The organism is Paenibacillus sp. BC26, from assembly GCF_900116125.1.
GTDB classification, from domain to species: domain Bacteria; phylum Bacillota; class Bacilli; order Paenibacillales; family Paenibacillaceae; genus Paenibacillus_Z; species Paenibacillus_Z lignilyticus.
On the sequence record NZ_FPAD01000002.1, the window covers coordinates 922,743 to 1,038,085 of the forward strand.

Here is a 115,343-nt window from a genome sequence, read left to right on the forward strand (position 1 = left end):
TCAAAGAACATCATCACTTTATCGCCGACGCCGCCGATGGTAATTTCACCGGCTGACACCCCGCTTTTGATTAAATCCGCTCGCAGTCCTTCGATGTTATTCGTCTCCAACTGAATCGAATAATGCGGATTCTGTTTAATGTTACCTGAGTACCACATGCTGCTTTCTTCATCTTCTTCACCATAAAGCAGGATCTCAGACCCGGTTGCCAATTTAAGACTAGCGATTCCCGACTTCCAGAGAAGCTCAAATCCCAGCACATTCACATACCACTCGATTGCCTTCTCATAGTCGTCAAAGTTGCCCGATTTTGTAACCGGAATGCCAAGTACAAGTCCTTTTACGCCCATAGCGATTGTTGCCTCCATTTTTTTATTAGTTCCTGTTAACGAAGCATTGCCATTCAGCAAAAGCCATATAGTTTAGTTAAGGACGCCACATGACTGCGAAGGAGTTCACATGCTATGAAAAAACACATTGCTGTAAGCTTGTTGTGCGCACTGCTGCTGTTTACGTCCGCCTGTACCTCAAATTCCTCTACAAACAAGGATCAACCGAGTTCGAACACAGCACCAAGCACAACTCCCAGCACCAACAATGAACCTACGACAAGTCCTTCTGACAACGCGACGAATACGGAACCGGTCAAACCCGCTGATGATTCATCATCTACGGGTACAAACGATCCGGTAACCAGTCCTTCGGATGATCCGGCAACCAATCCGGATGATTCAGCAACCACCCCGGATGATCCGGCAACAACGCCTACTCCCGATCCGGATCCAGACTCGCCCCCGGCCTTCCAATCGCCATATGTCTTTGAGTATCCCGATGCCATACGAGGCATATATGTTACGGGATGGTCAGCCGGCGGTGAGCGTATGAGTTCATTGCTGAAGCTCGTGGATGACACGGATCTGAATGCCATGGTGATCGATATCAAAGACGACGACGGATATATCACCTTCAAACCTGAAGGGGAATTAAATGCAAACGGGCAAGCTTATATGCGTGATCCGAACGCCATTGTCAAAACGCTGCATGACCACAACATCTACCCGATTGCACGTATTGTAGCTTTCAAGGACACTGTCCTGGCCAAGAAACATCCGGAGCTTTCTTATCAGCTGGACGGCAAGGTGTGGCGCAATGGAAACGGCGATGGCTTTATCAATCCATTCTTAAAATCAAACTGGCAATACAATGTGGATGTCGCTATTCTGGCTGCTAAGCTCGGGTTTCAGGAAATTCAGTTCGACTACGTTCGATTCCCTGAAGGGTTTGAGAAGAAAGATAAAGTCCTTGCCTACTCTATGGGAGAGTACAAAGATAAGAAGCCAACCAAATTCATTGAGCAAGAGAAAGCTTTTGCAGAAGAGACGGCTGCTTATGAGGCTGGTCTTCCACCGCTGCAAAGCGCTTACGACACGGCAACTTCAACCTATAACGGTGACAAAACCGATGCGAACAAGAGCGCACTCGATGCTGCCAAGAAGGCGCTCAGCGACTACAAGAAAACCTTGCCGAAATCGCCGGACTTCAGCGAGAAAGCTCGTTTTACACAGCTCCGCGTCGATGCCATTACGGACTTTGTTCATTTTGCGAGGGAGCAGTTAAAGCCTTACGGGGTTAAAGTATCGGTCGATATCTTTGGCTATTCCGCCACGCTGCCCGAGGCACCCGGCATTGGGCAGAACTTCAGCCGTATCTCGGAGAATGTCGACGTCATCTCCTCCATGATTTATCCGAGCCATTGGAGCGATGGATATTTCGGCATTAAGCACCCGGATACCGAGCCGTACCGTCTAGTCCAAGAGTATGCCAAACGCGAGAAGGAAAAGCTTAGCGCGCTTGAATCCCCTCCGATATCAAGGCCGTGGATTCAAGACTTTACAGCCTCATGGTTAGCCAAAGGCAGCTACGTCCATTACGGTAAAGAACAGGTGGATGCGCAGATTAAGGCACTCCACGACGCCGGCATCCATGAATATCTCCTCTGGAACGCCGGTAACAAATATACGGCCGGCGTTAACTATACCCCTTAGCTACTAAGGCCCCGTTCGATCCGAGCGGGGCTTTTCTCTTTGTTGGCCTGCGGGTCGTTACAGATGTTTCGTGCAATTGAATAGCGGGCACTCCCACTCTTCATTGCAATGAGCGATGATCGTTAAGGACGTATTATTGATGTAGGTAGATTCAAATCTCTGCGGCAGAAGTCGCTGCAGCGATAGTCCGATCAGCGCTCCGTGGCTTACGATAAGAACTCGTTTATCCCGGTGCGTTGCCGCCACTTCTTCGAAATAAGCCGCTCCCCGTTTCGCCACGTCCTCGAACGCTTCAATGCCAAGATCGAGTGTGCTCCAATCGGCGCCCCATTTTGCCACCCGCTCTTCCTCAGTAGTTCCTTCGATTTGCCCGCAATTAATCTCTCTTATTCGATCTTCCGTAATTAACGTACCGATCCCCAGGGAACTGCGCACCGCCTCGGCGGTTTGCTTTGCTCTCGTCAGCGTACTGGAGATAATAATGTCCCAGCTTTCGCCCGAAAGCCTGTCGGCTATGGCCTTCGCTTGGATTAAGCCGGCTTCGTTAAGCGGAATATCCGATATCCCCTGAGCCCTGCCAAGCACGTTCCAATCTGTCACGCCATGCCTGATAAGTCCGATTGTAGTCATGTTTATCTCCCTCCTTGACCAATATGAAAAACAGCAATTTCCGGTGCACAAGCTACACGAATGGGTATCTTCACCGTTCCCAATCCTCGGTTAATGAAGAAATTTCTACGCCCGTCCATTCGTTTGAGCCCAACATGATAGTCTTTATAGGCTCCAAACGAACGATTCAGTAATCTGATCTGACCGCCGTGAGTATGCCCGACCAGCAGCAGATCGTATGGGAGTTCTTGATCCTGTATGCACTTTATAATACTTGGTGAATGAGCGAGTAAGATTACGTAAGGATAGCTCCTCATTTCCTCCACACTCATGGACAAGCGTTCGTTGCCATAGATGGAGTTATCGAAGCCATAGATAAGAGCCTTCTGATCGTTCATGGTTAATGCGGTTCCACGATTGGATAGAACTGCTATACGCTGACTCTGAAGAGCTTGAAGAATCTCATTATACTCTTGGTCCGAGTAGATTCTTTTGCGGAATCCTTCCATACATTCGCGCTCGTAATTGCCGGGAACAAAGTACAGCTGCGGACATTTTATTTGCTGGACTTCCTTTAGAACCGCAGCTAATTGCTTCTTCCTTGAAGCCAGATCACCTGTTATCAGGACGATGTCCGGCTTCAACCGGTTTACTTTCCGACTCAACGACCCATTGATGAATCTGGTTCGTCCATGAAGATCAGTCAAATGAACGAAGGTAAAGCCTGATTCCGTATGACGACTGCCAAATTGATAGGTGGAGTATCTCGCCCAATTCGTCTGAATGACAATAACAAGGCATAGCAGCGCAGCTATTAATCCTATGATGAGCATAATGATTCCGCCCTTATTTCTCTATAAATGAAATGTTGCTCTAATTCTCTCAGCAACGTCCTCTGGACTCAAATTCGTGTTGTTGATTTTCATATAATTCTTATATACAATTTCGCCATCCATTGAGTTTAATCGATGCTGTTCCACCGCACTTCTCATTCGTTGCTCGGATTGTTCTACGTTTCGTTTGGAAGGCTTATGCTCCAGTCGATGAGGCGTCTTGTTACGCTCAATTCTCTCTTCCATATCAGCCTCTAGTTCAACCAAGAAAACTTCCCCGCCTTCTCTCTCGAAAATATCGCAGACCTTCTTCACATAGTCACTGTCCGCTTGCTGATCAAATGCCCATACATATGTAAAGATCAATCCATACGCGTTACTCTTAGCCACTGTTTCAAATATCTTCTCGCGAAATAGATTCGTCAGTGCCCACATCTCAGGCGTAAATCCCAGTAACGGAGCGAGCAATTCAATCGTCATATGGTTATGAAACAGCTTCAATTCCGTGATCTTCTCTAACTCCTGTCCAACGGTCATTTTCCCAACTGCCATCGGCCCGAATACCAGTACCAGCTTCAATGTGATTCACTCCTATCGAATCATGAAATACGAAACTACAAACGCAATCGCACCCAGAACAATCGCAGCGTAAAAGAAATAGCCAAACCATCGCAGTACTCTGGGCATGCTCTTCATGTCTGCTTGCTTGCTGGGAACTCCCATAATCGTCTGGTAGTGTTCCGTGACATTGTTAAATACGGGGACATCTGCAGCGCCGCGCGTGGAGGTTTCCTTATCAGAGCTATCGTCGAGCTTATTATTCATGCCACTTCCTCCTCGTTCAACCAACCTTCGATCTCTGTTTGTTGCTCCGCATATCGCCTTAAGGAATTCATCGTTGCCAGCACTTGCTCCGTCCCCATCTGCTGCTCTTGTTCATCCGTGCACGCCAGCCATAATGACCGTTTGAAGTTATATTCCAGCCAACCCAGCATCCCGGCAAAACCTTGAGCTAACACCACTTTCCAATCGGCCTCGAGGGTTCCGCCTTGCTTCTTGTAGCCCCTTAAGAAAGCTAGAAATCTCTCACGATCTGGATTTCCGGCTTCATCCGTTGACCAATATATAGCGGTCTCGGTTAAGTTCTGCATGGGATTTATCGGCCCCGAGGCTTCCCAATCAATCAGAAGGGGTTTGTCTTCATGCCACAACACATTCTTGGCGTCCAAGTCCATGTGACTGATCACTGTGCTTGATGCCAGCAGCTGCGCAGCCTGGTTCGCTTTCGCGCTCCAGTCGTAGAGTTGATCCACCGTTTCCTTCGCCAAGCTAACCCACACCGATTGATTGGTTTCACCTAATTCTACATAGTGATTCCAATCCGTTACTTGCGCACCGCCGACGGTCCCATTCACTTCGATGCCTAACGAGGAGAAGTCCGTCTTATGAATAGCAGCGAGAATCCCTCCGATTCGTTCAGCGTGAGCTATGGTGATTTCATGCGGCTTCAGACTTCTTCCCGCTACCCAATCGAATACGAGAAAGTATTGGTCATCTACTTGCTGCACGGAAGCATCGTTATATCGCTTAGCCGGAAGAGCAGGCACGTTATGGGCTGCGATCGCTGCAATCTTCTCGGAATAAATCATATTGGGCAGCGCGGTAGGTCGCAGCATGACTTGCGGGTTCAATGCTTTAACGGCATACTTCCCTGTGGTTGTTTCAAGAGCATACATGCGATGCAACAGCCCGCCCGCCACCGCTAAAGGCTGACAGACCATCTCTCCCAGCTGTAACTGCGTGCACAGTTTCTCGAAGATCTTATTCATCTGGGGTCACCTTGCCTGTACCAATTCGGTACCACACTTTCAAAATAGTTATGATCTTCCAGCAGAACGCGAATACGGTCCATCATCGAATCGAGCTGCTCCGGCACGACCTTGAGCGTCCACGTAATGGAGCCAAATATCGTCATAGCTGCGTACAACGCGTATAGATTCCAGAAATGCTCCGGCACTTCTCCGTCAAAATACCCGTCGATTTGCCCAATCGAGAACGGAATGCTGACCTCACGGCTAAAGTAAGCGATTTTCAAAAAATCATGATACGGGTCTCCCCAGTCGTACCGATTGAAATCGATCGCCGCGACGTATTCCCCATTATGAACGAGCAGATTGGCTGGATGAAAATCGTCGTGCTGAAACCTGTTCGGACGACCCTCCAGCAGCGGTAAATGCTTCTCGATAAAAGCAATAACGGCCTCCTCCTCAGGAAGCTTGACGCCGCAGCGGAAGTACTCATCCATGTGACGTTTATGCTTCGCAGCCCTATGCGTGGACCACGCTTCCATGTCCTCCGGCGCTTCCACTTCGTGCATCATAAGCAATTCCCGCCCGGCTTCGATGCCTGCTTTGTACTGTTGATCGGCTGTCATCCGCGGCAGCTCTTCCATCGCATCCTCACCCTCGACATAGCGCAAAACCATATAACACAAGTCCAGCGCTTCAATCGTACCGAATGTGACAGGTTCAGAGGTGCGTACACCGCAATTATGAATAAGGCTTACAGCCTCAAATTCGCGGCGTTTCTGTGCGGTCTGACTGAAAGTGGCAGTACGAAGTACGTAAGCCGGCTTGTCGCCCTCTTCGTAAACGAGATATTTCCCATCATAAGAGAAGCCTTTATGAATCTGTGAAACAGCCGTTACCTGCCGCAGCAGCGGGATATGTTCAAGAATTTCATGGATATGCATCGGGACACCCCTCTCAAGTAGCCTATTCATCTGCCGGTAGAAACGAAATCCGCCCATGAAGAAAGCAAAGGCAGCTGATCGAAACGATCGCTGCCTTCCGTGGTAGTTCCAAAACCTTCCATCCATAACTAATAGATTATCGTGCATTTGTTCCCATGTAAACAATAATTTTCCGCTCAGCTTAAACTAAGCTAAAGCATCAAAATACGCGTCTTGCCGTGACAAATCGATCTTTCCACTGCCCGTCGAAATCCTCGATATGGACGCCAAGCTTGTCCGAATACGTGTGAAGGATTTTGCCATCCCCGGCATAGATGCCTACATGTCCGATGTCGAGTCCGCGTGCGCTAAAGAACATCAGGTCTCCTTTTCGCAAATCTTCTACTTTTATCTCCTTCCCTTCCTTCGCTTGGTCATAGGAGAGGCGAGGCAGATCAACGGAGAGGACCTGGTTAAACACGTGTTTCACGAAAGAAGAGCAATCAAAGGTATTGGTTTGACCCGGATCCGCGCCGAATTCATAATGCGTACCGAAGTATGTGGAGCCGAAAGCGATGATTTGATCGGCTTGCATCATGGTCAGGCTCGGGCTCGTATAGGTCGTGTATTTAGGCTTGGCCGAAATAAATCCGATCGTCTTATCTGCTGTCTGTACTTCCAGCCAGTTCGCATCGATTTCACGAATGACATGAATCCGCTGGCCCTTCGGAAGCATTCGGATCACAGACTTCTCGTCGGTTGAATTCGGTAACGTCCTCAGATTAGCGCCGTATGTAATCTCTGTTTCAAACGTATTGGCGGACGATATCGTGATGGTTTGAGAGTAGGCATGCCACTGGACGACATTGCCCAGAAGCTCGCTGATGAACCGCAGCGGCACCATGGAAGAACCGTTGATGACTTTGCCGGGCACCGGAAGCGTCAGCTTATCGTTATTCTTATAGGCGAACTTGTCGCCCATTTGATAGGTTATGAGGCTGCTGTCTTTCGTAGCCGTCACTGTGTGTTTAGGCTCGTCCCAGCTAACTTTAGCACCTTGCGCCTCGAAGATCGCACGTAACGGAACATAGCTGACTCCGTTCTCGATAACAGGCTGAACAGGCAATGGAAGTGGTTTCCCATCCAGCAACAAGGCAGGCGATTGTTCATTCGCCGCTGCCAACACGCTATTAGCTTGAATCATCGTCATCAATGCAATAAGCGACATAATCGTCACGCGTTTAATGGAATTATTACCCAAATTAATGACACCCTTTCCTTATGAAGTACTTATTAGACGCGGATTAGGGGGCATTTGTTCTGGTCTGAATTATGAACTTATCTTAATGAAAGGATCTGACCTTCACGAAAAAAAGCCTCATCCTGCCGAAAAGCCAGGCTGAGGCGATTTAGGGTATCTATTATTGCTCGATTGTGATCTCATATTTCTCGGCAACCTTCTTTAAATATTGCTCGACGTAATCAAAATCGCCTACCTTGTCACTGGCAATGACGACTGCATTCTCCATGCCTCTGACATGCACCCTGATTACTTTCACATGAACGGTCCTGAGCAGTTTTCTCACCGGCTCTCTTACCAGTTCCAGCCGCTCGAGCTTGCTATACTCGATTCTTTTGGGAGTGCTGTCCTTCTCCAGCTTCAACACCATTTCCCCCGCGTCCAAGTTGACATCCACTGCTTTCAGCAAATTGTTCAACCTCCTGGTTTGAAATCGAAATGATAATCCCGACTCATTTGCATTGTATTCGTGTAGTTGTGAAAATATGTGCTCTATTTGATTCTGTTATCCCGGAAGGTATATGATGGATACTAATTCAAAATATACCTTACATCGATTTGGAAGATGTAAGGTTACTGAGGTGTGCGGCATAATGGAGTTTATACTTTATCTATTTCTCATCTTATTTCTTACGAAGATTTTCGGACATCTGTCGACGCTGTTGGGGCAGCCTTCCGTACTTGGCAAACTGGTCGTCGGGATTCTTGTCGGTCCGGCAGTCCTTGGATGGATCGAAAATAATGACTTCATTCATTACACCGCAGAAATAGGCGTCATCTTGCTCATGTTTATTGCGGGATTGGAAACGGATCTTGACCAGCTTAAAGAAACGTGGCGGTCTGCTTTTGCCGTAGCTGTCGGTGGAATCATCCTGCCTTTTCTGGGCGGGTATGCCGTTGCCGAAGCCTTCGGACTCGGTCATAACCATGCTCTCTTCATGGGGGCAGTCTTTAGCGCGACATCAGTCAGTATTTCGGTGCAAGTGCTCAAGGATTTAAACCAACTTAACTCCCGCGAAGGCACAACGATTCTCGGGGCAGCAGTCATCGATGACGTCATCGTTATCATTCTCTTGGCTGTGATGATGAGCTTCTTGGGAACCGGGAACGATATTTCGATCAGTATGCTAATTGGCAAAAAGCTCATTTTCTTCATCGCCACGATCTTGGCCGGATGGCTGATTGTCCCCAGGTTTATGAAGCTGTTCGAACGCATCTCGGTTACGGAACCTGTCATCACAATGGCGCTTGTTGTTTGTTTCGGATTCGCTTATTTTGCGGAGAAGATGGGGATGGCTGCGATTATCGGCTCTTTTGCCGCCGGTCTCGCAATTTCCCAAACCTCGTTCAAACATACGGTGGAATCCAAAATCGAACCTATCGCGTATTCCATATTCGTGCCTGTCTTCTTTGTCAGTATCGGATTGAACGTATCCTTTGCAGGAACTCTGAATCAGCTTGGCTTTATGGTGGTTTTAACTCTCGTTGCCGTTCTTACGAAGCTTCTTGGCGGGGCGCTCGGGGCCCGAATAACAGGCATGAATACTCGATCTTCCTTAGCCGTTGGCTCAGGAATGATATCCCGGGGAGAAGTCGCGTTGATTATCGCGGCCACCGGATTACAAGCTTCGTTACTTCCGGAGGCTTATTTTACCTCTGTTGTCATTGCCGTAATCTTAACGACCTTGATCGCACCGCCATTGTTAAAATACTTTTTCAGCAGAACTGCAGAAGCGAGGGATTCAAGATGAATGCGGATGATGTTCTCATCGGAATTGACGGAGGCGGGACGAACACTCGGGTGTTAGTCTGTGACCTTAAAGGAAACGTTCTTTCTTATTGCGAGAAAGGGGCTGCTTCCATCCGCAAAGATGTGTTAGCTACGCAGAATGTACATGCAGCCATCGCAGAAGCACTGAAGCTTGCCAATAAAGAGGGACGACAGGTGATCGGAACTGCCGCCGGAATTGCCGGGTTCGATACGGAATCCGATCTCGAATGGGTCGCGCCCTTAACAGAGATCCCCGGGTTATCCGGTCCAAAATGGCATGTCAATGATGCCGTGGTAGCTCACTATGGCGCATTATTAGCCAAGCCAGGTATCGTAGTCATCTCGGGCACCGGCTCTATTATCGTGGCCATCGCGGAAGATGGCCGGTTCTCACGAAATTATGACTTCCATCATTATGCAGCAAGTGCTGCCCGATTTATTGCTTACGATGCCGTCTATGAAATTCTTGCCGGCCAGACCGATCAAACTGACGAAGCACTCATTCAGTCCATGCTCCAACATTGGCATGTACAATCAATAGCTGAATTCTCCAAGCTGGCGCGAGGAGGATTCACGGAAGACCGTCAAGAACGCGACAAGATATTCGGACAATTCGCACCGGCGATTACTCAAGCAGCAGAGCAAGGAAGTTCTGTCGCTGTAACGGTCTGTGACCGAGCCGTGAACCAAATCAAAGTCGGCATCGAGCTTCTGGCTGCATCTTTTGCCGGCGAAACGGTTGAGATTACATTTATCGGAAGCGTTGTAAACAGTCCTTACTTCTCTAAATCGTTACGGCTACTGCTTTCGGAGGGGAGAAACAAAAGCTATACCCTTGTAGAACCGGAGCTGCCTCCCGTTGCCGGAGCTGTACTATACGCAATGAACCGGTTGAAACTTCCGATTACTCAAGACATCCTTCACAACTTGCAATCATATCGTTATTAACCCTTGAGAAAACCGCCCTTTTGAGATACATTCGGCGGTTTTTTTGTGTGTGATGAAAGTTAAGCATAGGGAGAAAACTGTAACGGTCGTCAGCGTCGCTATTTCATGAGAATAAGCCTTTTGATAACTAACGGTTGTGAGAGTCGCTATTTGCAGCAAAAGGGTCGATTCCCGGTGGAAAACGTTCAAATAAGCTCACTGGCAACCGTTACAAAATAAAAGGGGGCTATTTGGGCCAAATAAGCACTGTCACAACCGTTAGAGCTGAAATGCGACTAAGCACGCGTTATGGCGATACCCACTCGTACAGAATATCGGGTAAATTTTCTTCATTTTCATGGCCTCTGGCAATGGCTTTGAATCCGTGCTTCTCATAGAAGCGCTGCGCGATTGCATTCACTTCAAACGTGTATAAGCGCAATTTGCCGCTTGATTGATGTTTAGCTTTATTTAGTAACGATTCGCCTATCCCGCTTCCATGGTGATCGATATGGATATAGAGCTGACTCACTTCGCTCTCATTGTAAGCAATGATGCCAACCACTTTCTCGCCGCTAAGTGCCAATTCAACCTGAAACCGCTCCGGCAAAATCGAATTTAAAAAGTAAATGTGGTCTTCCACACTGTGGAGAGCCTTCTGCCCAATCGCCTTTTCTTTGCTCGCTCGCCACATGTCTACAGTTTGTTCGGCGTACTTGGGGTTGTACGGAATCATGATAAACTGGTGCTGCATCCGTGAAATCCCTCCTTTGCTATTCAACGGTCAGATATAGGTCAACACTTGATCGGCATTTCGTTTCCTATCCTCTGCGCGCTCCCTGAAAGCGCAGTAGGCAATATGGTCAAGCCCAATGTGAATGAGATAGCAGAGTAGTCTTTCCTTCATCTGTGCAGGCGGGCCTCCGCGCTTGTCCCAGTGTTGGTCCAATATGGCTTGCAAATCTATCCCTTGCCATTGCGGATACCAAGGCCACCAATATAGAAACCAAGCATGGTCGTAGAGGGGATCGCCATAGAACGCATTTCCCCAATCGAATAGCCCGGTTAGCTTCCCATTGTCCACCAACACGTTTCGGTTCAGTAGATCATTATGGACGATTCCTCGGATCTCCGGGAGCTGCGGTACAAGTTCACTAAGCTTTACTACGCCGGCATCGAAGATGCTTGCCTCGCGTGGCGAAGTGTCCAGCCGTTCGCGCCAGCCGGCAAGCCTCTCTCTGGGCTCAGCCACCGCCAATAGCTCAGCTCCCCAGCCCGGTCCTGTTCCTTCCGGACGCCACAGACCAACTTCCTGTGTACCGGTGAGATCCAGCGTCTGAAGCTCATAGAGCGCATCGAACAATTGGGGTAGAACAACCCGCATTTCCGATTCATCAAGCTCGTCGAGATGCTTTTTTCCTTGAACGCGTTCAGATACGGCGAAGAATCCGTTCTCCGTCTCGCCAATTTCAATAACCTTCGGAATCGGCAGCGATGCCAAGGACAATTCCCCCATCGCACGATCCTTCTTAAAGTCGTCCACATAAGCGCCGAAACGAATAACCATGTCACGTCCATCAAGCACGAAGGAATAGGCTCTCGACCAATCGCCTGATGCCAGAGGCGCAAGATCATCAGCACGACTGCCGAAGTGCTCCTTCACAAAACGGTGCGCTATCTGCTTGAAATCTTCCATAGTGCTCCCTCCTGTACCTGTTATCGAAAAGCTATAGCCGAAATTCCACATAGAATGGTTGCTGTTCTGCATCTAAACACAACCGGATTCGTTCCCTGAAGTTCCCCCAAGTCACCATCTCTAACGCTGCTTCGATGGGAAAAAAGCCTACTTCCAAAGATTCATTAGAGGTAGTTAATTCCCCACCGACTGGCGTGCCTAAGAATAACGTGTTGCAAATCGACTGGCTTACATTTTGAAAAACGCCGCAAAACCGGGTTACTTCTATTTCTATGCCGCTCTCTTCCTTTGTTTCCCTGATCGCCGCCTCTTTCAACGATTCGCCTTCTTCAACCACGCCTCCCGGCATTTCCCAGCCCCGTTCGGGTCCTTTTATTAACAAGAGTTCATTGCGTTCGTTAAGAACGATTGTTGCCGCGGATACAAAATGTTTTGGAGCCATGTCATCATCCCCCATTCCGATTAAACCTCTACTTGGTACTACAAAAGCAGCCACAAGACGACGATAATGTAAAAATTCTCTCCTCCAATTGAAGGAAACAACCGCTCTCTTCTCGAAAACAAAGGCAAGCCCTCAGAAAAGGAGCAACCTCATGCTCTCTCAATCCGCCCTCATACTCAATGCGTTCATCATTTTCCTGCCTTTGATTTTTTACCGTCATACCTATAAACGCAAGCACCCGCTCTTCGTGTACGTGTTGTTTTTGATTCCTATGATCATTACCATGACCTTTCCGGTCAAAATCTTCGATTCGGTGCTCGACCTAAGAGGAATTCCGCTCGTAATCGGCTCTCTCTACGGCGGCCTGTATACGATGCTGCTCTTATTCGGCAGCCTGCTTGCGTACCGCCAGATCTTGGGCGGTATCGATCTGTTTCATTACTTCCTTTCTCTATTGCCGTCGATCGTGCTGCTGCTGCTGCTCGTCAAGAAGTACGAGAAAGCCGAAGCCAAGCGGAGAATGCTGCTCGTTGCCGGTACATGCTTCTTTTTGCGCGTGACGGTCGTCAATTTGTATGCCCTGCTCGAAGGGAACACTTCCTTCTTTATGGCGTCATTTGTTCCGACTCTTCCCATCATCATCGTTCAATGTATCATGGCAGTGATGCTGGTGTTCATCATCGAAATGATCCGCACGCAAAATCGGATGCAAGAGGACATCATCCAAGCGGAGAAAATGAAGGTCGTCAGCGAAATCGCGGCGTCCGTAGCGCATGAAGTCCGCAATCCGTTAACGTCCGTCCGCGGCTTTATCCAACTGTTGTCCGATCCGGCACTCAACGATAGGAAGCGTCGAGAGTTCTCTTCCATTACGCTCGAGGAACTGGACCGAGCGGAGGCCATCATTTCCGATTACTTATCGCTCGCCAAACCGCAGATCGAGAGACTCGAACCGATCGTCCTGGCGGATGCGCTCGCTAAAGCGTCCCAAATCCTGAGCTCCTACGCGAATTTGCAGAACGTCGAAATCATCACGGACATTAAGCTCACCGCAACGGTATACGGCAGCAAGTCCAAGTTCAGGCAAGCCATCATCAATATCGGCAAGAACGCCATCGAGGCGATGCCCCGCGGGGGTATGCTGACCTTGACTTATACGGTCAACATGCCTAACCAAATCGTCACTATCACGATCGCCGATACCGGTATCGGCATGAACGATGAACAGCTTAAACGGCTGGGCTCGCCCTACTACACCACCAAAGACAAGGGCACCGGTCTTGGGACCATGGTCATCTTCAGCGTCATTCGGAGCATGAACGGCAAGATCGAGGTCCGCAGCAAGGAAGGCGAAGGTACTACGTATTTCATCACGCTGCCCTTGACGCAGCAAGCTTAAAAACGCTTATACTCCTCTATCCTTAATCCTTGTACCTTATTACGGTTCCCGCTATGAAATCATATACGGTTCGTTTCTTTGGATTCAATAATGGACTAATCAAGTAAATGAGCACCAGACCATAGACCGTCCCCAATAAAGAGTAGATCAATGAGTCCGGGTATTCAGTTGGAATGACCATATGCCAAATCGTAAAATGGGCCAGCTCCCAAGGTGCGAATTTAAGAGCGGATCGGAGAATTGAAGTTCCAAGTCCGATCGATTTCCCATTCGTGCCAGTCACCACGATCCCCATTTTTCGTTTTCCCCATGTTGCATGCGCTGCCGATCCCTCACATAGTGCAAAATAAAGATAGACAGGAAGCGTGATGAATAGAAACCCACTGCTCTCCGCCAACAACGGAGAAGTCGTAAACAATGGTTTCAACCAAGGACGAATCACAGCAGATATGCCGATTAGCAGAATGATATAGCCCGATATGATCACATAATCCCACAGAAAAGCGATGAGCCGAGTACCTACAGATGCACTGTTTGCATTTCCACGCCGCTGCATAACGTTACCCCTCTTAACCAAAATCATGCATCTATCAAGCCCTCTTATCTCATTGATTATATCACCAAATTATTACAAATTTGCTTTAGTTTTTGCTTAACTTTCAACCGCTAGGGCAGCCCTATAAAAATAGCGACTATCTGCATAAGACAGATAGTCGCTATTCGAGTTGTGTCCCTGATGGGGCTGAATGGTGCCCTATTCATGCAAAAGGCGGCCATTATCATGCCATTGGCCGTACATCTTGTTCTCTTTCGTGTTTGCAATGAATTTATCGAGTCTGCTCTGAAATAATTCCGGCTGATCTCGATAACTTTGTATGGTGTCGATTCGAATTCTTGTATACAGATCCGGGAAAGCCATGAAGTTATCATAGACTTGCTGATCTTCTCTGAGCCTGTGCTCTATAACCTCATTAATCCGAAAGGAATCCGGGCTCATATCAGGAAGCACCTTTCTCCCTTCGTCACGCATGAATCCCAAACGTTCGAGCCTGCGGACACGTTCTTTGTTCAATTCCGTCCATGAGCTTTTTTTGCTTCGCGGGGAAAACCTCTGCGCCAGCTCGGTTTCGGATATTTTTTTCTTCACGCCGTCAATCCATCCGAAGCACAACGATTCTTCGACGGCATCCAAATATAACACTGCATCGGGGGTTGGTGTCATGCTAACCACGACCCAGCATGATTTTTCAGTCGCGCTATTCTCCAGTAACCATGCCCGCAAATCTTCTCTCGTTTTTGCCGGAAGTACGTTTTGCATCTCCATCATACGATTCTCCCTTGACTGCGATGTTGAAGATACTGATCCAGCAGCGCATATATAACACCAACGACTCCGAATAGCAGCATAGCCGTGCCCCTATTAAGACCATATTCCTGAATAAATAGATTATCATACAACTGATTAAACATCATGACTCCGCCGACTATACCTATCATGCAATAGAGCAGCACTCGAACCAGAACAGCTCTCACGAGCTTACTAATTAACATTGATAAGGGTAACAGAGCAACCGGATAGAGAACGCATGAGCTAAGAAACATTAACGCGACGAAGGTGAAGCCTATATTGTGATAGCCGTAATATTCCGTTGTCGTGATTTTAGAGCCTTCTGCCAGTTCGAGGCCTAACGCTGCTGCGTTGAACAGGAGTATGAATATCAGCCATTGCATGAAGTACCGGAGTACCTGCACAATAAACACCACCCAATCGAGCTATTGGACCGGATTTATTTGAGTAAGTAGTTAACGACCGGATAAGAGATTAGATTTCGATCTCGGTAAGTCGACGTTATGATATCGGCGTGTTTACTTAGAATCCCGTTTTGTAATAGGACAGGTTTGAATCCTCGTTCGCTGGCTCCGTTATAGGTAAACAACACGCATTGCTCTGCCGCATACCCTGCAAGGATGACTAATTCCACTTCATGATTCTGCAGAACTTGCTCCAGTTCTGTTTGCCAAAAGGCATTCGAGCTTTCCTTGCTTACAATGATGTCCGTGTCCTGCACTTGAATCTCCGGAACCGATTGGAATGTTTCTCGATTTGAGTCCGAAATGCCTTCAATGTCGTGAATGTGTATGACTGTGTGATTATTGGAACGCAGCGAATCGGATACATAGTTAATGTACTCACTGGCTCGTTCTATCATCTGCTTGTCTAAACCTTCCAGATGGGCTGTTTGCATATCAATAATTAGGAATCCAATTTTCATCGACGATACTCCCTCCATTTATATGAATCCTGATGCCCTTCCAATTATACCAAATCATCTTCTCGATCTACATATACGAACAAGGCAGGCGATCCAAGTGATCGTCTGCCTTTACGTTGTTAAATGCGGCTTAGCGGGAATTAATCATGCCTCAAATGCTGTAACGTTTGGATAAATATTTGCTCCACATGATCGTCATCCAAGGAGTAAAATACGGTTTTCCCTACTTTACGTCTCTTTACGATACGCAAGTTTCTAAGAAACCGAAGCTGATGGGATATCGCTGATTGCCCCATGTCGAGCACCTGCGTCAAATCATGTACGCACAGCTCGCTCTGTGATAAGGCATGAATAATCTTAACCCTAGTGGGATCTCCCAGTGTCTTGAATAAATCAGCCATCGCATTAGCTGCGGACTCATCGACTAAATTTTCTTTCACGACTTTGAAGTCCATTTGCGTGCCGCTGCATGAATCGTCGCAGGTTTCGATAATAAGTTTATCGTCCAACTGTTCCACCAACCATAGATTATTATGTCCTTCATTATACCATAGCCGGCAGCTGATTGTTGCAGCACTCCGGATGGGCGAATTGCATTTGACAGAAAAATAATTCCAACATATCATATGAATAGATGCTCATATATTAACGAAAGAAGGCTGCTTATGAATGAATATCGCGTCAAAGGACTCTCATGCGGGAATTGCGCGCTCGGACTCGAACAGCAAATCAAACAGCTGGAACACGGCGAGAGCGCTTCTCTTAGTTATAATTCAGGCAAACTGAAGCTTGACCCCCGCGTATCGCTGCCTGATGTCGAGCAAATTTTAAAATCGGATCACGCCTATATCGATCATCACAGCCATCCTGCTCAACACAATAAGCATGAACATGCTCACGAGGGCAGTCATGATCATACGCATGATCATGCCCATGATCATTCCCATGAACACGGGAATTCCAAGATGGTGAAGCTGCTGATTGTCTCAGCAATTCTCTATGGTGTTGCTTATATCTCGGGCGATCAAGTATACAGCGGCATCCAAATCGGCATGTATGTTGCAGCAATTGTCCTGAGCGGCTACTCGACATTTGTAAGAGGGCTTCGAAATCTGTTTGCCTTGCGATTTAACATTGATACCCTCATGACAATCGCTTTGGCAGGCGCTGTGGGAATCGGAGAATGGAAAGAAGCAACGCTCGTGGCTGTTCTATTCGGATTGAATGAGCTGCTCGAAGGACTTGGGATGGAGAAAGCCCGTCGCTCCATGGAGACGCTCCTTAAAGTAGCCCCCAAAGAAGCGGTGAAACTTGAAAATGGCCGCGAAGCCGTCGTGCCCATCTCAACCTTGACGATCGGCGATGTCGTAATCGTGAAGCCCGGCGAGAAGATCCCCTCCGATGGAGTCGTAATGAGCGGCAAAAGCTCGGTTAATGAAGCTGCCATTACAGGAGAGGCATTACCGATTGAGAAAGAAAACGGAGAGCCTGTTTTTGGCGGAAGCATCAACAACGAAGGCGTCCTTCACATCCGAATCGAGAAAGCCTACAAAGATTCTTCGCTGGCGAAGATTCTGCATTTGGTTGAAGAAGCGCAAGAAACCAAAACACCGACGGAGTTATTCATTAATAAATTCGCAAAATACTATACGCCGATTATTATGATGGTCTCGGTACTCGTCATTCTGGTTCCTCCCCTTCTCCTAGGTGGAGATTGGAGCAAATGGGTGTATCAAGGCTTAGCCGTCTTAATCGTCGGATGCCCTTGTGCACTCATTCTCTCTTCGCCAATTGCCATTGTATCCGGCATAACCAGAAGTGCCCGGAACGGGATATTAATCAAAGGCGGCGTCTTTCTGGAGCAATTAGGCAGGATCGATACCATAGCCTTCGACAAGACGGGGACGATAACCAAAGGAGAACCTCACGTCGAGAAGATGATCGTATACCGGGAGCAGCAATTCTTAGCGGTCGCAGGGTCCATCGAAAGCTCCTCTTCTCATCCACTGGCCAAAGCTATAATGAAGAAAATAGCAGAGCTTGGCGTCGACGTCATGGCACCGGATGAAATCCAGACGATTTCCGGCCGCGGTATTACAGCTATCGTACAAGGCAAACCATACTGGCTTGGAAATGAACAAAATATGGAGCATCTCCCTATTCCAGCCGATGTCCAAACTCAAATCAATGAATTAAAGAATGAGGGGCTCACTTTAGTTCTCCTGGCAAATAACGAGCAGGTTCTGGGCATGTTCGGTATTGCCGATGAAATACGCGATGAAAGTAAAACGGTCATTGCAGAGCTCCATCAGGCAGGCATTCGGAAGACCGTCATGCTTACCGGAGACCATCAGAAAACCGCGGAGAAGATTGCGAAAATAGTTGGCGTTACTTCAACCTTTGGCAATCTGCTGCCTGAAGATAAAGTGAAGCAAATCAAACAGCTCTCCCTTCACGGTAAAGTCGCTATGATTGGGGATGGCATTAACGATGCGCCTGCATTAGCCACCGCTCAGCTGGGGATTGCAATGGGAAAAGGAACGGATAGTGCGATTGAAACCGCCGATATCGTGCTCATGCAGGATCATTTAGGCAAACTGCCGGAAGCCGTATCCGTAGCTAAACGGGTCAATGCGATCATACGGTTTAATATCGGCGTTTCAATCGGATTGAAGCTAATCGCCTTGCTGCTTACCATCCCCGGGTGGCTAACCTTATGGATGGCTATCCTGTCCGATATGGGCGCTACGATCTTCGTCACACTAGTGAGTCTGACCGTGCTGATTGGTCCAAATAAACGATGAACATCCGACATGCTAAACGGGTAAACAAGCTGCCAAGACCACTGCCAAGCGGGGTAAGAACGTCTTGTGCCATTTTGTACCCAAGCTTTCTTGACTAGACTGAGGCTGCCGATAATCGGCGGCCTTTTTACTGTCCGCGCACATACGTCGGATTCGGTGATCGTACGTCCGTTAGCTAATATCGTCATAATTACGTTATTCAGGTCACAGCAGGTCGTTGTCGAGACTCAGATCACTGGGATATAGTAGGTATGCTAATCACGAATTAGCGATATTTCTCTCTTCCACCATGTACAGTCCGGAGAAGGGATCAAAGCATTGGAAAGGAGGAAATCACCTGAATTGAGGGGAAAATGATCGTTGTATTGTAAGCGTTGTCATTAAAGCTTGAACAAACTGGAGGTCGGATTATGAAGAAGAAGAAATCATCTTTATTATCGTCTTTTTTGGTCATGATAATGGTGCTCTCCACATTCTTGATGGTGGATAACAAAGAAGCTGATGCGGCAACTGTAACCAGCAATGCTACTGATGATGCAACCATGTGGGGAACAAGTTTAATCGGCCCTACCGCAACCACGATGGCCGTTAATGTTGGCCAAGACAAAAGATCGTACTTGAAATTTAATGTCAGCAACTCAGGTACGATTACCAGCGCCGTTCTGAATGTGAAGTGTATCACAGGCGGGACCGCGAATATTGGTGCATACGCAGGAACGGGTAATACGACTTGGAATCAGACTACCCTTGCATGGAATAATCAACCTGCATTGGGTTCCTTACTTGATTCCAAGAATACAACCTTCGTTGCAGGAACCGTTTATTCTTTCAACGTCCTGCCGCTTATTAATGCCAATGGAACCTATTCGATCATCCTAAAGGGCATCTCCGGAAATGAGGTAACTTTCTCCACGAAAGAAGGAACTACGATACCGAATGTAGTTACCACAACTACAACAACGCCGCCCCCAACCGGACCGGACCTTACCGGATACACCTTATTAAGAGATTATTCGTTTGGTACCTCGCGCAACACGAACAGTCTTACCGCCCTAACCAATTCCTTTAATGCGTATGGTGTCGCGGGAACAACGGTCATTAACAATGAATGGCAGCGATATCAGCCGATCAATGCAACCAATCACCATTTAACCTCTACAACGTTGGAATTAACAGCAACCGCAAACTTAGGCGGCGTATATGACGGAGGAATAAGCAGCGGTCAAATTACTACGAAGGAAACCTTCTATCCGTACGACGGCAAGACGTATATCTTTCAGCTAAGGGCAAAAATCCCTAAAAAGGTAGGAGCTTGGCCGGCATTCTGGCTGTACTCTCCGGGCGGTGCCGGATCCACGACTTCAGAGATTGATATTGTTGAATTCTTCGATACGCCAACGCAGAATACGTATGACTGGACGGGATTCGATCATGGCGATGGCGTATTTTCCGATTATTACAGCATCATGACCAATCAATGGGTATGGCATCCGGGAACCGATTTTTCAGATGACTATCATCTCTACACGCTGATTTGGAAGGAAGGGAACCTCCAGAAGTGGGTGGACGGTACGCTGGTGAAAGGAACTCTCTTTAGATGGGATGGGCCGGCACCGCAAGTTCTCATTAACCTGGCAATGGGCGGAAATACGAACAATAATCCCGTAGCTTCTTCCTTTCCGGCCGTCTTCTCCTTGGATTACTTCCGCGTTTACGTCAAATAATTTAAAAACCTCCATCAGCTCAGCTGACGGAGGTTTTTTACCAATTTCTTCGATGTTGGGACCTAACTTAACTCAACTCAATTGAATATGGTCTTTGACCTTTACATGATATCGACCGATCGTGATGCAAGGCAGCGGTGAAGTCGTAAATTTACCCACAAGCGCCAGCTCATTGTCGCCTTCCTTGAGCCAAGAACGCCATACATAGAATCTTCGTTGATAGCCGCCCGGATAATATTTTCCGATTAACTCACCATTTACATAAATCAAAGTGAAATCATGTACGCCCTCAAGCTCGATGTACATCGGATGTACCGCATCCGTCCAATCTGAGTACGTAAATGGACTCTTAGCGATAACCAGGGAGCCCTCCTGCTTGGTTGCAAAACCTTTCAAGCTTTCCTGCTCATATGTACCGAGCTCACCCTCTATTGCAGCTTGAATTCCTGATGCTAAAGGAATAAAGCTCGCTTCCCCTTCGATTGCGGCCTTATAGTAGGAAATGCTCGCCGGCTGAAGGACACCGCCGCCTCTTGGCCCCATTAGACAACGCAGCAGAATTTGGTTTCGTTCTCCGAATTGAATCCAAGGTGTAATATCCCAATATTTCGGGCTATTCTCGAATCCCCAGTTGCTCCACCCTTGCCAGATCGCAGCGATCCGCCTGCCATTCACATAAAGGGCGTAGATTAAGTCCGCATCTCTAATCTCAAGCAGAACCCGATTTCCGGCATACTTGGCGTCCGCATAAAACTGTGTTCGGTTTAAAACTTCACCCGAGCCCGTATAGTCGATATTGGCGTCTTTGATCAGCATGCCTTCCGAGCCGAACTCGAACGGTAACCAATTATCCGTCTCCTTACCAAGCGCTGCAATATCGATACCGATTTCCTGCGCATAGCCATCATCGTGAAAGGAGAGTAACTGATCCCTTTCCTCAAACATCTTGACTTTCTGTTCCTTGGCGAACAACATCTTCTGCTCCCAGCTCACCAGTTCTTCGTAATGAAGGGCGTCCACATACAAAGGCAGCATCATACCGCTTAAAGCCGGATCCAGAGCCATATCTTTGTCATGCCCCGTGGAGTAGCAGCGAAGCGTTAAATGATTTTTCCCTTTTACCGGATTGTTTAGTTGAACCTTCATTGTGCGTTTGCCCGAAGCAACCCATTCATGATTAATGAACAGATCAAAATAATCATTCAATTCCGGTATCAGTAATTGCTGCACCTCGCCATCACTGATCCATTCACTTGCGTAGACCGCGTATCCGCAATCGTTATGCCCATTTATCTCGTAGGGGATCCCTAGTTTGGTTCTCTTGGCTGCGGCATTCGAGGAAACAAACTGCGCCTCCCAATCCTGGCAGATATCCCACTTCATCATTTCAGTTTCCTGAAGGTCAGGACTGCTATGCTGAGGAGCCATATAGGTGATTTGCTGCATGGAGGCATCTGATCTGCGAATCACGGTCAATTCATGGCTAACGCCGGGTTCAGCCTCCACGCGAATTTGATCGGCGTCTTCGAACCATTCCGCATAATAAAGATCCGAAATAAGCAGATCCCGTTTGCCGCCGACTTCCGGTCCAAACCAGGTACGCATGGCCCGCTCCCGCGAAATAATCATAATGCGATAGGTATCCAAGCTGAGCCATTGATCTTCCGGTTGATGGGTGAACGTAACGCTTAATTCCTTGTCGCACCACGCAGTCCGCACAGCCCCGGAGTCAGCTGCATGCGGCAGCTGCTCGCTGTTCCACATCAGCTTCAATTCATTTTCCCGGCCAATCTCCCCAAAGACGATACAAACGCTCGAATCCCTATAGAGGAATTCAGCCGTGGAATGAATCCATTTCAAGCCCTCATGTAAATGCACATGCAGCGGATATATCTTCGTTTCCATCGGCAGCAGCACGGTTCTCGTTGGAACGACGCCAAGCATGGCGGATTCCCAAGTAAAAGCCTGTGTTTCATCGGAAGCATTGCTGAAAGAAAGCAGCTGCATACCGCGAAGGTTGACCAGCACTTCGGGAGGAACACCGTCTACTTTCACTTCTGTGCCTGTCATGATCTCCGGCTCATCTACCAGTAAGGATTCGAAGCTAAGCAGCTGAGCATGCGTAGTCTTATAACGATAGTACAATTCCCCAAGCTCGCCCCACTCTTCGATGGCAGCTTCGTTATAATAACCATTCGGAAAAAATTTAGCAGGCTGCATCCCGGGATCCGTTCCACCGGCAAACATAAAATAGTTCAGCCCTGCGCAGCCGTTAATAAACGCAAGCTTCGTCAAGCTTTCCAGCCATACGCGCGGCAAATGTCCCATTGTAGTCACGTCTGAGCTGGTAGCGGTGTTTAACCAGCCGGCTTCAAATTCCTGACTAAAGATCGGCTTGTCGGGATGCGTCTCCCGATAGTTCTGAAAGTAAGCAGAGACTTCCCGAATTTGATCCGGTCCAGGCGTTGGATAGTAATCCACTGCCCCCAGCAGTCCCTCTTCAGCATAATAATCTCCGTTATTCAGCACGATAGGCACTTCGATGCCAAGCTCTTTCACTTTATGGACCAACTGAAACAAATAGGGTTTATTCCCAAAACCGAACTCATTCTCCACCTGCCAGAGAATCACATTGCCTCCCTCCGTAATTTGAGTGCCTTTCAACAAGGGAGTAATCGTATCCAACCAGCGATGCAAATAGCGAAGAAATTCGGGATCACCGGTTCTCGTTCTAATGCCTTCCGCCCATATCCAGCTTGGGAATCCCCCACCGGAAATTTCGTCGCAGACATATCCGCTTGGCTTTAATATGCCTAATACTTCATTCTGCTTCGTTAATTCCACAAACCCGGCGATATCTAAGCGGCCCGAGAAGTCGAACTCTTCCTTCTCTCTCTCATGTAACCCCCATGGCACGTAGGTGCTGATACAATTCAAGAGATTGGCTTTTAATTTGCGGATGCGATCCTCCCATTCGATCGGATCTGTCTTGAAATAAGACAATTCCCCGGAAATCACCAGCCTGCTCTTGCCATTAATCTTAAAATAAGAATCCTTGCAGCTTATTACGCCTTCAAGGTTAGTCGTCATCATGTGGTCTCCCTATCGCTGAGTGCCTGCCGGATGCTCAGTTCTAACGGCGAGTAGTCACGTGGATCGTCTCGATTCAAGTTCATGCGTTCTTTTAACGGGGTCGTCCGGTTGCACATGAAGCGCGGAACGCCGTTATGGTTGGGCGATGCCGTATGATACAGAAACGGATGACAGAGGATGACATCGCCCGGAGAGCCGGTCGTTTCAACCACGCGCAGCTGACTCCCCTCTGAATCCCTATGCAGCGTGTTCATAAAGGTATGAATGCGGGCTTCCGCAGAAGAAGCATATTTTCCGTTCGTTATTCCGGTCAATTGGGCCAAATAGGGATGCTGCATATTTAGCGCATCTATAGCAGCCTGTGATTCTAGTCCTTCCGGATGCTGTGCCAAGAAACGAGCGACCAGCTTATGCGAACCTTCAAGCACTAACGTACCGCCGCCACGCGGGGCGATTTCGGAGAACAAACATAGACAGAGCAGTCCCTGCTCCGGACTATCTACATAATGACGGAAGTGAATGCCGTCCCAATGCCAGCCTTCCGTCGGAACGGTCCACTCTTGCTCCGCCCCCAATGCAAAATTAACCGGCCACCAGCCCCAAGTAGAATGAATCTCATCGACGCCGTACACACCTTTATCTGTCCATCTCTCTCTGCCGATCAACTCTTCTATCGCATTGGCCATTCTCAGCGAGTTACATTGATCAAATTCCGGGCTCCGATAGGCTTCCTGGATGTAAATCATCGGTTTCGTCCAAGACGATGGATCTTCTTGCATGATCCCTCTCTCTCGGAGTTTTTCCCACAGAAACTGCTGACAGGAGACTGCCGTTTCCCTCGGAAAGGCTTGCTCGACCTTCACCCAGCCCCGCTCCTTGAAATGCTCGATTTGCTCGAAGTTAAGCACGCGATTATACATCGTATCCCTCCTTGGTATAAATAAGGCTAACGCTCCGTAGAGCGTCAGCCTTTGTAATGGTTATTGCTGAATGCTGCATATCCAATCTTGCGATCGTTCACGCAAACCAATCAGCATTACTTCGCCGTTTTTACCCACTCATCCAGTTGCTTTTGCTTCTCTGCAATAATTTTATCTACGCCAATGGATTTCAATTTATTGATGTACTTCGGCAGGAATTCGTTAGGATCCACAGTTCCGGTAAACAAAGCAGGCTCGAATTCTTTCTTCGCATTGTTGAACGCCGCAATTTCATTCTTCACCGGTTCCGGGTTAAAGACAAAACCAAGCACGCTCGACTTTTCCGCGGATTCATTAAACTTCAAGAAATTGTCCCACTTGTTCGGGTTCTCATTGGCCCACAGATAATCGTTAAACTGATTACCGAACATCCATGCTCCATTAAGCACATAACCCGATGTTGCTGCATCGACGCCTTCCGGGAAGTCAATCACGTTATCGCTTTTCTTCACGAAATGTTTGCCTTCGATACCGAATGCGAGCAGGTTAACCAGGTATTTGTCGGTGTAAAGAAGATTCAGGAACATCATCGCACGATCCGGATCCTTCGAGGTTCTGGAGATCGACGTCATCGAACCTGTCGTATCTGCTGTTCTAACAATTGGTTTCGTTAACTCCACCTGCACGAATTCAACGCCGTTAGCCAAACTATCTTCCGCATCTTTACCCGGCTTCAGCTGTTGCACGTAGGAGAAGGCTTTACCCGCTTTGAGAGCACCCGAGATGTCTGCTGCCGTTGCCGCATCCTTATTCACATAACCGGCTAGGAACCACTTGCGCGCCAGATCCAATTCTGCTTTCACTTGAGGCGTTTCAATGCTGGACACGACTTTAAAATCGTTTGCTCCCCGTACTACCGATCCAGGGCTGCTGTCTCCCAGATCTTCAAAATTCATCGGATTATAAATCCAATCCACGCTTGTATCTTTATTCAAGTAGAGCGGAACAACGCCGGACTCTTTCTCTTTGATCATTTGATAGATCGGTTCCAAGTCTTCAACCTTTTTAATTTGCGTAATATCGATTTTGTATTTATCTACGAGATCTTTGCGGAGCATGACGCCTGCTTGGCTGGCTAGCTCTTTATTGATAGGGATGCCATAATTGCGTCCGTTCACTTTGGAGCCCTCGAGCAGCGCCGGGTTAATGACTGTTTTCAGATCCGGTGCATTCTTATCGATTAGTTCGGTTAAGTCGATAATGTTGCCTTGTTGAATCTTCGTGCCGAAGTTATCCCAGTTCATCGTCTGAAGCAAGTCGAACTGCTCGCTCGATGCAAACTTCAAGTTCACTTTGTCCTGCCAGCTGCCCCAGTCTATGACATCCAATTCGAACGATGCGTTAATTTTATCTTTAAGATATTTGCTTATCTCCTCATTGACCAATGCCAGGTCCTTCGGCACCGCTCCGCCCGGAACAACCATCTTGAGCTTATATGGCGCCAGTTCAGGTGCCGCGGGAGCTTCATTAGTCGCGGGGGTTTCATTGGTCGCCGTTGCTTCTTGCTTCGTATCATTAGCCGGCTTCTCGTTGCTTGCACTTTGATCGTTATTTTTTCCACAGCCTGACAACAACAGAGATGCTGAAACAATAGAGGCTACAACGAGTGGAGCTGCTTTTTTCATTTTCTTCATCTTCATACAAACCCTCCTGAGTATATTTATCTATGCTAACTAGCAATGCTAGTTTTAGCCTTTTACAGCGCCTATGGTCAATCCTTTTACGAAGTATTTCTGGAAGAACGGATAGGCGAACACCATCGGCCCCGTGCCAACAATACACATGGCCATACGAACGGATTCACTCGGTAGGTTTGCAATTTCTGTAGAGCTCGGACCGCCGGCTTGGGCGTTTGCCAGCAAAAACTGCAGGTTCATTAACACTTTATACATCATGTATTGGAGATTAATGATGTCGTCGTTATTGATGAAGATCAAGCTGTTATACCAGCCATTCCAATAACCGAGCGAGTAGAATAATCCGATTGTTGCAAAGACAGGCAGCGATAACGGGACCACAATCTGAACGAGAATTCGACCTTCGCTCGCCCCCTCCATCGTTGCAGATTCAATAATAGAGGGATGAATCGTCGTTTGAAAGAACGTTCTCATAATAATTACATAGAAGGCGTTCATCAGCAGCCCCGGGACAATCAAGGCGAAGATGGTATCCTTCAGATGAAGGAGATTCGTGTATACCAAGTACCAAGGCACCAGACCGCCGCTGAAGATCATCGTGAAGAAGATAAAGAAAGAGAAGAATCCTCGAAAGTGAAAATCTTTCCTCGATAGCGGATAAGCAAACAACGCAGTCATCATGATTCCGGCAATGGTGCCTACAACCGTAACCAGAATGGAAATCCCGTAAGCCGCTATAATGCTGTGAATATCGAACCACAAATACTTGTAAGCGGACAAGCTGAATTTCTCGGGGATTAATTTATAGCCGTGGAGTGCAATTGATTTCTCGTCCGAGAAGGATACGCCTACGACCAACAAGATGGGAAGCAGGCACAGACAACCGTATAGGATAAAAATGATGTTCAGAATGATATTGGATTTTGTTGAGACCGCCAGCACGTCTCGCGGGTTCCTTCGTACAGCCGAAGGTTCATCTTGCAATGAATAGTTTACCGAAGTTGTAGTTTCCAAGCTTCTCCTCCTCCTGTTCTAAAAGAGTGCATTCTCTTTATCTATTTTGCGTACAAGGAAATTCACGCTAACGACCAGAACGAATCCGACTACGGATTGATACATACCCGCCGCTGATGACATGCCGGTATCTCCCAATCGAATCAAAGCCCGGTACACGTACGTATCAATGACATTCGTCGTTGAGTATAAGGCTCCCGCATCCAGCGGCAATTGATAAAACAAACCAAAATCCGCATTTAAGATATGACCGACCGCGAGCAAGGTCAGAATGATCATCATCGGCTTGATGGAAGGCAGCGTAATGTTCCTGATCAACTGCCACTTGGTTGCGCCATCGGTTATGGCAGCTTCATAGTATTCCTTGTCGATACTGATAATGGCGGCTAAGTAAATGACGATGGAGTAGCCGACGTTCTTCCAAATGTAGACGATCGGCAAGATGAACGGCCAGTATTTCGGTTCGCTGTACCACGAAATCGGTTCAATGCCGAGCGGAGCCAATATGATGGTGTTAATGAATCCAAATTCCTGGCTTAACATCGAGTAACCAAGGTACCCTACGACAACCGCTGACAGAAAGTAGGGGAGGAACATCACGCTCTGATACAAATTGGAGAAGAAGCGGTTTCGCAGCTCATTCAGCAGAATCGCGAATGTCACGGCGCTGACCAGTGTAAGAACGATAAATACGAGATTGTATAAGATCGTATTTCGCGTGATGACCCAGGCATCGGTAGAGTTAAACAGAAACTTAAAATTGTCGAATCCAACCCATGGGCTCTTTATGTAACCCAGCGCGTAATTGATGCTTTTGAAAGCGACAACCGACCCAAGCATCGGAATGTAATTGTTGATGATCAAGTAAAGTACGCCCGGCAGTAACATGAGCAATAAATATCGATTTTGATATACTTTTTTAATAAAGGTCGTTTTGTATTGATTATTAATGGGTTTATTACCCATATTCAGCACCTTCCTTCTCGTTATCCCCATCTGTTATCTTTATTATAGAGTTTCAAATATAGGCTTTCTACGAAGTGGAATGACATCATTGCCGTTATTATGACAGCAATAAAATAAACCCTCGGATGAACAATGGATTGCTCACCGAGGGCTTGTTGTTGCGTTTATTTATCCAGCAATTGATATCGCTTGCGAAATTCCTGCGGATGAACGCCGACTTGTTTTTTGAAAACTTTACTAAAATGAGAGAAGTTTTCGTATCCCATAGATTCACAGATTTCACTAATTTTAAAATCCGTCTCGATGAGCATAATTTTGGCTTGATTCATTCGGACTGTAATGATGTAGTCCATCAAGGTTTGTCCTGTTTCTTTCTTAAACAGCCTGGATAAATAGGCGGAGTTTAAATGCACATGAGAGGCAATCTCTTCCCTCATTACATCCTTCAAATTCGCTTGCACATACTGCTTGATCTTCTCGATAATTGCAGAGCTGTCCATCCGCATCAACTGCATATAATCGATTCCCGCTGTAATAACACGCGCAGTCCATTGTTTAAACTGCGCAATGGAACGGGTTGCCGAAGCATCGCCGAACCACTTTCCCGTACCCAGCATTTCTTTCACGGACCGTCCATGCTTATGCGACACTTGGTACACCATATGTAAGATCGAGTGGTACAGGGCATCGATCGTTTCAGCCGCACTGGATTGATCTTCCCGGAGCTCTGCAAGAACGGCGTCCAGCCGCTTCATGAGCTCCTCTTTCTTCCCTAACTCGAACAGCACGACCCAGTCCGCACATTCAATATGGACAGGCGCTTTAATCGGATTCGCGGGCACGCTGCCTGTGCGCTCCGGCTGGAATTGGACAACCTTCGTATTGACAATATTGCGAGCCTCAAGCTCCAGCAACGCATGATAGCTGTCTGACAGATCGCCTATCCCTACCGGCCGCCCGATATAACAAGACAAGCTGCAATAGAACAGTCGTGAACAGACGTCAATATAGGCTTGGCACTTGGTAAGCCAACCGTCCATATCGGCTTCTGCAGGGTTAGTCAAATAAATGAGGATGAAATGAAGGCCGTTGCGATCTTGAATTACGTCACCTGCACGTGATTGCAGAAACAGCTCAGCTGCCGCATTACGAAGCGCGTACTCCATAATTTCTTCATCGCGCAGATTGAACTCCTTGCTCCACATCTCAACACTGAGCAGAATAGGCAAAATCCAAGTATTCGGGTCAAACGTGACATTATACGCAGGCAGCTGCTGCAGCAAGTTGTCCGCGGTCGGAATAAGGCGCTGACCTAATATATCTTGCCAGAATCGTTCGGTTAATAAGGGTTTCTGCTTCTCCCAAAGCTTCTCATAGGTTTGGAAGCGTTCATCGAATTGCTCGACCTTCCTCAATTCCTCTACCCGCTCCTGTACCTTCACCATGACCGATCTTAATTGATCATAGTTAACGGGCTTCAGTAAATACTCATAGCTGCCCAGGCGAATAGCCTGTTGGGCATATGCGAAATCGGCATGGCCGGTCAAAAAAACAGGCACGATCGACGTGTTATGCTCCCTAACCCACCCAACCAGATCGAGCCCATTGCTGTCAGGCATTTCAATATCGCACAGCAAAACGTCGATGTTTACGGTTCGAATAATTCCCATCGCTTCATCAGCGTCGCACGCGCTATAAACCTCGCTGTAGCCTAACCCGTTCCAATCGATCCCTTTTAACAAAGCTTTAATCGCATAGACTTCATCATCTACGATAAGTAACTTGTACATGTTAGAGATCCCCCTGCTCCTCATATGGTGACTGTTTGGGAATGATTAAGCGTACGGCTGCCCCTTTCCGGGCACCATTCTCGAACAGAATGTTGAATGCCTCGCCATACTTCATCCGTAAGCGATGGTGCACATTCCAAATCCCAAGATGTTTGTCGCCAGAGCCCTGGCCTTCTGCATATTGACCGGCTTGGAACAGCTGTAATTTGTCGGGAGCGAACCCCTTGCCGCTGTCGCTGATGCACACTTCATAGCAATCGCTCGACGCTTCGGATTGCCTCACCGTGATGGCAATTTGAAAGACCGCTTTGCCTTTATCCATCCCGTGTATGATCGCATTCTCAACAAAGGGTTGAATGATTAAGGGAGATATACTGTATGTCTTATACATGTCCGGGATTGTAATCTGAAAGGTGAGTTTCTCCGGGAATCGAAGCTTCTGAATCTCCAAATAGTTCTCGATATGTCCAATCTCTTCGGCCAGTGTAATCGTATCCCGGTGGGAACGAGTAATGAAGCGGAAATAATCGCCTAAATGCTGGGTCATTTTCTGAACCAGAAGATTCTCTTCCAGCACCGAGAGGCTAAATATAATATTTAAAGAGTTCAAATAGAAATGCGGGTTAATCTGCGCTTGCAAGTGGTTAAATTCCGCTTTCTGCGCTCGCAGCATTTCCTCGTAAACGTTAATTTTCAAGCTTTGAATTTGCGAGGCCATCTTGTTAAACGTCTCTACCAGGAAGGAGAATTCTTTGGTGGAATGGTCGCCAAGCCTTACATCCAAGTTCCCCCGGCCGATGCTCTGCATCCCTTTGATCAGAATGTTCATCGGTCGCAGCAGCACGTTCTTTACAAATAACAAGTAGAAAACAAGAATGATAATTAAGCCAATCGGAAGCAAGAAGAGCAGGCGCTGAAAATATAACAGTTTCTGCAGCACGACTTTCTCCGGAATGAAGACGGCCAGACTAATCGGCGCATATTGAAACGGAAGGCCGACAAGCATATATTTGCTGCCGCTCGACGACTTCGTAAAGGAAACATACTTCATCTCGTTGTGTTCCAGCTTCTTCACAATATCATTGACGTTATCGGAAGAGAGGGTGGTTTCAATTAGGGAAGTACCCGTGTTCGACATCAGCAGCAATTCTTTCCCGCTGTTCCCGAAATTCGACTGGCTGAGCGGTTGAATTAAGTGATTGATATCGATTAAAGCGCCTACATAAAGCTCCCGGTTGATTTCATTCGGGCTTATCGGAATGACACGTACCAAGTAAAACTTATCGTTCCATGAAGTGACCGTCCAGTTCTGCGTATCCATGTCGTTCTTATGCTGTTCAAAGAAGGAATACAGGACGCCGTCAAATTCCTGGGTATCTTCATAGCTCTTTTTGACGCTGATCATATCATTATTTTTCTTCGAATAGACGAAGAAGGTTTTGATTCCTTTATAGACGCTGAGATCATCATCGAACTTGCGCAATAACCACTGCTTGGCCATAAAATAGTCGCCGTTGTCCTTCGGATATAAAGTAAGCGGTATCAAATTGGTATAGGAGAAATCGCTGCTTCCCAGGCGCAGAATATAATTGTTCGTTTCCTCCAACGTTTGATCGAGAGAGGAGACCTGCGTTTCAAGGAAATTGTAATAGGACTGGGATACCTCCGCACGGACGACATTCATGGCATAGAAATTATTATAGAACAGAAAAAAGATCAAAGGGGTCGTTACGATAAAAAAACCGAGGATGAATTTGAAACGCAATGTTCTCTTCTGGTTCATCAGCTAACCTCTCTCTGCGTCAATCAATCGACCTCAATCCGGTCTTGCACGTCAAAATTGTAACCCGATTCCTAAGAAAATGTCGATACTTGGTTTCGGTTTGCACAACTCTCCCCGGATTTTCTAATCATAATGGAAGGGTTAGATGCAATATACGAATTGTTATGACATGATTACTGTTTTTATCGCTCCTTGCGTAAACCGCGCAAAGAATAAAAGCCGCTGCCCTGCTGCACAAGGCAGCAAAACAACGGCTTGGGGATGAGGTTATTTTACATAGCACACTCACCCATAAGGACCGTGCTGATGAAAGCCCAGCAGCCGTTTAAGGCGAGGATCGCCTTCTGCAAAATCAATCACATCCTGCGGCATCACATAATTGATGAACGGCCAGAATCGCTGCGAAATCCACCTCTTCCCATACATAACCTGCTGTACGGCGCGGTCGGTATCGCTTTGATTCGTCGATCCGCGATGCCAGGTTTGGCCGGAGAAGATCAAGCAATCGCCTTTGCGCGCATTAATCGTAACCGGCTCTTGCCCTTTATAGACCGGCGGATCTTGATTCGCCGGCGGATGCTGACCGCTGCGGTGACTGGTCGGAATCAACTGCGTCGGCCCCATGTCAGGTGCGACATCCACTAAGTAGTAGATACACGTAATGAGATAGGTCGGTATCTGGATACGCTCATCCAGCTCCGTTCCTTCAGGCAACGGCAAGAACAGTTCCTCATCCACATGCCAGGTATCAAAGCCTTTGCCTTTCTTGGTCGTAAAAGCATTCATACAGAACATATGGCATTTCTCGCCAAGCAGCGCTTCCGCGAAGTCGACGACAGGTTCATTTTCGATCAAGCGGATATACGCTTCGCCCCGTTCAAACATACGCGTACGGAATCCGTCCCATTGCCCCGGCAGAGGCGGTTCTTCCAAATAATGCAGCAACCCGGCATGCAGCTGATCCGCCCACGACTCCGAAATGGCCCCCCGAAATACAGTAAAACCTTGCCGATTAAACTCATCCAGATGCGATTGTAAGGTTGTCATCATCAACGCTCCTAATCCCAGCTATATTTAGGTTGCTTCAGCCCAGCTTCTATCCATAGAAATCGGCCGGTAATGGAGTCCGACTCCGGTTTTAGCAATTCGGCAATGAGCTGAACGGACTTCGCCGGCGAATCACCGCCTGTCCTCTCCACCCAAGCCACCCAGTCCTGCAGTTCACCGGGCACGCGAACATGATCTCGTATGGCTTCGAACATTTCAGTTTTCACTTCACCGGGGTGGAACACGTTCGCAGTCACGCCCGTGCCGCTAAGTTCAGCAGCCAGCTGTCTTGTAAAATGATTTAACGCCACTTTACTCGTAGCGTAGGCACTGTTAGTCCCTTCGGGCTCGGCCAACGCCGCGGCGGAGGTCACGTTAATGATGCGTCCCCATCCCGCTTTCACCATTTCTCCTGCCAATGCTCTGCAGATGAAATAGGGGCTGACCGCATTGATCATGATCGTGTCCATCCATCCTATCGGGTCGCTTTCCAGAATCGGACCGATTTCTTTAAACACGCCTGCCGCATTCACGACTACGGCCGGAACGCCATAGCTTGCGAACGTTTGCCGCGCCATCGCCTCGACTTCATCCAGCTTCGAAATATCCGCCGAAATCGGATAAGCCGTTCCGCCTTGTTCACGGATGATTGCTGCCGTTTCTTCGAGCTTCGCCGCTCTGCGCCCTACCAGCACGAGCTTTGCTCCTTGTTCCGCCAAACCAATCGCAATTGCTCGCCCCAGCCCGCTTCCGGCACCTGTTACAAGCGCGATTTTGCCATCCAGCAGCCTTGATGTTTCCGACATATGATCCTCTCCCATACGATGATGCGGATGATGAAATACTTAACCTTTATTGTAAAATAGGTTCAGATATGCGTCATTGATCACAGTAGACTCAAAATAGACGAAATATGACTTTATAAAAAAAGACTACCGCGCGGGTAGTCTTTGGTGAGCTATGCGGGCTGTGCGATTAGTTTGTGACAATACCAATCATGAACCCATCGTAGCCTTTGCTGCCGACGGTTTGAATCGCAGTGGCTGTAATCCGTTTCTCTTCCGCCAAGAGATCATAGAACTGCCTCACTCCAATAACACGTGGATCGTAGTTATTCTCATCCAGCACTTCGCCTCCGCGAACAACGTTATCGCCCACAATGACCGTCCCGGGATGGGAGAATTGAAGGGCCCCTTTCAAATAGTGCGGATTGTTTGGTTTATCGGCATCAATGAAGATGAAATCGAACGCCTCCACGCCTTCGTCCCGCATGAGAGCCAATTGCTCCAAAGCCTTGCCGACTCGAATTTCAACCTTATCCTGCACCTGTGCATGAGCTAGATTCGCTGCGGCAATCCGCGCATGATGGGGATCGAGCTCCAGCGTAACGATTTTGCCTTCCGATGGTAGTGCTCTCGCTAACCATATGGTGCTGTATCCGCCGAGTGTACCGATTTCCAGAATCCGCTTGGAACCATGGAGCTGCACGAGCAAGTTCAAGAATTTGCCCTGCGCGGCAGAGACATCAATCGCCGGTAATCCCGCTTCTTGATTGGTGGATAACACCTTGTCGAGAACAGCATCCTGCTCAATCAACCGCTCCGCGATATACTGATCAACTTTACTCCAGACCGTTGCTTGATTTTGATTCATACTTATCACTTCTCCTTCTCTGTGTGAACTGAAACGCACTAAGCTGGGCTTGTTTCCACGCTAACGAATCGTAGAGGTCTTATTCCGGAGAAAATAACACTTCTAAAATTCTAACGAATCACAGAGGTCTTATTGGACCCAAATAGGCAGAAATGCATGAGTTTTCGAGCGAATAAAACCTGTAGGATTCGTTAGAATTTCAAATCGCTGTTTTTTGATCAAATAAGGCGCGTACAATTCGTTAGAAATCTCAGCACGATATCCGCAAGATGATCACTTCCCCTTCTCCTACTGAACTTCTGCTTTCAGTGTATTCCAGCTATAATCATAAATATAATATATGTTTAAAATGGATCTATACATTTCATATATGATTTGGTCGCAAGGAGGCGCTCGAGATGAATCTACATGCCTTACGTTTATTTCATGTGATTGCGAGTACGGGGAGCGTGACTCGTGCATCGGAGCTGCTCAATATCAGCCAGCCTGCCATTACCGCGCAGATTAAGAAATTTGAGAAAGAGCTGCTCCTCCCGCTGCTCAAGCCGCAAGGGAGAGGGATCGCTTTAACGGATGCAGGTGAGGAGATTGCTTTGCTGGCTAAGCGGCTTTTTGCCGTGGAACAACAAATCGAACAATATGCCCGGGATTACCGTAACGGCGCGCATGGATGTATTCGTTTGGCTGCAACGTATTTGCCGGCTCATTTCCTGATTCCCACCTGGATAGCAACCTTCAAACAGCAGTACGAACAAGTCGAGATGATCATTACCACAACGAATTCCAATGATGCTTTAAAACAGCTCTTAAATGTAGATGTCGACATCGCGATTTACGGAGGGATGCCCGAGGCTTACCCGGATACGATTCAGACGGAGGAGTTGTTTCGGGATGAGTTATGGTTTGTCGTTGCCCCCGGCCATCGCTATGCGAATCAACGGGTTTCACTGTCCGAGATGATGAAGGAGCCTTTCGTTATGCGGGAGGAAGGGAGTTCCACGCGTGAGCGGTTGCTGTCTTTATGCCGTACGTATAACTCCTCGACACCGACAATTTCCCTGCAATTCAATGGATTGCACGAAGCGATCACAGCTGTCATCGCAGGCTATGGCGCCAATTTCGTTTCTTCCTTGGTGGTTCGAGACTACGTCAAGCGTGGGGAGTTATGCCGCGTATATGTGGAGGGCATTCATTTAACCAACAGCATTGCGATCTGTACGCGCAAGCACGAGCCGCTCTCTGCTTCCACGATGAATTTCATCCAGATGATTCGTGCGAATCCTGTGCGAGGATAGAGGTGCGAAAACCGCCGAAAAATAAAGCTGAGCGTTCCAAAATGGAACGCTCAGCTCACCGAATTACAAATCCTTTGATGTATACTCCGTATCGCAGTTAGGGCACTTCAGACTAAACTTCACTTCGTAACTATCGCCATACGTATGGTCGCCGGGAGTTATCGATTTGGACCAACCTCTCCCTTTGAACTCTTTTTGCGATACTCTGCTTAATTGCGAGTCACACTTCTTACAGTAGTGTTTGGTGAAGAAATAATCTTTTGCCTCGCCATACGTGAATGAGATCCTTACCTTATAACCAACCGGGAAACCATATTTGATGATATATAAAATGCCCGCTATAATCCCTGCAATAATGAACGCTAACCAAAAATCAGATTCCTTCATATGCCCCTATGTTCTCCCTATTATGTAACTTTTCTCTCTACTATAAGACTTATTTCCCTATCGATACACTGGTAATATATTCAGCTCATGGTATCAGAACAGTTACCGCGTTAGCCGACAGCTGTGTTACTTACATCAAATAGTGGTTAGCTAAAATACTTACGGCGAATCCCATTACTATCATAGCAATTCCTAACGTTACAGATATACGTTTCACTGCAAGTCCGGACTTCTCAATAATGAGAAAAGCTACACCCACTATCAGCCCGAAGATGATTGATTTAACGTCGGCAATCCCCACCCATTGCAAAATATACTTATCTGCGAAGATAGAAAGCAAACAGGTGGAAGCAACATAAAGCGGAAAACGTAGTTTCATCAGTTACTCCTTACGTAGTCTATTTTGCAAAAGTGACCTCAACCTCGGCAAAGGCAGCCGATCTGCGTGATCGACTACCTTTTTGAAATCATACTTTATCGACAAAGAATAGTACGGTTCTATAATATTTCATGAATCGTTTATAATCGGCATTGCCTTTCAGCACAATGATAGCCGGGTATGCATTAACCTTGCGCCGTTTTAAGGCGGACAGCAATTCTTTCTGAAGGATGCAATTAAAGCGCCCCTCTTCATACCGGATCAGAAGCGGCGGATGTGCGGCGGTATCCTCACGCTCATCTGCCTGGCCATCCCCCACATCTATTCCTTCTCGCTGAATTAGTCGCACCGGAAACTTAATGACGCCAAAATACAGATGCTCCTCCTTCATGAACTCTTGTAAAATAGGAGCCTCTTTCCGGGTAAGCAGCAGGTAGCATTGAATCCACTCTTCGATCATCCCGGCATTCGCGTAGTGTACGGCTGATTCCAATGTCGGAGAATAGGACAACACCCGATCACTTTTCTTCGCATAGATAATTTTCTTAATCGATTCCAAGGACAGAAAGTAGTCATCCGCAAGCTCCGAAACCGTCACCCCATGGGCATACTTGTTACGAATCATGAGGTTGCGCTTCTGTAATTGGTCGCGGTAACCGGTCGCTTCGCCCCAAGCCTTCTTCTCCTCGCCGGAAGGAATATATAGAAGTTTTCCTGCCGCATACTTCTGGATTTCCCTCAGTAGTTCCTCCGGCAGTACATCGTTAGCGTTCTCATATTTCATACGATCACCATCTATATCGCGTATAGTCGATCTTTCAGTTCACGAATTGATTTCATAATGGACATGCAGGACTCCGTGTCATCAATCGATGCATGCCAGCGCAGGACATCGATCCCTTTATAATAAGCCATACATAAGAATCTTTCTTTAAAATCCGGAATGACGATATTCCTCTTCCTACAATACTCGTTCAACAGCTCCGGGATTTGGAGGTAAGGTTTATTTAAGTCCATGATGGCAAAATCCAATAGGAAATCGCTAATACCGGATCGGCTCCAGTCCGGAAACCCGACCATGGACTTGCCGTCTGTAATCATATTGATGAAAAACGTATTATTATAGACTAGAAATCGTTTTCCTTCACAATAAGGAATTCGATCCATCATCTCCTTGTAGTACGTCTCGAAGAATTCCCGCTCCAATACGGTTGTATCAAATAATTCCTTCCAATTCGTCCAATACCCCTCTTTATCATCGGCGAAAGTATCCAGTAGAAATGCCCTGCACGACTCATATTCGGTTTTGCATGCATCGTTAAACTCACCGTAGCCCTCTACTCCCGCTATATCGCTCGAACTTATCTCAAGAATTTTGTCAAAAAACAATGCATGGTTTTCCGCAAATTGTTCCGGGTTTAGCTGGTCTGCTGCAAATCCATTTGGTGTCATATTTACGTTCTCAGAAAGCATCGATTTAATGATATGGTCTTTCCCCATCGCTCTATCTCCTCTGCCATGTTCTAAAATGTACAACCATCAGCTGCGCATCTGATATGACCAAATCATACCATTGGCATTGTTTGGGAGATAGGTAATGAATACCTTAATGGAACTTTACATTTAGAGACGCACCTACACAGAAAAAACTCCGATCCCGCCACAAAGGCGAGACCGGAGCTCCATTCCACTTAGTACTGTGACAGATAACCGGAGCCGATGACCGTAATCGTCGAGATGCCCGGTCCGGTCCAACCGACAGCCAGATTATCTCCGCCGCCGCCGTCTTTATGCAAGATTTCAAAATAATAAGGCTGTCCCGCAGTCAAGGTAATCGAAGCCGATTGCTGGGAGCTATGTTTGTTCCATTCGCGCACGCCCGTGTACTCGTAAACGCTGGCAATCATGGAAGTATTCGACGGACTGTTGTTCGTGCTGAGCCACAGCTGCGACGTATCATCGCTGGCAATGTAGAAGATATAGGTACCGCTCGTTGCAGGTGTGATATAACCGCGAATACGGTCCCCGTAGTTATCCGCCCAGTTCGTCGCTCCTTCAAGACTGGTTAACACGTTTGTTCCCGATGGCGCCGTACCCGTAGGAATGCTGCTGACGCTCGTTCCGGATACGCCGGTCCAGTACTCTTGAATGACGCTGCCCGCACCGCCGCCTCCCGAAGCATTCGTCGTCACGTTGACGGACGTGCTGGCAGAAGAAATATTGCCGGCTGCATCTTTGGCTTTCACGGAGAAGGAATAAGCGGTGTTCGCCGATAGTCCGCTAACGGTGAAAGCTGTTCCCGTCGCGGAGCCGACCAGTGTCGTTCCGCTGTAGATGTCATAGCCCGCCACAGCGACATTGTCGGTCGAAGCCGACCAGGACAAGCTAACGCTCGTGGAGGTTTTCGAAGGCGATGTCAGATTAGCCGGTGTAGTAGGGGCTTGCGTATCGGCACCGCCGCCACCGCCAAGGTTCACATCGCAGGTTTTGTACGCGCCCGGTATTGGATCACCGAATGTGCTGTTGCCGCAGTATACGCTGTTCGTGAACGTGCCATATGCGTAAACGCCATTGGCTCCATAACGAACCTCCTTCGTCCCGCTGAAGGAGCAAGTGTTATTCTCGCCGGCGCAATTCGTCCAGTTTGCAGCGGATGAACTGCTCGTCGTTACATTAAGCGCGCTGCTTGCGGCGGAGAAATTGCCGACCGCATCTTTCGCTTTGACGGTGAACGTATAGGATGTGTTCTCCGTCAAGCCGCTCACGGTGAACGTGGTTCCGGTTGAAGAGCCGGCAAGTACGGCACCGTTGTAAATATCATAGCCCGTTACGCCCACATTGTCGGTCGAAGCCGTCCAGGACAGACTGACGCTCGTGGAGGTTTTCGATGGCGAAGCGAGGCCTGTCGGCGCGGTTGGCGCCTGCGTATCCGTCGCGGCGTTCGTCGTTACATTGAGCGTATTGCTCGCAGCTGACAGATTCCCCGCTGCATCTTTGGCTTTGACCGTGAACGAGTAAGCTGTGCTTGCAGCCAGGCCGGTCACTGTAAAGGAGTTGCTCGTCGGCGTACCAACCAGCGTAGCGCCATTATAGACTTCATAGCCCGTAACGCCAACGTTGTCCGTCGAAGCCGTCCATGTCAGACTGACGCTCGTGCTTGTTTTGGACGGTGAGGAGAGACTTGCCGGCGCAGTCGGTGCTGTTGTGTCGGCCGCGGCATTCGTCGTCACGTTTAGTGCATTGCTCGCGGAAGAGACATTGCCGGCCGCATCCTTCGCTTTGACGGTGAACGAATACGCGGTGCTCGCGGTTAGACCGCTAACCGTGAAAGTCGTTCCCGCCGTCGTGCCGGCCAGCGAAGAGCCATTGTACACATCGTAGCCCGTTACGGCTACGTTATCCGTCGAGGAGGCCCAGGACAGGTTAACGCTTGTGCTCGTTTTGGATGGCGACGTCAGACTGCCCGGAGCAGTAGGCGCAGTCGTGTCGCTGCTGCCGGTTCCCGCTAGATTCACTTCGCAGGACTTATAAGCTCCCGGAGCCGGATCGCCGAATTGGTTGTTCGAGCAAACGACCGAGTTCGTGAAAATACCATAGTTAAAACTGCCGTTAGCGCCATAACGAACCTCTTTGGTGCCGGTAAAGCTGCATGTCTGGTTCTCTCCCGCGCAAGCGGTCCAGTTGGCTGCCGGATCGGTAGTGGCGGAGGCGGTATTGCTCGCTGCCGATACGTTGTTCGAAGCATCCTTCGCTTTGACGGTAAACGTATAGGCCGTACTAGGCGTCAGCCCGGTTACGGTTTTGAACGTATTGATTGCGCCGGTCGTCGATCCGACCAAGGTCGATCCGGTGTAGATGTCATAGCCGGTTACGCCCATGTTATCGGTGGATGCGGACCAAGCGAGGGTTACGGTCGTATCCGTTACGTCCGTGATCGTCAAACCCGTCGGCGTTGTCGGCGCTTGCGTATCGCCTACATCCGTAGTTACGTTCAGCGTGTTGCTCGCAGCCGACACGTTGCCTGCCGCATCCTTGGCCTTAACGGTAAAACTGTAGGCCGTGCTAGGCGTTAATCCGTTGACGGTTAAGGACGTCCCGGACGTGGAGCTGTAAAGCGTGCCGCCTTTATAGACATCGTAGCCGATGACGCCGACGTTATCCGTCGCTCCGGACCAGGACAGATCCACGGTTACGTTCGATTTGGACGGGGAGGTAAGCGTCGGCGCCGCTGGCGCTTGCGTATCCGGCGGACCGGCATAGACGTTGATCATCTGCTCCTTCAGGCTTGCGCGGCCCGTATTGTCCCAAACGACGAGCGTCACGCGATAGTTGCCCGCGGTCTGATAGGTGTACGTCGGACTTGTCGACGTAACCGGCGGACCTTCGCCCAGATCCCATAGGTTCTCTGCGATGGTGCCGTTGTCCGTAGAAGAGTTGGTGAACGTAACCGGCTGACCGAGCTGCACGGACAGCGGGGCGCTGAAATTCGCGACGGGCTTCGGATCGCTGAAGCCGCGGCTCGTCAGCTGCGTGTTGGTTCCGTTGCCGCTAACGGTGTTGCCCGACCATTCGAGATCGGCCGCCGCGGACGGATATTGATCGATGGACGCTCCGGCATTGCCCGTAATCGTGTTGTTGATGAAGCTGATCCGATCCGTACCGGAGGCCGTCGTAATTTCGATCGCTTTGCCTCCGTTGTTCGTGATAATGTTGCTGTCGAAGGTAAGATTCCGCGAATTGCCGTGAATCCGGATCGCGTTGCCGGCATAGCCGGGATAAGCGGCGGCCGGGTTGTTGTTCGGTCCGTTCTTGAACGTATTTTTATAGAAGTATTGGTACTGTTCCGTCTCGCCCGTTCCCTCGCCTTGAAGCTGCATACCCCACATGACGATGTTCTGAACGGTGTTATAACCCCAGTATTGGTAGCCGGTACCCGGGGATTGCTGCATGCCGACTTGCTGGCCGCCATCGACTAAGTTGTCGGTCGTGACGCCGTGCGTCACCATAACCTCGAGTCCCATGCCTTTGACCGTGCCGGCCGTGGTATGAACGACATTGCGCCGAACCGCGATAGACTCGGACCGTACGGCGCTGATCCAGTGATCCACGTTGTTGTCTTCGATGACGGAATTGTTGCAGTTCGTGTGCAGCTCAATCGAGAGCCCGTGCGCGTTGACGCCCGATCCCGTGATCGTGTTGCCTTTCACCACTACGCCGTTACAGCCATCACTCGCAAAAATCCCGCCGCGGCCCGTGTTGGAGATCGTGTTGTTCAGGAATTTCGTGTTGTTCGAGTTCCAGCCGGCGCGAATACCTGCTCCCCATTCGGAATTGATACCGATATTGGAGATCGTATTATTGGCGATAACGGAGTCCGAGGAAGCCGACAACAGGATGCCAAACGGCGCAAATCCATCCGATTTGGTCAGATCCTTAATGATATTGTCATGAATATAATGACTGCCGCCGGGCTCGCCCCAGATTCCGGAAACAACATGGTTGTTGCTGTTGCCGTCGATGGTGAGCTGCGCAATCTCAACGCCGGTTTTCCCGCTGAGCGTGATCATATTGTTGTCTGTCGTTCCGTTATACTTGATGATGGCAGTCGTTTTGCTTTGTCCGATCAGTTTAACCCCTGACTTCGCGACAATGGATCCGGACGTATAATACGTGCCGGACGGAAAGTATACCGTATCGCCGCTGGCCGCTGCCGTAATGGCATTGTTGATCGCCTGCGTATCATCCGCGGTATCGCCGCCGTTAGCTCCGAATGAGGTAACATTGTAGCTCGCTGCACTGGCTGCAGGTATGGATACGGCTGATATAAGCATGGAAAGAACAGGTACAATCAGGGCTACGCTTGAGACTAATTTTCGCTTACGGAATTTGAATCTTCTCACTTCATCACAACTCCTTTGTTCATCATGTGTACTGCACGATGATTCCCTTGCCGAACTTCTGCGCGAATCATGCTGCATGTGACGGATGATTTCTGAAGCTATAACCAACTCCTTTCGCCGAGCAAAATGGAAGCGCTTGCCAGACGCCTGTTTTACATGCTACAGGCTGGCAGAGGAGCCCGAAAGTGTACAATAATGGAAAGCCTCTTAGTGGGGTTCGCTGCCGATTATGATTTTTTCGAATTCATGCACTTTCTTGCTTTTCTCCTATAAAATGGTCAAATTCACATCCATCTCAACTCAAAAAAGAGCTGTAGGGGATGCTTCCCTACAGCCCATCATTAAGGAGTAACTAAACCTCGCTTATTCTAATCATGCATTCACCTTGATCAAGGGGAGTCCTTATTTGTAGATGAATGCGATACAAGTGCTCTCCCCATACCTCCCGCATAATGGCATCCTCCAGCGTTATCGTCTCGACCGAACCCGCGAACATCGCACTGTTGAATTGAATGCTTATCCGGTTATGACACTCATCCTCCACAACGAAATTCCCTTGTCCTTCGCTTCGAGGAAGGTGAGGCGACAGCAGATGCAGCGTAATCTCATCCGTCCTATGCTGCAAGAGAAATTGATCCTTAATTTCAATGCAAGGTGACGAATCTCGAATGAGACTTATTGTCCGCATCCAGCTCCTGATCTCGGCCAAGTCCGGATATGCGCCTCCGATATCCATGGATAATGATGCTGACCGATCATCAAGCTTACAATAGACATCGTCAGCTCGATAGGAGCTTCCGTTCCGTTGCTGTACCCCATTTACGATCGGAACATTGTGATAGGCGGATTGCATGGCCCATATCGAATAACGCTCCTCAAAGAAGGACTGGGAGGTATAGGTCAGCATCCCCGGATCAATAATCATCGGCGAGCCGTTGCAATACACGATAAAGTGTCCAATGTCATTATGATTATGACTTTCATCGTTATGGCCTCCCTTAGCTGCAACGAATAACCCCTTGGACGTCCCCTGCCGCTCTCTGGCCACCATCACTTGAATGCCGTCCAGCCAAGCATCTCGGACATAAGGCGTTTCTCCCACATAGTGCTCCACCTCCGAATAGTGAAATAACGCAGGCAGCAGGCGGGACATGGCAGGAAACTCAAGGTCTGTGGTTTCTTCCCGCTTCTTCCTCAGCACCATGGCTCCCAATCCGGCAAGCTTATCGTCCCCGATACGCCGCCCATAACGGTAGGCCAGTTCTGCGGGAATCTGCACCTTAGGCGTGCTGTCCGCAAAGTTCACATAATGCTCATCATCAATGAAAGCTTTGTATATGTAACGCCCGATCTGTTGAATAAAGGGCTCGTCGTAGACATGGATTTGGCGGTCCGAAACGCTGTAAAGCAGTTCCAATCCATCGAATAGCATACCGCCGGCGTATAGCCAATACTTCGGACCTTCCTCGCAGCCTCCATCGGAATGGAGCCGTTCCAAATAGTGATCTAAGCTGCGCATCGCCTTCATGACCGCAGCTTCACGGCGTTCGGGATCGTCTTCGAGCAGCAGGAATGCCGCCAAGCAATTCGAGTTGCACCATGGATTCCAATTATTCAGCATTCGCTCTTGATTGAAGCCCATCCACCACAAATCGAAACGATTTAAATAAGGATCAAGAATCCTTCTTTTCACCTCCTGCCGGATCCGCTCGCAGACCATCTTGCTTACGCCATCCAATCTGGACTCCATCAAATAATGCGTCCAGGCGAGCAGCGCCGCGGTTTCGGCCGAAAACAACTCAATAACGGGATCCGCCACATCCGGAAGAGGGTCCTGACGCTTCATCATATAGCCGTGCCCGGGAATCCCCCAGAACGATTCCTCGCAGATACACCAAATGCCGTTCACGATGTCATCCAGGAATCGTCCCTCGTTCTCCATACATTCCGCTATGACCAGCGTAGCCAAAGTCCTTCTTCGCTCCCATGAAGCCTTGTCGTACCCCTCCCGATTGCCCGTGCGGCTATAATCCATGTACGCGGTGGCCGGTAAGGGAGCCCATTCGTAATTGAGCTTTGCAACGCCTTTATTCATCCAATAGGTTCGCAGCTGAAGCGGCAATCCGTCCCATTCTTGGCGGTCTTCGATCGTAGGATAAGGCTTATAGTTCTCCCGCGAGAGCAGCATCTCACCCAGCTTAGGCGTACAATAGTTCTGTGCTAACATCGAATCGCCGACCTCCTCACCCGTTTGTCTCTTCGCTCATAGAAAAGGCAAGCAAACGGAGAGCCCGCAGCCTGCCTCTTCTTGTTATTTAAAATACTTCGCCAAATGTTCGGTTGCCTTCTTAACCCCTTGTCTCTCGGCCTCGATAGAGCCCCAGAAACGGTGATCCTCCAGCTCAATGCTTACAGCCCCGGCATAGCCGAGTCGATCAAGGCGAACGGCTACTTTCCCCCAATCGACTTCCCCATGTCCAGGAATCGTATAACGCCAAGACCCTTCGGAGAATCCGTATTTCGCACCGAAGGTCGGCGTAATTACGCCGCTCTCGTACAGCTCCTCCCGGAGAATTTCCGTATCCTTGCCATGGCAGTGATTGATTCGTTCTCCGAATTCGTCCAACGCGCGAAGATAATCAATGCCCAAGCGCACAAGATGGGAAGGGTCGTAGTTCAGCCCGAAATGCTTGGAGGGAATCGCCTCGAACATCGCTCTCCACATCTCCGGCGTACAGCCAAGCGTCGGATAATACGGCGCAGGTCCGGGCCATCCTTCAATCGCAATATAGATCCCCGTCTGCTCCGCATGACGCACGAGCTCCGGAAAGGTTTCCTTCCAGATCGCAAAACCTTCGTTCCGCGGGAGCGTATGATCCTCCGGCACAAGACACATAAACAGCACGCTGCCGCCCAGCGAAGCAATCGAGCTCAATTGCTTCTTCGCCGCTTCCAGCGCTTCCTCGCGGCGACCTGCGTCGCGGCTTAACAGTCGCGACGTATGATGGGCATCAATCGATCCGATGCCAATACGAGCTTCCTCGCAAGAGGCCTTCACTTCGGGAGTCAGATTGGAAACATCCAATACATCAAGCCCAATGCTTGCCGCCCACGCGGCCGTCTTCGCGATTCCTTCCGCCCCAATCTTAGGCGGAATGCGCATTCCCAATTGGATCGTCATGCCGATTGTTCCCCTTTCGCTTCCGCGTCTGCCTGAGGCTCGTAGCCGGCAGCTTGATAGATCATCTCCGACAGCTTCACGACCTTCAAGGCAAACTCGCCCGGCACAAGCACTTCATGCCTTCCAAGAATGGCATCGATGAAGCTCTTGTCTTGGTTGGTCGTCTGCTCCGGCAGCTCCGGCACGATCGGATCCTGCCCGAGGCGACGAAGCGTGATCTTGCCATTGTCGTAGAAGATTCCGCCTTGCTCGCCGCAGAATACGAAGGTTTCATGCCAGCATGGGGAGTAACCGACCAAGTTCAAGCCGGCAACGGCTCCTTCAGCGAAACGAATCGACGTGAACGTGTCGATCTCCACCGTGGCGCCATGCATGTGCAGCTGCGGCTTCACTTCAATCGGCGTAAGGCCGGACGTCCACAGCAGCACATCGATAATGTGACTGCCCGAGTCCATAAGGAAGCCGCCGCCGGATAATGCCGGATCCGCCCGCCAAGAGCCCGGCGTTCCTTGTCTCCATTGCTGATAGAGCGATGCCGTGATCGAGGTTAGCTTACCGATCTCGCCGCTCGCGATAGCATCGCGAATATATAAGAATTCCGGCTGAAAGTGCCGCTGGTAAGAGACTTGCATGATTTTGCCCGACTGCTCCGCTACACGAATCAGCTGCTCCGCCTCCTCGGACGAGCAGGTCATCGGCTTCTCGATCAGCACATGCAGCCCCTTGCGGAGCACATCCTGCGCCTGGGCGAAATGCAGCGTATGCGGGGAACAAATAATAACGGCGTCAATGTCCGCCTGCTCCAGCATGTCTCGATAATCCGAGAATTGCTGCACATCGATCAAGCTGTTTTTCGTAATGAAATTGTCCCGATTCTTGCTGCTGGTATCGGCTACTGCCTTAATCTCCGCCTCCGGCAGCTCCAGCAGCTGCCTTGCATGCCACCCTGCAATGCCACCTGTTCCAATGAAACCAATGCGTACTTTCGTCATGTCCATACCTCCCAATAATTTTACTCAACCAAACCGGAACGCTCCACACCTTGAATGAAATAGCGTTGAAGGAAGAAATAAACCAGAAGCATCGGCAACAGAGCCATGAACGTAGCGGCCATTACGACAGGTAAACTGAATACTTCGAAGCTGCTGCCCGTTAACGTATCCAGCGATTGATAGAGACGAGGCAGCATCATCGGCAAAGTGAATTTCTCTTCCGAGGTAAGGAAGATCGATGGCTCGAAGAAATCATTCCAATGCCATACGAGCGACAACAGCATCGTTACGACGATTGCAGGCGGCGTAAGCGGCAATATAATCTTCCAATACACCTTGAAGCTGCCGCATCCATCCACTCGGGCCGCATCCTCGAGCTCCCATGGAAGCCCGCGGAACAGCTGGCGGAAGATAAAGATGAACAGCGCCCCGCGCAGCCCGCCCGCGAAGAAGGACGGGACAATGAGAGGCAGCACGCTGTCCAGCCATCCCATTGTTTTGTACTGCATGAACAGAGGAACAATGATCGTTTGCGGCGGTATAATCATGGTGAACATGCACAGGAAGAACAGCACCTCGCGGCCGGGAAACTTAATCCGGGCAAAGCCATAGGCGACAAAGGAACAAGACAACACCTGGCCGACCACGCTCAAGACGGCGATGAGAGCGGAATTATTGAAGTGCGTCATAAATTGCAGGCCCTTCATTCCGTAATAGAAATTCTCCCAGGCCAGGCTCGTCGGAATCCACTTGATCGTAAAATCCATCAGATCCACCGGATGCTTGAGCGCCGTCGTCACCATGTAGATAAACGGATAGAGGAACACGAAGGCCAAATCGATAAGAATGACATAGACGAAGGTACGATAGATGAGCGAGATCCAGCGGCTCTTGCTCCCGATTCGGCTTACCAAGCTGTGGTTTCGGATCGCCTTGACTTTGCTGCCTGCCTCGGTTTGCGTAACGGCAGCAACACGCTGCTTGGACTTCGGAATGGGAATCGACTTCACGCTGCAATCACCTCCTGTATTATTTTTCCCCTGTGTACACTACAAAGCGCTTGGTAGAAACGAATACGAGAATGAGCAGCGCGAAAATAAACATAAAGTAGATCCAGCCCATTCCGGATGCATATCCCATCTGGATATCGGTGAAGGCCGTATCTTTGATATAAACCATCATCCTGTTGTTAATATCCGTGAAGGAATCGACGCAGGTATAAACCAAATTAAGCAGAATAATCGGCGTCATCAGCGGCAGGGTGATCTTCCAGAACATCTCCCATTCGGTTGCGCCATCGCATCTTGCCGATTCGTACAGGGATATGGATATGCCTTGAAGACCGGCTAAGAATAGCAGAATTTGCACGCCCGTCTTCCAGAAAATCACGGTCAGCCGGCTTAACATATCAAAGACGATTTGAGAAAAAGTAGGTCCCATATAGAGAAACACTTCATCCGGAACGCCGATGCCGTTGACCAGCGTATCTTTGCCTACCCCGGCGTACAGCAGCTGCTGCATCGCCAGACCGGAACCGATCAATACGGGCAGGAAGAATGCCGCTCGGAAGAACGCGCGGCCTCTAATGTTATGATTCAACAAGATCGCGATAAACAAGGAGAACACGAGAACCAGCGGCGTATTGATGACCGCATCTTGAATGACCGAGATAAACAGCGGAATAAACTGCGTATCGAGCACGAAAGCCCGATTGAAATTGTCCCAGCCCACCGATTCCAGCTCGAAGTTTCCAACGCCGACAACCTCATGAAAGCTAAGCCAAAGGGAATAGACCAAGGGATAACACATAAACAATGCGAAGCCGATTGCCCATGGGGCGATATAAACATAGCCAGCCAGCATCTTCTTCTTCTCTAAACTCATCCTCCGCTCGCTCATGCTTATCCCCCCTTAGGTACGACGATAAAGTTTTTATCCGGCACAAGATGACCGTCAATCTTGACCTCTCGCGGCGAATAATTGACGATTAATCGGCTGCCATCCTCGTAAACGACCTCATACACGTCCTTCTCCAGCTTGCGATGCTCTTTCATCGTCTGCGACCATACCGGCTGAAGCTTCTCGCTCATCTCGTTATACTGATCGACCGCTTGATCGACCCAGTTGTGATAGGCTGAGCTGAACAAATCGCTGTAGTACGTGTCCTTCAGATCCTCGGAATGTTTCTTCGTGAATTGGTAGTAAGGCATGTAGCCGTATTCCACCATCTTTAGGAACTGCAGCCTAGGATCATAAAATAAGTTCTGCGCATCGCCCGAATAAGGGATCAGCCCATGCACGACCATTTGATAGAAGGGAATCGTTTCATCGGTGAAGAAATAGCCGCTGTCTTCCATTGGAATGCTGAACAAACGGGACGATGTCGGGATCGTATATCCGTTGCCCCCGATTGCGGCTGCCGCGCCAAACTGATCGACCGATTTGCCCATCATCTCCAGCCACTTGGAAGCCGTTCCCTCTCGAGTCAACGGGTAAGCCTTATTGTAGTCGTAGTAGTCCGTGTACCCGATGCCGTCGAAATTAATGCCGGTAACCGCCAGTTTGCCGAGAGGATCAAGCACCTTGTCTTGAAAGCGTTCATTTTGCTTGCCCGCGTTCAAGTAGAAGAGCTCGCTATACCGATCCGTGACCGCAAAATGATTGGCTCCGACAACGACATCGCTGCGCGTGGAGAAGCCGTCGACGCCCTTCCAGGCCATGATGTAATTGTCCTGCAGAAACAGTTGGTAGTTATTCGCCTTCGTATATTCGCTTAATTGCTTCAATCCGCTTTTTCCGCCTAACTTCGAAGATGGTTTGTAGTCGGACGGATACTCCAAGTACCCTTCATTCGTCCAGCCCAACAGATTGGCGGAGATGTTCTTGACCCCCCGCTTCGTCAAATCCTCCATGATTTGCTGCCCTTCTTCAAAGGTCGTCGTAGGGATGAAATGATCGAACAGAATTTGGCCTTCCTTGATGCCCATAAGCAAATCCAGTCCGAACGGAATCGGTTCTCCCTTCTTGATGCGCGGAGCGATCCCTTTCTCATCGATTAGATATTGCCGATAGGCTGAAGCCATATGGCTGTAATCTGCTTCATTGCCGCTGAAGAACACATAGCGGATGGTATGATCCTCCCGCAGCAGCTCCTTCTCCGGCTTCTTGGTTAAGTTGCCATCCTTCTTAACCGCTTCATATTCGCGCCTATAGACCAGCTCCGAGGATACGCGGTTCATATTGATCAAGTACCCGCTTGGCGAATAAAGAATGTTCGCATCGTACTCGCCCTTCGTGATCATGCCGAGGAACGCATTCTCGTTCACCTTCAAGCCGAATATAGGGAGCAGCGCATTCTGCTGCCGTTGATAGTTGTTGAATGAGATCGTATCCGAACCATATACGCTCGCGCGATAGGGATTCAAATAATTCGGATGGTTGGACTTAAAGGTCGACAGCGCGCCGGGACCATCCGGATAAATCGCATAGCCTTGCTCATGATCCATGGCGGCTCCGAAGAACGGAAGCGGCGAAATCGCCATCAGCCAATTGTTCTTGGCTTCTTGAACGGATTGGCCGGGAACGGTGACCTCGAGCGCATTCCCTTTCAATTCGAAGATCATATCGAAACTGATCTGAAGCCTTGGCAGCTCGTAGTGGACGGATATTCCGTTATCGAGCTCTGTCGCTTTAATCTTCGGCTGTTCGATAACCGAGTTCGTCTCCTGCGTTTCAATCGCCGGCAAATTCGGATCCGTAAACGTCATGTGGAAGATGGACTGACTGCTTGCGGTCCATAGATCATTGCCTTCCGTTGCTGCATCCTGAAGCGGAACAGCCGATTGCCATAAGTAGCCGTTACTCTTGTCCTTTACCACAATCGCGGAATCGGATGAACGGAACTGCAGCTCAAGCCGGTCGGTTTCCGCAACCTTCTCGAACTCCGTCGGTGACTGCGGCGCCGCATCGCCGGCAGGCGTATCGGACGCAGCCTCCACGACTTCATTCTTCGGCTTCATTTCCAGCTGCGCGCGAGCTATGGCGCTCTTAAGCGAGGGCAGGGCAAGGATGACCAGAAGCACCACAATGACAGCGACAAATGCTGTATAGTACATTCTTCGATTGGCTATTCTCGTAATCATGGTACCCCCTTAATTCTCCCATAAGTATCGGATTTCAATGGAGACTTCACGTACGAATTGCAGGACATGATTCGTCAGGGAGAAGACGAGACCAACCGTTCCCCAGAAGGTAATGAAAGCAAATATCGACAGCAGGAGAACGCCAACCGATTTCTTAAAGGAATAATCATTCAGCACCTTCAGCTGGATGAAGATGAGCAGCGCGACCCATAACCAAATGAGGAGATTAATGCTGTTATAGAGACCCAGCTCCCCTCTTGATAGCACTAACGAAATCGCAGCGAGCGGAATCGCAAATACGATGTACGGAATGAGGGCGTAGGACATCGCCGTTAAGATTTGGCTGAAATACGCTTCGCCGTCCATAATCGCCGTAATCAGATAACAAGCGATAACCCCTGATACCAAGGGCACCACGAAACGGATGATTTCCAAGTTCAAATCGGCGTATTCGGGCTGTAAGGACGTTATATGGAAGCTGGTCATATAGATCGTTACGATTCGGACACACAAGGTGAGAAGAATGAGCACAAAGGCCGACATCAGATGCTTGTTCTTCTGCAGCTCCTCATAGGCGTCCACCGGATGAAAGAGGATGGCTACTCCGAGCCGCAGCGAACGCATTCCGGACTGTTTCACAGCTGTTGCATTCAATAGCCATACCTCCTTATGACGGTGTTTGTAATGCGAATCATGAATTTCACAATCAGATAGATCACATAGACGATGAGAACGGCGGCGATGATAATCCATCCGAGATATTGGCGCATGAAGTCATGCCGGTACTCGGCGAATGCCTTTGAATACCCATCCTGGTCTTCGCCCAGTTTAAATTCCTTCATGGCCTCTTTCCACTTCTCTTCTTTCATCAACGCCTTGGCCACACCGCGATGGGCTAACGGGTAGTTCTCATCGATTTTCAGCACTTCTTTCCAAGGGACTAATGCTTCTTGGTAACGTCCGTTATAGTGCAGCTGACTGGCTTCATGGACGAGCTCCGCAAACCGCGTCGGCTTGAACATTTGGATGTTGTTCCGATCCCGGTCAAGCACGTAGATCGTGCCTGCTTTATCGACGACGATGCTGGACGGATATTCAAACCTGCTCTTCGCATCGCCTTGTCCTCCGAATACGGCCAGCAAGTTGCCCTCTTGATCGTACTGATAGATCTTCCGCGACATCGCATCCAGCGCATTGATAATGCCGTACTGATCGATGGCTAAATCGGCAAAATAAGGACGCTCCAGCGTTCCGCTTTCAATCGACGATTCACCGAAAAACTTCTTGGTGTAGATGTTCTCGCCCATGGCATTGAACTTCTTGATTTGATCCCCATCGCTCAGCACGGTTGGCGCATAGATGAATCCCTTGCTGTCCATCGTCATATTGGAATTCTGCTGCGGAACCGCATTGTTCAGCTGCTCCCTCTGCTCAGGCGTGGCCAGTAGTCGAATAAGGAGCTTCTTCCAATCGAAAGGAACGCGGTTGGCTCCGATATAGCCTCGAAACCGGTTCATGGCGTCAATCATCATAAAGCCGCTGTAGTCGGTCTTATTCAGCACGTATAAGTAACCGCGCCGATCCATAATGACTTTATCCGGAGCGAATTCCAAATCCTCGCTTAGCAAGGACGACTCCGGCTTGACGAATTCTTCGACCAGCTTTCCTTCCGGCGACAAATGGATCACCTTGCCGCTGCCGGTATCCGCTACGAACATATCGCCGAGGCTATCGACGAATATGCCGCTCGGCTGGTCAAGCTCGACGCCTTGCTCCTTGCCGAATATGCCCAGCACTTTCCCGTCGCTGCTTAATTTCACGATCCGATTGTTATCCGTATCCGCGACATACAGCTGCCCCTTCTCGTCGATAAACAAATCGCTTGGTTTATTTAAGCCGGGCTCACCTACATCCAGAATGACATTGTCTACCGTATAGGTGAGCGGAATCGGAATTTTATAGCCATACATCGGATCAAGGGTATACGACATTTGCGGCAGTGCATTGGCGGCGGGCAAAGCTCCAAGCAGAATAAGCAGACAGCAGCCGATTATGCTTGCTGATATACGTTTGATCATCGTGTCCGCCCCCTAAGATTTGATCCCGGAATGAACCATCGTGTTCATGATAAGCTTCTGAAACAGCAGGAAGATTAAGATAGGCGGAAGCGTGATCAAGAAGGTCCCTGCGGCAAGCGCGCCGGATCGCGCGACAACCCCCGGACCCCCGGCAAGCGTTTGGATCGCCAGCGGCAGCGTCTTCATCGTTTCGCTTGTCGTAAATACAAGCGCGGAGAAATAATCATTCCAGTTGCCGATGAAGGTGAAGATGATCAAGGTTGCCCAAGCCGGCTTGCTGACCGCCATGATGACGCGCCAGAAGATCTTCCACTCCGATGCGCCGTCGATATGCGCAGCTTCGATTAACGCATCGGGGATTTGATCGAAGAACTGCTTCATCAAGAAGATATTGAAAGCAACCGCGACCTTCGGCAGGATTAAGGCCCAGTACGTGTTGACCAGACCCAGGTTAGATACGATCAGGTAGGTCGGGATTTGCGTCACCTGCGGCGAGAACATCAGTGCCGAGAGGATAACGGCGAAGATGAAGCCCGCTCCCGGAGGCTTGAATTTGGACAGCACATAGGCGCCCAAGCTGCACACGAACAAGCTTGCCGCTACGATGGTAATCGAAACGAATACGCTGTTGAAGATATAACGAGAGAAGGGCACGATCGAGCTGTCTGTCGCGGTTAACAGATCATAGAAGCTGCGCATCGTCGGCTTCTGCACGAAAAATCTCGGCGGATACAGGAACAGCTCATCAAGCGGCTTGAAGGCGGTTGAAACCATGTAAATGATCGGCATGGCCGTAAAGCCAACCAGTGCGATCATGACCAGGTACAACAGTCCCCTATTAAAGCGGGCCGCAAATTTCGCATAGTTTACCGTCACGTCCTTTGGCCCCCTTATTGATCCTTGGATGATAATAGCTTCATGACGATTCGCCCTAACCCGAAGGTTAGGAAAAACAGGAATACCGCAATGGAAGACGCGTATCCGAGCTCGAACCGAATGAACGCATAATCAAAGAGATGCGAGATAATGGTATGTCCCGCGTAGTTCGGGCTTGGCATGCCCGCGATCGCCACGGCGATGTCGAATACGCCGAAGGCGGCTACGATGGAATTGACCGCGCCGAACAGCAGCTGCGGTTTCATCAAAGGCAGCGTAATAAACCACAGCTCTTGAAAGCGGCTGGAAATGCCGTCAATGGATCCCGCTTCGTAGAGCTCGGGCGAAACATTCTGCAAGCCCGCAAGGAAGACCAGGAATCCGGTCCCCATGCTCATCCATAAGGAAACGATGATGATCACCGGCATGATCGTATCCGGGTCGGTCGTCCACAGGATCGGTTCGCTGATCATGCCCCAGCTGAGCATCCAGTTGTTCAGTAATCCGTAACGGTCGCCCGAGAAAATATAGAGCCACACGATCGATAACGCGATTCCGCTCGTGATCGACGGCACGTAGAAGGCGAGCGAGAAGATCATTTTGGCGCGCAGCGTGTTGATGACCCAGGCGAGCAGAAAGGAGAGACAGTAGCTCAGCGGACCTGCAATGACCGCGAATATAAACGTATTCTTCAATGATTTGATGAAAATATCGTCTTCCAGGAACAAGACGCTGTAATTCGAGAGCCCGACCCACTTCGCCGGCTGCAGCATGTTGTAATAGGTGAAGCTCAGATAGACCGATTGAACGACGGGAATCACCGTAAAGACGATGAACAGAATGAGGAATGGGCTTAGAAATAAGTAACCCAGCGCGGCCTTCCTGCCTGCCGAGGTTAATTTGAATCGGCTTACCTTCTGTGCTTTCAGCTGAAGCGGACGATTCACTTCCACACTGCTTTGCATACCGCTCCTCCTTCTCGAGCCTTCACCGCTAGTCCGGCGTGAATCCGAACTCTTTTTGCTTGGCCCTAAGCTCTTTGTTGATATCCTTAACGCCCTGCTCCAGCGACTCTCTTATATTCATGCCGCCCAGAACGACGCGGTTCCAAGCGTTGTCGATGTTCCGCGGCGTAAAGTATCCGCCGAGCACATACGGCTGTTCCTTGTAATACTTCAATTGCTCCGTCAAGGCCTTCAAGTCATCCTCCGGCCAAGGCAGCTGCGAGAACGCCTCCATATTCGCCGTGTTCCAGCGGGCTTCAACGCCCAGCAGCGCTTCCAGCTCTTGCGCGAATTGCACCTGGCTGTCCTTGCTCGTCCACCACTTCAGAAACTCCCATGCTTCCTTCTGATGCTTGGATTGCTTGAAGATGGCTACCGATTGCGCAACCCCGCCGCTCGTACGGTCAATCTTGCCTTCTTGATTCACGTGCCCCGGCGATGGCGCCACGCCCCAGCGGCCGATTAGCTCAGGCGCTGCCGTAGACAGCAGGACATAGGTCAGGTAGTCGGCAATCCCAATCGGCATTTCCCCGGTACGGAACCGGTTGAAGAAGTTCGCGGCAACCGGAAATTTATAATTGGTGTACAGCTCCGTCCATTCCGTAAAGGCTTGGAACGCTTCAGGAGAATCGAGCGCCGACTTCGCTCCGTTTGCTTGATAGAATTCGCCGCCGTTCTGATAGAGGAACGGCATGAAGCCGAGCGATGAAATCGGGTAATACATCTGCATCCCGTTCTGCTGCAGGATGGGCAGCATGGCATACGTCTCATCCCAGGTTTGCGGGACGTTCACGCCAAGCTCCTTCAAGATATCCTTGCGATAAACCAATACGTTGAAGTCCTGCGTTTCCGGCAGCGCGTAATTCCCGCCGTTATAGCGGAACGGAATCAGCGAGCCCGGCAGAAACCGTTTGCTGACTTCCTCGTAATCCGGAAACTGGGATAAGTCCACGGCAGCGTCCCTGATCGCAAATTCAACGGGTAAATGCGAATCGACGCCGGTTGCGACATCCGGCGCTTTGCCGGAGCTGGCCGCAAGCAGCAGCGTATTGACGGATCCTGAGTTAAGCTGACCGGCCGGGAGCGTATTCACGTTAATGTGTATCCCGGTCTTCGGCGTAAATTCTTCCTCCGCCATTTCTTTCATAATTTCCGCCCACTCTTTACCTCGCGAAACCCATACCTCGATAACCGTGCCTGTTTCTTGTGCCGGCTGATCCTTGTCGTAGACGTTGCCGACACCGGTGTAGTCCTTCGTAAAGGAGGCGATGAAATTCTTAAGCGTGCTGACGGACTTTTGCAGGAAATTCGATTTCACCTTCGGATATTTCGTATCCGGCGAACTGACCAGCAGGTAGTCCAGAACGAGCGGCACATTCTGCAAGCCCATCAGCAGCGTGCTTAAATTGGTCTGACTGTTGCTGAGCTCCGAAATTTGCCTTGGAATCGAATCGGGATTGTTGATCATTTTCTCGAACGTATGATTCATCATGCGAAGACTGTTTACCGTGCTCGGTTCTTTCTCCGATATGGCATTCAGTGCATCCATCTGGACGAGCAGATCATCGGCAATCGTCTTCAAATCCTCAACAAGCTTGGGAATCTTCTTCCCCAGCTCATATTCGAAATTGGGATCCGGCGTCGGTCCGGTGACCATGATGATGCGCCTGTAAAGATCGGATAGCTTCTGCGTATCCGCCGTTAAGTTCTCGACAATCGACTGATAGGGTCCGACAACCGCAACCATCGTGATGGTATGCTCGCCTGCCTTGAGATGCATGAGCATGGGCTGCGCTTCTCCGTCTTCATTGTCTTTATGAAGAGTCTCGATTCGCCAGTTTCGGGAGTAAGAGAACGGATACTCCGCCAGCTCTTGAAACGGAACCTTCCCATCTATAAGAATTTGGCGATAAGACGGTAATCCATCGCCCCACCATTGTCCAAATTTCATGCCGATCTTATATAATCCATCCTTCGGGACCGAGAACGTCCAAGAAGCCTTCTGTCCGCCTTTTCTCCAGCGCCAGTCGCCGAATGCATTCAGCAGCTTCGTACCGTTTCCGGCCGGTTCCATTAACGGATCCCCGTTGGATTCTCTGCGAATCGTCGGATCGGATTTCATCGGATTGTTCTCCGCTTGCACTTTCACGTTTACTTGCTGGACCGGCTCTAAGCCTTGTGTTTCGTAAGCCTGCTCGACTTCGTGATAACCCGGCAATTGCTCCGGCGACTTCACTCGTATTTCGTCCAGTGCCATAGCTTCAACCAAATAATTCATGCGAATAACATGCTTGCCTGCCCCGAAGTAGAATTGAAAGGGCTCCGAGTACAGACCGTTTCCATCCGTAATCGCGGTTTCCATCCATATCGGCTTCTCGATTTGTTTCGGCCGAACGTCATCCCCTTGATTGTTCTGAAGCGGATTGCCTTGATCCATCCAGTTGCGGGTAAAATAGATTCGCTGCGCCTCGCGGAAAGGACTTTGCCCGTCAATGAGCAGCTCGCGCTGGATCGGCAATCTCTTCCCGACTAGCGGATAATAACTAGCTGCGAGGTTATAAAGTCCATCCTCCGGAACCTCAATGGTCCACTCCAGCCACTCCGTATCCTTCTCCCAGACCAGGGCGGAGGAATTTCCCTCGACCGCTTGATTACTCGGCTTGCTGCCGCCGAACGCCGAATAGTGATCGGCTTTCAGGCTGACCTCGAATGATTCGGCCGGCTTATAGCCTTTCTCCTTATACACATCCAACGTTTTGCCATAGGTTTCCTGCAAGATATCATCGACGGACATATCCGTTAAATCCGCTTGCGGAACGCCTTGGTTCTGATTGCGATCCCGTAACCGCTCGCTGGCATAAGATTGCATCGTATCGCCAAAGGTGACCGAAAGAACAAGAAAGGTGATCCATAACAGCATGACTTTCTTCCATCTCCGTGCATCATTCCAATGCCATTTCAACAATGCTCACCTCTTTGTCATTCAGTTCAGTAGGAAGGGGCAGCACCGGTTCCTGCCCCCTTCGTTCCTATGCATTTATTTGGCTGTTAGTTTCTTGAGTTCGTTGTCCACATTCTTCTTCGCTTCATCCAGCAGCTTCTTCGGTTCGCCTTTCCCGTTTAACGCCGCATCCGAAGCCTTGAATGTCTCATCCCACAATTTCTGGCCTGCAGGGGTAACCGGACGGGTATGCGCGATTTCCATCAGACCGACGAATACCTTCAATTTTTCTTTTTCCGTAATCTTGAGCTCCTCGTTCACTTTCGGCATCGCCGTTATATCGTTGCCTGCATCTGCGCGTTTCCCCCAGAGCAGCGTACCGTCGTAACCGGCGATGAATTTAAGCAGCTCCCATGATTCTTTCGGATGTTTGGCTCCCTTAGGCATGACCCACGACCAGCCGCCTGCCCAAGTGGTTTGCGCATATCCATCTTCGGAAGGCATAGGTGCGACTCCCCACTCAAAGGTAGGTTTCACCTTGGCGTTACTGGTCAAATCGTTCAGGATCCAGTTGCCGTCGAACACGAATCCGACTTTGCCCGTCCAGAACGGGTTGATTCCCGTTTTGCCCATTACGTCATTGAACTTGTTGATTTTAGCCATGTCATACTTCTTCGCATAACCGGCCATCCACTCCAGTGCTTTCACGATCTGCGGATCGTTTGGCGTTAACTCCTCGCCCTTTGCCCATTCTCCGCCGAAGTTCCAGCCTTGCGTATATAGGAAGCCTTGATTCATCCATGGAATAAAGCCGACTTGCTCGTATCCGCTGCTCGTTTTCTTAAAGATCTTCTCTGCTGCCGCATCAAGCTCGCTGATGGTAGTCGGCGGCTTCTCCGGATCAAGGCCTGCTTCTTTCATCAATGTTTTGTTGTAATACATCGCGCGGTTATCGGTACCGAACGGCATCGCATATAACTCGCCTTTGTAATTCCCTTCAGCCCAGACGCTTGGATAATAATCGTCCGCGCTTACATCGCCATCGATCTCAAGGTAGGGATTCAAGCTCTCCAGCGAGCCTTTAGCTGCCCATGCCCCGGCCATGAAACGATCAAGAAGCGCTACATCCGGCGGCGTGCCTCCGGCGATCAATGTCGTTAATTTCTCGATTCCTTGCTCGGCAATGTATTTCACTTTGATATTCGGATGCTGCTTCTCAAATTCGCTGAGTACGATCTTGGTGTAATCCGTCTGGAACTTGCCGCCCCAGCCCCAGAAATCGAGTGTTACTTTCTCACCGCTGTCTTGGCTTGCCGTATTGTCCGGGCTTTCCGTATTGTCAGGACTTGTTGTTGTCGATGCGTTGTTCGCCTCGGTCGTGTTCGTGGTGTCCGTTCCATTCTCTCCATTCGTTCCCCCGCAGCCTGTCAATACCAAACTTACCGAAAGTGCAGCAATGAAAAACTTAATCATGCCCGGTTTCAAAGCTAGAGCCTCCATACGCTTGTCTCCTCCTATTAACTCGTTTTACTGGATATTCGCTACACGTTCTCAGTGTAAACGCTTTTATTTCCTGTCGTAACGAGACTGCTTTTGCATTTGGTGTACTATTTTGACTTCATTTGGTTTTTTAAGTAAAAAAAGAGAGTCTATCTCGTTCGATAGACTCTCCGCTCTATGGTTTATAACGTGTTAGGCTCCGGATGCTCCGTCTTGCTGCGTTCCTCGGACTTCACTTCAATCAGGTGAGCATCAAGTCTTCGCTTCAATTCAGACAGCAGCGCTTTCGGCTCCCCCTGCAAATTGACAGCCAGCTTCTGCACCAGGTACAGCTCTTCCCACATGTAACCGCCTATCGGCGATACCGGACGAATATAAGCATGCTCAAGCAGATTGACGAATACCTCCAGGTTTTTCTTCTTGTCCAAGCCCAGCTGCTTGTTCACATCCGGAATGCTGCTCAGATCATAGGTTTGGCCGCGGCCTGCCCACAGAAACCCTCCTTCTTTCCCCGCCGCATATTTGATAAACCGCCAAGCTTGTTCTTTGTGCTTCGCGCCTTTGGGCATGGCGAACGACCAACCCCCCGCCCAAGTCACCGCTTGGTCGCCTCTTTCGGTAGGCATCGGCGCAATGCCCCATTCGAAATTCACGTCATCCATATCGTTAAGCAGCCAATTGCCTTCATATATGAAGCCGACCTTGCCGGATGTGAATGGATTTGCGCCGGACTGCCTGATCGCATCCGAGAAGCTTGCCAGCTTCTTCGCGTCGTACTTCTTGGCATAACCCTGCATCCACTCCAAGGCTTTGATGTTCTCGGGATCGCTCGGTGTCAACTCTCCGTTCTTCTCCCATTGACCGCCGAAATTCCAGCCATGCGCATATAAGAAACCTTGTGCCATCCAAGGGACAAAACCCACTTGCTCGTAATTGCCCTTTTTATTTTGGATGAACATTTTCTCCGCCATGGCATCTAGCTCAGCAATCGTCGTCGGCGGCTTATTGGGATCCAGGCCGGCTTCTTCCATCAGCGTTTTATTGTAAAGCATCGCCCGGCTGTCCACGTTCCATGGCAGGGCAAACGTTTTATTGTTATATTGCGTTTCCGGCCATATGTTCCGATAATAGATGCCGGCCATGTCATCGCGAATCACATCGCTCGACAAATCCTCCAACGCGCCCATCGCTGCCCATTGGCTGACCAGGAAACGGTCGATCATGGCGACATCCGGTGCTCTGCCTCCCGCAATTGCCGTTAACAGTTTATCGGATGCCTGCGAATTATCCGAATTCTCGACGAACCTCATTTTGACCTTGATATCCGGGTTCGCCTTCTCAAACGGAACGACGACCGTATCGTGAAATTCCTGTTGAAATCCCCCTCCCCAAGGGAACCAGAAGCTTATCGTTACGGGGGCGCTGCCATGCTTTACGTTGCTTTGGGAATCGCGCTGCGAATCCGTCAGCCCCGAGATAGCTTCCGAACTTAATCGGGTCCCTTTGATAAACAGGGTACTCGATAACATGATGACGATGATCATGAGGACAAGCATGAACGAAACAAGCTTCTTATGGCTTAAAAACATTTTCATCGTGACCTACATCCTCTCTTCCATTCTCGCGAAATCAGTTACTTCCACTGCCTTATTGCTTCGAACGTTCAGCCGGCATGTTTGTTTTGATTTCTCTTGGTGAGCGGGATCGTCATCATGACTTCGGTGCCAACGCCAAACTTGCTTTGGATCTCGATTCCATATTGAGCGCCGTAAGCGATATGAATCTGCGAATTAATGTTCCGCAGAGCGAAATTATTGTATTCTTCGGACCCCTTGCCGCCCAGAATCAGCTGCAGATCGGTAAGCTTGTCTGCCGCAATTCCCGCGCCATCATCCGTGACCTTAAACTTCAGGCAGTCGTCTTCATGGATAAAAGCGACATCAAGCCGGCCTTTACCTGACTTCTTCTCTAGCCCATGATAGATCGCGTTCTCCACAAGCGGTTGGAATATATATTTCAACACCGTATACTTCTCAAGCGAATCGTCTACATGCAAATGAAGCGAAAACTTGTCCTGATAGCGAATCTTCTGGATCATGATATAGCTGTCCAGCAGCTGTACGACCTCGCTGACGGAAACCTCATCCCTGCCTTCATTCAAGCTGACCCGCAAATACTTGGACAAGCCGAATATCATCGTACTAATGTCGTCCACCTTGTGAATGCGGGCAATCCAATGAATCGAATCCAGGGTATTGTATAGAAAATGAGCATTAATCTGTGAACCCAGCATCTTCAGTTGAAGCCCCTGCTCCAGCAGCTTCTGCACGTAGAGCTCATTAATCAATTCCTTGATGCGTGCGACCATTCGGTTAAAATGAGTGAACAGATAGCCAAATTCATCCTCGCGCTTGTCTTCGATGCGAGCGTCGAAATCGCCGTTTTCGGCTCTGCGCATGGCACGTATCATCTTCTGGAGCGGCCGATGGACCGTTGAAGCAATGAAGATTGCGAGCAAGATGCCGATGCAGGCGAACGCCAGTCCAAGGGAAAGGATGTACCACCGCAAACTGCCTGCTTCCTTCATTAAATCAGCGCCGAGCAGCATGCCGACAAGGGTCCAATTACTCGTCTCCAAGCGATTGTAAACAACCAGCATCTGCTCCCCGTCCATGGGCGTGCTGATTATACCTTGATTCTCATCCCCCAGCGGAACACCAAGCATACTCGAGAGGCGGTTCCCATCCTTATCTCCGATGATCTCCCCTTCTGCATCAACAATGACATTCATGCCCGATCCGTTGTAATCGATTTCCGACAGAATCTCGATGATCTCCGTTGGATCGATTTCATAGACGAGCACGCCGATAATTTCACCGCGGGTAGTAAAGGTTTTCTCCGCTCGGCCGAAGCTGAATACCGGATTCGTGTCCCCGCTTCTAATGAGCGAAGGACGGATGCCAAAATAGACGACCTCGCCGTCAGCCTCCCGAATTTGCTTATACCAGTCTTCCTCCATAAAGGTATTCGAGAAAGCATTATAAGCGGGAAAAGAAGTCTTAGGCGAATAATGATAGGAGAAGCCCTTCTCGCCCAGTAAATAGATATCATTGACGTCGTTTCTTGAATTCACCAGATTCGATAGAAAAGCCGTATTCGCATCGTTATTCCGGATCTGCTCGGTCTCATTCGGGAACTTTCCGATCAGCTGTTTCTGAATTTCCTCGTTGCCAACGACCTGAAGGGAACGATCCTCGTATCCTTCCATGAGATTATCGATCCGTTTGCTCATCTGCTGCACGTTCTGAAGCGCCATTCCACCGATTTTGTTCTCCATCAGCTCCGCGGATTTATCATAGAAGAGATAACCCATCACGGTAATGATAATCAGCACGCTGGCTACGAATAAGACAAACACTTTCACCCCCACGGTAGGGAGCTTCAACTTTCCAATGAGTGGCCGTATGATGAAATCCCTCTCTTCTAGGCGCCGTAGTTTCGAAATTGGGCAGGCGTGATCCCTTCCGATTCCTTAAAGGTTTTGACAAAATGACGAAAGTCTTTATAGCCCACCGATTCCGCAATCTCGTAAATCTTAAGCGGCGTCTGCTCGAGCAGTTCCTTCGCTTTCGCAACTCGAATGCGAATGAGATAGCGGCTCAGCGTTTCGCCAACCTCAGCGTGAAATACCCTGCTGAAATAGGACGGATTCATATAGATCGTTTCAGCGACTTTATTGAGGCTGATGCCATGATGGTAATTATCGTGTATGTAGCGCAGGGCGATCTCGATCGTATTGCGCTGTCCGGATCCGGAGGGAGCTCTGTCTTTCTTTAGAAAGGCGCTGATTATCGCATTCTTCCAATTAGCAAGCGTACAGCGATACAGCTCAAGCTTCTGTTGATGGGTAACGATGCTTGCTTCCGTATGCTCTCTCGCCAAGAACAGCTCCTGCCACTTGGATAGGAGCGCTCCGATATACATGTTCATCTCACATCGAACGGCAAGGGCGGACGTCTGCTTGACAAGCTCTTGTAGGAGCGCTGTCTGCTGGTCAAGCAGATCGGTCAGTTTTCCTTCGTCCTTCAGCTTAATGGCATGAAGAATACGATTCATCCACGCGGCATCGAGCGCCTCGGCTTTTATCGCAACGGAGGGTATGCCGGCGGTGAACAAGACCGTTTGTTTTCCTATAGCCGCTCCGACATCCGTGCCTGCGAGATCATAAACAAGACCAGTACCGCTTATTACATATTTCGCACTGTTTGTAAGCGCTTCCCTAAAAGCGAATACTAGTTGTTTACTCTCTCCCGTGCTGCTCATGCCTATGCTGATTTGAATGCCCAGTACTTCAAGCGCGCCTTCAATAACCAGCTCTGCGCAGCGGTATGCATCCCTATCCGGGTTAGCCGTCTCCTTCTTCCAAGAGATCATAAGCGCTACATCCGCATATTCATTCTCTTGCAATAGACAGGCCGCGCAGGATAGACCCGATTCATGAAAGACCTCCTCCATGAGTTTTCCAAGCGCGTATCTTAGCAGGGAACAGTCTCTCTCGCATATGTCCCGCTCCCCCCAATCATGGACAACGGCAGACAGAACAAGAAGTCGATTCGGGTTCAAATCAATTCGAAGCGCCTTCCATGTAGACATTACTTCCTGATCGGTCATGGGCTGGGTTAAACACATTTCCAAGTGCTTCTGCCTGGCAAGGGGCAAGCTCTCTCTAACGCGACCTGAAAGCTCCTCCAGCCGGAACACGAGTTCTCTCTGTTTCAGTATCTCGTAGATGCAGCGCTCAATAATCTCCATGAGGACCTTTTCCTCAATGGGCTTGAGAATATAATCGAAGGCACCCAGCTTCACGGCTTTCTGGGCATAAACGAAGTCACTAAACCCGCTGATAAAAATAACCTTTATGTCCAAGCCTCTTCGCTCGATTTCCTCGATTAATTCCATTCCGTCCATGGTGGGCATTCTAATATCGGAGATGACGATGTCCGGAACATTCGAATCGATCAGCTTCAGCGCCTCGCATCCATCCTCGGCATCGCCGATGAATTGAATGCCATGCGAGCCCCAGTCGATCGTCTGTTTCAATCCTTCACGAATCCAACGCTCATCATCAACTACCATCAGTTTTATCACTGTATTAGCCCCCCTCGATCAAACGTCCCACATCTAACCGGACTTTGACTCTCATATTACCGAAGCAGGGGAAGTTATTTAAGGTTGTTATTTTTGGATTTGGTGTATTATTTTTACCTTGCATGATTCTTCCGCATATGTTCCTTAAATTCAAATAATCCCCATCCAATTATTATACAATAACATTACAAAGAGGTCGTTATTTGTCGGAATCTTGAAGTGTTCTTTAGCGAAAATTAAGCATAAAAAAGGCCAACCCGAAGTACTTGGTTGACCTGGAATGCATGATCGCTCAGTTTCTGATATGAATTAACCAATTTTTTCTGTGCATAATAACTCCATGATGACAAAATCTGGGAGGCCTAGCTGCGCATGCTAAAAACGGAGCAAACGGACATCAAAGCATTGCTGCAGCTGTCGGGCCAATCCAGTGATTTTCGAACGGGCAAGATTTCTTTCTCGAATCAGCAGATGCACATCTCTTATTTCAGTACTTTAATCGATCAGAAGCTTCTTCAGGAGCATGTCCTCCAGCCGTTGCAGCAATGCTCCTTGGCTGCTATCCAAACACTTGAGGAGCTTCGCGAGTGGATTCCAATCGACGATATCGAAATTACGGATGAGATCGAGCTCATTCAGACTAAATTGTTCAAAGGCTCTGTCATCCTTCGACTTCACGAATCGGATCCGCTATGTGCCTTGATAAATTTGGAAAACAAACGCGGAATGCGGAAAAACAACGATACGGAGAACGAGTTCAGTGTTGTTGGACCTAAAGTGGGTTTCGTCGAGGATCTGGATACGAACCTTTGCCTATTAAGAGCGCAGATCAATATTCCAAATTTAATCTTTAAGGAAATCTCCATCGGCTCTATGTCCAAAACGAAAGTAGTAGTTGTCTATATCGATGGTGTAACAAACGATCAGAACGTTCAAACCGTAGAGGAAAGATTACAGGCGATCGACTGCGATGTTGTATTCGACTCGTCCGAGCTTGATCAGATCATTTCGGACAACTCCATGTCACCTTTTCCTTTGTTCGTAAGCACAGAACGCAGGGATCGGGTTGTGTATGCCCTCATTTCGGGGCAAGTCGCCGTGATTAGCGATGGATCGCCTTATTTTATTATTGGCCCTTCAAGCTTGTTCGACTTCTTTATTTCCCCGGAAGACTATTATATGCCTTGGATGCTAGCATCCTTTTTTCGTATCATCCGAATTCTCGGAGTCATCTTTTCTTTGTTTGCAACGTCCATGTATGTCGCAATAATGACGTATCATTATGAGGTCATTCCGCAAAATTTTCTCGGCCCTCTCATGTTTTCAAGGCTCAATGTGCCATTCCCGCCCGTTCTTGAAGTGCTGTTTCTGGAAATTACGATAGAGTTTCTTCGCGAAGCCGGGGCTCGATTACCAACCAAGATCGGTCAAACGCTAGGCATCGTCGGAGGAATCATAGTCGGCCAGGCAGCCGTCGAAGCCGCGTTAACCAGCAATATTCTAATCATTATCGTGTCCCTATCGGCATTGGCCTCCTTCACCACACCGATTTACAAGATGTCGAATACGATTCGCTTTCTGCGATTTCCGGTTATTCTATTATCCGCCATCTGGGGTGGATTGGGGATTTTTATCGGGGTCTGCTTCCTGCTTGCCCATCTAACCAGGCTCAAATCATTTGGATATCCTTATACGGTGCCGGTTTATCCACTGCGGATTAAAGATTTCCAAGACAGCTTTATTCGTTCTTCATTTCAATACACGGTGAACAGACCGGGTTATTTAAAGCCGAAATCAAAGAAACGATATACGCCGAAGCCTGTTAAACGGCGTTTTGAGTGGGACGACAAGTGATGATCGCTTTGTAAAAAGGAGCGCCGCGATTGCTATTCAAACAACTTCTTGCCATCGTTCTGGTTGCGGGATTCCTCACTGGATGCAGCGATCAGAGAATCGTAAATCAAATTAATCTTGTCCAAACCATGGGCTTGGATTCCGTGGAACAGGGGCGTGTGAAATGTACAGTTCTTATCGGAAGCTACAAGAAGAAAGGAGAAACTGACCTTAAAATCCTAAATACGGTGGCAGACACCAACTACGACATCGTTCCGAAATTAAACGTGAAATCAAAAAATAGGATTGAATACGGACAACTTGGCGTGATGATCCTCGGCAATAGTTATGCCCAACAAGGTATCGGGACGATTCTCGAGAGCCTCTGCCGTGACCCAAAGGTATCCAGCAGCGTGCTGATCGGAGTGGCAGATGCTACTGCTTCGGAACTGTTATCTAAAGCTCGGCAATCCCACGACTCCTATTTGTTATCCGATATGATCGAACAAAATATTAGGAACGGCAATTTGCCGAAAAACAGCCTACAGGAGACGCTTTTTCAATACTTCGGGGAAGGTCGTGACCTCTATTTGCCTTATTTCGGTCTCGATGGGGAAGATATCCGAATCGAGGGATTGGCATTATTCAGAGATGACAAATTTGTATCCACAATCGGTAACGATAAGGCATTTTTGTTAAAGCTGCTTATGCAATCCACAAAGAAAGGGAATTATTTGGTTCCGATACCAGGGGCAGGCCAAGCGGAAGATAATTATATCCAATTCAGCAGCACGGGTTCCGCAGCAGTTTACCGGTTGAATCATCTAAAGCCGGTTCCTTCCATCAGAATCGATGTGCGACTTAGCGCTCACGCGAGACAATACCCGAGCCATATCGATTTCAGCTCTAACGAACAAAGATCTAGGCTCGAAAAGGAAATCGGCGCTTACTTCGAAAACGAATTGCAACAGCTTCTTGCCTTCTTCCAAAAAATCAAAGTGGATCCGGCAGGTATCGGCGACTTCGTTCGCAGCAAATCGAAGAATTGGAACGCTGAACATTTTCAAGAAATATACCCGAAAGTGAAATTGAAAGTGAATGTTCACTTCACTATCGTCCAACCCGTTATTCCCCAATAACAGGAACGACTGGGGCGAATACCGACAGGAGGCTGCGATGAAACAAGCTTCGATCAATAAATTTGCAGTATCCCCTTACCTCGTATTTTTCCTGCTTTACGCCAGTATGGTCGAGGTGGGGATTTTAGATTTTCAGAAAGCTATGGTACAGAATGCAGGGTACAATGCTTGGATGTCAATCCCAATAACGGGAATTAGCATGCATATCATCGTCTGGATGATTTATAAAATCTGCTCCTCCAATGGGGACACAGACGTTAACGAAATCAATCAGCGTTACTTCGGCCGATGGATCGGCAGAGCCCTTAATGCAGCCATCGTTTGCTACTTTGCCTTTGGAGCATTCATCACCTTTAGACTTTATTTGGCTATCATTCAATATTTCCTTTTCCCGGAAATGAGTTTGTTGCCCATAAGCTTAATGCTTGCTATTCTATTGTATTACATCGTATCAGGAGGATTTCGTTCCATTGCGGGGATCTGCTTCTGGGGGGTGCTTTGTTCTTTCGTTGCTGTCTTCCCCTTGAATTTGCTGGGTCTCAACTATTTACACACTCGGAATCTGTTTCCATTGTGGAATCATTCAGTAACCGAGCTGCTTCTTTCCGCCAAAAGCATGGTGCTTCAATATTTGGGAATCGAAACGTTACTTGTTTATTACCCGTTTATTCAGACACCGGCCAAGTCGCAAAAATGGGCCCACTCATCAGTATTGTTCGTAACCTCTTATTATTTGATCACGCTCTTGATTACTTTTATGTATTATAGTGAAGGCCAACTCCGTAGAGTCGTCTGGCCGACTCTTCATAGGGTTGCATTACTGAAACTTCCGCTATTTCAAAGGTTGGAATACTTAGTGATTTCCGTATTGCTGATCAAAATTATCGCTTCCATAGCTCTTGGATTATGGGCTGCTTGCCGCGGTGCAAAGCAAAGCCTGCGCATGAAACAGCCAGTCAGCTTAATCTTGATTCTGGCTGTATTTATGATCGTAATCGTTTTTGTAAAAGAAGAGAGCTTCATCAAACTCATGTCCGACTTCTATGAATCAGCCGGATTTTATTTCATTTACGCGTATGTCCCGCTTTTGTTTGTACTTACCCGCTTCAGAAAAACAGGGAAATCCTCGTGAATAAATCCTCAACTCTCACTCAACTTCTCCAGTATTCTACGCTTCCGATACATCATTTTACCTGTTTCGGCGACATCCTGTAAGGTGGATCGGTTCAGATAAGCTCCGAATAACATACCTGCGATCGGAATCATCTGGAACAGCTTTTTCCAGCCGAAATTGTCTCTGTACGTGAGCATGACCTCGCGCCAGCCTTGCAGCTGGGACATGACCTGGCCGCTCCGCTCACCGGATTGGAACACGGCGAGATCGTCCAGAATCGCTTTCTTGCCGACGATATCGGCGGAGGAAAACTGCAAGCATTTGACGATAAAGACCCGTTCTGTCTGTTCGGTCGGGTCATAGCCGTAGCTGATCGCAACCTCCTGAAGCGCCTTCAGCGAAATGCCGAGCAGGAGCGGAATGTCGATGGCAAGCGTGAAAATCCCGCCGAATCCCGTTGTCGCCCCTTGCACCGTCGCCGTCTTGCTGCCGGATTGGATGATACGATCGGCCATCTCATCCATTCGACTTAGCGGTAGATGACCGATTCGCTCTAAGGAAACGGCCTCATCCCGCTCAGCATTCGGAAAAAATTTGCGATACATCTGCTCCTTGCTGATCAGATACCGACCGCCGCTCTGGACATAGCTTCCGAGCTCATCGAGCGCAGTTCCGATTTTATCCTGAATGAACTTTGGCGTGATTCGGTCCAATATGGCAAAGGGCAGCCTGCCGAGCTTCTCCCAGAAGAAGAGCCCCTTCTGATCTTGCTCCCATCGTTCGATCTGCTTTAATTCCGTTCTTAAATAATCAGTCGATTCTATATTCGTCATCATGGAGTGGACACCTCGTCTGTAATTTTCCGTTTGCCATACATACTGTAAAAAGCATCGCGACGTTTCAACTTTATTCATACCACAACCATTGCCCAATCCCTAATTCTCCAACCGCCATACTTGTGTACGCTAATCTAAGTTGCCGAACATAGAAACAGGCCGCCCGAGAAAGCATCGGCAGCCACTTATCTTGTCTATGCTTCATGAGCAAAGCTTTAACGGTTGTCAGCGTGGCTATTTGATAAAATATGCCTTTGTACAACGCTAACGGTTGTGACAGACGTTATTTGCAGCAAATGGTGCAACTCCCCGTGAAATACGTTCAAATAAGCTCTCTGGCAACCGTTAGCTTATGAATTGGGTAAGTGGATGCCAAATAAGCACTGTCACAACCGTTAGAGGTGGAAGGCGACAAACTCGACACTCTGAGGCTGCCGATCGGCAGCCTGTTTTCTTGCTATGGGATTCATCAGCTATGCCCTTGGATAAGCACTCCCTCTTGAGGCAGCCAGTCCCAATACAAATTCGCGGAATAATCGAGTTCGACTCGCTCCTCTTCAAACCGGCAAACCAGCCGATAGCGGAACGAATTCTCCACGCAAGCCAAATTGATCTCCAGCGTTTCATCCTCTCTCCATCTGAAACTGCCCGCGGCCTTCCCAGCATAGCCCTGTTCCGAGACTGACAAATCGTTCATGACCCAGAAGCCGCGTCCTAATCGGATGGATTGGTCCAAGGCGTTTATCCGAATGGCCAATGCGGCCTCTCCATTATCGAACAGCAGAGAGAGCCTTTCGATATGCTCACGGTTGGGCTCCAACGCATAGATCCTGTCTTGGATCAGCCGCTCGACTTTGGAATGGCTTTCCTCGAGTCGCACATCAATTCGAAGATCCTTTAATCGATCGCTCAGTTCCTGATAAGCGGTTTCGTCCGGATCCAATATCCCTTCTGACATCCCCGGCAGCAGCGTCTCCCACACGGAGCTAACCAGCTCGTGCTTGTATGCTGTCCCGGAGAAAACCGCAAGCACGGCATCTTGTTCAGGCATGACAAGGCTAAATTGCCCGAATGCGCCGTCCGCCCGATACGAGTTATGTCTGCAACGCCAAAATTGATAGCCGTACCCCTGCGTCCAATCGTTATCCTCGGCCTCCCCATTGGATACGTGAAAGGCTGAAGCTTCGTCAATCCAGCTCGCGGGCAGCAGCTGCTTGCCCTTCCATTCCCCGCGCTGCAAGTAAAGCTGCCCAAACTTTGCGATATCCTCGTTCGTTAGGGTGAAGTTCATCCCGCCATAAGTAATTCCGCGCGGACACAAATCCCAAGTCACTTTCGACAAATCGAGCGGAACGAATAAACGCTGCTCAAGAAAAGCATCTATGGACTGGCCGGTGATCCGTTGTATGATCGCGCACAGCATATAAGTGGCGCAGGTATTATAAGCGAAGTACGTGCCGGGAGTATGTACAATAGGCGTTTCAAGGAAATATCGCACCCAGTTGCCGTCAGCGCATGCCCAGAAGTCCACTCCGCCGGCATGTCCGGTCGCCATCATAAGCAGATGGCGGATGTTCAATGCGGACAAGTTCTCGGATACGGTCTCCGGCAGCTCTTCCGGAAAGAGGTCGACAATGCGATCGTCCAAGGAGAGCAATCCTTCCGCTTCAGCGAAGCCGATTGCCGTGGAGACGAAGCTTTTGCTGAGTGAATACAGCGCATGCGGAATATCACTTCGATACGGTGCCCACCAGCCTTCAGCAATCACATGCCCGTGACGAAGCAGCATGAAGCCGTGAACCTCCCAATTGTTCTCACCGATAACATCCAAGAACCTCATAATTGCCTTCGAAGAAACACCTTGCTCCTCCGGCTTCGATCTTGGCAGCTGAATTCTGTTTTCCATCTATTAGCCCCCTCTTGTTGCGCTTGAGCCGTTCATCCCCGTTTCCCATGGCAATTCCCAGACCGGCCAGCTCTATTATATTCAGGTCATTCCTCCGTCGCCGAACGCGATGGTATTAAGCGCTGAAAGCATCTAAGCGTGAAGCCCCTCTCAAGTTGAGATTTCCCAGCATGTAAGACCCTTGAAAGACGATCAGGGGAACCACGCGTACCCATCCCGAACACGACCGTTAAGCCCTGCAGCGCCGATGGTACTTGGAGCGCAGGGTCCTGGGAGAGTAGGACGTTAGGCTTGCCTCACCTAAATGGTAATGCTCCACTTCCAGCACATTCATCACATTACCGTGAAAACGTAAAAAGCTCAGCTTTTTATCGCCTCCTACCCGGCCTCTCGCATTGCACCTAATACAAGATTGTATCCGTCTGGATCAAGGATGTGCGCATTCTTAAAATCCCAGCCGCCGTGCGACCCTATGAACGGTTCGACTGCGATATGGCCGCCATTCGCGCGCACTTCATCAATAAATTGATCCAGCTCATCCCAACCAATATGCAGGAACGTATCCCAGCCATGTTCCGGACCTTCCCATTCGGTTGGATAGTCAGGGCGTTTCGCAGAGACGACATTCGGCTTAACATCCGCACTTGAAGTCGCTTGCTGGAGGATGAAGCACACATCATCACGTTCCGCATGACCCCAATCATCTATCGAAAATCCGAGACAATCACGGTAATAGGCTTGCGATTTCTTCAAATCAGAAACCAAACGGACCTGAATCGCTTTGCCCAGTTTCACTTTAATGGCCCCATTGGTTTCAAGTACAGGTTCATTCATCGCTTGCATCCTCCTTTAGACATTCATCACCTCTGATACGCTGTAATATACTGGAAAGTTGCGGTGTTCACGCAATCACATGCCGCCGCTATATAAACACGAAAAAGACAGCCGATCGAAATCTCGAATCAGCTGTCTCTTATCCTTTTTACAAATTTGTGGTTGTATGTGGCGGCGAATGTACGGCTAGCCCGATTACGACTATTCTGCTGCCCTTTTTGTATTTTTGGAGCACCTTGGGAACTTTATTCCCCTTTGCGTTGATAATACTTATGGTGAGCGAAGCGTTATTCTTCGTTGCCACGTAGACGGCGCGGCCATTCGCGAAAATTCTTCTCCAATTATTATCAAAGTAATAGACCTCGTCCTTCAAGTCCGACAAGGTATACCGCCGGGTTAAAGCCAAGTGTACCACCTCCCTAACGTAAGTTATGTAGAGGTAGCTGATCGTTCTTGGACCTGAGCTTATATCCACCGTAAAAATCGTTTATGGACCAACAACACACCGTTCTGCGCTGCCCACTTGCCTAAATCCGAGATGCCTTGATCTTCATCCTTAGCGAATCTAAAGCACATAGGAAGGGGAACGATCTTTTTGCCGTGCGGCTTGATTCCAATCGCAGGTCTGAAATACCCCATAATAAGGATGACCTTAATATTCTTCGCGTGAATGTTACGGCCGTTCAATACTAGCTGCTCACTTTGAACATAGAGCTCTGTTGGTTTCTTTAACGTTCGAACCAAGGTTGTCAGCACAATAACTACGCACAGGAGCAGATATGCAGCCGTAATCGCTATCGCAGTTAAGTTCTCTTGGTCATGCAAAGAGTCGATCAAATGGTAGAGTGAGAGAGTAATCATCATCGTCATGGAAAATATGATTCTGTTTCCAGAAGGATTTTTAACAGTGTACTGTGCGAGTTCCAGTTGTGACTCCCCCCTTCAAGCTGCCATTATTCCTCCAATGGGAATAAGCAGATCATTTAAGTTCAGCTGTCCGTGTCGATGTTCATCTGAAAAAGTAATCAAGCACGTTTGAACCAGACGATACTTTTTTATTGTAGAACTCGGAATACCCGCAATTGTTACAAAACACTACGATAAATTCATTAGGAAACATGGAAAAACCTGTCCCGGGTATGGCCATATCTTTCATCTTTGCGTCTTTGCTTCCACATTTGATACAACCTTTTTCACTCATACGCTGTCACTCCCAGATGTTATTATTTTGATATAAATCCCGTTTCTCGAAGTAGTACGAGGGGGTGTGCATGCACTCCCGACCCTGATAAGCTAAGGTTGCAGGAGGGATAACATTGAAGCGACTTTTGAAAATATCGCGAATCATTCCAATAATCGGCGCGCTCAAGGTTCATAACGTTGCCCCGCAATATATATTTCTATCGTCTCGTTCTGCCGTGGTAGTGCTGGTTCCGGTTCCTGCACTTGGCTCACATAAAGGTACTGATCCTTCTTGTACAAAACATAATAAAGCATCATGAACGGGTGAAAGTAGTCGATCCCCCTAATTTGGCAGCTAGAAAGGAACCGGAGTTTCTCCCCATCGGCAATCGTAAAATGCAGCCGGTTGCTTCCACACCAGTCGATGGTTAAACGCAGCTCATACTCGCCGGGCTCAATGTCGAACTGCGCCTTCCCTCCATCTTTGACTGTCCCCACCTGAACGTCGTTCAGCAGAATAACATAGTCCCGAATGAGATTGACCCACTGGGATGATCTCTCGATTTCGATACATGCAGCCATTTACTCCGTCAACTCCCACTTGCTTTTATAGTCATGGAACTCCCTCTACCTGAATTCGGCAGAATCCCGTCCCATCAACGGAGAGCGTCTCAATATATGCTTTATTGTCCATTCGTCCACCAAGATGCCCCTCGAAATATCCTGACAGGCACCTTCAATGAGCCATGCCCACCATGCCGGCGTGAGCAGCTCCCATTCCTCCGGCTCAAGCGGTGAAACTTCATCATACGCAAGGACAATATCATCATGCATGCCACGCCATGAAAGTGCGAAGTCGGCGACTCGATGATTCCAATGGGAAAGATCGAAGTCAAGGATGCCCGAGAGGCGTCCTTGTGAGAAGCGCAGGTTCCACGGCGTGAAGTCACCATGAATAACGATGCCCGGCCGGGTCTGTAGTTTAAGTCCTGCAATTCTCTCACGCGCGCGTTCGAGATGCCAGCGTAGGATACGGATCTCCTCCGGCTGCTTACGCTCTTGCTCGAACAGCACATCGTCCAATGCGGGGTCATCTAAAATCTTCTCGCAACGCCGCCAACCATCACGCTGCCCGAACCCGGACAGCTTCGCCAAATCATCGTGGAATTGAGCCATCAGTCGTCCTCGAGCACGTTGTTCGAGAATTCGATCATCTACGGACGGGGGTTCGCCGGGAAGATAGGGGAACAGGCACCAAAATTGGCCGCCTATCTTGATCGGTGCCTGGGCAGCAGGCGCGACAGGCCATCCCAGTGCTGCGACGCTTGTTAGTAAGCGTAACTCGTAGTCGATATTGGCAGATGATGTGGACCACCACCGTCTCAAGACAAGTCGTTCTCCTCCACTATCAACAAGCCAGTGCAGATTATGGGTTCCACCCAGCGGAGCGATTACTCGAACTCCGAACTTCTCCGTTACCTCGTCGGTCGGTATGTTATCCATCATGCATCCCCTTCCGGAGCAGATTGTTTTTTCCTACTGTGCCCATGAGATTCGGTGCGTTTTAATAGGATATACTCTTCCAACGTTTGGAAAGTTGCGCAAGTCTTCCAGTTAGAACCAAATCTATTAGATTCTCATAAGATAAGACATGTCCATCCAAAGAGGAGATGAAAACATGACTTACTCAACCAGCGTAGTCACTAATACCAGAGATTTAGGCACGGCTGCTGCTGCTATATTTGTAAATGTACGTAATAATGACATTGCAGATACAACCGTACTAATAACAGTAATTGCTTCTGTGGATTCTGAGAACTTCTATACAGCCTATCTCTCTGGTTTTGTTGTACCGCCAGGAGGCTACGAAGTCATGACCTTTAACATTGCCGGTAATGTGGCTTACGAAGTGCAAGTTTTTGTGAATAAATTTGACGCATTCATGGCGCCAGCATTAGTTTCCGTCTATGGCGTGGATGAGTTCGGCAATCTTGTTGAGAATCAAGGCTTTTCTCCACAAGATTTAACCGTTATAGGATAAGGCATGCCATATTAGGAGGAGATGATAACTTGTCAACTTACTCAATTGGTGTAGTAACCAATACCAGTGCGCTCGGATCGGCTGCTTCTACGATCGTCTTGAATGTTAGCAATGTGAATACGTTTCATGTGTCCGTAATCGTCAAGATCGTTGCTTCTGTGGATTTTGAAAACTTCTATACCGCACATCTCTCAGGATTTGTTGTCCTGCATGGCGCCTATGAAGTTATGACCTATAACATTGCCGGAAATGTTGCTTACGAAGTACAAGTTTTCTTGAGTATACCTACCCCTTCCGGACCGCCTCCAACCTTAGTGTCCGTCTATGGGATTGATGAATTTGGTAATCCTGTGGTGAATCAAGGGTTTACTACACAAGACTTAATCCGAACCGCTGAAATCACCTTAGATTAACTACCATGCCATCTATTACGCTATTTGCTCCGTTAGCTAAGCGAAGGCAGCCGATCTTTTTACCGGCTACCTTCGTTTTATAACTCGATTATTTCCCATATGTTATGTTCATTTTCTTAACAAGCTCTTCGATCTCTACATTTGATACATAGCCGGATTGTAAACGGACCCTATTTGCATCGTGAGAATCGAATAACATATCTCCTCTTCCCAGTAAAACTTCTGCGCCGGGTTCGTCTGAAATTGTAATGGCGTCTGATGCGGAAGCAACCGCAAAAGTAGCTTTGGTGGTGAAGTTGCGTTTAATTATCGGGCTTATTACCGCCTTTGACGGCGTTTGCGTGGATATAATCAGATGAATGCCGGCTGCAGGGGACCGTGTTGCCAAAGCATCTACATAGTCGTCAACATGAACGCCATTTTGTATAAGGTCTGCTATCTCTTCGATGATCAGCACGATATAAGGTAGTTTTGGCGCATTTGGATATCGATCCGGAAGCATCTCATTGTATTGGGAAATATGTTCGACGCCAGCATGTTCAAACGCTCTATGGCGGCTTGCCATCTCCCGGACCAAATGCTCAAGCGCTAATCTCGCCTCCTGCACCTCTGATATTACTGAGCCAAACAACGGTGGTAATTGGTTGTACAGAGATAACTCTACTTGCTTCGTATCGATAATGATTAACTTCAAGACGTCCGGTGAACAGCCGGATAATAAGCTGTTTATTACGGACTTAAGAAAGACGGATTTGCCGCTACCCTTGGTGCCCGTTACGAGCAAATGCGACATCTCCGCCAAATCGGCATAATAGGGAATGCCATGGGCAGTCATTCCTAACGGAACAGACAAGCATCGCCTTGATGCTTGAAACGCTTCGTTCTCAAGCATTTCCTTGAGCTGTACGAACAATCGTCTCATTCCCCTTTCGGTGTAGCTTCCTTCAACATCTTCCCCCATGAGTTCCAGGAGCTGTTTTTTCAACTGTTTTCTCGATCTTCGTATTCTACTCTCAATGGCATCAGGTGAAGCATGTAGAATCTTACTAATCTCAATAACTGTGAAACCGCCAAAATAATGCAAAAGAATAGGAGATCGATTAATCTCTTCAAGCGTGGAAAGTGCGAGCCTTAGGTTTTGCCCATCGATTTCTCGAAAAACAGCTTCTTCCAAATGGAATGAATCTGCCACATGGCAATAGTCTTCGAGCGGCTCCACGCTATTCTTGTTTCGAAGATAATTAAGGCTAAGTCTATGGGTTATTGAGCAAAGCCAGCTCCCCAGTCGTTCGGGGCTCTGGAGATGCGACATACTCATGTAAGCCTTAATGAATGCCTCTTGCGTAATGTCTTGAGCCTTATGGAAATCGCCTAACACGTTGAAAGCCACTGCATACAGTACTTTTTGATACTTCTCCACCATGACCGAAAATGCTTCGCCGTCACCGCCCAGTAAACGCTCAACCAACCCTTTATTTTCCATGGAGGTCCCCCTTCATTAATAAGACACAAATAAGGCATGAATACCGTCGCCCGTCGCCATGCATGCAAGCAGTTCCCTATATATAAAACAGACCAAACCGCAATATCAAGCGGTTTGGTCTGTTCTACTTATTCCTTATCTGCAAGCAAACTCGTATTACCAGCCGATATCATCGCGCGATGCAGCTTTTTCACCGACATACGCAGCCATTTCCTCTACGCCGGCAGATTTGAACTTGTCTTGAATGCCGCGCAGCATCTTCAGCGCTTCGTCATCGGATTTCGCGTAGCAGGCTTTGCGGAATTCTTCGTCAAAGTTCAAACTTGCCGTTTTATCCCTGAACTCTTGGTATTTAGGCCAATCTCTTACCAGATAAGACGCGCTGACCTTATCGATAATTTGGATCGGCAGTCTCTTCGAGTAGCTAGCCTCGAGCTTCTCCCATTGCGTCTTCTGGTCTTCCGGAATCGGCCAAGTGACTTCAGAGGAGAAGGCGCCCATGAAACTGCCGGAGAGATAGTTGAGACCTTCGTCGCGCTTCAAATCCGGATTATCGTCGAACTGCTTCTTCACGTCCGCAATCCATTGCGGCTTGCCATCGACCATGTTATACGATTTGCCTGCAATACCCCAGTAAGCGAGCAGTCGGCCTTCGTCGCTGTTCAAGTAATCAATTAGACGCAGTGCTGCATCCGGATCTTTGATCTTCGCGCTCAAGAAGATAACCGGGAATCCGGAACGGCCAGGCTTCTCGACTTGCGTCACGATGTTTCCGCTCTTGTTCTTCATTGGTCCAAGCAACTCGTACTGCATTTCCGGATTCGTTTTATAGAGGGTTTTTTGCAAGTCGCCGATCATGCTTTGAGCGCCGAATACAGCCAGCTTGCCCGTAGCGAGCTTCTCTTTCGCAGTCGTATCGGTATTGCTGAACGCCTCCGGATCAAAGAGACCGTTTGTGATCAGCTTTCTCATATACAGCAGGCGAGCTTCTTGGTCCTTGGATTGTGTCCAGTGGATCAGCTTGCCGTCTTCCTGACGGAAGTCCGAAATGTTGTAATCAGACCAGCCGGATAGGAATTGGCTGTAGTCCCATCCATTGTGCATCGTACCGGAAGGGATGACCGGCTTGCCGCTAATATCTTTGAAATCGCCGTTTTTGATCTTAGTCAGCAGGTCCGCGAGCTTCTCTTCCGTATCGATATCCGCAGCATTTACATTCAACGCCTTCAAGATATCTCCGCGGGCATAGAGGCCGTAGTTCCAGTTGTGAATGCTCTCCGGAGTGCCATCCGGCGTCTGCATAGGAATGACATATTGCTTGCCTTCAAGATCAGGGCTATTCAAGTCGAATTCTGCAAAGTCCTTCGCTACACCTTGCGTCATCAGTTTCTTCACGTTCGGATATTTATCCAGATAAGGGGTTAAATCGAGAAGCTGGCCTTCCAAAGCCGCTTTCTTGATGACTTGTCCTTCCCCGCCTGTCGTCGACCAGTATGGCGCATTTACGATATCCGGAACCGTATCCGAAGCGAAGATCGTATTCAGTTTCTCAACTTCGCTTGTTGTGATCGATTCCAGCTTTAACGTTACGCCGGTTTTCTCTCTAACCGCTTTGGCAACCGGATTGTTTTCTTGATCCTGCGGATACCCCGCACCTCCGCCGTTCCAGGCGCTTAGGAAGGATAGAGTAGCCTCCTTTGGTCCGGTGGATTCGTTGTTCCCCGAGTTCTCCGTATTGGAGGTCGTACCGGAATCATTGTTGTTTCCTCCACAAGCCGTTACGGATAATGCAATCATCGGGATGGCAAGCATCAAGCTAAGAGAACTTTTTAGTCTGGTCTTACGCATTAGACAAGCCCCTTTCTGTTGCTAATTTTTTTTATATAAAAGGCAGTGCCTTCTATACTCGGCAATCGACTACTCCTTGAGCGAACCTACCAGTACGCCTTTAACAAAATACTTCTGAAGGAATGGATACACGCAGATGATCGGTGCCGTAATAATGATAACGAAGGTCATCCTGAGTGCCTCAGGCGTTACGCCTCGCAGCGCCATCTGGTTTTCGTTCATGTTTTTAATGGACGATCCGCTGCTCGAGCCCGTCATGGACTGGAACGACGCTTCACTGATCATTTTGTTCAGGAACGTTGCTGCAGGTTGAAGATCTTCTTTCTGGATGAAGAACTGCCCGGTAAACCAGTCGTTCCAGACGCCTACCCCGACGAACAATGCAATGGTAGCCATTACCGGCATCGAAAGCGGGAGAATAATTCTCCAAAATACGCTTAACTCGCTTGCGCCGTCGATTCGCGCCGATTCCGACAGACCTAATGGGATCCCATCGAAGAACGTCTTCATAATGATGGCATTGAAGAAGCTATACAGCGACGGAAGGACAAGCACCCAGTACGTGTTCAAGATATGCAGTTCACGGTACAGAATGAAGGTCGGAATAAGTCCCCCGCTGAACAGAGTTGTGAAGAAAAAGAAGAAGACGATATACTTTCTGCCTGGCAAGCCTTTCCGCGAAAGCCCGTAGGCTAGTAAGGCCGTCAGCAGTGTAGAACCTACGGTTACGATAACCGTTCGGGAAATGGAGATCCAAAATGATTGAATGATATGAGGGTTATTGAATGCTTTGGTGTAGTTCTCAAACGTACCGACCCTCGGGAAGAAGTAGATGCCCCCCTTCATGGCATCATAGCCATCATTGAATGATAGCGCCAAAAAATAGATAAAGGGATAGAGTGCCGTCAGGCAGAATATGAGCAGCAGCGTATAGTTCACTGAGGAATAAAGTTTATCAGCTGCCGACAGTTTTCTCACACCCATACCTGCACCTCCTTAGGTTCATAAGTTGTATTCGGCCTGATTACCATAGCGATACGTCGCTCACTTTTTTGGAAACTTTATTAACGGCCACAATCAGGAGAAGTGAAATCAGTGACTTGAACAACCCGATGGCCGTGGAGTAAGCAAATTGTCCCTGCTGAATACCTGTTTTCAATACATAAGTGTCCAATATTTCCGAGACGCTGAGTGTAGCAGGCGTCTGCATCAACCAGATTTGATCAAAACCGGCGTTCAGAACGCCGCTGAGCGAGAAGATCAGCAAGATACCGATCGTAGGCGTCAGACACGGCAGCGTAATCTTAAACAGCTTGCTCCACCGACCTGCCCCGTCCATTTCCGCAGCTTCGTATAAATGCGGATCGATATTGGTCAAAGCAGCCAAGTAAATGATCGAGCCCCAACCTACGCCTTTCCAAATATCCGAAATGACGACCAGCGGATAAAATAATGATGGCATCCCCATAAAGAAAATCGGCTCTAGCCCCATATGATCCCTGATGTCATTGACAAGTCCCACATTAGGAGAAAGGATTTTTTGCATCAGCGTCACAACAACGACCCAGGATACAAAGTGCGGCAGATAAGAAATCGTTTGGAAGATCCTTTTTAATTTGTTATGCATAACGCCATTCAGCATCAAAGCAAGGATGAGCGGCGCCGGAAATCCAAGCAACAGCTTCAGGAAGCTAATGGATAGCGTATTGTAGAGCACCGAATAGAAACTGGAGTCGCCTAAGAATTGTTTGAAATACCGAAGGCCTTCCCAAGGGCTGTGCAGGATCCCCAAGTTGTATTTGAAATCTTTGAACGCAATCAAAATACCGTACATCGGATAATAGCAAAACACGATATACCAGATAAAAGCTGGGAGCATAAATAAGTAGATATGCCTGAAACTCCATACTTTGGCCCAAGCATTGTTCTTATTTAACCGGACGACTTCGGGCATGACTTCGACTCTTGCATCTTTTGCAATCATTACTCCTCCCACCTTCTACAGGATATTGCCAAACGAAGCGCTTTCAATTAATGAACCGACAGACAGGAATACGAGAAGAACAAAGGCATCGGCTGTTCGCCAAGCAAGCTCTATTTCGTCTAGCAAGCGTTTTCATTAATTTATATAAACATAATATATTTAATATATTTAATCAAGCCTTATTAAGAAAATTGTTTTCGTCAGCATTCGACATTTCCGATAATGCGGTTTATTTTCTGTGTTTTTCACCAAATAGGACGAATTTCCCATATTCCTGAACAGAAATAAAGATTTTTTATAAAATAAAAACATATTAAATATGTTATAAATGTCGCAATATATTAATCGAATTTCGGAAAGAACGATTAAGTTGATGATGGTAGAGCATCCTTGAAACATCTGGGTATAAAGTCGCTGCTCTGAAAAAAACACCGTCTCAAATGCATATAAAAAACCACATTGGCATTAATACCAATGTGGTTGCTTTTATAGCATATGGCGTCTTTTCATAAGAGGATATCCAGCTTTAGGCATTACTCATCGCTACGTTCTATGGTTCTCTATAATTTGTTGTAATCGATTTGCAACCCATTCAATGTCGTAACCTATGCCTTTAAGAATCACTGTATTATAGATTTCTTGCAAGCCGATGCGAAGCATGTAACAATAGATTTTTTCTTTCGACTCGAGAGAAACTATATACTTATTGGTAATTTGATGAGATAAAGGCTGAAGCCTATCTTCACTCCAGAACAGGATATTCGCTTTGTCATACAAATGGTCGCCGTATAAGGGAACACCCCAGTCTAAGACGCCAACAATTTGATTGTTCTTTGCCAGTAAACAAAAAGAACCCAAATCTCCATGCACCATATTCCTCTTGGTTAAAGTGACACCGGTAATATGAGTCTTTAATTCATGAATTGCGGTTTTTACGACTTCGGAGTCCAAACCATTCTTTTCCAAGTCCGACCAATTATAAATATTTTCGTTATAAACCGCTTCAATAAAATCCAGCCAGGATGGGTAAACCGCATGGCCCGTTTTATCAAAATACCCAAATCCCTTGGAGTCCGATACATCACACTTTTCCAGAGCTTCCAAAGCGGTCAGTACTGCCGGTATTATATCAAGTAATTCTTGGGTGCTTAGATCGTGCAAAGTCGTTCCTTCAATATATTCTGAAATAGAGTAAGCAAATCCGAACTCTGTTTCATGCAGTTCCAACACTTTGCGCACAGGGATAGTGGATTTCATTTTATTATAAATCCATTTTTTCTTTTCATAAGTTTCCATGGTATTTCCTATTTGTAAGATATACGGATAATCACCTTCCTGAAAGAAGTAAGTTTGAGAAACTAGCCCACCATGAAGTTCCTTGATATTAATTGCGGAGGGGTGGTGCTTGATGATTAGTTTCTCGATTTCCGTTTCGCTCAGCCTTCTCGTCATTGAAATCGCTCCTTTAAATAAAATTTTTCCCAACAAAAATTCGTCTAAGGAGAGTTCATAAATTCGGCTTAGCTTAATAATGGAATCAATATCAGGGTAGTTTTTGCCGACTTCCCAATTTGATAATGTTTGCCTTGTAATATTCATCTTCGCAGCTACTTCATCTTGCGTATAACCTGCTTTTTTTCTTCTTATCTTTAGCTTTTCACCTAAATTCATATCATCTTCTCCTTACCTTAATTTTCTCATTTTTCATGGAAATAGCTAGCAAGGGAACCTTGCATTTCCCGTTCATATTCATTTTCGACTTCAAGCTTCCCCCACCCTCTGAGAAGTGCGCAAACAAAAAACGGCTGCCGAAGCAACCGCTGTTGAACTATTATTTGCGTTTCCCAAAGAAAAGCTGACTCACTCGTTTAGAGAAGTCTTCTATTCCGAAACTTGCCGTATCAATCCGGTTATACCAATTCGTTATCGTTTCCAAGATCCATAGAGGCACCTGTACCTCGCTGATCAGGGGATAAAAATGTTTGTAGGTCCAAACCAAGTGCTCCCACCGACTGTCGTTTCCTTCCTTGATATATTCCGATACATCAAGAACTTTCCCTCTGCCTTCTTGCAAAAGAACATTTTTCAAATGAATATCCCTGGGGTTCAGCCCCAGACTACGGACAAACTCTCGGGCGTGTTCCACATCTTGTATGACTTGCTCCGGAACATGGACGCCTTGCAACAGACAATCATATAAGGTAATGCCTTGTTCGAAACTCAATACCAAATAATTAGGTCCGGATCCGTAACAGTGGGCGAAATACGGCGATCCTTCCAAGCGTTTGTATATTTCGGCTTCCGCTTCCTTCTTCTCCAATGACTGAGCGGAATAGACTTTAAACGCGTAATCAGGAGTGTTCGGGTAATAGAAGACCGCCGCATCCGTGCCGATGCCGATGCAGCGCAAATCGTCCGAAAAACCAATGACGGAAACAGGCTTATTGTTCTCATGTCCCACGACCTCAATATCCCTCAATGCTTCCTCAACTTGTTTCCAGTCAGCTACCATACCGATCTTCCCCTTCTACTTTTTGAATCGATGAATCCCTACTATCATTCTTCCCTTCAATTTTAAAAGAATTCCCTTTAGAAGCTTTAACTTCTGTATTCTTCACCAATCTCCTGGTTTATCAAACTAATCTTAATATCTTTATATGTAAAAGCCCACCTTCCCGCAGCGAGCACGGAAAGATGAGCCTCGAATCAAACCTTAATAGAAATAATCGTAACCGCCGTATCCGCCATATCCGTCATAATAACCGCCGTAACCGCCAAAGCCTGTGAATAGACCAATTGCGAGTAAATCGAACAGTAACAAGGGGAGAAGAAATTTCACTTTTACTGTTTTGCCTTTTTCCTGCGTAAGGATCACACGGTTCCCTTGAATTTGCGACAGTGTCCCTGTAACTACGGTTCCGTCTTTCTTAACCGCATAGATCTTCTTACCGTAATACTTTGAAATCTGTTGTTTGCTGACAGCCATTCGTCATTCCTCCCTCTCAACAGCTTGACTACTCTATTACTCTATTCAAGTCCATCGGAGGATGTTTGGGATTTTCATAGAATTGCAAAGTCTAAATTGCATAATAGGCTTTATAAGCTGCTGCGCGCTGTCAATTTCGCCGCCCGCCTCTTGCTCATCGCGAATGAGATCAGCCCCATCACCAGCCCCATCGCTGTTAATAAGCCGGCCATCCACGGATGATAGAGAACAGTCCCATTCGCATTGGCTAATGCGCCTCCAACGCCCGCTCCGGTTGCTAATCCTAAATGGATGAATGAGATGTTCAAGCTGAGCACGAGATTCGAAGACTGCGGTGCCAGTTGGACGAAGTACGTGTTCATTGACGGAGCGGTTACGAACATGCCAAAGACCCAAACCGTAAAAATCAACAAGCTGAGTATAAGCGAGCCATGTACGGCCGGCAGCAGGGACAGAGCGATCGTACGCAATGCCAACGCGAAAGCTAACAACCGCACCGCCCCCCACTTATCTATACCGACACCGCCCAATCTAGAGCCAATCAAACCGAAGAGGCCGAACAGCAACATAATCATGCTGATGTCCGCTGCTTGCAAATGTAGGATTTTCTGAAAATAAAGCGTCAGATACGTGTATATCACGGAATCTCCGGCGCTCGAGAAGAAGGATAGCAGCATCGCGCTGACGATTACCGTATTCTTGAGCACCGCAAACTGCTTTCGGAGCGGAGCCGGCGCATCGCCTTCAATGTTCGGTAATAAGCGAGCGAGCCCTAGGAGTACGAATAAACCAATGATACCCATGAGGAGGAAAATCAATTTCCAGCTCCACTCGCCTGCTATCGCGATCCCAGCGGGAACACCCAGCACCATCGCACCGCTGAATGCGAAAGCTAACAATCCCATAGCACGGCCGATTTTGTCCGCGGAAACTATTTTCGCTACCGAGCTCAATGCAACAACACAGAATACGCCTGCACTTAATCCCAAGATGGCTCGCGCGAGGAGCAGCACGGCATAAGTTGAACTCAGAAATGCCGCCGAGCATCCGATGATAAAGACAGCTAATGAAATCAGCAGCATTCTCTTGCGTGCAACGCGTGAAGTAAGGGCAATTACAATCGGAGTACCGATACCATAAGCCAGCGAATAGGCTGTAATTAATTGCCCGGCGAGGGCGACGGAGATATTCATATCTGCTGCAATAACAGACAGTATGCCGGATACGACGAGCTCTGCCGTCGCTACGAGGAAAGCGCCGAAAGCCAACAGGTACATATTCAATCGGTTCATTAGTCTTCATTCCTTTGCTGGTAATCCGTGGGAAAACCGGTTGAATTGATTATAATGAACCCCCTATAATTATGTAAGAAGGCAATTTTTTTGGACATTGTCCAGTCATTTGGATCAACTAACCATTTGGTAAGTGAGGGGTTGCAAAGATGAATATGGCATCTAATAACGACAACAGCACTCCGCATATATGCGAAGTGCTGCAAATTCTCGGGGATAAATGGGGGTTTCTGGTGATCTCCGAGCTCTCTAAGGGACCCAGAAGATTCAAGCAGCTGCTCCGCGACGCCGGCGTAATCAAGACCCAATCGCTGACGAATACGCTGCGCCATCTGGAGAAGACCGGCATCGTGCTCAGGGAAGTTTTCCCTACCGTCCCCGTGAGCGTGGAATATTCGCTGACCGATAAAGGAACCGATTTTCAAGCCGTGCTGCTGGAGCTTGATAAATGGGCGAACAAATGGGCAAAGCCGTGACCTAGTTGCCGTACACTTCAAAATCATAAATCGAATACGCATATGTGGTCCCCCGAACGGTGCCGGACATTCTTACGTATTTGGCATACGTCGATGCGAAGGGAATGTTCGATACCCCGCCTGTTCCGGTAGTCGTCGAATATTTATCCGTCCACGTGCTGCCGTCGGGGGATGTCTGGATTTTGAAGCTGCTGGCATAGGCCGTTTCCCATCTGATGATGGCCCGCGCTACCGATTGCGAGGAGCCAAGATCGACATAGATCCACTGCGGATCACTGGTTGCGGATTCCCATCTCGTTGCCTTCATCAGCGTTTTCGAGTGTTATAACTGTTCGTACTCCAGAAAAGGATCGCCAATTTCGATGCGATACGCCTCGGCATCACTCGCCCCTACATAGAGGTCAGCAAGACCGTTCGGCTTCCTTACAATCCCCCCGCTAAAAATAACATCCGTCAGATCAGGCCTCTTGGCTGCGCCTTCCGGAAAGATGGACCGTCTTGCAATGATTTTCATCGGCGTTTTCTCAAACGTCTCCGGATGAATGGCGAACGTCATCGCTTGATAATGTCTGTCTTCGCCTTCGAAGGAAGCAATATGCCCCAGTACGCCTACTAAACCATTGGAGAGCAGATGCGGCTCGTTCGCTCCGCCCCACTCCAGTTCCAAGAACTGGTCTTGAAATACAGGCGCATCCGCAATTCGTTCTGCCGTAATGTCTTCCAGCTCCGCACATTTGAAGAAGCCGATCTTGCCTCGGCCGCCCTTCTCGCCCTGCGGTCTCGTTAGTACGCCGATTTCGCCGTTTGCCAATTCAATCAGGCGCACATCCTTCATATGATCCGGTCCCGTCAAGAACAGCGCCAAGCTTGCGATATCCTGCCCCCGATAAAATTCCGTTACCCACGAGATGATTTTGTCCGGGTCAGCCGGATCCATCACGAGCTTAACGCCACCGAAAATCAGCTCCCCCTTAATATGGGTGAAGAACGGATCTTGCAGTCGGTACGGCGCATGGGAAGGATGCGGAACCCACGAATCGCCGCGCTGATGGAAGAAAACGACTTCGGAGAGCTCGGTTTCGCGGCTCTCGACGCGTCCCGCGATGATGGGTTCGCCTTTATCTAAGAACGGGGCAGAAATATTGTAAACGTCCCGTGGACCGACGCCTACAAATTGAAGCCGAACCCCGGGCTGAATCCCCTTCGGCTGCTGTTCGAACTGCTCCAGCAATTCCGCGCAGCTCTGCGCCGTTGTATGTTGGTGTAACATCAACATTCGTTGTACCTCCTGAATGGGTATGAAGAGAGCTACTCCTCGTAAGGCGGCGTCCGGTAGCCTCCGGCATAAGTCGAATCCGGTTTGGCGAAGTCGCCCAGAATGCCGCGGCGCAGAGGCGTCGTCCGATTCATAAGCTCGGCGTCATTCTCGAACCGATCGGAATAACGGAGCCACGGCGGACTGTAAATGTAATGCATCGTGTACCGGTCATAGTCGTGGTTATGCTCGTGCGAACGATGCCACACCGCGTTATGAAACACCAATGCCGAACCTGCCGGTGCACAGACCACATGACGCAGCGGACATTCCTCCGTGCCCTTCCGAACACTATCCGGCATAGGGACACGGCTGCGGTGGCTGCCCGGAATCATTTCCATATTTCCTTTGCCCGGCTCGCTTTGGTCCGTCAGCAAGTACGATACTCGGAGCTGAAGAAGCGGAATCGGATGCCCTAACAGCTTAAAATCAAATGCGCTCGATCCATCCTGATGCCAGCCGCCATGCGTACCGCCTGCAGGCTGAACCGTGCACCATGCGGATTGAAGAATGACATTATCGGAGCCGTATAATCCTCGTACCTTAGGCATCGCTGCAGGGTGGTCAATCAACCGTTCCAATGCCGGTTCGCTGGCGTAGCCTTCGCCGACCTGATGGGACACTTTCTTCGGCTGATCGGCATGCAGACGCTGCGAGGCTTCCAGACAAGCGGCAACCTCTTCCGGACTCAGTACGTTCGGAATGACAAAATACCCCCATGATTCAAACATAAATCGGTCAAGCTCCGTAAATTCGCCCGGTTTGACGACGGGATCCAGCATTTCGATTTCCTCCTTTGGAGAGCTCAGAGCTCCGCTTCATTAATGACAAACAAACAGGCTCCCAAGGAATTGAGAGCCTATTCGCCTTTTCATGCGATTTACTTATGTTATTGACCTTCGTATGGATTTGTTTTCAAGAACTCGTTAAATTGTCTTTCTACTTCAGCGACGACCTTCTGGTACCCTGCTTTATCGAGTGCCTTCTGGATTTTAGTCAGATTACCTGCTGCATCATCCACTACGCCATGACCGATTGTGTAAAGCTGCGTGCGAACCTCGCTTACTTTCGCAACTTCTGTCTTCACGCTGTCAGGCACGAAGCTAAAGCCGGCATTCGGCATCTTGTAGAAGAAGTTTGTATCGCCCATGTTGTTCAGCATCGTTACAATGTTATCCGGCGTCTTGCTGTCATAACGAACCATCGTTGGGTTCCAAGTAAGCGTGAAGCCCGGGAAGTTATAGTTCGTTGCTGCATCAACCGTTGCCGGGTAGGAGTACTTTGTATCGCCTTCCGCCTGCCAGTGCTTGCCTGCAATACCGAACTCGAACAAGTCATGATTCTCCGGGCTAGCAAACAACCAATCAAAGAATGCGAGTGTGCGGTCAACGTTCTTGGAGTTTGCAGGAATAGCCGCGAAGTTCCACGCTTTAAAGTCGCTTCCCACTGCTTTCGCCGTTCCATCCATAAGGCCCGGTGTAATGACGTATGCACCGATCTTCGCGCCCGGAATGGACGTTTCGAGCTGCTGGCTTTCCGAAGAGTAAATATCAAGCGTACGGAATACCGATGCCGCCTTGCCGGACATAAATTGGCCATCCGGATCCTTCTGTGCCAGGATATCCTTCTCCAAGTAACCTTTCTTGTACCATTCGCGAACCATTTTGAACCCTTTCAGCGGATCCATTGTATTCATCGGCTCAGGAAGCAGCTTCAAGAATTCCGGATCACTGTAGCCGTCGATTGTTTTTGCTGCATAAGCCGTTCCGTCCGGCTTAATGGCGACGCTGACGCTGGTACCGCCCATGTTCACCATGTAGTTATGCTTTGATGTAAGCGGCTGCGTCATCGTGAGCAGCAAATCGGAAACGTAATCCGTGCTGCCGTTAAACGTAAACGGAACAATCCCTTTGTCATTGGCAAGCACTGCATCGTAGAACTTCTCCAAGTCAGCAAGTGACTTAATCTCCCCGATGCCATATTTATCAGCCATGTCTTTGCGGTAGTAGATGGTTGCGCCGCCGCTGAAAGCATGCGTAAACGGAATGCCATATACATGCGAGCTGCCTGTTTTGTCTGCGAAGCTGTTGTTCTTGAGATATTCCGGCGTAAAAGCTTTCTTCAGGCCCGGGTATTTATCATTATTGAAGTAAGAGTCCAAATTGACGAGTTGATCCTTCGAAATCATCGCGCTGATGTTCGGATTCGTCCACTGCGCCGTAAATACGCTGTCCACTTGCTCGCCGGCTGCCAGCTTCAAGGAAACCTTTTGGCCGATGTCATCAAATGTCGTGAAGTTAAAATGAATCTTGGTGTTCAGCGTATCTTTCGTTTCTTCGTAGAACTTGTCGAGCACGGCTTCCAGATCGTTGACGTTAGCGGTTGGAGAAGGCATGTAGAATTCAAGCGTCACTTCTTCGGGAGCCGTGCTTTCGGTTGTTTCTGCTGCGTTGGAAGTATTGTTGGTTGCCGCCGTATTCGTCTCGGCTGCCTTGTTCGTGGTGTTTGCGGCCTTATTGGCGTTATCCTCCGAATTGTTGCCTGAACAACCTGCCAATGCTGAAAGAGACAATGTCGCTGCAACAAGAAGCGCCGCGTTTTTATGCAACTTTTTTCTCATTTGTATACCCCTCTCGATCTGATTGGAACGCTATATGCTAACCGGCCTCCCGGTAATAGCCCGAACGAACGCCTTTATGAATCCGGTCAAGCCCCTCTTATCCTTTGACAGCCCCGACAGTTAAGCCCTTGATAAAATACTTCTGCAGGAAGGGATAGAGTAAAACAATTGGACCGATCGATACCATCGCTGTCGCTACTCGAATGCCGATGGTCGGCACCGTTGCGCCGCCAAGTGCCGCCCTTGCCGCTGAGCTTAGTGAGGAGTTCAGGAACTCCGCCTGCTGCTGCAGCCGCATGATCAAGTATTGAAGCGTAAACAGCTTCTGGTCATCGATGAAGAGGAGAACACGGAACCATTCGTTCCAATACCCCATCGCCGAGAATAAACCGATGGTTGCGAGAATTGGCGCCGATAATGGCAGAATGATTTTGAAATAGATATAGATTTCGCTTGCCCCATCGATCTTCGCCGATTCGGACAATGCCTCCGGGAGAGAAGAGAAGTAATTCTTCATCAGGAAAACGTTGAAGCCGTTCAAGGCACCGGGGATGATCAGCACCCAAATGTTATTATGCAAATGCAGCATGCGAGTCGTTAGAATGTACGTCGGGACCAAACCACCATTGAACACCATCGTTACATAGGTGAAAAATGTAATCCGATGCCGGTACTTCAAGGTGCTGACCGTCAGAGGGTAAGCCAGCGAGCTCGTAAGGAATAGCGTCAGTATAACGCCGCCGATGGTCGTGATGATGGTAACGGAATAAGCGCGGTAAACACTCTGCGTCCCCGTGAAAATCAGCTTGTATGCGGTCAGATCGAACTGCGATATCCACAAGCTGTAGCCATTACGAATCAGCTCCAGTTCATTGGTGAACGATGCGGCAAGTGTGATCCATAGCGGCAGCATACAGATGAGCGCGAATCCGATGATCGTTATGTAGAAGACGGTAAGCAGCGTCCGGTCACCCAGTGTCTTGTGGTGCATGGCGATTCCTCCTTTCAAGGCTGGCGCTTAGAACAGTGCCGAATCCTTCGATAGCTTGCGTGTGATGCCATTAGCAGAGAGTACGAGGATGAAGCCGACGACAGCTTGGAAGAGGCCGACTGCCGATGACATCCCGATATCGTTGTTCATGCGAAGTGCGCGGTACACGTAGGTATCAATGACATCTGTAGTCGGTCTCAGAACCGGGTTATCGCCCACAAGTGCATAGATCATGCCAAAGTCTCCATAGAAAATACCGCCGATCGACAAGATGAACAGCATCAGTGTAGTTGTCTTCAACATTGGCAAAGTAATGCGGGTAATCGATTGAAACCGGTTGGCCCCGTCAATGCGAGCCGCCTCATACATCTCTTGATCCAGACCGCTAATGGTTGCCAAGTAGATGACGGTGCCGAAGCCAACGCCTTTCCACAGTCGAAGCATGACCAGGATGAACGGCCACCATGATGCGTCCTGATAGTAATTGACAGGTTCCATTCCGAATAATCCGAGAACATGATTGATGACACCCGCATCCGTGGAGAAGAGCGCGATCGAGAAGATCGAGATTACCGTCCACGAAATAAAGTTCGGCAGAAACATAAAGGACTGCGCAATCTTCTTCACCGTCTTGCTGCCGATTTCATTAAGACCAATCGCCATAAACATCTGAACAGCGAGCCCTGTTATGATGAACAAGATGTTCAGATAGATCGTATTAATCGTGACCGTAATCCAATCGTTGGAGGTAAAGAAGAACTTGAAGTTCATCAACCCTACGAACTCACTCTTCAGTCCATACAGTCCTGCCATCGGATTGTAATCCACGAATGCCATGTACAGCCCGGCCATCGGCAAGTAATTGAACACGATGAGAAACAGAATACCGGGTAAAGTGAGCAAGTACAGATACCTGTTCTTCATGATCTCTCGCAAGAACGTATCTTTCTTCTTTCTCTCAGCCGGTGGCTCCGACTGCGTTTGCCGCTCAAGCGTTAGGGGAGCTGGCATGGTTGTTCCTCCTCTGGTCTATCATTTATGTACACTCATAGTTGATTGTTCAGCTGCTTAAGCCCAAGGTTGGCTCTAATTGCTTCTATTGTTACCTCTGCGTAACCGATCGAGGTATCGCTTGCCCCGTAATAGATTTTCGCCAGACCATCCTCATGCAGAGCCCCGCAAGGGAAGACGACATTCCCGAAAAATCCTTCCCGCTCATAGTCCGTCTCCGGCTCCATGATGGGCTCCACGCTGCGTGCAATGACTTTCCATGGCTCATGCTTATCCAGCAGCAGCGCCCCGATGCAGTAGCGGTTGGACTTATCGGCACCGTGATAAATTTCGAGCCAGCCCTCTTCGATTTCGAACGGGACTGCGCTTGCTCCGATTCGGCCGTCGTCCCAGAAACCAGGCCTTACGCCGATTAGGTGACGATGGTTGCCCCATTGCTTGAGATCGCTGGATTCCGCAATCCACATCTCCGGTTGACCGTAATGGGAGCAAGATGGACGGTGAAGCGCATAGTAGCTGCCGCCGATCGAGGCCGGGAAGATTGCAACGTCTTTGTTATCGGGGTGAAAAATGTTTCCTTCTCTCGTAAAGGTAGTGAAATCTTCGGTTGTAATCATGGAGGTGCAAATACCCAATTCAGAAATTGCAGAGTAGGTGATGTAATAGATGTTTTCTATTAATGTAATGCGAGGATCTTCGATGCCATAGCTCTCATACGGACCGCTGGGAAGAAGTGTAGGTTCGGAATCGATCGTGAATTGAATGCCGTCTGTGCTCCGCGCTATTCTTAAATGCGACATAGACGTTAAGTAATTTCGTTCAGGTGTGCGAATGACTCTTACATCAGAGAAATCGTACTCCGGCTTGCGTTCAATCTCATGCAGTACGATACGGTCTTCGGAAGGATGATACAGGGGGACTACGTAAACCTCGGGATTATCGTTAATCGGACGTTCAGCAACGCGGAGCAGCAGGATCGTTTCATCCAGATAGCGGGTAACTCCTGCATTGAATACTCCGATGACCTCCATATTCGGATTGGAAGCGTTAACATTTTGAGGTTGAATAATAGGATTACTCGGTGACCGCCTCGGTTTCGTCAAGGGCACTCTCTCCTGTTCATTACTTCTCTATTTGTTTCGCTAGGTATTTATTACCTTATGTAAGCGATTATAAATTAGGTTATTATTTCCTGTCAACGGTTAAAATAAAGTTATTCCATTCATCACCAAGAGTGACTGCAAACAGCTGGAAATAACGTTTAAACCCAGTAATTACGCGGGTTTTCACGAAGTAAAGTAATGTTGAAAACCAACTTTATTGTAACTTTATGCTGAAATTCCGAAAAGTCACCTGGAAACTTATAACTTTACAATTGACTTGTTAAGTAACTTTTTATACTATCTAGTTAGCAGTCAAAATGACATTATTAGGGGAAATTCGCATGCAGGTGGGTAAAGTTACGCTAGACACCATTGCCGCGCAGCTCGGTATTACGAAAGTGAGCGTATCTAAAGCTCTGAATAACCAACCGGGTGTCAGCGAAGAGTTAAAGCGACGTATCGTTCAATCTGCCCGTGAGCTGGGATATATCAAGAAGGGGAACGTCAAACCTGCTGCTGCAGTCTCCAAACTGGGACTCATTGTACCCAAGCGATTCTTTCTGGAGTCGGATAACTTCTATACGAAAATCTATTATTATACCAATCAGGAATGCGCTAAGAAGGATATCAGCTTATCCTTATATGTGCTTGATCCCGAGCAGGAGAAGAGTGCTTCGCTTCCGCTCTCGCTCGTTCAAGATCAGAGCGATCTGGATGGACTGTTCGTAGCAGGAGAGGTAGAAGCAGACTACATGAAGATGCTGCTGGACTGTCCATTTCCCGTTGTAGTCATTGATTTCTACAAGGCAGGGATGACGCTGGATTGCATATTGGCGGATAACTATCAAGCCGGCTATACCGTAACGAACTACCTGATCCAGAACGGACATACGCGGATCGGTTTCGTTGGCAATCCTCAATTCACAACCAGCGTGATGGACCGCTACTGCGGTTATATTAAAGCTCTTACCTATCATCAGCTTGAGATTAATCCGAGCTGGCGAATCGTAAATAATGATATCAACAATTCCTATGTCATGGACTTCCAGCTTCCGGCTGAGCTTCCAACCGCATTCGTATGTCACTGTGATATGGCTGCCTACAAGCTGCTGCTCAAGCTGCAGAAGGAAGGCATATCCGTGCCTGACGAAGTATCTCTTATCAGCTTTGACAACACGGACCTTAGCCAGAGTGTAACTCCAGCGCTGACTTCCATGAATATCAGCAAACATGATTTTGCGACCGAAGCCGTTCACCGCATGCTGTGGCGCATTAAGCATGACAGTGCGCATAGCAAGACGACGTATCTGCAGAGCAAGTTAATAGAACGAGATTCGGTTAAACGGATGTAAATGCAATGATGTCCATAAACGCAGGAAGGCTGCCTGAGCAAATTTGCTCGGCAGCCTTCCTGTGTTCATGGCTTTAGTTCTATGTGTGAAGCTTATTCGCCTTCCAGTCGGTCACTCCGATATCTTCAATGATACCAATCGTTAACTATTGGATGACATCCGCCGGCGGCAATGTAAGGTGGACGGCATCTATTTCATTTTGCCCATGAATCAGTGCATGCGCAATTCTATGCCCCCCATCAATTAGCTGTCCGTCTGAACATAATAATATGGGGTACTCCATGTTTGCATTGATAATCCGCTGACAGTGAAGAGCGACATTGCGTATAGATGGAATTGGTGTATTCCTGCTGCCCGTAAACCAACAATCCTGATCAAGCTCCTTGATGGAATCAAGCTGGATTCTCTGAACGGGTAAGTTCTTCGATAACGCCCACAGTTTCTCCACATCCCATACATGTCGCCTGCCGTCGATTATCCTTCCGTGTTTATGCTTCATACTTGAAAGTAACTCTTCCATCATGATCACCTCGGTTTTTTGATTATGGATGAGCCGTCGTCATAGGAGACTTCGCTTGACTCTTATCTCACGGCAATATACATTGGTTCTATTGTCATACTCGATGGAGGACTTATGCCTAAAATACGCCAACTCAATACACATGCAGACTTCGAAAGAATGCGAATATTCACTCGTCCAATCGTCATATTCCAAGAAGGCGAACTTCTGGGCTCAGGCGTCATCATTCAATCCCATGATGAAACTATAGTTACATCTACCACAAACGAGCAGTATAGGAAGGCGACTTGTCAATTTTACTATGGTTCCAAATAACTTACCATTCGTTCAGCCACCCGATTGCAGCATCGAGTTGGATAGCGCAACAGGCCGCCAATAATGGCAGCCTGTTTTTGTTGTGCTAGATTTATAAAAGACCGAATTCGGCTAGACCTATCACGCTTCGCTCGGATACTTAAGTCCCCATGGCTCTCGGATCCGGTCAAGCGTCTCCATGATACGCACAGTCTCGTCGACAGTCAAGACTTCGCTCTCCTTGCGGCCCTCGCGCAGGCACTGCATCGCCTCGATCGCCTGATAGAAGTGGCCGGACGGCTCGAGCTCGTGCTTGAAGACGACAGGCTCCTCCCCGTTCACATGCAGCGTCGCGGCCTTGGCGAATAGGAATCTCGGAATTTCGATCCGCCCCTTCGTGCCATAGATAACGGCCTCGTTGGTCATCGACAGTCGTACCGAACTGTGCAGAGAGGCGGTGCGGCCGCCGCTGTATTCGAACAGCAGCGAGAACTGCTCATCCACGCCTGTCTCGCCGATCAAGACGGAGCTTGAGATCGTGGAAGGCTGCTCTCCGCCGTACACCATCGACGCGAACGAAACCGGATAGATTCCGGCGTCGAGCAGTGTGCCGCCGCCCTTTTCCTTGTTCAGCAGCCGACCTTCGGGATTCCAGCCTGCGTCGAAGCCGAACTCTGCCTTCACGATGCGCACGTCGCCGATCACGCCGCTGTCCAGCCACTCCCTCACCTTGGCGATCGCAGGTAGATACCGCGTCCACATCGCTTCCATTAGGAACAGCCCCTTCTGATGGGCCAAGTCCGCAATCTCCTTAGCCTCGGCAGCGTTGATCGTGAACGGCTTCTCGCAGAGCACGGACTTGCCGCCGCGCAGCAGCGTCAGCGCGTTCTCTTTGTGAATCGGATGCAGCGTGCCAACGTAGACGATCTCGACGTCCGGATCAGCTGCGAGCTCCTCGCAGCTGCCATATGCGCGCTGGATGCCGAATTTATCGGCGAATGCCTGCGCCTTCTCGAGCGAGCGTCCCGCGACGGCGACTAGCTCAGCGCCCGGCGCGTGCGGTAGTTCCGTAGCAAAGTTGTCCGAGATGCCTCCCGGCCCCATGATGCCCCATTTCACGATGCGTTGTTCCGTCATAAGTAAAGTCCCCTTTTCCTCTCAGATAACTCCACCTTAACCGATTCGAAGACGATTGCAAAGCGTTTCTATCAAAGTTAACGAACATTCATTATTGTTGTTAATTGAACCTTCGTGCCACGTGTTTAATAGTTGATAAAAGGCAGCTGACCTCATTAGTGAGCAGCCGTCGCGGCTCGGTTGAGTACTCGTGCTCGTTAGCGGAACAGGCTGCCGGTTATATCGGCAGCCTGTTCGTTGTTTTGCTATAGTGTCTGTTAGTTCTTAGTCGAACTGAACATAGATTAGCTTCTACCCAGCCCTCTATCAGCCTCTAATTGAAGTTGCATGGTCTTAGGTCCCCTATATTCTTGTGCAACCCCAAGAATTGTTTTGTCGTTATTATTTTCTTTTTTTCTTCTCAATTACTTTTGTTATTTCATTCACTTCTGGTCTTCCAGGTAAGTACTCAAGGATTAAACTTTCGTCATCGTTGTAAATGATAGTCACTTCTTTAAGAGCATTTATATTTGAAGAAAGTACAGACGCTTCCTTTAACTTTCTATGATTAAAGTAGGTATAAATCAAAAATACCAAAGAACTATTGTTAAAAATAATAAAAGAGTTCTTCCACTCTTTATAGGTTCCCTTGGTCAAATATCCTGTTTGGATAAGCTTTATTTTTTTGTTTGCTATTTGAATGCTTACCGCCAATAATGTTATTCCAGCAAGTAAAAACGCTACTGCTATCGGTAAAACCTCTATATCCTTGAATATTGAATGAATTAGAGCAAATATACCAACACATATTACTAGCATACTACTAGATGCGAATCTGGATCTAAATCGGATTGAAAATTGGATTGATTTGGAGACGGTTCTCATTATTTTACCTTCCTGACACTTGAGTTGTATAAGTTCAACTCTACAATGAATTGAATAGATCTACGAATGGCTAGAAGGAATAAATATATTTAATAACTCGTTCAATTGATGGAAACAGCCCCGCTCAATAAGAACAACTAGCACTTCATTACCGGTATCCGCGAAGAAGAATCTTTTAGAACTGCCGCTCGCAGCAAGCAATTCAGAAAAGATTTTAAAGATTTCGAGACTTAGCCAGTCGCCCTGTACGGAAAGCGAATAGTGAAAATTCATCCCATTAGCGATAAAAGCGATCCATGACTCACTGGATTCGATATCCACATAATCCTGAATATTGGTAATGGTTATTGCCGGTCCCACCATAACTGAAATCCGTTTTAATGCTCGAATATAATCCCCGTGATCCTCAATACATTCACGATCGAAGCACCAGACGTCATTAGTCGGGTATAGATCACTGTTAGATTCAACACCCTCTCTTTCCCGACCTATACTCATTAAGAGATGAATATACGGGCGTTCCTCATATTCTTGGATCTCGAGATCTAAGATGTCCCTGATTTCTATATTTCTTTTAATTGTAATGCCTACTCTTTCTAAGTTTACAAGCTGCTCTCCAATTGAAATTCGGACTTGCGAAGGTTTTTTTTCTTGTAATTTGTCTTTGCGCTTAAAAAAATTAAACATGACTATAAATCCCTCCAAGTTACAGCTCAATGTCATTAACATCATTCTGTTTGACCCAGTTTGGAATATGATGCCCAAAATATTTTGTTATCTTCTCAGCCTCTTTTAGAACAGCGTTTATTCCTGCCTCGCTGTAATACCAGTTGGTTCTGCTAATACGACTTTCATCCGGTTTTACTCTAAAACTTACTGTTGGCGGGAAAACAGTCTGGTATGTCATCAACGCCCTCCTAGCAAAAAAGGATTTGCATACAATGACTGCGTTCTTAACACTTAGTTGACTCTCATTTATTACATTCCAAGAATTTCTGGCATTATCAAATGTATTTCTCGCTTGGTCTTCCCTAAGTATTGCACTTTCAGGCACACCAAGAGATAAACCTATTCTCTTCAGGTGCTCCCATTCTGTTATCTCAATTTTCGAGTTAAACCCACCAGAAGGTATTATGTAGGGCGCAATCCCAGCATGATATAATTCTGATGCCATCTCCATTGGTTTTACATGACTCCCACCAGGCACTAAGATAACATCGGATGAAACTATTTCTTCTTCCTCAACAAACACAAGATCGGTTATGCAGTCAAAAGGGTATTTCAAGAAAATGCCTCCTAAATAAATAACTCCTTTACTAAACCACATCGGTAATTTGCTGTGCCACCGACACTATGCTCCAAAGTACATAAAACTATCATTCTCCGTTAGTTGAATGCAACTCACTTATATTCTATGCTAAGCATCATAATATTAAAGAAACGTGCTCTGTTACCTAAGGGAGTGAATACATGTTATTAATTGCAGCTGGTGTTGTAAGTGCATCCGGTGCGGATTATAGAATCGTCCTGCTCATATTAATAGTGATTCTCATAATAGGAATTATTCAATTATTAGTAAAGAAAAAGTAGTATAGGCTTCCATTATTATCGGGCAGCTTTGTTCTACTTTTCTTTTTAAGTTATAGTCTCCCGTTAGCTTAACGAAGGCTACCGAATCAAAATGCCGGTAGCCTTCGTTGTTGTTTATTGAACTAACGTGCCCGTTAGTTGAATGAGATCACTTACCTCCACTCAAAAAATTAGGATAATGGTACCAAATAAATTCAAACCAAGGTGGCGCTACATCAGTAAAATGTCCCCAACTCCCAGGCAAGTCCCCAGGATAATTACTTTTTATCTCGGAAAAATATCCTAGAACAAACTGTTCCTTTATCAAACCGTTCATAATTCTACTCAACGTTTGTGTATATTCTCTCGGCTCTTGAATTTTATCTGGAGACTTAGAACGATCATACACCCAATCTTGATCTGGATAAGATGTGAGCGTTTCATCTTTATACGGATTTCTTAATATATAACCAGTACCATTCCAATCCTCGTGTGAAAGTCCAGAGAAGAACGGATTAGCGCACATGAGATGATAAAATCCGCCTGCTTTAATTATTCGAGATACCTCATGAAAAACAACTCGTGAATCAGGAACAAATGTAAGCGAGTAGGGATGCCAGATGACATCAAATGAATCATCTGCAAAGCAAGATAAGTCGCGCATATCACCTTGATAAACATTAACATCTACTCCATAATGCTCAGCAGCTGCCTTATCTCGCTCTAATTGCGTATGTGAAATGTCCAGTACCGAAACATTAGCTCCAAGCAAAGCAAATGCCGCTGACTGCTGTCCACCTCCACTTGCCAAACAAAGTATGTTCTTTCCTGTCAGTTCATCCATAATACCCATTCGATCAAGACCTAAAAAATCACGAGCAGACTCTTTATTAAGATCAAGATACGGACGAGTGAAAAGGGCATCTGATTTTGCCAACGACTCCCATCTTGCTTGATTAAATAAATACACCTCGTCTTTCATCTTTTAACCTCCTATTTTTATATTTATTGTAATCGCCCTGAATCAAATAATGTTGCAATGAGCTGTTAAGCTATTCTGCCTGTTAACATAACGAAGACTGCAGTTATGAAGCCGGCAGCCTCTGATGTTTATTGAGCTATATCCGTCCGTAAGATGATCAACTGTGTTTGCTTTTTAAATACTTGTTCATTGTAAAGCAAATTAAACTTATCGTTAGAGATACCTTTAGTAAAATTGAAGCTTGCTCATGAGTTATATGAAAAAAAACCATGAATGTAACAGTGTCAGTTCCACTATCTAATTGAGAATAGTAATAGACTGCAAGAATAGATACATAAATCATCAAATGCGATATTACTGATAAAAATGCAGCTATTAATTTCTCGCTATTAAACGTTACTCCAATCAGTATCGTTAAGCAAAACAAGACAATTAGCCCAATTATAAAAGTCATCGAACATTTCAACACCTTTGTTCCAGATGATGGGTTTACTGGATATCACTATAACGCATGATGGAGACCAAAGTTGCGCTAAACTACCCATTACTTCAACGAATAAGGAGCAGCTGCCACTGGCAAACTGCTCCTTATTCGTTCAGCTATCGTCTCCCGTTAGCTCAATGACTTCAACCAGCATAGTCGTACTTCATTCGCTTGAGATACATGCCAGCTCAATTCCCTCTCTTACAGATCTGACAAGTGTTTCATCATTGGATTCTATAATTAGTTCGGAAAGATGAACAAAACCTTGTCCTTGTATCTTTTCAGTTGGAACAATTTTATATCCCTTTCTATAACTCCATAATATACCTACTAATTTCAAACCCTTTACTGCTCGTGTATAAGATTTGTACCCCATTAATCTACCCATGACTGTTTCATTTGCCTTTGTATCCGTAGATTCAATGGAATAACACTTGGAAAATGAATCCATTAACTTTTCTTTAAGGTCATTATCCGTGAATCCGGATTCTAATTTATTGATATAATCTATCTCCGCTACACCATACTTTTTAGATTTACCTGTTGACACTAAATACAATTGATTCTGACCATCAATATATACATTTACTTCTTTGTACTTTAAATATGGAAAAAGAAAATATTTCATGAGATTTTTCTCCAAGTTCTTTAGTATATCGACTTTAGCAAATTCATCTTGAAATATTCGCGAAAACATTGCGCAATCCTGCCCGTTAACGTGATAAAGCCGCCGATCTTATCGGCAGCTTCATCATAGTATTTATATTGAACTATCGTTCTCCGTTAACGTAATCGAGTGTTTTCACTTGTTTTTGTTATTTCTAAAAATACCGACTGCTAATCCGACTACAATTCCAAATGAAGTTCCATATACAATTCCAAGACCTACATTACCGAATACTGCTCCAAATGCGACACCAAAAGCGGAACCAAAAGCGGCACCTAAAGCAATTCCAAGGCCTATGAAAGAACCATTTCCGTCATCTTTCATTTTCAAATAATCACTCCGCTTCTTCATTTCATTCCAAAGCTTTACTGCTGTGACAGTTTCGCCTCATACAACGACCTTACAAAAGATGTAGGTATAACTCAATACGTTGCCAACTACTTAAGGTTTCGCTACATTATTCTGCCCGTTACTTCAATAAACAAAAAGAGACCCGCTGCAACGGGCTGCGGGTCTAAAGTGCTCATCGAGTATAGGCGAATGCCGTTTCACTCCTCAATGAAACAACCATACCCTATCCCGAGAAACCAAACTCATGAAAGGAGATCCTCCATGAAAATTCCAATCAGCGGTTTCATTTTCGATTCCGGTGAAGATGATTCTCTTCACGCCCACAAGCTCTTTATCACTTCATGGGACGGCAACCCTCGTCAAGTTCATATTCATTCGTTGTCCGGGATGACCACTGTGAACGACGGACACTCGCACCAATACGTGAATTGGACCGCTCCCTCTCCTACCGGTGTCCCTCATGTTCACAGCTATAATACAGTCACGTTTGTGAGCCAAGGCCACACCCATACGTTACAAGGAACTACAGGTCCAGCGGTTCCCCTTCCTAACGGGGGACACTACCATCAGTTTGAAGGCTTTACGACGGTCGATGGCCGCAACCCGCATTCTCATGGCTACAACGGGCAAACAGGCGTAGACGTCAGTAGCATGTAAGCATTACAAGTTCATTACCTCAACTAGAAAAGCCGAGAAGCACGGCTTTTTTTGCATCTCCCTTCCTGTAACGAAAAAGCAGCCGAGCATTCTAGCCAGCTGCTTCAGAGTTTTGATTTATCCTCTCTATCCTATATGTTGAAAAAGGCGCCTTAATAGGCGCCTCGATTATTCTTATGATGCTTCCGTATAACGTTTGAAACTATCCATAATCGCTTGCCAGCCCGCCTGTTGGAATTCAACGGGGTGAGTGCTCTCCGGGTCGAAGATTTCAACGACCTTAGTGGCCTCGCCTTGATCGACGAACGCAATATCCACTTTCCGTCCGTCTCCCAATGTGTAGGCAATCGTCTCATGCAGCTTCACTTCGTCGTAAATTCCGCTAAAATCAAAACCCATGCTGCCATCCTTCGCTTCCATCCTTGTCAGGAATTCGCCTCCGGCCCGCAAGTCGTTCTCCGCTCTTGGCGCATGCCATCCCTCGGAAGGTTGATTCCACTTCGTAATGTGGTCAGGCTCGGTCCAATAGCTCCATACTTTTGCTACAGGGGCTTGAACGACGGTCTCTACGGTTACTTTTGTTGGATTGCTTGTTTCCATTGTGAAGGACACCTCTTTACGGGAATTTTGTTCTCACTAATATAGACGAACGCCAATCTCCGAATTCATCGGTCTATTTGTTCCGGAAGCCCTAATCGGGAAAATAATTTTGCATTTATGAAATTTTGAACATGGAAGATCCGATTATCTTTCTCTTCAATCACGTGAATGCCCCAAGGCACCAGGACGGATGCCTCCTTACCTGGCACATACTGCGCCAGAGCGGGATAACCACCATTCACTGTAGTTGGCAAAAATTTGGACCCCTCGCAATGCCAGCGCGTAAGCGCAAAAAACGCGGACAAATCTTCTTGCCCGCTTATCCACATGGCGAAAGGCGGCATGGACATACAACCTTCCTCATGGAACAACGACACAAGCGCTTGGATATCGAATTGCTCAAACGCTTCCACATACCGCGAGAGAAGATTTTGGTCGGGATTGACATCCATCTTGCTAAATTCGTCGGAGCGAAGCCGCGTTCGGTCCATCGTCTCCCTGGCGCGTTGCAAGGCGCTGTTCGCCGCTGCCGGCGACATTCCCAATGTTTCCGCAATTTGTTTCGAAGACCATTCAAAGACATCCCTCAGAATAAGAACCGCGCGTTGACGAGGCGGCAAGGTTTGCAAGAGTGCGATAAAGCAGAACTGAAGGGTATCCTTGCGAACGAGAGCATCTTCCGGATTTTCTCCGAATTCAGGTGAGGGCCAAATCCAGGACGAATCTGGCAGCGTTTCGTTCGGTTCGACAATCTTGACTGCCGGATCGGACAGGTCAACGGGAAGTGTACGGCGCTTCGCTTGCCTCAGCTTGTCCAGGCATAAGTTCGACGCTATGCGGTAGATCCATGTTTTAATAGATGAGTCCTGTCTGAAACGATCCCAGCTCTGCCATGCCCGAATATAGGTTTCCTGTACAGCATCGTCCGCATCATCAATGGATCCCAACATTCGATAACAATACGAGGTTAACCCCGGCTTGTAGCTCTCAAATAACTTCATATCAAAAGCGGCTTCGTTCATCTTCGCCTCCTAAGGTCGATCTACTTGAAACGTCCTCCATCCATCATATTCGAATCATCCGGCAGCCACAAGGCGAAACGGCTACGCCGCCTGTCGTTAGTTGAGAAAACGGCAACCTTAGCATTCCTTTAGTTAAATCCGGTTTGTTAAATAAGAATTTCTTGCCGAACTTATCAATGTACACTACTATCATAACAGTGCAATACTAAAGGTGGTGACTTCCTTGAAGTTAGAGAGATTAATATCAATTATCTATATGCTGCTTAATAATGATGTGGTATCTGCATCTGAATTGTCGTGCAAGTACGGTGTTTCGCAAAGAACAATTTACAGGGACATTGAGGCGATCTGTGCGGCGGGCATTCCTGTTGTCTCCTACCAAGGCGTAAACGGTGGGTATGGAATCATGAAGGAATACAAGATGGATAAAAGCCTACTCAGCTCCGACGATATTGCCTCCTTAATCACCTTGCTCAAGTCCACGACAACCGTATTTGAAGATGTGCGGGCACATGATACGATACAACGACTGAAGACCGTTCAGACTGAGAACAGCAGAGCTCCGAGCCTGACGATGGATCTCGGCAGTTGGAGATCCTATACTTCCCATCTCCGTACGCTGCACTCTGCCATTAATGCCCGCCAGCTTGTCCACTTTCATTATATGAATGCCAAGGACGAACGTCAGGATCGCATAGTCGAGCCCGTCAGTCTTCTGCTAAAATACGACGCCTGGTATTTGTATGGCTACTGCCGCTCCAGGGACGATTATCGGGTGTTCAAATTAACGAGAATGTCGAAGCTTGCTGTCTTACCGGAATTGTTCGAGCGACATCATAATATCCACACCGAGGATATTTTATCCGGCGGCGGCAAGAATCAGGAGCAAACCGAATATGCCGTCATTCATTTCACTGCTGGTTCGCTTGCAACTGTGTTGGATGAATTTTATTTGGATGAGAAGCAGTTTAAAGAAGACGGTTCTCTGTTGTTAACAATTGTTAAGGCAATTGACACAGATTGGCTAATTGAGAAATTGCTCAGTTTTGGCGAGGACGCAGTTGTACTTGAACCTCAATCACTCAGGCAAAAGATAAAAGATAAAATTGGGAAAATGTTAAATCGCTATGAAGAAGTGTGACACTATGCTGTCATACTTCTTTTTTTATAATAAAACCGTTCGATCGATCACCATTTATTTTAAAGGGAAGTGATTTAGTTGTTAGATCATTCTTTTTTTTATGAAGAACAGACTAGACTAAGAAATTGGGAGCTTAAAAAAATCGATAAACATGCTTGGAAGTATTATCGGATTGAACAGAAGACGCCTAAGCTACCTCTGTTTCATATGATTTCGTTGCTGGCTTTCATTCAAAAGCGGAAATTATAAAAACTTTAATCGGAGATAAAGTATGTGGACTTTATCGCCGGCATCAGTAGCCAATAATAGAAGAGTCCGTGATGTGAACTGACACCTGCTCCTTGCAGGTGTCAGTTTTTCGTTGGAAAAAAGGCTGAATGGGGAAAAACCGTTCATTGATAGCGAGCCAACATCTCCGAGAGCCTCCGCCGAATCGAGTCCTTTAATTCTGCCGGTTCTTCCAATTCAGCTTCATTTCCTAGTCCGATGAAGAAATCCGTGTAAAAAGAAATGTCTCCACGCGACACTTTATTATCGATTGTCCCGCTTCCGTCTTCGCGCACGCGGAGCAGAGGAGCGAGCCACAATTCGGATTCGCACCGCTGGACACCGGCTCTGCTCAGCTCCGCGCGAAGGCGTATCGGCTCTCTCGGCTCCGCTGACGCACGACGGCTAAGGCTTACATCGCCCAGATCGAGCGGCGCAGTGCCGGATTCGTCATAAGCCGCCTCGCCAATTCGGTCGCATCTGAACACGCGCAAACCCTGGCGCAGGAAACAATAAGCCGTACAATACCAAAAACCGTTGTTCGCGTAAATACAGACCGGCTGAATCCGGCGACTGCTCTCCCCTTCTTCCTTCGACTCGTATTTGACTGAGAGTACCTTCCGGTGTACGGCAGCGTCAAGAAGAGTGGCCAAGCAGGGCGCGTCTCCCCGCCTTGTCGGTGTAATGAAGTCGACCCGGTTTTTCATGCCGTCGATCCGATCCCGGACGTCCCCGGGCATATGAAGGTAGAACTTGCTCAGCGCCGAGGCGGATTCCGCTTCGAACGGCAACGAGGAGTAATGGCGCAGGGCATGCACCGCAAAGAACATCGCCACGGCCTCTTCCTCCGTGAAAGCGATCGGAGGCAGCACCCGCTCCCTTACAACCTGATACCCCCCATGCGGCCCTACTTCCGAGTAGAGCGGTACCCCCAGCTCGCTAAGCTCCTGCAAATCCCTTAGAATCGTGCGTTTGGAGACACCGAATTCGTCGGCAAGCTCCTGAACTTTGAACCGCCGCTTCCGGTTAACGGTCATCATCATTTCCATCAATCTTTTGGACTTGGACATCCTGACCACCTTCTTAGCAATGTTTAAATAATTACAATGACATGTTCTGTCACCATTATGTTTTACAATCATGACAGAAAGCATCACTAATCTATAGGAGTGATCAACAGTGAGTAAGTATACCGTACTCTTCTTTCTCATCATGTTCATGATCGGAACCGATACGTTCATGATCTCTCCCTTGCTCCCGACGCTGCAAGTGAAATTCGGCGTGTCGACGGGGAGCGCCGGATGGATGCTTGGCGCCTACACGTTAAGCTCGGCCGTCTTCGCCCTAATCGCCGGGCCACTGTCCGACGGCTGGAACCGGAGAACCGTTCTGCTTTGCGGCTTACTCGGATTCTCCTTTTCGACGGCTCTATGCGGATTCGCGGATAGTTTCTGGACGATGTGCCTGTTCCGTTTCCTTGCGGGCATTAGCGCGGCGTTTACTGCACCGCAGGTGTGGGCTTCCATCCCCACCGTCGTATCTCCGGCCAAAATAGCGAAGACAATGGGCATTGCCTTTTCGGGAATCGCCGCATCCCAAGCGCTCGGCGTGCCGATCGGAAGCTGGCTTGCAACCTCGAACTGGTCCGTTCCGTTCTGGACGATCGGATTCGCTTCGCTGCTGCTCGTCGTCTGCGCTTTCTTCTTGCTGCCCGACATGAAACCAAGCGCGACCATGGGGGAGCGGACGTCGATTCTTAGGCGGTATGTCCCGCTGATCACAAGCGGCAAGGCAAGGAGCGGTTTCGTCGCCTACCTGCTCCTTCACTTAGCTGTCGGCACCTCGTTCGCTTTCGTCGGTAAATGGATGGCCGATACCTTCGCGCTTTCAGTCGGGCAGATCGGTACCGTGGTGATCTTCCTCGGCTTTGGCAATCTGTTCGGAAGCATGATCAGTTCTTATTTCTCTCGAAAACTGGGCAATACGAATACGATTGCCACGGGAATGCTGCTGCTCGTAGCATTGTACGCGGTCGTGCCCCAGCTAACTAGCGTCACATCCGTGAGAATCGTCTATCTGATCATTTTCACAACTCTCGGAATCGTCTTCCCGATCATTATAGGTGTACTCACTTCGCTCAACGCTTCCATCCGAGGAACAATTTCCAGTCTGACCAACTCGACGATGAACGGCGCTAACACACTCGGCGCTTGGGTTGCCGGCTTGCTCTATGTCCAGTTCGGCGGCTATTCGTCGATAGGCATGTTCTCCGCGGTATGTATGGCGCTCTCGCTTGGAACGCTCCTGTTAGGCGGCGTTTTCGGGAGGAAAACGGTTCGTTCAGACACGGAGTCCGCCTCTGCTTCTTAAGCCAATAGGAATTCGATCGCTAGGCTCGTCTATTGGAAGCGAAAAGAAAGGGGATCCTAAGAATAGATGCCCTTAAATTGTAGAGAAACCTACGGTTTATACGTCAGGTTTCTCTCTTAAATTTTCAGTTCAAATTAAGTGCTTTGGAGGGAAGGATCATCCCTCGTGTTCGACTCTTGCTCCTAGCTACCTGATATTTACGACAAGCTTGCCCGTTAACTTAATGAATAAAGGAGCAGCTGCCGCCGGCAAACTACTCCTTGGTTCGTTCAACTATCGTGTCCCGATAGCATTCCTGTAGATGGATTAAAGAAAAGCGCCTCGGTACGATGGGAGTACGCAACGGGTCATCGCCCTTTAAATCCCATCATCCAGGAGGACGCTCTACTATGAACTTTAAATCGCAGGACAAACAATATCAACTCATTGAAAAAATTACCGCTCAGCACCTCGTCGTCGGAATCGACATCGCCCAGCAATTGCATGTCGCACGTGCCGTTAACTTTCGAGGAATCGTCATCGGTCATCCAATTTCCTTCACGAACGATGAAGATGGATTTCAAAATCTTCTTCGTTGGATCCATTCGTTGCAAGCAGCGCACGGCCTTAACGCCGCAATCGTGGGCATGGAACCTACTGGCCATTACTGGCTTAATGTCTCAACGAAGTGGTTCTCGTGAATCCTCATCTCGTAAAAAAGAACAAGGAAAACCGAGATAATACGCCTTCTAAGAGCGACAAAAAGGATGCTCTTGTCATTGCAGACATGGTCAAAAACGGCTACTACTCTTTCGTTCGAAACACACCTGAGGCTTTTGAAGAACTGCGTGTGTATCTCTCAAACCGCGACTCTGTGGTTACGAGACTTGTTAGTGCGAAGAACCAAATCCATCGCTGGGTTGACGTTGTCTTTCCTGAACTCCGTCAGGTCTTTAAGTGCCTGATGTGCTCCGGTTCGCTGGCTACACTGCGTCTTTTTCCTACTCCTGAGGAGCTCTGTGAACTGCAACCTAACGACATCATAAAAGGCTGGAAATCGTTGATGAAGCGTCATTCTGGTGAGCGGAAAGCTCGATCCCTTCTCGCTCTTGCGGGCAGCTCCGTTGGCTCAAAACAAGCCACACATGCCTACAAGCTTCACTTGAAGCTGTTGCTGGATGAGTACGACCTTGCTTGCCAGCAGCTCAAAACGGTTGAGGCGGAAATTATTGCTGTTTTGGATCGCATTCCTTTTGCTAAATCCATGCTTGCTGTCAAAGGTATTAGTGCCATATCGCTTGCCGGTATTCTAGGTGAAGCCGGGGATTTAAGCGGTTTTGTTCACGGAAACGCCCTTCTGCGTCATGCCGGTCTCAACCTGGCGGAAGCGAGTTCTGGTAAATGGACGGGACAAATGAAGATTAGTAAACGCGGGCGATCTCGCCTACGAAGGTTTATCTTCATGATGACGATGAGCTTGGTCATGAATAATCCGGAATTTCAAGCGATGCACGCACACAATGTGCAGGTGAAGAAGATGAAGAAAATGAGGTCCATTATGAAACTGTGTGGCAAGTTAGCACGCATGCTCGTTGGCATGGCTCGCAGCCGTGAAGCCTACAATCCTCAAAAAACAATGCCACTACAGCTAGCAGTTTAGCCATTTTCCTACCGTTTCGTCGTACGAATTTTGGCTTATTCGCGGGATTTCAAAAGAAAGCACGGAGTACCGGATCCATTAAACCAAAGGGCACCGACCCGTACCGGTAGCATAACCGGCTTCCCCCCCTTGGAAAGGCGTAACGAAGGAATGAGAGGGCATAGACCCGTTGAGACATGGGAGTGAAAACCTCCAGGGGCGGCGTGGAGAATGCGTGCAGTATATGGAAGGATATGGGGTTGTAACCCCCCCTTTATTTCCTCACGCCTTCATTTGTTCTGGTCTACAACAATGGTTCTCTTACTATCTTTCTGTATTTCTGACAAGGGTGAAATCCTGCGAATAAGCGAGCATTCGTGAGAAAACTAAATCGTACCGAGGGAGTTGAATGCAACTCACTCATATTCTATGCTGAGCATTATAATATTAAAGAAACGCGCTCTGTTACCTAAGGGAGTGAATACATGATATTAATTGCAGCTGGTGTTGTAAGTGCATCCGGTGCGGATTATAGAATCGTCCTGCTCATATTTATAGTAATTCTCATAATAGGAATCATTCAATTATTAGTAAAGAAAAAGTAGTACAGGCTTCCAATATTATCTGGCAGCTTGTTCTACTGTTCTTTTAAACTATAGTTCCTCGTTAGTTTAAACTCCCGAGTTTATCACGAAATAAGTTCTTTATTTATAACGCCTCCACCAACGGTAATTTGATAGCCGTTGAGATCACGAAATGTAAACTCGCTCCAATGATTTGTGTAATTCGGATCTTTAATGATGGTTATATTTTTATCCATAACTTCTTGAGCTATCAAATCAACGGCATTCGTATAACAATATACATCGAAATATTGTTCCTCGTATCTGGAACTGATTGGGTTCACCTCATCTTCTTGTTTAGCTTCAATAAGAATGAGAGTCAGTTTTCCTCTCGAAACATGGTGGTGAAGAACCTTACCACCGATCACTTCATAGTTGAAGCCTAAATCGGAATAAAACTGAACTGTTTGCTCCAAATTTTTGACTAACAAGACGAATGAGGAACCATTGATGATAATCTCTGTCATAGTGAACACTCCAAATATGGATTTTTTCAATCAGGAATATCTTCACCTTAAACCCAATAAATTCCTGCTTTGACCCAAATCAAAAAAACCGCTAAAAATTAGCGGTTTTCATTCGTATGTTCTCCTTCTACACTACACTCTTTGAAGTTTCAACTTGCTTCGGCTCAGCATTTGCATAATTTGCAACCTGCGTAATCATGCTGTTTGTTATATAATACATCTCACCATCAATACCTTTAATCTGCGTCGTCCGAAGACCAAGTTCTTCTACCGTTCCCTCAATTGCATTGATTTTCACTTTATCTCCAACTGAAAATTGGTCTTCGAATAAAATGAAGAATCCTGTGACTACATCTTTTACCAATCCCTGTGCACCAAACGCCACAGCAAGTCCAACAACGCCTGCTCCTGCTAGGATACCTTTAATATCAATAAAAATTTCTAAAATGGTAATGAGTGCAATAAAATACACCACATAATAAATGACATTTTCACACAGCTTCACCAAAGTCTGTTCTCGACCTTTGCGATATGCTCGTGTTTTAGCTGTTACGATAAAGAACTTGCGCACGAATGCTTTCCCGATTCGAGTCACGATACTCGCCACTATTAAAATAAGAGAAATCTTTAATATTATTCCCCCAAACTCTAGCAGTACTGCTGTATTCCATAAGTTTTCCTGAAACCAATTCATCTCTCTCTCTCCTTTCACAAATACAATATATCATAAACTAAATTGGTTAGTTGAGAAACGGCAGCCCATATGTGAACTTCCCCCCATTTGTTAGACATGATTAACGATGGAGGTGCAGTTCATTTTTGGCTGCCGTTTCCATGCACCCCTTTCCCGTATTAATTGCATATAATACGCTAGGAAATTTCGCTGATCATCTAAGCGGGAAGGAAATGACCAATGGATGAAAATTCAAACGAATTAATAAAAGCCAGAGAAATTCAAATTGCAAAAATTGAATTTATAGCTGCGTCAATTACTGCAATCGGAGATGGTTTATCAGTAATCGCTGCCGGTCTTGCCCTAGAAGCTTTGGAAAACCCCATTGATCAAATGCCAAAACAACAATCGAGTCGTTCAAAACAGCTAGACTCTATACAATATAATCTGGATTATTACATTAACGAATTGATACAAATCAGAAATCGCATTTAATCTGATAAGTCATAATGGCTGGCATAATCGAATTCCTCATACTACTTGAGGCATTCGTAATTTAGATTATTTTTCATACCCATTAACACATCAAGGCTGCCGATTCCTTGTCGGCAGCCTCGCTATTGTCTATTGAGCTATCGTTTCCCATCAGCGTAGCATTCTGTGAGTTCAGAAAAAGTCCGTCATTCAAGAACTTTCAGCCGTTAAGTACGACACCTTGACTGAAACAATCCCTTGCGGTTACTTTTATAAGATTCGATTCTGATGCCAGAAGTAGAGTATAGTTGGAGTAGTTAAAAAGATATTCCAGGAGGCTACATCCATGTCACAGGAAATTTGGATTAATCTGCCGGTCAAAGATGTTGAGAGGTCAACCGCCTTTTTCAATGAGATTGGATTCAATGCGGTGAACGTTGGTAACGAGAGAGCCCACCTTGCCATTGGCCAAACAACGATTCTACTGTTCCCGAATGAGGAGTTTGAGAAATTTACAGGTTCTAAAACCGCAGAGACATCACATAGCGCAGAAGTAATATTTTCCATTAGCGCTGACAGCAGAGATGAAATAGACGCCTTTATTCAAAAAGTAGAGTTTGCCGGGGGAAGCATCTTTGGCAAGCCGAGTGACATTGATGGATGGATGTATGGCGCAGGATTTGCCGACCCGGACGGTCATCGCTGGAACCTGTTGTACATGGATAAGAGCAAAATGCCGAAACGTTAATGGAAACGCCGGTCACCTGCTTAAGGTAACCGGCGTTTATTTACATCTCTTATAATCTGATAATTCCATCTATTTCAGAGATTCACACTCTCTTCTATTCATTCCTCTAACGTCAATTTCCAGAATGCGATCCGATCCCGTTTCCACGTATAGGTAAGATACAGTTCTTTATCTTTGGATACAATTGCAGGATAGGAATATTCACCCGGTTCATTCTCCAGCACTACCTCATCACCCCAAGTAAGGCCGTTATCGCTCGAAAATCGAACCACTAGCGGTGTACGAGGGCTGTCCGTTGCATAGCCCGCAACCGGATTAAAAATAAGTGCTAACTTGCCATCGTCCATCAAGGTCGCATCAATACCGCTATTGTTATTGGGAAGCGAAGTTGGGTATGCTTGGCACCAAGTCTGCCCATTGTCGCTCGAGTCGCTGCGGAAGATCATGCCTTCAGTGCTGCGAAGAAGCATATGCACGCGTTCTCCGCCTGAAGACCATAGGGTTGGCTGAATGAGTCCTTTTGCGAACCAATGGTCTGCACCTACATATTCACCTAAATTCATGGGCACAGGCTCGCTCTTTGTCCAAGTTAGCCCGTTGTCACGCGATATATCGACGAATGCTTCCCAGATCTGTTTTCCTGCAGCAGACGGATCATGCCGCTCCACCGATGACGGGGCCAATATCGTTCCATCCTTCAATGCAATTGGTTTATTCCTCACAGGACCGCGGCCCCCAACATCCCCTGGAACTAATTCGCGCGGTTCCGTCCAAGTTCGCCCGGCATCTTCCGAATAGCTGACTCGCGTATACCAATCCGTGATCTCGTGGCCGACTTTATAAAACAAAACTAAAGTGTCTCCCTGAACAAATAATACGGGGTTCCAATGGGCAATCCCCTCCTCATCTGCCGCCTTGTACGGAACTGACCAAGTACCTTCGGTACGCGTGGACATCCAAATTGCCACGTCGCTGGATTTTTCGTGCTTGCCTGCAAACCATGCCGCAACCACATTACCATTCGGCAGTACTGCAACCGTCGAGGCATGACTGCTCTGAAAAGGCTGCCCTTCGTCAAAGATATATTCCTTCTCGGCACTTATCCGATTCAGTTTCTCCACGTTCTACTCACACTCCATGTTAGTTTACGACAACATATCAACGTTGTATCTTTGCAAAAATGAATGTGTCCCTCCATTCACTTCCATCAACCGATAAATCTTCGTTCTTGCTAGTACCCTCACGTTCAAAATGCAATCGCTCAGGTATTAACTTGCTTTTCGTATTTTTTGTATCGCATCGTATTTCCAACCTTCGGGCATTCAACTGACTAAAAGCAAAATCACAAATACCTTTAACGGCTTCAGTCATATACCCCTTGCAACTTAAACGTGTATCTATCCAATATCCAATTTCAAATTTACGTACATCCCAATCTATGTTATGTAAGCTTGACGTACCAACAAATTGTCCCGTTTCTTTCAAAAAGACAAGGAATCTTAGACTCTCGCGACTTAAAAATCTTACATGTGCCTCTCTAACTGCAAGCTCAATATCATATTCGGATTGTTCATTCTGCAGAAACTTTAACCAAGGTTTCAACTCATCTATCGAAGCAGTAACGGCTTCAAACACAACCTGACCATCCCCTGGTTTCGGCATTCGAATTACTAATCGATCAGTATGAAACTCATCCGGAAAATCAATCATAATTGGTTTCATAAATCCCCCCCTTTGATTCACTAAAACTTACTCCACATACCGCACTTTAAACAGACATGAAATCATCGAGTATCCGCATATTAATCCTACGAAAAACTGGCCGTTATTACTCATAACCTTTAGAAAGGGTTGGACTAGAGGCAAGTTAGTATAGAATGCCAGAACAAAATAGAATAACATAACAAAACTGATAGCAAAAACAGCAAGCTTGCCGCTATCTAATCGAAAATGCTTTGGAATTCCATGAATAAAAGCCAAATACATACCGGAGAATACAGAAACTACTATCGGAATCCATAAATGATATCCCCGAATATTATATGTTTTTGATGACCATTCATCAGCAAATTCTAGTAAAGTATTAGAATAATAGATTAGTAAAATTGCTCCGATTGACCAAATAACAGAGTAAAGATTTCTTGTGTAATTATTCACTTTATCCCCTCCTTTATTGGACTTTTAAGTCTTCACCAATCCGTTTTATACCTTCATAAATGACACCTTCATCATAATTCTTGATATCAAAATAACCCTCATAATGCTCCCAAACATCCGGACGATTAGAATACTTAGCAACAGTATCCAATATTAGATTGAATAACATGGAGGCTTCAGCTTCTGTCGGATGTCCCTCAACCATAAGCCTAAATTTCACGGTCTTTTTACCGTCGAATGATGACGCTGTAGTTTCGATCTCCTGGAGTTGTCTGAAATAGTGTTCCGTTTTTCCGACTGCATCGCCTATATCTATGTTTGTTTTTTCATTACAAGCGACTGTTACAACTAATAATATTATCGAGAGGATGAACAGGTTCATTCTATTTTTCACATTATTACCTCCTATTCATCTTAAATCAAGAAATCTTTTCCACTCAGTATTAGACGAAATACAGTCATGGAAGTTGCGCTTTGGGGCTGCATAGTTAAATAAAGGCACCCGATTATATATAATCGAATGCCTTCTTTGCTTGATTGATTTATCGTTCCGTTACTCCGCAACGCGCACGTATATCCGATCACCATGCTTTTCTACCGCCACAGGCGCCTCAAAAAAATCACTGAGACCGTCCGTCGTCAGGACGTCTTCCGTTCTCCCCCTTCGAACCACCTCGCCGCCTCTTATGAGCAGCGCATGCGTAAACACCGGCAATATCTCTTCCGTATGATGCGTGACGTAAATCAGCGTCGGAGCATCTTTGCTTTCGGCCAAGTCCTTGATACTGGCCAGCAGCCGTTCACGTGAGAATAAGTCGAGGCCGTTACATGGCTCGTCCAGGATAAGAATGCGCGGCTTCGCCATTAGCGCGCGGGCAATGAGCAGCTTCTGTTTCTCGCCCTGCGAGCAGGTGCGAAACTCGCGATCCCACAGATGGGCACAGCCCAGCATCTCCATCAGGGACCGAGCTGCATCGAGGTCCTCATCTAAAATAAGGTCATAGAGCCCAATCGTCGCATGCTTCCCGCTGATGACGATATTTTGGGTCCGGTCTGAAGCATATAGCTTCTCTTGAAGTGATGTGCTGACCCATCCGATTGTTTTGCGAAGCTCCCTCAAGTCGACTTCTCCGAAACGGTGGTCAAGCACGCTGACCGAACCTTCGGAAGGCCAGAAGTAGCCGTTCACCATATTTAGCAGCGTTGTTTTGCCGGATCCGTTCAGGCCAAGCAGTGCCCAATGTTCGCCGGAGGAGACCTGCCAGCTGACATCATTCAGCAGCGTAAGTCCCTCCCGTCGCCATGTAACATGTTCGATATCGATAATCATAGATTTATTGCTAAGCTCCTTTCAAGACCGAGAACCTTATCTTAGATAGATTGGCGATAAAATCAGCAAAGTAGAAATGATTACAAAAAATTGAGTTGCGCTTCGAGGCAGCTTCTCTCTTCCTTTTCCTGTATACCATCCACTGAACTGAAGCTTGTTTCGGTACAAAACAAAAATAAAAATGTATATGCCAAGCATTATAGTCCATTCATACTTTTCCTTAGAAATA

Annotated in this window: 105 protein-coding genes, 1 rRNA gene and 2 pseudogenes (1 of these 108 only partly in view); 21 read left to right on the top strand and 87 right to left on the bottom strand. The window is 47.8% G+C overall.

Translation table 11 applies throughout. The features are described from left to right. Positions 1-368, bottom strand: the 5' portion of a protein-coding gene (locus tag BM412_RS20200) for a VOC family protein (protein ID WP_091222356.1). 40 nt of this gene lie to the left of the window's left edge; the window shows 368 of its 408 coding nt (coding positions 1-368); it begins with the start codon at positions 366-368; its stop codon lies beyond the left edge, outside the window. A 96-nt stretch (positions 369-464) separates the two neighbouring features. Here BM412_RS20200 and BM412_RS20205 point away from each other — a divergent pair, with 96 nt between their 5' ends. Next, positions 465-2,045, top strand: a complete 1,581-nt coding sequence (locus BM412_RS20205; RefSeq protein WP_091222358.1) for a putative glycoside hydrolase — start codon at positions 465-467, stop codon at positions 2,043-2,045. Positions 2,046-2,102: 57 nt separating this feature from the next. Here the strand turns inward: BM412_RS20205 and BM412_RS20210 are convergent, their stop codons facing one another. The 8 genes from BM412_RS20210 to BM412_RS20245 form a co-directional block, all read right to left on the bottom strand. Next, positions 2,103-2,675 carry a histidine phosphatase family protein gene (locus BM412_RS20210; protein ID WP_091222361.1) on the bottom strand — a complete coding sequence of 191 codons (573 nt, stop codon included), beginning with the start codon at positions 2,673-2,675 and terminating at the stop codon, positions 2,103-2,105. Positions 2,676-2,677: 2 nt separating this feature from the next. Next, entirely contained in the window at positions 2,678-3,487 is an 810-nt protein-coding gene (locus BM412_RS20215) for a metallophosphoesterase (RefSeq protein WP_091222363.1), read from the bottom strand. A gap of 21 nt (positions 3,488-3,508) precedes the next feature. After that, positions 3,509-4,066, bottom strand: coding sequence for an AAA family ATPase (locus BM412_RS20220; RefSeq protein WP_091222366.1), 558 nt, complete (start codon positions 4,064-4,066; stop codon positions 3,509-3,511). 12 nt (positions 4,067-4,078) lie between these two features. After that, positions 4,079-4,312, bottom strand: a complete 234-nt coding sequence (locus BM412_RS20225; protein ID WP_091222368.1) for a hypothetical protein — start codon at positions 4,310-4,312, stop codon at positions 4,079-4,081. Further along, positions 4,309-5,316 carry a phosphotransferase gene (locus tag BM412_RS20230; RefSeq protein WP_091222370.1) on the bottom strand — a complete coding sequence of 336 codons (1,008 nt, stop codon included), beginning with the start codon at positions 5,314-5,316 and terminating at the stop codon, positions 4,309-4,311. The genes BM412_RS20225 and BM412_RS20230 overlap by 4 nt, the downstream gene beginning before the upstream one ends. Continuing rightward, complete coding sequence (locus BM412_RS20235; protein WP_091222372.1) at positions 5,313-6,239, bottom strand: phosphotransferase family protein; 927 nt, start codon at positions 6,237-6,239, stop codon at positions 5,313-5,315. Before BM412_RS20235 ends, BM412_RS20230 begins: the two co-directional genes overlap by 4 nt. 199 nt (positions 6,240-6,438) lie before the next feature. After that, entirely contained in the window at positions 6,439-7,479 is a 1,041-nt protein-coding gene (locus BM412_RS20240) for a stalk domain-containing protein (protein ID WP_256256473.1), read from the bottom strand. A 160-nt stretch (positions 7,480-7,639) separates the two neighbouring features. Next, the gene (locus BM412_RS20245) at positions 7,640-7,927 is read right to left on the bottom strand and encodes a hypothetical protein (RefSeq protein ID WP_091222375.1); all 288 of its coding nucleotides are present in this window, start codon (positions 7,925-7,927) and stop codon (positions 7,640-7,642) included. A 184-nt stretch (positions 7,928-8,111) separates the two neighbouring features. Here BM412_RS20245 and BM412_RS20250 point away from each other — a divergent pair, with 184 nt between their 5' ends. Further along, positions 8,112-9,269, top strand: a complete 1,158-nt coding sequence (locus tag BM412_RS20250) for a cation:proton antiporter (protein ID WP_091222378.1) — start codon at positions 8,112-8,114, stop codon at positions 9,267-9,269. Then, positions 9,266-10,237 (top strand): N-acetylglucosamine kinase, encoded by a 972-nt coding sequence (locus tag BM412_RS20255; protein ID WP_091222381.1) that lies wholly within the window; start codon positions 9,266-9,268, stop codon positions 10,235-10,237. The genes BM412_RS20250 and BM412_RS20255 overlap by 4 nt, the downstream gene beginning before the upstream one ends. A 286-nt stretch (positions 10,238-10,523) precedes the next feature. Here BM412_RS20255 and BM412_RS20260 read toward each other — a convergent pair whose 3' ends face one another. The 3 genes from BM412_RS20260 to BM412_RS20270 are packed head-to-tail and all read right to left on the bottom strand — an operon-like array spanning position 10,524 to position 12,354. Then, entirely contained in the window at positions 10,524-10,970 is a 447-nt protein-coding gene (locus BM412_RS20260) for a GNAT family N-acetyltransferase (RefSeq protein ID WP_091222383.1), read from the bottom strand. A gap of 30 nt (positions 10,971-11,000) precedes the next feature. Further along, entirely contained in the window at positions 11,001-11,912 is a 912-nt protein-coding gene (locus BM412_RS20265) for a phosphotransferase family protein (RefSeq protein ID WP_177245952.1), read from the bottom strand. Between the two features lie 31 nt (positions 11,913-11,943). After that, on the bottom strand, positions 11,944-12,354 hold the full coding sequence (locus tag BM412_RS20270) for an NUDIX hydrolase (RefSeq protein WP_091222993.1): 411 nt from the start codon (positions 12,352-12,354) through the stop codon (positions 11,944-11,946). Between the two features lie 202 nt (positions 12,355-12,556). Here BM412_RS20270 and BM412_RS20275 point away from each other — a divergent pair, with 202 nt between their 5' ends. Continuing rightward, positions 12,557-13,753 carry an ATP-binding protein gene (locus BM412_RS20275; RefSeq protein ID WP_177245953.1) on the top strand — a complete coding sequence of 399 codons (1,197 nt, stop codon included), beginning with the start codon at positions 12,557-12,559 and terminating at the stop codon, positions 13,751-13,753. Positions 13,754-13,775: 22 nt separating this feature from the next. On the opposite strand, the gene BM412_RS20280 is transcribed toward BM412_RS20275, so the two are convergent. The 5 genes from BM412_RS20280 to BM412_RS32575 all read right to left on the bottom strand — a co-directional run bounded on the left by BM412_RS20280 (position 13,776) and on the right by BM412_RS32575 (position 16,481). Beyond that, positions 13,776-14,309, bottom strand: a complete 534-nt coding sequence (locus BM412_RS20280) for an RDD family protein (protein ID WP_091222995.1) — start codon at positions 14,307-14,309, stop codon at positions 13,776-13,778. A 198-nt stretch (positions 14,310-14,507) separates the two neighbouring features. Then, positions 14,508-15,077, bottom strand: coding sequence for a YdeI/OmpD-associated family protein (locus BM412_RS20285; protein ID WP_091222391.1), 570 nt, complete (start codon positions 15,075-15,077; stop codon positions 14,508-14,510). Then, positions 15,077-15,505, bottom strand: a complete 429-nt coding sequence (locus BM412_RS20290) for a hypothetical protein (protein WP_091222393.1) — start codon at positions 15,503-15,505, stop codon at positions 15,077-15,079. Before BM412_RS20290 ends, BM412_RS20285 begins: the two co-directional genes overlap by 1 nt. 35 nt (positions 15,506-15,540) lie before the next feature. Continuing rightward, a complete protein-coding gene (locus BM412_RS20295; protein WP_091222396.1) occupies positions 15,541-16,026 on the bottom strand; it encodes a cysteine hydrolase family protein in 486 nt (161 codons plus the stop codon). 140 nt (positions 16,027-16,166) lie between these two features. Further along, on the bottom strand, positions 16,167-16,481 hold the full coding sequence (locus BM412_RS32575; protein ID WP_256256500.1) for an ArsR/SmtB family transcription factor: 315 nt from the start codon (positions 16,479-16,481) through the stop codon (positions 16,167-16,169). Between the two features lie 210 nt (positions 16,482-16,691). Between BM412_RS32575 and BM412_RS20305 the strand changes: the two genes are divergently transcribed. Together BM412_RS20305 and BM412_RS20310 are read left to right on the top strand one after the other, a co-directional pair. Continuing rightward, positions 16,692-18,830 (top strand): heavy metal translocating P-type ATPase, encoded by a 2,139-nt coding sequence (locus BM412_RS20305; RefSeq protein ID WP_091222402.1) that lies wholly within the window; start codon positions 16,692-16,694, stop codon positions 18,828-18,830. A gap of 410 nt (positions 18,831-19,240) precedes the next feature. Then, on the top strand, positions 19,241-20,554 hold the full coding sequence (locus tag BM412_RS20310) for a CBM96 family carbohydrate-binding protein (RefSeq protein WP_091222406.1): 1,314 nt from the start codon (positions 19,241-19,243) through the stop codon (positions 20,552-20,554). Between the two features lie 72 nt (positions 20,555-20,626). Here BM412_RS20310 and BM412_RS20315 read toward each other — a convergent pair whose 3' ends face one another. The 10 genes from BM412_RS20315 to BM412_RS20360 form a co-directional block, all read right to left on the bottom strand. Then, on the bottom strand, positions 20,627-23,644 hold the full coding sequence (locus BM412_RS20315) for a beta-galactosidase (protein ID WP_177245954.1): 3,018 nt from the start codon (positions 23,642-23,644) through the stop codon (positions 20,627-20,629). Continuing rightward, positions 23,644-24,567, bottom strand: a complete 924-nt coding sequence (locus BM412_RS20320) for a phytanoyl-CoA dioxygenase family protein (protein ID WP_091222412.1) — start codon at positions 24,565-24,567, stop codon at positions 23,644-23,646. The genes BM412_RS20315 and BM412_RS20320 overlap by 1 nt, the downstream gene beginning before the upstream one ends. A gap of 116 nt (positions 24,568-24,683) precedes the next feature. Next, positions 24,684-26,261, bottom strand: a complete 1,578-nt coding sequence (locus BM412_RS20325; RefSeq protein WP_177245955.1) for an ABC transporter substrate-binding protein — start codon at positions 26,259-26,261, stop codon at positions 24,684-24,686. A 54-nt stretch (positions 26,262-26,315) separates the two neighbouring features. Beyond that, the gene (locus BM412_RS20330) at positions 26,316-27,278 is read right to left on the bottom strand and encodes a carbohydrate ABC transporter permease (RefSeq protein ID WP_256256474.1); all 963 of its coding nucleotides are present in this window, start codon (positions 27,276-27,278) and stop codon (positions 26,316-26,318) included. An 18-nt stretch (positions 27,279-27,296) separates the two neighbouring features. Then, on the bottom strand, positions 27,297-28,244 hold the full coding sequence (locus BM412_RS20335) for an ABC transporter permease (protein WP_240547913.1): 948 nt from the start codon (positions 28,242-28,244) through the stop codon (positions 27,297-27,299). A gap of 164 nt (positions 28,245-28,408) precedes the next feature. Then, positions 28,409-30,034, bottom strand: coding sequence for a helix-turn-helix domain-containing protein (locus BM412_RS20340; RefSeq protein ID WP_177245956.1), 1,626 nt, complete (start codon positions 30,032-30,034; stop codon positions 28,409-28,411). 1 nt (position 30,035) lies between these two features. Next, positions 30,036-31,817, bottom strand: coding sequence for a sensor histidine kinase (locus BM412_RS20345; RefSeq protein ID WP_091222420.1), 1,782 nt, complete (start codon positions 31,815-31,817; stop codon positions 30,036-30,038). Between the two features lie 285 nt (positions 31,818-32,102). After that, positions 32,103-32,864, bottom strand: coding sequence for a phytanoyl-CoA dioxygenase family protein (locus BM412_RS20350; RefSeq protein ID WP_177245957.1), 762 nt, complete (start codon positions 32,862-32,864; stop codon positions 32,103-32,105). Positions 32,865-32,875: 11 nt separating this feature from the next. Continuing rightward, positions 32,876-33,670 (bottom strand): SDR family NAD(P)-dependent oxidoreductase, encoded by a 795-nt coding sequence (locus BM412_RS20355; protein WP_177245958.1) that lies wholly within the window; start codon positions 33,668-33,670, stop codon positions 32,876-32,878. Positions 33,671-33,839: 169 nt separating this feature from the next. Beyond that, positions 33,840-34,517, bottom strand: coding sequence for an O-methyltransferase (locus BM412_RS20360; RefSeq protein ID WP_091222429.1), 678 nt, complete (start codon positions 34,515-34,517; stop codon positions 33,840-33,842). Positions 34,518-34,915: 398 nt separating this feature from the next. Between BM412_RS20360 and BM412_RS20365 the strand changes: the two genes are divergently transcribed. Beyond that, positions 34,916-35,812, top strand: a complete 897-nt coding sequence (locus BM412_RS20365; RefSeq protein ID WP_091222432.1) for a LysR family transcriptional regulator — start codon at positions 34,916-34,918, stop codon at positions 35,810-35,812. A 517-nt stretch (positions 35,813-36,329) separates the two neighbouring features. On the opposite strand, the gene BM412_RS20375 is transcribed toward BM412_RS20365, so the two are convergent. From BM412_RS20375 to BM412_RS20465, 19 genes are all read right to left on the bottom strand, one after another. Further along, positions 36,330-36,578: a hypothetical protein gene (locus BM412_RS20375; protein ID WP_091222437.1), complete on the bottom strand. Its 249-nt coding sequence runs from the start codon at positions 36,576-36,578 to the stop codon at positions 36,330-36,332. 88 nt (positions 36,579-36,666) lie between these two features. Beyond that, positions 36,667-37,362 (bottom strand): CD3324 family protein, encoded by a 696-nt coding sequence (locus BM412_RS32925; RefSeq protein ID WP_371264840.1) that lies wholly within the window; start codon positions 37,360-37,362, stop codon positions 36,667-36,669. A gap of 11 nt (positions 37,363-37,373) precedes the next feature. Then, on the bottom strand, positions 37,374-38,078 hold the full coding sequence (locus BM412_RS20385) for a hypothetical protein (protein ID WP_091222439.1): 705 nt from the start codon (positions 38,076-38,078) through the stop codon (positions 37,374-37,376). A gap of 191 nt (positions 38,079-38,269) precedes the next feature. After that, positions 38,270-42,478, bottom strand: coding sequence for a fibronectin type III domain-containing protein (locus BM412_RS20390; protein WP_177245959.1), 4,209 nt, complete (start codon positions 42,476-42,478; stop codon positions 38,270-38,272). A gap of 352 nt (positions 42,479-42,830) precedes the next feature. Beyond that, positions 42,831-44,705 (bottom strand): heparinase II/III domain-containing protein, encoded by a 1,875-nt coding sequence (locus tag BM412_RS20395; RefSeq protein ID WP_091222444.1) that lies wholly within the window; start codon positions 44,703-44,705, stop codon positions 42,831-42,833. Positions 44,706-44,789: 84 nt separating this feature from the next. After that, the gene (locus BM412_RS20400; RefSeq protein WP_091222447.1) at positions 44,790-45,659 is read right to left on the bottom strand and encodes a sugar phosphate isomerase/epimerase family protein; all 870 of its coding nucleotides are present in this window, start codon (positions 45,657-45,659) and stop codon (positions 44,790-44,792) included. Next, positions 45,656-46,651, bottom strand: coding sequence for a Gfo/Idh/MocA family protein (locus BM412_RS20405; protein ID WP_091222450.1), 996 nt, complete (start codon positions 46,649-46,651; stop codon positions 45,656-45,658). Before BM412_RS20405 ends, BM412_RS20400 begins: the two co-directional genes overlap by 4 nt. Positions 46,652-46,671: 20 nt before the next feature. Then, entirely contained in the window at positions 46,672-47,661 is a 990-nt protein-coding gene (locus BM412_RS20410; protein ID WP_091222453.1) for a carbohydrate ABC transporter permease, read from the bottom strand. 19 nt (positions 47,662-47,680) lie between these two features. Then, entirely contained in the window at positions 47,681-48,550 is an 870-nt protein-coding gene (locus BM412_RS20415; RefSeq protein WP_091222456.1) for a carbohydrate ABC transporter permease, read from the bottom strand. A 2-nt stretch (positions 48,551-48,552) separates the two neighbouring features. Then, positions 48,553-50,793, bottom strand: a complete 2,241-nt coding sequence (locus BM412_RS20420; RefSeq protein WP_143111666.1) for a DUF5696 domain-containing protein — start codon at positions 50,791-50,793, stop codon at positions 48,553-48,555. Between the two features lie 9 nt (positions 50,794-50,802). Then, complete coding sequence (locus BM412_RS20425) at positions 50,803-51,447, bottom strand: Yip1 family protein (RefSeq protein ID WP_177245960.1); 645 nt, start codon at positions 51,445-51,447, stop codon at positions 50,803-50,805. Continuing rightward, entirely contained in the window at positions 51,444-52,871 is a 1,428-nt protein-coding gene (locus BM412_RS20430; protein ID WP_091222464.1) for an SMP-30/gluconolactonase/LRE family protein, read from the bottom strand. The genes BM412_RS20425 and BM412_RS20430 overlap by 4 nt, the downstream gene beginning before the upstream one ends. Positions 52,872-52,883: 12 nt before the next feature. Beyond that, entirely contained in the window at positions 52,884-53,747 is an 864-nt protein-coding gene (locus tag BM412_RS20435) for a carbohydrate ABC transporter permease (RefSeq protein WP_210657255.1), read from the bottom strand. Between the two features lie 14 nt (positions 53,748-53,761). Then, positions 53,762-54,712: a carbohydrate ABC transporter permease gene (locus BM412_RS20440; protein ID WP_091222466.1), complete on the bottom strand. Its 951-nt coding sequence runs from the start codon at positions 54,710-54,712 to the stop codon at positions 53,762-53,764. A gap of 28 nt (positions 54,713-54,740) precedes the next feature. Beyond that, entirely contained in the window at positions 54,741-57,713 is a 2,973-nt protein-coding gene (locus tag BM412_RS20445; protein WP_091222469.1) for an extracellular solute-binding protein, read from the bottom strand. A gap of 75 nt (positions 57,714-57,788) precedes the next feature. Beyond that, positions 57,789-59,192, bottom strand: a complete 1,404-nt coding sequence (locus tag BM412_RS20450; RefSeq protein ID WP_091222472.1) for an ABC transporter substrate-binding protein — start codon at positions 59,190-59,192, stop codon at positions 57,789-57,791. A 182-nt stretch (positions 59,193-59,374) separates the two neighbouring features. Next, on the bottom strand, positions 59,375-60,787 hold the full coding sequence (locus BM412_RS20455) for an ABC transporter substrate-binding protein (RefSeq protein WP_091222475.1): 1,413 nt from the start codon (positions 60,785-60,787) through the stop codon (positions 59,375-59,377). A 68-nt stretch (positions 60,788-60,855) separates the two neighbouring features. Next, the gene (locus tag BM412_RS20460) at positions 60,856-62,637 is read right to left on the bottom strand and encodes a sensor histidine kinase (protein WP_177245962.1); all 1,782 of its coding nucleotides are present in this window, start codon (positions 62,635-62,637) and stop codon (positions 60,856-60,858) included. A gap of 38 nt (positions 62,638-62,675) precedes the next feature. After that, the gene (locus BM412_RS20465; protein WP_091222480.1) at positions 62,676-64,340 is read right to left on the bottom strand and encodes a response regulator transcription factor; all 1,665 of its coding nucleotides are present in this window, start codon (positions 64,338-64,340) and stop codon (positions 62,676-62,678) included. Positions 64,341-64,712: 372 nt separating this feature from the next. Here BM412_RS20465 and BM412_RS20470 point away from each other — a divergent pair, with 372 nt between their 5' ends. Genes BM412_RS20470 through BM412_RS20480 form a run of 3 tightly spaced genes read left to right on the top strand, consistent with a single transcriptional unit; the run spans position 64,713 to position 68,444 of the window. Beyond that, positions 64,713-66,194, top strand: a complete 1,482-nt coding sequence (locus BM412_RS20470) for a spore germination protein (RefSeq protein WP_091222483.1) — start codon at positions 64,713-64,715, stop codon at positions 66,192-66,194. 29 nt (positions 66,195-66,223) lie between these two features. Next, on the top strand, positions 66,224-67,312 hold the full coding sequence (locus BM412_RS20475; RefSeq protein WP_091222486.1) for a Ger(x)C family spore germination protein: 1,089 nt from the start codon (positions 66,224-66,226) through the stop codon (positions 67,310-67,312). A 37-nt stretch (positions 67,313-67,349) separates the two neighbouring features. Then, positions 67,350-68,444, top strand: a complete 1,095-nt coding sequence (locus tag BM412_RS20480) for a GerAB/ArcD/ProY family transporter (protein WP_177245964.1) — start codon at positions 67,350-67,352, stop codon at positions 68,442-68,444. 8 nt (positions 68,445-68,452) lie between these two features. On the opposite strand, the gene BM412_RS20485 is transcribed toward BM412_RS20480, so the two are convergent. The 3 genes and pseudogenes from BM412_RS20485 to BM412_RS32930 form a co-directional block, all read right to left on the bottom strand. Beyond that, the gene (locus BM412_RS20485) at positions 68,453-69,259 is read right to left on the bottom strand and encodes an EcsC family protein (protein ID WP_091223003.1); all 807 of its coding nucleotides are present in this window, start codon (positions 69,257-69,259) and stop codon (positions 68,453-68,455) included. 472 nt (positions 69,260-69,731) lie between these two features. Beyond that, positions 69,732-71,168, bottom strand: coding sequence for a serine hydrolase domain-containing protein (locus tag BM412_RS20490; protein WP_091222491.1), 1,437 nt, complete (start codon positions 71,166-71,168; stop codon positions 69,732-69,734). A gap of 22 nt (positions 71,169-71,190) precedes the next feature. Continuing rightward, a pseudogene (locus BM412_RS32930) lies at positions 71,191-71,279 on the bottom strand (HAD hydrolase family protein); the annotation flags it as partial. A 66-nt stretch (positions 71,280-71,345) separates the two neighbouring features. Here BM412_RS32930 and rrf point away from each other — a divergent pair. Then, positions 71,346-71,461 (top strand): 5S ribosomal RNA (gene rrf, locus BM412_RS20495). Between the two features lie 85 nt (positions 71,462-71,546). Here the strand turns inward: rrf and BM412_RS20500 are convergent. The 5 genes from BM412_RS20500 to BM412_RS20525 all read right to left on the bottom strand — a co-directional run bounded on the left by BM412_RS20500 (position 71,547) and on the right by BM412_RS20525 (position 74,690). Continuing rightward, positions 71,547-72,002 carry a VOC family protein gene (locus tag BM412_RS20500; protein WP_177245965.1) on the bottom strand — a complete coding sequence of 152 codons (456 nt, stop codon included), beginning with the start codon at positions 72,000-72,002 and terminating at the stop codon, positions 71,547-71,549. A 465-nt stretch (positions 72,003-72,467) separates the two neighbouring features. Then, positions 72,468-72,872 carry a hypothetical protein gene (locus tag BM412_RS20510; RefSeq protein WP_091222498.1) on the bottom strand — a complete coding sequence of 135 codons (405 nt, stop codon included), beginning with the start codon at positions 72,870-72,872 and terminating at the stop codon, positions 72,468-72,470. 139 nt (positions 72,873-73,011) lie between these two features. Continuing rightward, a complete protein-coding gene (locus BM412_RS20515) occupies positions 73,012-73,203 on the bottom strand; it encodes a zinc ribbon domain-containing protein (protein ID WP_091222501.1) in 192 nt (63 codons plus the stop codon). A gap of 164 nt (positions 73,204-73,367) precedes the next feature. Continuing rightward, a complete protein-coding gene (locus BM412_RS20520) occupies positions 73,368-73,766 on the bottom strand; it encodes a hypothetical protein (protein ID WP_091222503.1) in 399 nt (132 codons plus the stop codon). Positions 73,767-73,811: 45 nt separating this feature from the next. Further along, positions 73,812-74,690, bottom strand: coding sequence for a phosphotransferase enzyme family protein (locus BM412_RS20525; RefSeq protein ID WP_091222506.1), 879 nt, complete (start codon positions 74,688-74,690; stop codon positions 73,812-73,814). Between the two features lie 145 nt (positions 74,691-74,835). Here BM412_RS20525 and BM412_RS20530 point away from each other — a divergent pair, with 145 nt between their 5' ends. Continuing rightward, positions 74,836-75,225: a hypothetical protein gene (locus tag BM412_RS20530; RefSeq protein WP_256256475.1), complete on the top strand. Its 390-nt coding sequence runs from the start codon at positions 74,836-74,838 to the stop codon at positions 75,223-75,225. A gap of 29 nt (positions 75,226-75,254) precedes the next feature. Beyond that, positions 75,255-75,638, top strand: a complete 384-nt coding sequence (locus tag BM412_RS20535; RefSeq protein ID WP_091222510.1) for a hypothetical protein — start codon at positions 75,255-75,257, stop codon at positions 75,636-75,638. Positions 75,639-75,726: 88 nt separating this feature from the next. On the opposite strand, the gene BM412_RS20540 is transcribed toward BM412_RS20535, so the two are convergent. The 8 genes from BM412_RS20540 to BM412_RS20575 form a co-directional block, all read right to left on the bottom strand. After that, positions 75,727-77,121, bottom strand: a complete 1,395-nt coding sequence (locus tag BM412_RS20540) for a sigma-70 family RNA polymerase sigma factor (RefSeq protein ID WP_091222512.1) — start codon at positions 77,119-77,121, stop codon at positions 75,727-75,729. Between the two features lie 156 nt (positions 77,122-77,277). After that, positions 77,278-78,969, bottom strand: coding sequence for an extracellular solute-binding protein (locus BM412_RS20545; RefSeq protein WP_091222515.1), 1,692 nt, complete (start codon positions 78,967-78,969; stop codon positions 77,278-77,280). A 69-nt stretch (positions 78,970-79,038) separates the two neighbouring features. Beyond that, on the bottom strand, positions 79,039-79,953 hold the full coding sequence (locus tag BM412_RS20550; RefSeq protein WP_091222518.1) for a carbohydrate ABC transporter permease: 915 nt from the start codon (positions 79,951-79,953) through the stop codon (positions 79,039-79,041). Positions 79,954-79,993: 40 nt separating this feature from the next. Continuing rightward, complete coding sequence (locus BM412_RS20555; RefSeq protein WP_091222520.1) at positions 79,994-80,953, bottom strand: ABC transporter permease; 960 nt, start codon at positions 80,951-80,953, stop codon at positions 79,994-79,996. Positions 80,954-81,496: 543 nt separating this feature from the next. Continuing rightward, positions 81,497-82,624 (bottom strand): helix-turn-helix domain-containing protein, encoded by a 1,128-nt coding sequence (locus BM412_RS20560; RefSeq protein ID WP_091222523.1) that lies wholly within the window; start codon positions 82,622-82,624, stop codon positions 81,497-81,499. A 160-nt stretch (positions 82,625-82,784) separates the two neighbouring features. After that, positions 82,785-83,465 carry a serine/threonine protein kinase gene (locus BM412_RS20565; protein WP_091222526.1) on the bottom strand — a complete coding sequence of 227 codons (681 nt, stop codon included), beginning with the start codon at positions 83,463-83,465 and terminating at the stop codon, positions 82,785-82,787. 201 nt (positions 83,466-83,666) lie between these two features. Further along, the gene (locus tag BM412_RS20570) at positions 83,667-83,939 is read right to left on the bottom strand and encodes a 50S ribosomal protein L33 (RefSeq protein WP_091222528.1); all 273 of its coding nucleotides are present in this window, start codon (positions 83,937-83,939) and stop codon (positions 83,667-83,669) included. Positions 83,940-84,049: 110 nt separating this feature from the next. Next, a complete protein-coding gene (locus BM412_RS20575) occupies positions 84,050-85,231 on the bottom strand; it encodes an MFS transporter (RefSeq protein WP_091222530.1) in 1,182 nt (393 codons plus the stop codon). Between the two features lie 149 nt (positions 85,232-85,380). Here BM412_RS20575 and BM412_RS20580 point away from each other — a divergent pair, with 149 nt between their 5' ends. Continuing rightward, a complete protein-coding gene (locus BM412_RS20580; protein ID WP_091222532.1) occupies positions 85,381-85,707 on the top strand; it encodes a winged helix-turn-helix transcriptional regulator in 327 nt (108 codons plus the stop codon). A 1-nt stretch (position 85,708) separates the two neighbouring features. On the opposite strand, the gene BM412_RS20585 is transcribed toward BM412_RS20580, so the two are convergent. From BM412_RS20585 to BM412_RS20615, 7 genes are all read right to left on the bottom strand, one after another. Continuing rightward, positions 85,709-86,014: a discoidin domain-containing protein gene (locus BM412_RS20585; RefSeq protein ID WP_091222535.1), complete on the bottom strand. Its 306-nt coding sequence runs from the start codon at positions 86,012-86,014 to the stop codon at positions 85,709-85,711. A gap of 15 nt (positions 86,015-86,029) precedes the next feature. Continuing rightward, the gene (locus BM412_RS20590; RefSeq protein WP_091223005.1) at positions 86,030-86,977 is read right to left on the bottom strand and encodes a DUF1861 family protein; all 948 of its coding nucleotides are present in this window, start codon (positions 86,975-86,977) and stop codon (positions 86,030-86,032) included. 38 nt (positions 86,978-87,015) lie between these two features. Further along, positions 87,016-87,804, bottom strand: a complete 789-nt coding sequence (locus tag BM412_RS20595; protein ID WP_091222538.1) for a phytanoyl-CoA dioxygenase family protein — start codon at positions 87,802-87,804, stop codon at positions 87,016-87,018. Positions 87,805-87,911: 107 nt separating this feature from the next. Continuing rightward, the gene (locus tag BM412_RS20600; protein WP_091222540.1) at positions 87,912-89,642 is read right to left on the bottom strand and encodes an ABC transporter substrate-binding protein; all 1,731 of its coding nucleotides are present in this window, start codon (positions 89,640-89,642) and stop codon (positions 87,912-87,914) included. Positions 89,643-89,739: 97 nt separating this feature from the next. Continuing rightward, positions 89,740-90,633, bottom strand: coding sequence for a carbohydrate ABC transporter permease (locus tag BM412_RS20605; RefSeq protein WP_091222543.1), 894 nt, complete (start codon positions 90,631-90,633; stop codon positions 89,740-89,742). A 27-nt stretch (positions 90,634-90,660) separates the two neighbouring features. Next, positions 90,661-91,644 carry an ABC transporter permease gene (locus BM412_RS20610; RefSeq protein WP_091222544.1) on the bottom strand — a complete coding sequence of 328 codons (984 nt, stop codon included), beginning with the start codon at positions 91,642-91,644 and terminating at the stop codon, positions 90,661-90,663. Positions 91,645-91,679: 35 nt separating this feature from the next. Further along, positions 91,680-92,747: a glycoside hydrolase family 130 protein gene (locus BM412_RS20615; protein WP_256256476.1), complete on the bottom strand. Its 1,068-nt coding sequence runs from the start codon at positions 92,745-92,747 to the stop codon at positions 91,680-91,682. Positions 92,748-93,088: 341 nt separating this feature from the next. On the opposite strand from BM412_RS20615, the gene BM412_RS20620 reads away from it, so the two are divergent. Continuing rightward, entirely contained in the window at positions 93,089-94,099 is a 1,011-nt protein-coding gene (locus BM412_RS20620; RefSeq protein WP_177245966.1) for a LacI family DNA-binding transcriptional regulator, read from the top strand. 145 nt (positions 94,100-94,244) lie between these two features. Here BM412_RS20620 and BM412_RS20625 read toward each other — a convergent pair whose 3' ends face one another. The 8 genes from BM412_RS20625 to BM412_RS20665 all read right to left on the bottom strand — a co-directional run bounded on the left by BM412_RS20625 (position 94,245) and on the right by BM412_RS20665 (position 100,940). Then, entirely contained in the window at positions 94,245-94,598 is a 354-nt protein-coding gene (locus tag BM412_RS20625) for a chromosome partitioning protein ParB (protein ID WP_177245967.1), read from the bottom strand. A 456-nt stretch (positions 94,599-95,054) separates the two neighbouring features. Then, a complete protein-coding gene (locus BM412_RS20635; protein WP_091222554.1) occupies positions 95,055-96,050 on the bottom strand; it encodes a Gfo/Idh/MocA family protein in 996 nt (331 codons plus the stop codon). Positions 96,051-96,431: 381 nt separating this feature from the next. Then, positions 96,432-96,848, bottom strand: a complete 417-nt coding sequence (locus tag BM412_RS20640) for a hypothetical protein (RefSeq protein ID WP_143111669.1) — start codon at positions 96,846-96,848, stop codon at positions 96,432-96,434. Between the two features lie 126 nt (positions 96,849-96,974). Further along, positions 96,975-97,601 (bottom strand): hypothetical protein, encoded by a 627-nt coding sequence (locus BM412_RS20645; RefSeq protein ID WP_091222559.1) that lies wholly within the window; start codon positions 97,599-97,601, stop codon positions 96,975-96,977. A 19-nt stretch (positions 97,602-97,620) separates the two neighbouring features. After that, on the bottom strand, positions 97,621-98,199 hold the full coding sequence (locus tag BM412_RS20650; RefSeq protein WP_091222562.1) for a YdcF family protein: 579 nt from the start codon (positions 98,197-98,199) through the stop codon (positions 97,621-97,623). Positions 98,200-98,652: 453 nt separating this feature from the next. Beyond that, positions 98,653-99,465, bottom strand: coding sequence for a class I SAM-dependent methyltransferase (locus BM412_RS20655; protein WP_091222565.1), 813 nt, complete (start codon positions 99,463-99,465; stop codon positions 98,653-98,655). A gap of 647 nt (positions 99,466-100,112) precedes the next feature. Continuing rightward, complete coding sequence (locus BM412_RS20660) at positions 100,113-100,577, bottom strand: hypothetical protein (protein ID WP_143111670.1); 465 nt, start codon at positions 100,575-100,577, stop codon at positions 100,113-100,115. Between the two features lie 174 nt (positions 100,578-100,751). Further along, positions 100,752-100,940 carry a hypothetical protein gene (locus tag BM412_RS20665; RefSeq protein WP_091222570.1) on the bottom strand — a complete coding sequence of 63 codons (189 nt, stop codon included), beginning with the start codon at positions 100,938-100,940 and terminating at the stop codon, positions 100,752-100,754. Positions 100,941-101,228: 288 nt separating this feature from the next. Here BM412_RS20665 and BM412_RS20670 point away from each other — a divergent pair, with 288 nt between their 5' ends. Then, positions 101,229-101,624 carry a YmaF family protein gene (locus BM412_RS20670; protein ID WP_091222573.1) on the top strand — a complete coding sequence of 132 codons (396 nt, stop codon included), beginning with the start codon at positions 101,229-101,231 and terminating at the stop codon, positions 101,622-101,624. A 174-nt stretch (positions 101,625-101,798) separates the two neighbouring features. On the opposite strand, the gene BM412_RS20675 is transcribed toward BM412_RS20670, so the two are convergent. Then, a complete protein-coding gene (locus tag BM412_RS20675; RefSeq protein WP_091222576.1) occupies positions 101,799-102,224 on the bottom strand; it encodes an SRPBCC family protein in 426 nt (141 codons plus the stop codon). A gap of 65 nt (positions 102,225-102,289) precedes the next feature. After that, positions 102,290-103,246, bottom strand: a complete 957-nt coding sequence (locus tag BM412_RS20680) for a sigma-70 family RNA polymerase sigma factor (RefSeq protein ID WP_091222579.1) — start codon at positions 103,244-103,246, stop codon at positions 102,290-102,292. A 223-nt stretch (positions 103,247-103,469) separates the two neighbouring features. On the opposite strand from BM412_RS20680, the gene BM412_RS20685 reads away from it, so the two are divergent. Continuing rightward, a complete protein-coding gene (locus BM412_RS20685; RefSeq protein ID WP_091222581.1) occupies positions 103,470-104,387 on the top strand; it encodes a helix-turn-helix transcriptional regulator in 918 nt (305 codons plus the stop codon). 392 nt (positions 104,388-104,779) lie between these two features. Here the strand turns inward: BM412_RS20685 and BM412_RS20690 are convergent, their stop codons facing one another. Then, complete coding sequence (locus tag BM412_RS20690) at positions 104,780-105,724, bottom strand: helix-turn-helix transcriptional regulator (RefSeq protein WP_091222584.1); 945 nt, start codon at positions 105,722-105,724, stop codon at positions 104,780-104,782. Positions 105,725-105,833: 109 nt separating this feature from the next. Between BM412_RS20690 and BM412_RS20695 the strand changes: the two genes are divergently transcribed. Continuing rightward, positions 105,834-107,024, top strand: a complete 1,191-nt coding sequence (locus tag BM412_RS20695; protein ID WP_091222587.1) for an MFS transporter — start codon at positions 105,834-105,836, stop codon at positions 107,022-107,024. Positions 107,025-107,413: 389 nt separating this feature from the next. Next, positions 107,414-108,663 (top strand): annotated as a pseudogene (locus BM412_RS20700) (IS110 family transposase). Positions 108,664-109,330: 667 nt separating this feature from the next. Here the strand turns inward: BM412_RS20700 and BM412_RS20705 are convergent. After that, complete coding sequence (locus BM412_RS20705) at positions 109,331-109,732, bottom strand: VOC family protein (RefSeq protein ID WP_091222589.1); 402 nt, start codon at positions 109,730-109,732, stop codon at positions 109,331-109,333. Between the two features lie 127 nt (positions 109,733-109,859). After that, positions 109,860-110,426, bottom strand: coding sequence for a mechanosensitive ion channel family protein (locus BM412_RS20710; protein WP_091222592.1), 567 nt, complete (start codon positions 110,424-110,426; stop codon positions 109,860-109,862). 219 nt (positions 110,427-110,645) lie between these two features. On the opposite strand from BM412_RS20710, the gene BM412_RS20715 reads away from it, so the two are divergent. Together BM412_RS20715 and BM412_RS20720 are read left to right on the top strand one after the other, a co-directional pair. Next, on the top strand, positions 110,646-110,900 hold the full coding sequence (locus BM412_RS20715) for a hypothetical protein (RefSeq protein ID WP_091222595.1): 255 nt from the start codon (positions 110,646-110,648) through the stop codon (positions 110,898-110,900). 325 nt (positions 110,901-111,225) lie between these two features. Further along, entirely contained in the window at positions 111,226-111,627 is a 402-nt protein-coding gene (locus BM412_RS20720; protein ID WP_091222597.1) for a VOC family protein, read from the top strand. 98 nt (positions 111,628-111,725) lie between these two features. On the opposite strand, the gene BM412_RS20725 is transcribed toward BM412_RS20720, so the two are convergent. The 5 genes from BM412_RS20725 to BM412_RS20745 form a co-directional block, all read right to left on the bottom strand. Then, positions 111,726-112,748: a sialidase family protein gene (locus BM412_RS20725; protein WP_091222600.1), complete on the bottom strand. Its 1,023-nt coding sequence runs from the start codon at positions 112,746-112,748 to the stop codon at positions 111,726-111,728. 37 nt (positions 112,749-112,785) lie between these two features. Next, positions 112,786-113,349, bottom strand: a complete 564-nt coding sequence (locus BM412_RS20730; RefSeq protein WP_091222603.1) for a GNAT family N-acetyltransferase — start codon at positions 113,347-113,349, stop codon at positions 112,786-112,788. A gap of 27 nt (positions 113,350-113,376) precedes the next feature. Then, positions 113,377-113,784, bottom strand: coding sequence for a hypothetical protein (locus BM412_RS20735; RefSeq protein ID WP_091222605.1), 408 nt, complete (start codon positions 113,782-113,784; stop codon positions 113,377-113,379). Between the two features lie 13 nt (positions 113,785-113,797). Then, positions 113,798-114,178, bottom strand: coding sequence for an IolE/MocC family protein (locus tag BM412_RS20740; protein WP_091222607.1), 381 nt, complete (start codon positions 114,176-114,178; stop codon positions 113,798-113,800). Positions 114,179-114,337: 159 nt separating this feature from the next. After that, positions 114,338-115,114 carry an ABC transporter ATP-binding protein gene (locus BM412_RS20745; protein ID WP_091222610.1) on the bottom strand — a complete coding sequence of 259 codons (777 nt, stop codon included), beginning with the start codon at positions 115,112-115,114 and terminating at the stop codon, positions 114,338-114,340. Between the last annotated feature and the right edge of the window lie 229 nt (positions 115,115-115,343).

Coding starts and splice junctions, on each gene's coding strand:
- BM412_RS20205 (WP_091222358.1), top strand. CDS start 465: ATGAAAAAACACATTGCTGTAAGCTTGTTGTGCGCACTGCTGCTGTTT.
- BM412_RS20210 (WP_091222361.1), bottom strand. CDS start 2,675: ATGACTACAATCGGACTTATCAGGCATGGCGTGACAGATTGGAACGTG.
- BM412_RS20215 (WP_091222363.1), bottom strand. CDS start 3,487: ATGCTCATCATAGGATTAATAGCTGCGCTGCTATGCCTTGTTATTGTC.
- BM412_RS20225 (WP_091222368.1), bottom strand. CDS start 4,312: ATGAATAATAAGCTCGACGATAGCTCTGATAAGGAAACCTCCACGCGC.
- BM412_RS20230 (WP_091222370.1), bottom strand. CDS start 5,316: ATGAATAAGATCTTCGAGAAACTGTGCACGCAGTTACAGCTGGGAGAG.
- BM412_RS20235 (WP_091222372.1), bottom strand. CDS start 6,239: ATGCATATCCATGAAATTCTTGAACATATCCCGCTGCTGCGGCAGGTA.
- BM412_RS20250 (WP_091222378.1), top strand. CDS start 8,112: ATGGAGTTTATACTTTATCTATTTCTCATCTTATTTCTTACGAAGATT.
- BM412_RS20255 (WP_091222381.1), top strand. CDS start 9,266: ATGAATGCGGATGATGTTCTCATCGGAATTGACGGAGGCGGGACGAAC.
- BM412_RS20260 (WP_091222383.1), bottom strand. CDS start 10,970: ATGCAGCACCAGTTTATCATGATTCCGTACAACCCCAAGTACGCCGAA.
- BM412_RS20265 (WP_177245952.1), bottom strand. CDS start 11,912: ATGGAAGATTTCAAGCAGATAGCGCACCGTTTTGTGAAGGAGCACTTC.
- BM412_RS20270 (WP_091222993.1), bottom strand. CDS start 12,354: ATGGCTCCAAAACATTTTGTATCCGCGGCAACAATCGTTCTTAACGAA.
- BM412_RS20280 (WP_091222995.1), bottom strand. CDS start 14,309: ATGCAGCGGCGTGGAAATGCAAACAGTGCATCTGTAGGTACTCGGCTC.
- BM412_RS20285 (WP_091222391.1), bottom strand. CDS start 15,077: ATGGAGATGCAAAACGTACTTCCGGCAAAAACGAGAGAAGATTTGCGG.
- BM412_RS20295 (WP_091222396.1), bottom strand. CDS start 16,026: ATGAAAATTGGATTCCTAATTATTGATATGCAAACAGCCCATCTGGAA.
- BM412_RS32575 (WP_256256500.1), bottom strand. CDS start 16,481: ATGGACTTCAAAGTCGTGAAAGAAAATTTAGTCGATGAGTCCGCAGCT.
- BM412_RS20305 (WP_091222402.1), top strand. CDS start 16,692: ATGAATGAATATCGCGTCAAAGGACTCTCATGCGGGAATTGCGCGCTC.
- BM412_RS20310 (WP_091222406.1), top strand. CDS start 19,241: ATGAAGAAGAAGAAATCATCTTTATTATCGTCTTTTTTGGTCATGATA.
- BM412_RS20315 (WP_177245954.1), bottom strand. CDS start 23,644: ATGACGACTAACCTTGAAGGCGTAATAAGCTGCAAGGATTCTTATTTT.
- BM412_RS20320 (WP_091222412.1), bottom strand. CDS start 24,567: ATGTATAATCGCGTGCTTAACTTCGAGCAAATCGAGCATTTCAAGGAG.
- BM412_RS20325 (WP_177245955.1), bottom strand. CDS start 26,261: ATGAAGAAAATGAAAAAAGCAGCTCCACTCGTTGTAGCCTCTATTGTT.
- BM412_RS20335 (WP_240547913.1), bottom strand. CDS start 28,244: ATGGGTAATAAACCCATTAATAATCAATACAAAACGACCTTTATTAAA.
- BM412_RS20340 (WP_177245956.1), bottom strand. CDS start 30,034: ATGTACAAGTTACTTATCGTAGATGATGAAGTCTATGCGATTAAAGCT.
- BM412_RS20345 (WP_091222420.1), bottom strand. CDS start 31,817: ATGAACCAGAAGAGAACATTGCGTTTCAAATTCATCCTCGGTTTTTTT.
- BM412_RS20350 (WP_177245957.1), bottom strand. CDS start 32,864: ATGACAACCTTACAATCGCATCTGGATGAGTTTAATCGGCAAGGTTTT.
- BM412_RS20355 (WP_177245958.1), bottom strand. CDS start 33,670: ATGTCGGAAACATCAAGGCTGCTGGATGGCAAAATCGCGCTTGTAACA.
- BM412_RS20360 (WP_091222429.1), bottom strand. CDS start 34,517: ATGAATCAAAATCAAGCAACGGTCTGGAGTAAAGTTGATCAGTATATC.
- BM412_RS20365 (WP_091222432.1), top strand. CDS start 34,916: ATGAATCTACATGCCTTACGTTTATTTCATGTGATTGCGAGTACGGGG.
- BM412_RS20375 (WP_091222437.1), bottom strand. CDS start 36,578: ATGAAACTACGTTTTCCGCTTTATGTTGCTTCCACCTGTTTGCTTTCT.
- BM412_RS32925 (WP_371264840.1), bottom strand. CDS start 37,362: ATGAAATATGAGAACGCTAACGATGTACTGCCGGAGGAACTACTGAGG.
- BM412_RS20385 (WP_091222439.1), bottom strand. CDS start 38,078: ATGGGGAAAGACCATATCATTAAATCGATGCTTTCTGAGAACGTAAAT.
- BM412_RS20395 (WP_091222444.1), bottom strand. CDS start 44,705: ATGTTAGCACAGAACTATTGTACGCCTAAGCTGGGTGAGATGCTGCTC.
- BM412_RS20400 (WP_091222447.1), bottom strand. CDS start 45,659: ATGACGATCCAATTGGGAATGCGCATTCCGCCTAAGATTGGGGCGGAA.
- BM412_RS20405 (WP_091222450.1), bottom strand. CDS start 46,651: ATGACGAAAGTACGCATTGGTTTCATTGGAACAGGTGGCATTGCAGGG.
- BM412_RS20415 (WP_091222456.1), bottom strand. CDS start 48,550: ATGAGCGAGCGGAGGATGAGTTTAGAGAAGAAGAAGATGCTGGCTGGC.
- BM412_RS20420 (WP_143111666.1), bottom strand. CDS start 50,793: ATGATTACGAGAATAGCCAATCGAAGAATGTACTATACAGCATTTGTC.
- BM412_RS20430 (WP_091222464.1), bottom strand. CDS start 52,871: ATGATCAAACGTATATCAGCAAGCATAATCGGCTGCTGTCTGCTTATT.
- BM412_RS20440 (WP_091222466.1), bottom strand. CDS start 54,712: ATGCAAAGCAGTGTGGAAGTGAATCGTCCGCTTCAGCTGAAAGCACAG.
- BM412_RS20450 (WP_091222472.1), bottom strand. CDS start 59,192: ATGGAGGCTCTAGCTTTGAAACCGGGCATGATTAAGTTTTTCATTGCT.
- BM412_RS20455 (WP_091222475.1), bottom strand. CDS start 60,787: ATGAAAATGTTTTTAAGCCATAAGAAGCTTGTTTCGTTCATGCTTGTC.
- BM412_RS20470 (WP_091222483.1), top strand. CDS start 64,713: ATGCTAAAAACGGAGCAAACGGACATCAAAGCATTGCTGCAGCTGTCG.
- BM412_RS20480 (WP_177245964.1), top strand. CDS start 67,350: ATGAAACAAGCTTCGATCAATAAATTTGCAGTATCCCCTTACCTCGTA.
- BM412_RS20485 (WP_091223003.1), bottom strand. CDS start 69,259: ATGACGAATATAGAATCGACTGATTATTTAAGAACGGAATTAAAGCAG.
- BM412_RS20490 (WP_091222491.1), bottom strand. CDS start 71,168: ATGGAAAACAGAATTCAGCTGCCAAGATCGAAGCCGGAGGAGCAAGGT.
- BM412_RS20500 (WP_177245965.1), bottom strand. CDS start 72,002: ATGAATGAACCTGTACTTGAAACCAATGGGGCCATTAAAGTGAAACTG.
- BM412_RS20510 (WP_091222498.1), bottom strand. CDS start 72,872: ATGACGATGATGATTACTCTCTCACTCTACCATTTGATCGACTCTTTG.
- BM412_RS20515 (WP_091222501.1), bottom strand. CDS start 73,203: ATGAGTGAAAAAGGTTGTATCAAATGTGGAAGCAAAGACGCAAAGATG.
- BM412_RS20520 (WP_091222503.1), bottom strand. CDS start 73,766: ATGGCTGCATGTATCGAAATCGAGAGATCATCCCAGTGGGTCAATCTC.
- BM412_RS20525 (WP_091222506.1), bottom strand. CDS start 74,690: ATGATGGATAACATACCGACCGACGAGGTAACGGAGAAGTTCGGAGTT.
- BM412_RS20530 (WP_256256475.1), top strand. CDS start 74,836: ATGTCCATCCAAAGAGGAGATGAAAACATGACTTACTCAACCAGCGTA.
- BM412_RS20540 (WP_091222512.1), bottom strand. CDS start 77,121: ATGGAAAATAAAGGGTTGGTTGAGCGTTTACTGGGCGGTGACGGCGAA.
- BM412_RS20545 (WP_091222515.1), bottom strand. CDS start 78,969: ATGCGTAAGACCAGACTAAAAAGTTCTCTTAGCTTGATGCTTGCCATC.
- BM412_RS20550 (WP_091222518.1), bottom strand. CDS start 79,953: ATGGGTGTGAGAAAACTGTCGGCAGCTGATAAACTTTATTCCTCAGTG.
- BM412_RS20555 (WP_091222520.1), bottom strand. CDS start 80,953: ATGATTGCAAAAGATGCAAGAGTCGAAGTCATGCCCGAAGTCGTCCGG.
- BM412_RS20560 (WP_091222523.1), bottom strand. CDS start 82,624: ATGAATTTAGGTGAAAAGCTAAAGATAAGAAGAAAAAAAGCAGGTTAT.
- BM412_RS20565 (WP_091222526.1), bottom strand. CDS start 83,465: ATGGTAGCTGACTGGAAACAAGTTGAGGAAGCATTGAGGGATATTGAG.
- BM412_RS20570 (WP_091222528.1), bottom strand. CDS start 83,939: ATGGCTGTCAGCAAACAACAGATTTCAAAGTATTACGGTAAGAAGATC.
- BM412_RS20575 (WP_091222530.1), bottom strand. CDS start 85,231: ATGAACCGATTGAATATGTACCTGTTGGCTTTCGGCGCTTTCCTCGTA.
- BM412_RS20580 (WP_091222532.1), top strand. CDS start 85,381: ATGAATATGGCATCTAATAACGACAACAGCACTCCGCATATATGCGAA.
- BM412_RS20585 (WP_091222535.1), bottom strand. CDS start 86,014: ATGAAGGCAACGAGATGGGAATCCGCAACCAGTGATCCGCAGTGGATC.
- BM412_RS20590 (WP_091223005.1), bottom strand. CDS start 86,977: ATGTTACACCAACATACAACGGCGCAGAGCTGCGCGGAATTGCTGGAG.
- BM412_RS20595 (WP_091222538.1), bottom strand. CDS start 87,804: ATGCTGGATCCCGTCGTCAAACCGGGCGAATTTACGGAGCTTGACCGA.
- BM412_RS20600 (WP_091222540.1), bottom strand. CDS start 89,642: ATGAGAAAAAAGTTGCATAAAAACGCGGCGCTTCTTGTTGCAGCGACA.
- BM412_RS20605 (WP_091222543.1), bottom strand. CDS start 90,633: ATGCACCACAAGACACTGGGTGACCGGACGCTGCTTACCGTCTTCTAC.
- BM412_RS20610 (WP_091222544.1), bottom strand. CDS start 91,644: ATGCCAGCTCCCCTAACGCTTGAGCGGCAAACGCAGTCGGAGCCACCG.
- BM412_RS20620 (WP_177245966.1), top strand. CDS start 93,089: ATGCAGGTGGGTAAAGTTACGCTAGACACCATTGCCGCGCAGCTCGGT.
- BM412_RS20625 (WP_177245967.1), bottom strand. CDS start 94,598: ATGAAGCATAAACACGGAAGGATAATCGACGGCAGGCGACATGTATGG.
- BM412_RS20635 (WP_091222554.1), bottom strand. CDS start 96,050: ATGACGGAACAACGCATCGTGAAATGGGGCATCATGGGGCCGGGAGGC.
- BM412_RS20640 (WP_143111669.1), bottom strand. CDS start 96,848: ATGCTAGTAATATGTGTTGGTATATTTGCTCTAATTCATTCAATATTC.
- BM412_RS20645 (WP_091222559.1), bottom strand. CDS start 97,601: ATGTTTAATTTTTTTAAGCGCAAAGACAAATTACAAGAAAAAAAACCT.
- BM412_RS20655 (WP_091222565.1), bottom strand. CDS start 99,465: ATGAAAGACGAGGTGTATTTATTTAATCAAGCAAGATGGGAGTCGTTG.
- BM412_RS20660 (WP_143111670.1), bottom strand. CDS start 100,577: ATGAAATATTTTCTTTTTCCATATTTAAAGTACAAAGAAGTAAATGTA.
- BM412_RS20665 (WP_091222570.1), bottom strand. CDS start 100,940: ATGAAAGATGACGGAAATGGTTCTTTCATAGGCCTTGGAATTGCTTTA.
- BM412_RS20670 (WP_091222573.1), top strand. CDS start 101,229: ATGAAAATTCCAATCAGCGGTTTCATTTTCGATTCCGGTGAAGATGAT.
- BM412_RS20675 (WP_091222576.1), bottom strand. CDS start 102,224: ATGGAAACAAGCAATCCAACAAAAGTAACCGTAGAGACCGTCGTTCAA.
- BM412_RS20680 (WP_091222579.1), bottom strand. CDS start 103,246: ATGAACGAAGCCGCTTTTGATATGAAGTTATTTGAGAGCTACAAGCCG.
- BM412_RS20690 (WP_091222584.1), bottom strand. CDS start 105,724: ATGTCCAAGTCCAAAAGATTGATGGAAATGATGATGACCGTTAACCGG.
- BM412_RS20705 (WP_091222589.1), bottom strand. CDS start 109,732: ATGACAGAGATTATCATCAATGGTTCCTCATTCGTCTTGTTAGTCAAA.
- BM412_RS20710 (WP_091222592.1), bottom strand. CDS start 110,426: ATGAATTGGTTTCAGGAAAACTTATGGAATACAGCAGTACTGCTAGAG.
- BM412_RS20715 (WP_091222595.1), top strand. CDS start 110,646: ATGGATGAAAATTCAAACGAATTAATAAAAGCCAGAGAAATTCAAATT.
- BM412_RS20720 (WP_091222597.1), top strand. CDS start 111,226: ATGTCACAGGAAATTTGGATTAATCTGCCGGTCAAAGATGTTGAGAGG.
- BM412_RS20730 (WP_091222603.1), bottom strand. CDS start 113,349: ATGAAACCAATTATGATTGATTTTCCGGATGAGTTTCATACTGATCGA.
- BM412_RS20745 (WP_091222610.1), bottom strand. CDS start 115,114: ATGATTATCGATATCGAACATGTTACATGGCGACGGGAGGGACTTACG.